Raw genomic sequence first — 115,343 nt, forward strand, 5'->3', positions numbered from 1 at the left:
GTCGGCAGTGGGATACACACCCGGGACGTTGTCGCCGATGCCGCGTTGATGTCGCAGCTAAGGCTTGACCCGACGCGCCAGTTGCTGGGCGCGCAATGCTCGGGCACGCTGATACTCGCCAGGCTGGGCCTGCTGGACGGCGTTCCGGCCTGCACGGACCTGACCACCAGGCCGTGGGTCGAAGAATCCGGCGTAGCTGTGCTCAACCAGCCGTTCGTGGCCAGGCGAAACGTCGCGACCGCAGGCGGGTGCCTGTCGTCGCCGTATCTGGCGGCCTGGTTCATCGCGCGTCTGGAAGGCATCGAGGCTGCGCGCAGCGCGATTCACTATGTCGCCCCGGTGGGGGAGAAGGAGACCTACGTGACGCGCGCGATGGCGAACATTTCGCCATTCCTTTAAGGGAAAACAGCGACGCCCGGTGCGCGTCCTTCAAAGTTGGCGTTTGCACGATTCCGGAATGGTGAGGAATTCCAGGAGATGTCGCCAAAGGTGAGCAAATCCAGGAGGTGTGAGCAGATGCCTTAAGGTGAGCGTTTCCAGGATGGTGAGGATATCCAGGAGATGACACCGCGAATTCACGCGTTAAAGCGGTAGCGCCTGGTATGCTGATCGAGGTCGAGGTCGCAAAAAGGGTAATCACTCACCCTCGACACGCCCAGGCTCATAGAACATCGCAAACAATTCCGACTGCGAGCCAACGCCGAGCTTTGCATAGATGTGCTTCTTATGGGCACGCACGGTCTCGAAGGAAATCGCGAGCTTGTCCGCGATCGCGCGCGACGAAAATCCGCTCAGCGACAGCATCGCCACTTCGTTCTCGCGGTTGGTCAACGCGCCGCGTCGACTTTTCTCCGTCAGCAGGCCGAGTCGTGCAGGCACGTCGAGCTGGATATTCCCTAAAGCCGGCGAGACGTCCTGCGTCGTGCCGAAATCCTCGTATCGCAGACGCTGCTGCATCAGCGCCAGCACCCACGGCGCGAACAGCGACAGCAACACGATTTCGCGCTCCTCGTACCGGCGCTTGTTGCCCAGCGAAAATCCCATCGTGTGATTGCTGTCGATCACAACGTTGAAATGCACTTCATCGCCGATGATGTTCTTCCTGAAGTACCGGTTGTAGTACTCGGTCATCCTGAAGTTATCGGGCGCGACGTCGGCGAGCGTATAGAACCCCGATGCATGCACTTCGAACGCGGCGAGATAGAACGGATCGAGCTGATAAAGCGCCGCGAGATAGTCCTGGAACATCAGATCGATCTTGCCGTCGGGCGCGGCCTGCTCGGCGCACACGAATGGCGGCGCATCACGCGCGAAGCGCAACGCGACCCAGCTGTCGAAGGCGACATGCCGCTCCAGCACGCGCGTAAGACGGGCCCAGAAATGCGGGCTGTCGAGAGCGTCGATGGCTGAACCAATCTCCCGATGAAAGGCGAGATCACGCCATTCGAACTCCATGCCGTCCTCCAGTGGGGTAACTCACGTGGGTAATTTGTGGACAAAAATAATACCCCGATAATGCCCTGGACGAAGCGATGGCCCGACATAGGGCTATTGCAATGCAATTGAAAGGAGACGGTGCAATGCAGGTGGAGCTCGCGCAACTTTCGCTGGTGGACGGCGACATCGACAACAATCTGCGCAAGGTGATCGAGACAATCGGACGCGCTGACGTAGACGGCGGCACACAGCTGGTCGTCTTTCCGGAAGCGACGCTGTCCGGTTTCCCGAACCGGGAAAACGTTGCCGATGTTGCGCAGGCCATCGACGGTCCCGCGCTCGGCACCGTGCGCGACGCAGCGCGTCGCGCACGTGTATCCGTTGCGGTGGGCTTTGCTGAACGCGTCGGCGCGCGGTTTTACAACACGACCGTGCTCATCGATCAACAGGGCGAGATCGCGCTGCGTTATCGTAAGACGCATCTGTGGGCGTCGGACGTCGGCGTGTTCAGCCCTGGCGACCGCTTCGAGACCTGCGTGTGGAACGGCGTGACCGTTGGCCTCCTGATCTGCTACGACATCGAGTTTCCCGAAACCGCGCGGGCCGTCGCCGCGCTCGACGCCGACATGCTCATCGTCACGAACGGCAACATGGACCCGTTCGGCCCGGTCCATCGGCGCGCGATCACTGCCCGCGCGATGGAGAACCAGATGTTCGCGGTGATGGTGAACCGCTGCGGCGACGGCGACGAAAACCTGACGTTTCCCGGCGAATCCGCGCTGGTCGATCCGTTCGGCGACATCGTCGTAGCGGCCGGTGCAGACGAGACGCTACTGAAGGGCCGGATCGACATGACACGGCTCGAAGCAAGTCGCGAGCACTATCGCTATCTGCACGACGCGCGCGTACCGCTGGGTCTCGCAAGCGTCGAGAACACAGACGGCTCCCGCGCGCTTGTCATCGAAGAGCGCCGCCGCCGTATCGACTGAATTCCGCAGTTCTGTTGCACATCCATCGTGCGAGGCTCGCGCTTCGCACGCGTCCGACTACGCCTGTCGAAAGTCCTGGAGATATCATGCAAGAGTCGTCCATAGCATCGCAGCCGCACCTGAAACGAACACTCGGCCTGCCATCGGTCTTGCTGTTCGGTCTCGCCTACATGGCGCCCTTGATTGTGTACGGCACCTACGGCGTGCTCGCCAAGGCCAGCGACGACACCGCCGCACTCGCTTACGTCCTCGCGCTCATCGCAATCGCGTTCACGGCCCTGAGTTACGGCAAGCTCGCGCGCCTGTATCCGGTTGCGGGTTCGGCCTACACGTACACACGCAAGACCTTCAACGCGCACCTTGGTTTCATGATTGGCTGGGCGACGCTACTCGACTATTTCTTCCTGCCGATGGTCATCTGGCTGATCGGCGCGGCGTATCTGAACTCGGCGTTCCCACACGTGCCGACGTGGATCTGGATCGTCGCGTTCATCGTGTCGACCAGCGCGCTGAATATCGTCGGCATTGAACTCGCTGCGCGCTTCAATATCGTGCTGATGGTGGTGCAGCTCGCGATCGTTGCATTGTTCGTCGCGCTCTGCTGGCACTACGCTTCTGCTGCGGCAGGCCCCGGCGGCATCGCGATGGCTGAGCCGTTCTTCAAGCCGCACGTGCCGCTTTCCGCGACGATGGCCGGCGCCGCAATCGCCGCTTATTCGTACCTCGGTTTCGACGCGGTGTCGACGCTCACCGAAGAAACCATCGACCCGAAAAAGAACATGCCGCGCGCCATCCTGTTGATCGCGCTGATCGGCGGCGCCATCTTCGTGCTGGCCGCGTACACGACGCAGCTCGCGCATCCGGGCGTCGAATTCAAGGACGTCGATTCAGCCGCCTTCGAAGTCGCCAAAATGATTGGCGGCGATATCTTCGTGACGGTGTTCCTTGCCGGCCTGATCCTTGCGCAGTTCGCGTCGGGCATCTCGGCACAGGCGAGCGTCGGGCGTTTGCTGTATGCAATGGGTCGCGACGAGATTCTGCCGAAGCGGATCTTCGGGTTCATTCATCCGAAGTTCAAGACGCCGGCGATCAACATCGCGATTGCGGGCATCGTCGGCCTGATCGCGCTGAAGCTCGACGTGGCGACGTCGACGTCCTTCATCAACTTCGGTGCGTTCCTCGCCTTCACGGCGGTCAATCTGTGCGTGGTGCGCCTCTATCTGTCTGGTAATCATGGCGACAGGAAGATGGGCGTGATCGGCGGACTGGTGTTCCCGCTGATCGGCGCGATCGCGGACATCTGGCTGCTCGCCAGCCTTGAAAAGACCGCGCTCGTGCTCGGCGCAATCTGGTTCGCGGCCGGACTGGTCTATCTGTGCTGGATCACGCGTCTGTTCCGTCAGGCGCCGCCGGAAGTCGCGATCTAACAAAGGCCCGGCTCGGCCTGCTGACAGACGCACGGCGTCCCGTTTTCGTCAGACCTTCGGCACCAGTGCGTCGATGAGCGCGGACGCCGTCTGTTTGAGCGCTTTCGTATCGCCGTACACGCGCTCCATGACGGCGATGCCGCGCGTCATCGTGACGACGAGTTTCGCCGCCTGCGCCGCCGGAATCGCGAGTCGCGTTCTCGCTTCGGGCGTGTCGAGTACGCTGAGCAACGCCGCCTCCAGTTCGTCGAGCATGTTCTGGAGCGCCTCGCGCAGACGCGGTGAATCGGGATCGATTTCACTCGCGGTTTTGGTCGACAGACAGCCGCGCGCAGGCGTGCCCTGCATGATCGAGCCGATCGCAAAGGTGAAGAAAGCCGTCAGTGCATCGCGCACGTCTGGCTTTTTCAGTGCCTGGCGCGCGCTGGCGATAAAGCGTTCGGCGTAGCGCTCGAATACCCGCACGAAAATCTCTTCCTTGTCGCCGTACGCGTTGTAGAGCGAGCCGCGCTGCACGCCGGTGGCCTCGGCCAGGTCCAGCATGGACGTCGCGCGGAATCCCTTGCGCCAGAACACTTCCAGCGCCTGCGCAAAGGCACTGTCTTCATCGAATTGTCGAACGCCCGCCATGCTGTGCCCCGGTACTCAATCTGTGATGCCTCTATTTTGACACCGCTGGCAAAAATGCGCAAAAACGTCTGACCGAAAGCCCATCGACATGGGTGAGGGTATTCGGGAGCCGATGGGCCGCCGACCCTTGCCGGGCCGATGTTTCAGGCATGCACCGACGTGATGCATCGGCTGTTCGACCCAGCCGGCCGCCGCTTCGCGAACGTGCGTTCGTTAAGGCCGGTCGCAAAAGATTCACAACAATTAATCCCATTCAGAACACGAGGGCGACTACGATCAATCCATGGCTTCCTGCGCACGAGCGGCGGGAAGCCTTCTCGCGTGGTTCCCTTTTTGTCGTTTCCAGAACTAGCCAGACGCGTGGTGGCGTTGCGCCTGCAACTGCCGTCGCCGCCCATGCCGCCGTCGCTGCCCATGCAGCGCGCATTTCGCGGCAGGTCTGGCCCGCCACCCCCGCATGAGGTGACCGATGAACGTACAGGATTTCCCGTCCCAACATGACGCCCGCGCGCATACCAGCCATTGCCGCCCGCTGCCAGCCGGCGCACGGACGCGCGACCCCTGGTCGCAGACGCTTTCGCTGCTCGGCGCGCTGTCTTCGGCGCCGGTAGATGACGACGCGTCCGACCGCCACACACGTCGGGCAGACGCACGCCACCGCACGCGTGCATCCCGGTGCGACCAGACGGCGTGCCGCGAAACGGTGCCGCCGGTGATTACGGTGCTGGAACGCCTTTCCGCGACTGCGGTCGTGCTGTGCTGGCGCTCCACGACTTGCCACTATGGCGACCAGGTCTGGATTCAGGGCGTCGCGCGCAGTTCCGGCCAGTGCGCGATCAGCGGCATGGCGATACGCCGCGGCGATGCGGTGTATCGTCCTAGAAATCGCGGTCGACGCGTGCCAGTCAACGTCAGCGCGATGATCAGCGCGTCAGCGTTCGCATGAACCGGGCGCCGCTGGCGCCCATCTCCCCACCGGGCAGGACACGACATGAACAAGCTCACCACAGCTTTTGGTGCACCCGTTGTCGACAACAACAACATCCAGACGGCCGGCCCGCGCGGGCCCGCGCTGTTGCAGGACGTGTGGTTCCTTGAAAAGCTCGCGCACTTCGATCGCGAAGTGATTCCCGAGCGCCGCATGCACGCGAAGGGCTCGGGCGCGTTCGGCACCTTCACGGTGACACACGACATCACGAAATACACGCGCGCGAAAATCTTCTCTGACATCGGCAAGACGACGCCGATGTTCGCCCGCTTCTCGACGGTCGCCGGCGAGCGCGGCGCAGCCGACGCCGAGCGCGACATCCGCGGCTTCGCGTTCAAGTTCTATACGGAAGAAGGCAACTGGGACATGGTCGGCAACAACACGCCGGTGTTCTTCATGCGCGATCCGCTGAACTTTCCCGACCTGAACCACGCCGTGAAGCGCGATCCGCGCACCGGCCTGCGCAGCGCGGAAAGCAACTGGGATTTCTGGACACATCTGCCCGAAGCACTGCACCAGGTGACGATCGTGATGAGCGATCGCGGGATACCGAAGTCGTTCCGTTTCATGCATGGGTTCGGCAGCCACACGTTCAGCTTTATCAACGCCTCGAACGAGCGTCACTGGGTCAAGTTCCATTTCCGCACGGAACAGGGCATCCAGAACCTGACCGACGCCGAAGCGGAAGCGCTGGTCGGCAAGGATCGTGAAAGCTCGCATCGTGACCTGTACGAAAGCATCGAGCGTAAAGCGTTTCCGCGCTGGACATTGCTCGTGCAGATCATGCCGGAGAAGGACGCGGCCACGTATCCGATCAACCCGTTCGATCTGACGAAGGTCTGGCCGAAGAAGGACTATCCGCTGATCGAAGTCGGCTATGTGGAACTGAACCGCAACCCGGAGAACCATTTCGCCGATGTCGAACAGTCGGCGTTCAATCCGGCTAACGTCGTGCCGGGCATCAGCTTTTCGCCGGACAAGATGTTGCAGGGCCGTCTGTTCTCGTACGGCGATACGCAGCGCTATCGCCTCGGCGTGAATCACAACCAGATTCCGGTGAATGCGGCGAAGTGTCCCGTGCACAGCTATCACCGCGACGGACCGATGCGCGTCGATGGCAATGCGGGTGGCGCGACGTCGTACAACCCGAACTCGCGCGGCGAATGGATCGAGCAGCCCGACTTCCGCGAGCCGCCACTCACGCTGGAAGGCTCAGCAGATCACTGGAATCATCGCGTCGACGAAGACTATTTCTCACAGCCCGGCGCGCTGTTCCGTCTGATGTCGCCGGCGCAGCAGCAGGCGCTGTTCGACAACACGGCGCGCGCGATTGCAGGCGTGTCGAAGCCGATCCAGGCACTGCATATCGAACACTGCACGAAGGCCGACCCGGCTTACGGCGAAGGCGTCGCGAAGGCGATTCGGGCGGTCGAGGAAATGACAGGGCGGTAATTCGACGAGGAACCCGTTTCCCGCCAGAAATGGACGTCCTGCACAACGGTGAGTGTTTTCGGGAGCCGAATGCGATCGATGCCACATGAGTGGGATCGATCGTATTCGGCTCCATGCTCACTGCGCTACTGGCGCAGCCTCTTTACGCCTTAACAGGCTGACCGATCTCGTGATTCGCGAGCACTTCGAGTGCGCGTACCATCGCCGAGTGATCCCATGCCTTGCCGCCGTGCGCGACGCACGCGTTGAACAGCGCCTGACACGTGGCCGTGTTGGGCAGCGACACGCCGAGCGTCTGCGCGGTAGAAAGCGCGAGGTTCAGATCCTTCTGATGCAGCTCGATGCGAAAGCCTGGATCGAAGCTGCGCTTCGTCATCCGTTCGCCATGCACTTCGAGAATCCGCGACGACGCGAACCCGCCCATCAACGCTTCGCGCACACGCGCCGGATCGACACCCGCCTTCGAAGCTAGCAGCAACGCCTCGCCAACCGCTTCGATCGTTGCTGCAACGATCACCTGGTTGGCCACCTTGCATACCTGTCCCGCGCCGACTTCGCCGATCAGCGTGACGTTCTTGCCCATCATGTCGAAGAGCGGCTTGACGCTGTCGAACGTGGCCTGCTTGCCGCCGACCATGATCGTCAGCGATCCGGCCTTCGCGCCGACTTCGCCGCCTGACACCGGCGCATCGAGATACTCCGCGCCGCTTTCGCGGACGCGCGCGGCGAATTCGCGCGTGGCCATCGGCGAGATCGAACTCATGTCGACGACCGTGTGGCCCGCACGCAGTGCGCCCGCGAGGCCGTTCTCGCCGAACAGCACGCGCTCGACGTCGGGTGTATCCGGCACCATGATGAAGATGACGTCGGCTTTCGCCGCGACGCCGGCGGGGCTGTCGCATGCGACGGCGCCGGCCTGCTTCAGCTCGTCCGGCACGCCGCTGCGCGTGAAGGCCGCGAGCGACACGTTGTTCTTGAGGAGATTCGCGGCCATGGGCTTGCCCATGATGCCGAGTCCGATGAAGCCTGTTGATTGCATGTGATCCTCCGTTCTATGTCTGTGGTTTGGCTTGTCGCCGTATCCGGCTCAGGCGGGTATGAAATGCTTGTGCACGGCTTGCGCTGCATTGCGCAGCAAGCCGAGATCGGCGCACACAGCAACCACCTGGCAACCCATCGCGATATAGCGCTCTGCGTCCGCCTGCACGGGCGCGAGAATGCCGCTCGCCTTGCCGCCTGCACGGGCGCTCGCGAAGATCCGTTCGATGGCCTGCTGCACGTCCGGATGATTCGCGTTGCCGAGATGTCCGTACGCGGCCGCGAGATCCGATGGGCCGACGAACACCGCGTCGACGCCTTCAACAGCGACGATCTCGTCGATTGCCTCGACGGCTGCGCGGCTTTCGATCTGCACGATCACGCAGATGTTCTGGTTCGCAATATCGAAGTAATTGGCGACCGTGCCGTAACGATTCGCGCGATGACCGACCGACACGCCGCGTACGCCGTGCGGCGGATAGCGCGTCGAGGCGACGGCGCGCCCGGCGTCGGCTGCGCTGTCGACGAACGGAATCAGGAAGTTGTAAAAGCCGATGTCGAGCAGACGCTTGATGACGACGTTCTCATTCGCCGGCGGCCGGACAACGGGCGCGCTGCGACTGTCCTTCAGCGCCATCAACTGCGGAATGAGGGTGGTGACGTCGTTCGGCGCGTGTTCGGCGTCGAGCAGGAGCCAGTCGAAGCCGATCACACCGAGCATTTCCGTGACGATCGGGCTCGCCAGCGACGACCAGCAACCGATCATCTTCTCGCGGTTGCGTACGGCCTGACGGAATCCATTGGGCAAGGGCTGATACGGCGAGGATGCAGTCATGGCTTGTCCTTCGGCTGGGTGTTCAGGGTAACGCGCGGGCGATGAACCGGCATATCGCGCAATGCGCTGTGTTATCGGTTGTCGTACATCAAGACACAGGATATGCGCCAACCGACCTGCCTTGGTAGCCGCGTTAACCCGAATTTCGACGTGTAATGTGGCGGGGCGACCGTCAGCGTTAAGTTATACGATGACTGATCATTCGGGATATTCGTATGCACTGAGCACGGGAAGCACCGGCGGGTGTCAGACGCGGCGGGACGGAGATATCCGGGGCCAGAAAGGCCGGGTGACAAAGGTGAGCGCAAGATGGCGCCGCACTCACCTCCCGAAAAAGCTCACCGCAAAGCGGGGCTCACTGACTTTTCACGAAATCTGCGATCTGGCCGTTCAGCAATGCCGGCGCCTGACGATGCGGAGAATGCCCGCAACCGTCGAGCTTCGCGAGCTGCGCATGGGCGACGTGCTGCCCGATCAGGTCGATCTGCGCCATCGTGCCGTACTCGTCGTCATAACCTTGAGCGGCCAGCAGCGGACACGTAATCGAGGGCAGAACGCCGGTGATATCCCAGCGCCGAAAATCCGCGTTGAGCCAGATATCGTTCCAGCCGTAGAACGCGGAGTCGACATCCTCGTGATAACGCGCGAGCTTGCTCTTGAAGTCGGTTGTTTCGTAAGCGACCGTTGCTTCAGCGATTGCATCGACGGACTTCTGTTCGACGATCACATGCGGCGCGACGACAACAGCGCCGCCGAGCGCTTCCGGAAACGCTGCTGCATAGAGCAGCGCGATCGAACCGCCGTCGCTATGACCGACGAGCCACATACGGGCGCGTTCGGCATGGTCGATCTTTAATGCGTCGAGCAGAGCGGGCAACACGTCATGCGCCTGCCGATGCATGAAATCGACGGGCCACTTCACGCTGTGTTCGCGCGGCGTCGAGCGCCCATAGCCCGGACGCGAATAGACGAGACCCCGAAAGCCCAGCGCATCACACAACGACTGCGGCCAGTCTTTCCACATCGCGATCGAACCGAGCCCTTCGTGCAGAAACACGGCAAGCGGCGCGTCGGTGCGCGCCGGGTTCAGCCACTGGTACTCCAGACGCAGCGCGCCGCGCCCGGCAGTGGCAGGCAGCTCCGTGAAAGCGATCGAAGCAGGCGAGTGGATGGTCAGGCGATCCATTGGACAGGTCACAAAAGAGTTGGGCAGCTTTTCATCGCGTATTGTGAGCCCGTCAGGCTCCATGTAAATCAAGGCACGTCACGCAGCTTGAAACGCTGGATCTTGCCTGTCGCCGTCTTTGGCAGATCTTCGACGAACAGGATTTCGCGCGGATATTTGTGGGGCGCGAGCCGTGCCTTGACGAACGCCTTCAGTTCGGCAGCGAACGCATCGGTAGCGGGCGCAGCATGCTTCAGCACGACGAACGCGCGGATCTTCGTCAGCCCGTCGCGCGTCACGCCAACAACGGCCGCTTCGAGCACATCGTCGTGCTGCATGAGCACCATCTCGACCTCGATCGGCGACACGTATTGTCCGCTAACTTTCAGCATGTCGTCGCTGCGGCCCGCATACGTGTAGTTGCCATCCGGCAGTCGACGGTATTTGTCGCCACTTTTCAGCCAGTCGCCACGAAACGTCGCGCGCGACTTCTCGCGATTGCACCAGTACATCAGCGCGGCGCTCGGCCCCTTGATGTAGAGGTCACCGATTTCGCCATCGGGAACCAGATGCCCGCTTTCGTCGCGCAGTTCGATCTCATAGCCCGGCACTGCGGTGCCCGTCGTGCCGTACGCGACATGACCTGCGCGGTTCGACAGGAAGATATGCAGCATCTCGGTCGAACCGATGCCGTCGAGAATCTCGCAGCCGAACCGTTCCGTGAAATGCTCGCCGGTCTCGCGCGGCAACGCTTCGCCCGCGGATGTGCAGACTCGCAGCCGCACGTCCGCGCGCGCCGGCAGATCGGGTGACGACAGCATGCCCGCGTAGAGCGTCGGCACGCCGTAGAAGATCGTCGGCTTGTAGCGCGTGAGTTGTGCGAAGACGGCCTCGGGCGTCGGGCGCGCGGCCATCAGGATCGCGGTCGCGCCAACCGAGAGTGGAAACGTCAGCGCGTTGCCGAGACCGTACGCAAAGAACAGCTTCGCCGCTGAATAAACGACGTCGTCTTCGCGGATGCCGAGCACGCGTTTGCCATAAAGCTCGGCTGTCCAGTACAGGTTCGCGTGCGTGTGGACAGTGCCTTTCGGCTTGCCCGTCGAGCCGGACGAGTACAGCCAGAAGGCGATGTCGTCGGCGTTGCTCGCGTACGGCGCGGCGCGTGGCGTGGCCTCTTCGATCATGCGGCGGAACACGTGTCCTCCAGGCAGATCGTCGTTCTGCGGTTGCGAGACCACGAGCACGCAGCCTTCGTTCGAGGTATCGGCGAGCGCCTCTGCGATCGTCGGCAGCAGTGCGCCTGTCGCGATGACGGCGCGTGCGCGGCTGTGATCGAGCATGTACGTGTAGTCAGCCGGCGTCAGAAGCGTATTGGCGATGACCGGCACGACGCCCGCATACAGGGCGCCGAGAAACGCGACGGGCAGATCGGTCGTGTCGTGCATCACGAGCAGGATGCGTTCTTCGGCGTGAATGCCGAGCTTCGTCAGCGCGCTCGCGAAACGGCGTGCCTGCGTTTCGAGTTCGCCGTAGGTCGTGACGCCGGTGTCGTCGATATACACGGCTTTCGACGCGCGTGCCTCGTTTAGCGCGAAAAGGTGCGTCGCGAAATTGAAGTGGAACGGCGGTGCGTCGACGGCGGGTTGACCGTTTGCAGCGGCCGGCTCAACAAGGGCTTCCATGCGTGTCTCCTGACGTGGGCGACGCCTGTCCGGCTGGGCGGGAGCGGCCGTCATGCGTTCTTTTGCCGGTTACTGGCGGATAGGGTGTTGCGTGTTGTTTCAGCGTTCTGCAGCGGATCCGGCTGCAGCCCGGTTTTAGCCAGGTTCAGTTCAGTCAGGGAAACTGCCGGTCGCCTGCTGAACGGCATCGTTCGTCGCCAACGGCGCCTGGATAGCCGCGCGGCGATGATAGAAATTCAGCGCGCGCACGCCGCCAAGTTCTTCTCCGCCGCCTGCCCGGCCCGGGCCGCCGTGCAACGACATCGGCATGACGTTACCGTGTCCGGTCTGGCTCTGCGCCACCGCCGGCGAAATTGCGTGGACGCGGCCATGCGTATCGGCAAGTTCCAGCGCGATTCGCGCAAGACGCGCTTCATCGTTCGAATACACCGACGCGACGAGCGAACCATGTCCGCGTCTGGCCAGCGCTATCGCGTGCGCTTCTTCGAGCGTCGCGCTGCCCGAAGTTGCAACTTCGTAAGCGCATAGCGTCGCTACTGGACCAAACACTTCGATATCGTGGATGCGCGTGGCCTTGTCCGCATCGTCGACGACCAGCAGGTGCGGCGCGACGCACGCAGCGACAGACGGATCGGCATCGACGAGTTCGACCTTCGAGCCATCGAACGCGACGCGCGCTTCTTCGCGCAACGCCGCGATGCCGGCGCGCACGTTGTCGTACTGCTCGCGGTTGACGAGCGCGCCCATCCGCACTGCTTCGTTGCGCGGATTGCCGACGGTGATCTTTGCGAGCCTGGCGACGAGCGCATCGGTGGCTGCGGCGAGATGCTGCTTCGGCACGAACGCGCGACGGATCGCCGTACATTTCTGGCCGGACTTCACCGTCATTTCGCGTACGACTTCCTTGATGAAGAGATCGAACGCCTCGGTGCCCGGCGCTGCATCGGCGGCGAGGATCGCGCTGTTCAGGCTGTCGGCTTCGACATTCAGGCGCGCGCCATGCTCGATAAACGCCGGATGCGCGCGCAGCTTCGCGGCGGTTTCAGCAGAGCCGGTGAACGAGACGACATCGAACGCGCCGATCTGGTCGAGCAGACCTGCCGAGCTTCCGCAGATCACCGACAGCGCGCCCTCGGGCAGAATGCCCGCCTTCACGACATCCGCAACCATGCGTTGCGTGAGCCACGCAGTAGCCGTCGCGGGCTTGATGATCACCGGCACGCCGGAGAGCAGCGCGGGTGCCGCCTTTTCCCACAATCCCCACGACGGAAAATTGAACGCGTTGATGAAAAGCGCGACGCCGCGCGTCGGCGTCAGCACGTGTTGCGTGGTGAAGGATTTGTCCTTGCTGAGACTCACCGTGGCGCCGTCGCGCAGCGCGTGCACTTCGCCGAGCGTCGCGCCGAGTTTCGCGTAGTACGACAGCGTGAAAATACCGCCGTCAATATCGACCGCCGAATCGTTCTTCGTCGTGCCGGAGTTGGCGAGCGCGATTGCGTAATAGTCGTCGCGATTCGCCTGCAGCACTTTCGCGACTTCCGCGAGCAGGGCGGCGCGCGCCGCGTAGGTCAGGCCGCGCAGCGCGGCGCCGCCTTTTGAGCGGGCGTAACCGAATGCTTCGGACAGGTCGAGACCTTGACTGGAGACGCGCACCAGCGCTTCGCCCGTCACCGGATCCGTGAGCAGTGTGCCTTTGCCGCCGCCGGCAACCCACTTGCCGGCGATAAAGTTTTCTAGCAGTTCGGTCATGAGATGCCCTTCTTGAGACGTCGGTGAACCGGTTCGCAACGTGACCTTCAACTGCCGCGGATAGCGCGGCGTGAATTGATGCGATGCAGCGTTGCGGCGGTCGGGAATACGTAGCGCGGCGAGCGTCAAGCCGCGGCTTCCTGTTTCGTGAACTGGATTGCGCCTTCAGGCAACAGATAGAGAACGAGCGCGCTACCGTTTGCGACTGTCGGCCGGTGAGCGGTGCCGGGCCCGTAGACGCACCAGCCAGCCGGATGACCGTCGAACGTCGCGCCCTCGGTGAGCGGGATGATCAAATCGATTTCACCATTCGGATGCACGTGATGCGGCCCGGCAATGTCAGTCATGCTGACGACGTCGACCGAAAAGCCATGTGTTTCCGGCAGCGCCTTGAAGATGCGTCCGTAGCGGATGCCGCCGGCCTCGCGGTCGCACAGCCAGCCTTCCTTGACGCCGGCGCGGCACGCGGCGGCGAGTTCGGCATATGCCGTGCTGCTGGCGGAGTATTCGGCATTCAGCCAGTCGGCGAGATCCTGATCGAGCGCGCGGGCTTCGATCCGTTCAGTTACGCGGCCAATCAGCGTTCGGAAAGTATCGGGGGACATGCGTGTCTCCACCGCGCGTTGAGCGCGGATCGATGCCGTGGCGCGAGCGAGCCGCAGGTGCCTGGCAGTCTTGAAATGTGCATTAAACTTAGCGTGCGACAAACTGCATGTCAAGCACTATAATTCATCAAAGCCTGCCCAAAGGATGCATCAACATGAAACAAACCGCCGCCGCGCAGCCGGTCGAGCCCGCTGAGCCAGACGCTGCACCCGATGAATCGCGCGAGGTCCGCGATCCCTTTCTGGTCGGAATGGGCGAGCGCGTGCGGGTGCTGCGCGCTCGCCGCGGCCTGACGCGTAAAGCGCTGGCGAAGGAAGCGGACGTGTCCGAGCGCTATCTTGCGAATCTCGAATCGGGTGTGGGTAATGCGTCGGTGCTGTTTCTTCGTCAGCTCACGAAGGCACTAAACTGCACGCTGGCCGAGATTGTCGGCGACGAAACGACCTCGTCGGCCGACTGGCTGCGCATCCGCGAACTGCTCTATGGCCGTGACCACGACACGCTGAAGCGCGCCCGCGTCGCGCTCGAGGAAATGCTTGCGACCGCGCCGCAAGACCCGAACCGCCGCAACCGGATCGCGCTGATCGGCCTGCGCGGCGCCGGCAAATCGACGCTCGGCCGGATGCTCGCCGACGAGCTGAAGATGCCTTTCGTCGAACTGAATCGGGTGATCGAACAACTGGCCGGCTGCCCGCCCGCCGAGATCCACGCGCTATACGGAGCGAGCGCTTACAGGCGCTACGAGCACCGCGCGCTGGAAGCGGTGATTCAGGAGCATCCTCGCGCGGTGATTGCGTCTCCGGGCGGTCTGGTGTCGGAGCCGACCACGTTGAATGCGCTCCTCGCGCACTGTTTCACGGTCTGGCTGCAGGCCACGCCGGAGGAGCACATGCGGCGCGTCATCGCCCAGGGCGACCTGCGGCCGATGTCCGGCAACAAGGAAGCGATGGACGATCTGAAGCGCATTCTGGAAGGCCGTGGCGAGTTCTACGGCCGCGCCGACATGACGTTCGATACCAGCGGCAAGCCGTTGGCCGAGTGCTATCTCTCGCTGCGGGACCGGCTGGCGGCGCGCATCGCTTCCGAATGATGATCCGGGCGGGGAAAAGTGCATGATGAGACATGCCCGGGAAAACCCGCAATAGGCACTAAAGTGCTTTACTCGACATAAAAGATGCATTATCGTACATTAAACCAGCCCGCAATGTACGAAGGAGACATCCATGTCAGTCGCTCGGTCAGTAGAGCAGGGAGCCGCATCAGGCGCCACGCCGGTCAGCCAGACAGCCGGTTCTTCGGGGCCGGCTTCCGCCGCGCTGCCGGTGGGTCCGCGTGTCGATTACCGCACGGAGCCGTCGCGCTATAAGCACTGGTCGCTGACATTCGATGGTCCGGTCGCCACGCTCGGCATCGATATCGCCGAAGACGGCGGCATTCGCGAGGGCTACAAGCTCAAGCTCAATTCGTATGACCTCGGCGTCGATATCGAACTGCACGACGCCATCCAGCGCGTGCGCTTCGAACATCCGGAAGTGCGCACAGTCGTCGTGACGAGCCTGAAGGATCGCGTGTTCTGCTCCGGCGCGAACATCTTCATGCTGGGTTTGTCATCGCATGCCTGGAAGGTCAACTTCTGCAAATTCACCAACGAAACGCGTAACGGTCTCGAAGATACGTCGCGCTATTCCGGCATCAAGTTTCTCGCAGCAGTGAACGGTGCGTGCGCCGGCGGCGGCTACGAAATGGCACTCGCGTGTGATGAGATTTACCTGGTCGACGATCGCTCGTCGTCCGTCGCGTTGCCTGAAGTGCCGCTGCTCGGCGTATTGCCCGGCACCGGTGGTCTCACGCGTGTCACCGACAAGCGCAAGGTCCGCCACGACCGCGCCGATATCTTCTGCACGATCGTCGAAGGCGTACGCGGCGAGCGCGCGAAGCAATGGCGTCTGGTCGATGAAGTGGTCAAGCCGAACGTGTTCAGGCAGACGGTAGAGGCGCGCGCGCTGGAACTGGCTGCGCAAAGCGACCGCCCGGCGGATGCGAAGGGCGTGACGCTGACGCGCGTCGAACGTCTGGATCGCGAAGATGGTCTTGGCTACGCGACCGTCGACGTCACGATCGATCGCGCTAAACGTACGGCGACGTTCACGGCGAAAGCGCCATCCGGCAACCAGCCCGCCGATATCGATGCAATCGTGGCAGCTGGCGCGAACTGGTGGCCGCTGCAGTTCGCACGCGAACTCGACGACGCGATTCTCTCGATGCGCACCAACGAACTCGAAATCGGCACGTGGATCTTCAAGACTGAAGGCGACGCCCGCGCGCTGCTTGCCACCGACGCCACGCTGCTGCAACACAAGGACCACTGGTTTGTCCGCGAAACGATCGGCATGCTGCGCCGCACGCTGGCACGCATCGACGTGTCGTCGCGCTCGCTGTTCGCGTTGATCGAGCCGGGTTCGTGCTTTGCCGGCACGTTCGCCGAACTGGCTTTCGCGACCGATCGCACCTACATGGCCGCGCTCCCGAGCAATGAAGACGAAGAACCGGCGATCACGCTGTCCGACGTCAACTTCGGTCTGTATCCGATGATCACGGGCCAGTCGCGCCTCGGTCGCCGCTTCTATGACGAAACCGAACCGATGCAGGCCGCACGCGAGCAGATCGGCAAGGCGGTGAAGCCGGTCGAAGCCGAGCGCCTCGGCCTCGTGACCGCTTCGCCGGATGACATCGACTGGGCCGACGAAATCCGTATCGCGATCGAAGAACGCGCCGCGATGTCACCCGATGCGCTGACGGGTCTCGAAGCGAATCTGCGCTTCAACGGACCGGAAACGATGAACACGCGCATCTTCGGCCGGCTTTCCGCCTGGCAGAACTGGATTTTCAACCGGCCGAACGCGGTGGGCGAGAAGGGCGCTCTCAAGGTGTACGGCAAGGGCAGCAAGGCGCAATTCGATTTGAACCGCGTTTAAGACGCAATCGAACGAAATCAGTCCCCGCCCAACGATCTCGCGAAGTACGCGCTCAAGCCTTAAGGAAACGAACATGTCCACGATCAACTACAGCGAAAAGATTCCGAACAACGTCAATCTGGCCGACGACCGCACGCTGCAACGCGCGCTCGAACAATGGCAGCCGAACTTCCTGTCATGGTGGGGCGACATGGGTCCGGAAGGCTCGCATGGCTACGACGTCTATCTGCGCACGGCAGTCAGCGTCGATGCAGGCGGCTGGGCGCATTTCGATCACGTGAAGATGCCGGACTATCGCTGGGGCATTTTCCTCACACCCGGCGACGCCGATCGCAAGATCAACTTCGGCGAACACAAGGGCGAAGCCGCATGGCAGGACGTGCCCGGCGAGCATCGCGCGAACCTGCGCCGCATTATCGTGACGCAAGGCGATACGGAACCGGCATCGGTTGAACAGCAGCGTCACCTGGGGTTGACCGCGCCTTCGATGTACGACCTGCGCAACCTGTTCCAGGTGAACGTCGAGGAAGGCCGTCACCTGTGGGCGATGGTCTATCTGCTGCATCGCTACTTCGGCCGCGACGGCCGTGAAGAAGCGGATGCGCTGCTCGATCGCCGTTCCGGTGACGACAACAATCCGCGCATTCTCGGCGCGTTCAACGAACGTACGCCGGACTGGCTGTCGTTCTTCATGTTCACGTACTTCACGGACCGCGACGGCAAATTCCAGCTGTCGGCGCTGGCCGAGTCGGGCTTCGATCCGCTTGCGCGCACGACGAAGTTCATGCTGACCGAAGAAGCGCATCACATGTTCGTCGGCGAATCGGGTGTGTCGCGCGTCATCCAGCGCACCGCGCAGGTGATGAACGAACTCAAGACCGACGACATCAACAAACTCCGCGCGGCCGGCGTGATCGATCTGGAGACGATCCAGCGGTACCTGAACTTCCATTACTCGGTGACGATCGACCTGTTCGGCGCGGATCATTCATCGAATGCCGCGACGTTCTATAGCTCGGGCCTGAAAGGCCGTTATGAAGAAACGAAGCGCGACGACGATCATCAGCTGAACGGCCAGAACTACAAGCTGCTCGATGTACAGGACGGCAAGCTGGTCGAACGCGAAGTCCCGATGCTCAACGCGATGAATGAAGTGCTGCGCGACGATTACATCAAGGATTCGGTGGCGGGCGTTGGGCGCTGGAACAAGGTGCTCGAAAAGGCTGGCATCGATTTCCGCATGACGGTGCCGCATAAGGCGTTCAATCGTCAGATCGGCACGTTCGCCGGCGTGCGCGTCGCACCTGACGGCCGCGTGATCAACGAAAACGAATGGAAGGCGAACGAAGCCACGTGGCTGCCGACGCCGGAAGACCGCGCGTACGTCGCATCGCTGATGGGGCGCGTCGTCGAGCCGGGCAAGTTCGCGAACTGGATTGCACCGCCGGCGATGGGGATCAACCGCCAGCCGGTCGATTTCGATTACGTGCGCTTCAACTGATTTATCCCAGCAATACCAGGTGCCCGGCGGTGTCGCGAACGATAGCGACGAAGCCGGGCGCAGGGGGAGACAAAACATGAACGGCCCAGCTCCGATCGCAGTCCTCAAGCAGCACCTGATCGACCCGGAAATCTGCATTCGCTGCAACACGTGCGAAGAGACCTGTCCTGTCGACGCCATCACACACGACTCGAATAACTACGTCGTGAAAGCCGATGTGTGCAACGGCTGCATGGCATGCGTGCCGCCGTGTCCAACGGGCGCCATCGACAACTGGCGCAACGTCCTGCAGGCCGACGCATACAGCATCGAAGAACAGTTCACGTGGGATGAACTGCCCGCGCAGAACACGACGGCCAGTCCTGTACTCGATGCAGTCGCGCCTCAAGCAGGCCCGGCGGACGATGATGCGGGTGACACGTCCGAAGGAATCGAAGTCGATACGATCCGGGGCTCGACGTTGCCGCCGTGGTCATCGGCCAGGCCCTATGTGAATCTTTATACGCATAAAGCCCCGGTGGCGGCGACGGTGGTCGGCAACTACCGGCTGACGGATGAGTCGACCGAAAGCGATATACATCACATTGTGCTGGATTTCGGAACGATGCCGTTCCCGGTTCTGGAAGGACAATCGATCGGCGTGTTACCGCCGGGTTCGAAGGAGGGCAAGTCGCATCACGCGCGGCAGTATTCGATCGCGAGCCCGCGTGATGGCGAGCGCAAGGGCTACAACAATCTGTCGCTGACGGTGAAGCGCGTCACGCAGGACTATCACGGCAATACCGCCGACGGCGTGTGTTCGAACTATCTGTGCGATCTGAAGAAGGGCGACAAGGTCGATGTGATCGGTCCGTTCGGTAGCACGTTCCTGATGCCGAATCATCCGAACTCGCATTTGCTGATGATCTGCACCGGTACGGGTTCGGCGCCGATGCGCGCGATGACCGAATATCGTCGCCGTCGCAGGCTGAAGGGTGCGACGGGCAAGCTGATGCTGTTCTTCGGCGCGCGTACCAAGGAAGAGTTGCCTTACTTCGGGCCGCTCGTGAATCTGCCGCGCGACTTCATCGATACGACGCTGGCGTTTTCACGCACGCCCGGTCAGTCGAAGCGATATGTGCAGGACGCAATGCGCGAACGCGCCGCGGATGTCGCGCAGATGCTGCGCGACGCCAACACTTACATCTATGTGTGCGGCCTGAAGGGTATGGAAGACGGCGTGTTGCAGGCACTGCGCGATATCGCGGAACAGAACGGGCTTGAGTGGGAACCGTTGTGGCAGAAGCTCAAACGCGAAGGGCGCCTGCACCTCGAAACGTATTGAGATTTGTCAAAAGGTGAGTGTTTGCGGGAGCCGAGGAACGGTGCGCAACGTGGTGACGCGTTGCGCACCGTTTGTTTGGGACACTAACTTTTGCAGACTGTATCGCCTAACTGCTTCACGAGCGCGTCGAACACAATGCGCACGCGTTGGGGTACGGGTCCGCGTTGTGGCCGGTATACCTGGAGCTTCCATGGTTCAGGTTCGAAGCGTCTCAGGATGCGGATCAGCCGTCCGGTCGCGATATGTGACCGAACGAGATACTCGGGACACTGACTGAACCCGAGCCCCGCTTCGGCCGCTTCCATTTCGATGCCTTGATCGTCAGTGATAAAGGCCGGCGCGCGCGGGATCAACTGCTCGTCGCGACTGAAAACCCACGGCCACGGACGACCCGTCTCGCGATCGATCAACACGGTGATGGGCATCGACGAGAGCGTCTTGAGATTTTTGGGCTCACCGACACGCGCCAGCAACTCCGGCGACGCAACCACCCAGATCGGCAGGCCGCCGACGTGTCGTGCGACAAAACGGTTGTCCGCGGTCAAACCGACCCGCACACCGATATCGATCTGTTCATCGACCACTGCCGACGGAATGTCCGACAGTCGCAGATCGATGACGATTTCGGGATGCTGAATCGCGAGGTCGGCGAGCACGGGCATGACGTAGAGGCGTCCGAGCCCGGCTGCGACGGTAATCCGCACCGTTCCTCCACCTTCACCTGACGCCCCTGCGGCTTTTCCGAAGACGCCATCGACGGCGTCGAGCGCGGCCTGCGCCTCAATCGCGAAGCGTTCGCCATACGTCGTGATCTGCACGCGCCGCGTGTTGCGATGGAAGAGCGTTTCGCCGAGCGTTTCTTCGAGTTCGCGCACCGCGCGCGTCACCACCTGCGGCGAAGCGCCGATTCGCACAGCGGCATCGCGGAAGGTAGGCGCAGTCGCCGCCGCAACGAAAACGCGCAACAGGTCCAGTCGATTGAGCATGCAGACCTCTTCTGGTTAATTCCGTTTAACGGAATTGTGAATGCGTGATTATTCCATTTTATTCGACATTGGTTGCTTCCATACTGTGTTCACACCTGGCAAGACGGACATTTCGACGAAGTCGCCGGCGCTATTTTTCGCGGCCACGCGGCCGCTAACAGAACGGAGCACATCATGAATGCATCGAACAGCAACGGCGCGCGTACGCAGCGGCCGCTCGAAGGTAAAGTCGCACTCGTTACGGGTGCAAGCTCGGGAATCGGCCGCGCGTCCGCCATCGAACTTGCGCGGCGCGGCGCGAAGGTGGTGCTGGCGGCGCGCCGCAAAACGGAACTCGACGAACTGGTGAAGGTGCTCGCCGAAGAGGGCGCGGATGCTGCCGCTGTTACCGTCGACGTGACGCGTGAAGCGGACATCAAGAACATGGTGCAGTTCGCCGTCGCGACATATGGCCGACTGGACATCGCTTTCAACAATGCAGGCGTCGAAGGCGTGTTCGCGCCGCTGGTCGAGCAGAACGCCGAGCGCTATGACATGGTGTTCGAGCCGAACGTGCGCGGGGTCTTCAACTCGATGAAGTACGAGGCCGAGGTGATGCTCGCGCAAGGGACAGGCACGATCATCAACAACGCGTCGATGGGCGGCGTAATCGGGTTCGCCAACGCGTCGCTGTATACCGCGACCAAGCATGCGGTGATCGGCATGACGAAGACTGCATCCATCGAGTGGTTCCGCCGCGGCGTGCGCGTGAATGCGCTGAGCCCGGGCTTGATCGAGACGCCGTTCCATCATCGTGGCATCTGGCCTTCGCCTGAAGCGCAGCGGGAGTTTGCCGCTGCTTCTCCAGCGGGGCGCTTTGGCACGGCGGAGGAGATGGCTACGATCGTCGCCTTCCTGGCCTCTGACGATTCGACGTATGTGTCAGGGCATGCGCTGGTTGCGGATGGGGGGTATACGGTCGCGTAGGGATGGGCCACGCGAGATATCCCGCAGGAAGCCGGACACTTTCGCCAGCCCGGCTTCCAGCACTTCGCGGCTGTTCGTATAACCGATGCGCACGTAGCCTTCCATATCCATCGCACTGCCGGGCGTGAACATCACGCCGGTTTTTTCGAGCAGCGCCACGCAGAAGTCGCGGGACGTCATGTCGAGATCGAAGCGTACGAGCGCCGTCGTGCCCGACTTCGGTTTGACGTACGAGAGCAGAGGCTCCTTTGCGATCCACGCATCGAGAATCGCAAGGTTCGTGCGCAGAATATCGTGGCTGCGCTTGATGATCGCGTCGCGGCTTTCAAGGGCAATGGAAGCGAACAGATCGTTCAGCATGCCGACGCTGATCGTGTTGTAGTCGCGGTGAATCTGTACGCGGTGGATCAGTTCTACCGGCGCGACGATCCAGCCCACGCGCAGGCCGGCGAGCGACCACGTCTTCGACATGCTGCCCGTGCCGATGCCTTTTTCGTACAGGTCGGCGATCGAGGCGGTGAAGCCGTCGCCCTCCTGATCCGTGCCGCGATAGACCTCGTCGCACAGCACCCAGGCGCCGCACGACCGCGCGATCTCGACGAAGCGTTCGAGGAGGGCGCGGTCCATCAGCGAACCCGTCGGGTTGTTCGGATTGTTGATCGCGATGACGCGGGTGTTGCTTTTGACGAGACGCTTCAACTCGTCGAGATCCGGCAGGAAACCGTTCTCTTCACGAAGCGGAAGGATGTCGACGTTCGCGCCGTAGCTCGCCGGAATCGAATAATGCTGTTGATACGTCGGCAGCACGGAGATCACGTGATCTCCGGGTTCGACGAGCGTTTCATACACCAGCGCGTTTGCGCTGATCGCGCCGTGCGTGATCAGCACATTCGGTACGTTCTGCTTTTCGTACAGCGACGCAACGTTCGAGCGCAGCCGCTCGGTGCCGTCGATGGCGCCATACGTCAGCTTGAGCGGCAGCATCTCGCCGAGGATGGTGTCCTGCCTGCCGGACATGCGCAGCAGTTCCTCAACCGTCAACGATTCGACGCAGGTTTCCGCGAGATTCAACTCGCAGCGGTTCTCGTAGAGATCCATCCAGCGTTCGACACCGAATTCCCTGATTTTCATGACTTCCGTCCTCGATTGAAGAAGCGCACATACATCATGCCGTGATCAACGGTCGCGGCGGCACGCGACCTCCCGGCATCGGGTATAGACGAAAAGTCTATTGTGGACTTTAAGGAATCATCCGGAGCGCGCGATATCGATCAGCCCGCACAACATCACGCAAGATCGAGCGCGCCGGTCATATCGCCGGGCGGCGCCAGGTTGTTCTGCGCGAACGCGCGGTCACGGGCGACGACGCCATCGAGCGGCACCAGTCCGTGCACGCGCGTAATCAGCCGCAGAATCGAGTTGGTGTCGTAGACGGTGTGATCGACGTAACCCTTTTTCGCAAGCGGCGACACGACGAGCGTCGGAATGCGCGAGCCCGGGCCCCAGCGGTCGCCTTTCGGTGGCGAAACCGGATCCCACCAGCCGCCGTTCTCGTCGTGCGTGACAATCACGACGGTGTTCGCCCACAGCGGGCTGCGCTGCAGATGATCGATGACGTTGGCGATGTGACGGTCGCCCGATTCGACATCCGCGTAACCCGCGTGCATGTTCAGGTTCCCCTGCGGCTTGTAGAACGTGACGGCAGGAAGACGTCCCGCATCGATGTCGGCGATCAGAAGGTTCGTCGACGCGTCGTCGCCCGTGCCCGCGTCGCGCAGATGTTTCCTGCGCGCATCTGTGCCGGGTGCGAAATTGACGAAGTAGTTGAACGGCTGGTGGTGATACTGGAAGTCGGGGACGGCGCCCGTGTCCTGATGATCAAGCGCGTATTGCCACGCGCCGCTGTACCACGCCCAGTCGACGCTCTTATCCGACAGCCGGTCGCCGATCGTCGCGTAGGTCTGCGGCAGCAGCACCTTCGGATTGGACGGGTCCGCGCGATTCGGGTCACCGCCTTCCGCAGGCCGTACGCTGCTCGGCATGTAGGGCGGCGCCATCGTGTTGACGGCGTAGCCGTCCGCGGTGAAGAGACCGTCGTTTTCATACTTCGGCGGCCCGTTGAGCGCCGACGCCGGGGAATCGGCGGCGAGCTTCAGCCGCGTGCCTGTCGGGTCGTCGCCCACGACCACCGACACCAGTTTCTTCGCGGGGCTGTTATGCACATCCGGATAGAAGGGCGCCTGCGCCGAAATCAGGAAGATATGGTTGAGCCACGAGCCGCCAAAAGCCGCCATGAAGAAGTTGTCGCACAGCGTGTATTGCTGCGCGAGGCTCCACAGACGGAGTGAATCAGCCGAGTTTCGATAATGACCCATCACGAGTCCGCCCGAGTCCGCCCACGCGGCGAACTGGTTGTTGCCCCCGGCGCTGATCTGCATCTGGTTCTGATAGAAGCGATGCACGAGGTCGCGCGTGATGACGCCGTTCGGCAGTGGTGTGCCGTGCGCGTCGGCGATCCGGAACGGACCATTGGGCAGGCCAGCGATGTCGCGCTCGGCGATCATGTAGCGCTTGCCGTCCACTTCCTGCGCCTGTGGCACGAGACCGCCCCAGATCTTCGGCAACTGCGGTAACGGCGTCTTGCCGTCGCGGTCGAGTTGTACGTAACGCTCGGCGGGCACTGCGTCGAGCGGATGCTGCACGCCCGGGAAGTTGCCGTACAGATTCGCGAAGCTGCGATTTTCTGCATAGATCACGACGATGTGGCGAACCTGATCGTTCAGCGCGGCGTTGAGCCGGAGGTCGGCCGCGCTGAGCGGTCCGCCGCCGTTCGCCGATGTCTGCGCGGAGGTATGGCAGCCTGTCAGCGCCAGACCGATCCCGACCGCTGCAATGCCGGTCAGGACACGACGGCGGTCGGGATCGTCAGGCTGGTCTGCTGGCTGGGCATTGGCGGGAGGAAGAGTTGGGTCGTCGGGCTGCATCGGCGCGTCTCCTGGCGGGTGGGCGGGTTGACTGCGGCATGATTGGCGGCTGCCCGGCGTCAGACAGAACCGCACGCGGAGCCTGGCGCGTGGAACCTGACGCGCCTCGTGCATCCTGACACTCGTTGCGGCATGTCCGCAACCGTCGATTGCCTGATCGTTGACGAGACCAAAGGGCTGACCGGAAAGCACCGTCGCGAAACCCGTCCATGAAAGGGGGGCGCCCACGCCGACCCAGCCTGAGTCGACCCGGCGATCAATGGTGAGGATTTTCAGGAGTCTCGTAGCGTAATGGCTGATCTGCCCGTCCGGCGAGTTTTCTGCCATGAGCTTGGTGTGATCGCCTGCGATTCCGCAACGCGAAATATCGGGCGTGGGCAGCGATGGGAAAACCCTCTCCGCGCGAATGAATGGTCATGCGGAGAAGCCTTTAAACAAAGGCTCTCCGGGCAGCGTGTCCGACCACGACGTCGCGCGGGTTGAGCCATCGCGGGCCGCGAATATGTCTGCGCATGAGGGCGGGTGGCGAATCCAGAAGGCATCCGCGCCACTCGACGCTACAACCCGCTGCGAGGTGGTCTATCGCGTTGAGGTGAGGTTTTTCGGGAGCACGCAACGGTGCAAGGATGACCTGTTCACGCAGCCCCACATGCCCTCACAGCCCCTTGACGCCACGCTCCGGGCCGCCTCGAATGCAACGGCCAAATCTTTTTGCGCATAAAGGCGTCGCCTCAACCAGCACGCGTCACCGTCGCTCATCGCGAGCGATAGACGGAATAGCGGGCTCACAACGTAAGTGGGCGCTAACCAGGGCGGTTGCGTCAACGGCTCTCATCAAGGCGTGCACGCCACCAGTCCCCGCAATTCATCGATATCGAACGGCTTCGCCAGAATCGGCACACCGAGGTGCCGGGCGCGTTCGAGTTCGTCGGCGTAACCGGTCATCAGCGCGATCCGCTGGTCCGGCCATGTCCGTTTCACCCGCTCCGCGAGATCGATCCCGCTCAGGCGGCCGGGCATCTGGATGTCGGACAGCACGAGATCGAACGTGTCGCCCGCATTGAGCGTATCGAGCGCGGCGTCGGCAGTCGGCTCGTGACGCACCTTGCAGCCGAACACTTCCAGCACGGCGGCAACGCCCGCGGCCACATCGTCGTTGTCTTCGACGAGCAATACCGTGCCCTGCGTTGCGTCCGCACTGGAGGGCGCAGGATGTGTAACGGGCTGAAGCGGAACCTGCTCACCCTGATAGCGCGGCAGATAGAGCCGCACGGTTGTGCCGCGCTCCGGCACGCTGTCGATGCGTGCCGTCCCGCCGGCCTGTTCGCACACGGCCAGCACCTGCGCGAGTCCGAGGCCTGTCCCTGCGCCGCTGAACTTCGTCGTAAACAGCGGTTCGAACGCGCGCTTCAACACGCTCTCCGACATGCCTTCGCCGTCGTCCGTGAGCGATACCAGCACGTATTCGCCATCGGGCAATGGTGTGTCGCTCGCCGTCAGGCGCACGTTCTGGCCGCGAATGGCGAAGCGTCCGCCAAGCGGCATGGCGTCGCGCGCGTTCACGGCAATGTTGATGATCGCAAATTCGAGTTCCGTCGCGTCCGCGAACACCGGCCACAAGTCAGAGACCACCTGCATGCTGACCTGCACCTTGTCGCCGACGGCGGTCTGGATCAGATGCGTCGCGGCTGGCAACCAGCTGGCGAAGTCGATGGCGTCCTGCTTGAGCGGCTGCTTGCGGGCGACGCTCAGGAGTCGCCGCGCCAGCGACTGCGCGCCGACCGTCGCGCGCTCGACCGCCACCACTTCGCGCTCGAGATTGTTGAAGCCTTTGCGACGCGCGAGCCCCATGTTGGTCGAGACGACCATCAGCAGATTGTTGAAGTCGTGCGCGACGTTGGCGACGAGGTTACCGAGTGCGCCCATCCGGCGCATCTGCCGGCTCGACGCTTCCGCGGAAAGACGCATTGCCACTTCGGCCTGCCAGCGCTCCCACGCGATCTGCTCGGCGCGCAGTTGCCGCAGCGAGAACAGCACGAGCACGCATACCGCGAAGCACGGCACGGCGGTGATCGCTGCAATCAGCAGATAGTGATGCCACCACTCGTCGAAGATCGCGTCGGTGGCATAGCCGGTCACGACATAGAGCGGATAGCTGCCGACGCGCCGGAACGACAGCAGACGATCCACGTCATCGACCGTCGACGTCATGCGCAGGCGGCCGAACAGCAGGCCGTCGTGCAGCGCGCGCGTGAACGGCGTATTCGCGGCGGGCATGACGCCCGGCTTGCCTTCCGGATAGCGCAGCAGAATGCCGCCATCACGGCGATAGAGGCCGATGGTCACAGGCGGATTGTCGCTAACGAGTTCGCGGTAGAAATCGGCGAAATACTTTCGTTGCAACGCAATCGATACGACGCCGAGAAACTGGCCGTCATTGATCGCCGTGCGGCCCGTGTTCGTCACGAAAACGTCAGCCTGGCCGATGACCCCGCGCAACGGCAGCGAGAAATAGGGCTCGGGCCGGATCGCGCGCGCGGAGAGAAAGTCTTCGCGATTCGCCACCGACGCTTTCGGCACCGGGTAGTAGCGGCTCGACGCGAGCACATCGCCTGTTTCGCCGAATACGGAGATCGCGGCGATCTGCGGAAAGTCACCGCCGATGGCACTCAGCCGCCGATGTATCAGCGCTTCATGTGCGCGGATTTCGGCGTCGTCGCTGTCGTCGAGCAGATCGATGATGCGCGTCGCCATTTCGTTGTTCAGATCCAGCACCTTCAGCGCGTGTTCCTGTGCAACCCGCACGAGGCGATCAGTCACATCGTTCGCGTCGATCGTGCGGCGCTGATAGTCGTAGTACCCATAGCCGATCAGGCAGACCAGCGGGATCAGCACGGCTGCCGCGAGGACGACCTGGAGGATACGGCGCGTCGCTGCAAAATTGCGCGACGGGAGGGGCAGGTCGAGTGCCGAGGACTCGGTAGGACGCAAGCTCGCTCGCTCCCGTGGTGACGAAAGGGACATCGTACCCGGTACTCGACCGTCAGGAGCGGTTGACACCCGGGAGCGTGCGATCCCCTGACGGCCTGAAGGTGAGAGGGTTCGGGAGCGTTAGCGCAACCGTTTCAAGGCGACAGGTGAGAACATCCGGGACCCGTCGGCCGGTGAGCCGCGCCGGCCGGCGCGGTTCACCCTGGCATCGCGAACAGGGTTATCAGGCGCTCGCAGCGGGATGCGTTTCCTTCTCGCGTTCAGCGAGCCACGCGCGCCATCCGCCGGTGTGCGTGATGTCGATGGCATCGTCGAGACCTTGTGATTCGCAGATGAAACCCGTCTCCCAACTGCCGTCCGCGAGTTCGACCTTGCCGAGTCCGAGCGGTGCGGCAATGCCGGTCAGGAACGAGCCGAGTTCAGCGCTTGACAGGTCCCAGACTTCGACTGCGATCGCGGCGCCTTCCTTGTCGACGCGCACCATGCCCGGCCGTGCGATGCTGCCGCCGGCCAGCGCGTAGAGACGGTAGTGCGGCGCGCTCAGCGTCGCTTCGACGAGGCGCGCACCGCGGCGCTTCAGTTGCCCATTGAGCGGCAGACCATCGAGGTGCGCGCCGCACACCACCACGCGCGTACGGTCATGACGTGCAACACCCACAGGCGCATCGAGGTCGCACGAGACGCCGCCGACGAGCGGCAGTTTGAGCGTGCGTTGCAGGTCGTCGGCGACGCTGAGCAGGTACTGATCGGTGAACGCGCGACCGAACAGCGTGATGCCCCATGGCAGACCGTTCTTCATGAACCCGATGGGCGCGGCAACGGCTGCGTAGTCGAGCAGGTTCATGAAGTTGGTGTAATAGCCCAGCAGCGAATTTGCGCCGATCGGGTCGCGCTCCAGTTCGGCGAGCGTCACCGGGCGCGGGAACGACGGCGTCAGCACGAAGTCGACGGTTGCGAGCACCGCGTCGCAGGTTTTCTTGAGCGCCTGCAGACGGTACTGCGCACGGAATGCATCGACGGCGGTCGCGCCGGGCGCTTTCGCCAGCACGTCGCGAATCACGGGCAGCACGGCGTCGGGTTGCGTTTCCACCAGTTCGCCCGCGACGCTATAGCGCTCCGCGACCCACGGTCCTTCGTACAGCAGCTTCGCGGCCTCGACGAACGGCGCGAAGTCGATCTCGACGGCTTCGCCGCCCATCGCTTCGAGCGTCGAACGCGCGTACGCGAACAGCGCCGGGCTTTCGTCGCAGCCGGCAAATTCGGGATCGCGCGGCACGCCGAAACGGAAGCGCGCGATCCTGCCGAACGCCGCGCCGTCATTCCATTGCGGATTGGCGCGGCTATAGGCGTCGGCGGGGTCTTCCTGCGCGGTTAGCGCGAGCAGCTCGCTGGCTTCGCGCGCGGTCGCGGTGAGGAACGTCACGCAGTCGAGCGTGCGGCACGCGGGCACGACACCTGACGTCGAAAGCAACCCCTTTGTGCCCTTCAGGCCGACGAGGTTGTTCAGCGCGGCGGGCACGCGTCCCGACCCGGCGGTGTCGGTGCCGAGCGCAAAGCTCGCGACGCCGAGCGCCACGGCCAGCGACGATCCCGAACTCGATCCGCCTGACGGATATTCCGGCAACACGCTGTTGCGGCATGTGCCGTAAGGCGAGCGCGTGCCGTTCAGGCCGGTCGCGAACTGGTCGAGATTGGTCTTGCCGAGCGGCACCGCGCCGAGCGCGATCAACTGCTCGACGAGCTTCGCGGAGGCGGCCGGCGTGTACGCAAATGCAGGGCACGCGGCCGTCGTAGGAATGCCGGCGAGATCGATGTTGTCCTTGATCGCGAACGGAATGCCATAGAGCGGCAACGATTCGATGTCGCGTGTTTCGAGCGCGGCGAAGTACGGTTCGAGTTCCGCGTCGCTCAGCAGATGAATGAACAGGTGATAGTCCGCGTTCAATGCGGCGGCGCGCTCGCGCAGCTCGCCGATCAACTGGCGCGGCGTCTTCTGTCCTGCGCGGTACGCCGCGCGCAGCGTCGGCAGACGCATATCGAAGGAAGGCATGCCGGCTCCTGTTTCCGGGTTCGTTTGTGTGCTCATGGTCACGGCTTCAAGGTTCATGCGCGCCCGATCACCACGACGCGCTGGCCTGCACGTACCGGCGAGCCAGGTGCGACGTATACCTCGTCGATGACGCCCGCGCACGGTGCCGTGACCGAGATTTCCATTTTCATCGATTCAATAATCAGCAGCACGTCGCCGGTCGCGACTGTCTGGCCCGGGTTCACGTGCACCTGCCAGAGGTTGCCCGCGATCTCGCTGTCGACGGCGATCTGATGGTCTTCGAGCGGCGTGGTATCCGCGTCGTCGGCGACAGGCGGTTCCAGCGTTTCTTCCGCGCTCCCCGCTTCGTGCCAGCGTTGACGTTCTGCCTGAAACGCCGCCTGCTGACGCGTGCGGAATGCGTCGATCTCGCCCGCTTCGCGATCGAGAAAACCTTGATAGTCCGCGAGCGACAGTTCCGTCTCTTCGATCTTCAGCGGATAACGGCCGAGCGGAAAGTCGGCGCGAATCTGCAGCAGTTCACCGGCAGGGACTTCGTAGAAACGGATCTGGTCGAAGAAGCGCAGCAGATAGGGGCGTCCCGCAAAATCCGCGGTCTTGCGGAAGCGATTCCACATCTGCAGCGTGCGGCCGACGAACTGATAGCCGCCCGGACCTTCCATGCCATACACGCACAGATAGGCGCCGCCGATGCCAACCGAATTTTCCGCCGTCCACGTGCGTGCCGGGTTGTACTTGGTCGTCACGAGCCGGTGGCGCGGATCGAGCGGCGTCGCGACCGGCGCGCCGAGATAGACGTCGCCGAGACCCATCACGAGATAGCTCGCATCGAAGACGATGTTCTTCACGGCATCGATCGAATCGAGATCGTTGATGCGGCGGATGAACTCCAGATTGCTCGGGCACCACGGCGCATCCTTGCGCACGGTCGTCATGTATTTGTCGATCGCGAGCTGGCACGCCGGATCGTCCCACGACAGCGGCAGATGCACGACGCGCGACGGCACGCGCAGATCCTGTTGCAGCAGCACGCGTTGCCATGTGCTTTCGACGGTCGCCAGCAGCTTTGCGAGCGGCAGGCATTCGGGCTGATAGTGAATCTGCAGCGAACGGATGCCGGGTGTCAGGTCGATCACGCCATCGAGGTCGAGCGCTTCGAGCGATTGCATCAGCGCGTGGCCGCGAAAACGCAGCACGAGGTCGAGTTCGGCCGGTCCGATTTCGAGCAGCAGATGCGTGTCGCCTGAAAGACGCGCGACGAGACGTTCGCGTTCAGCGCCGATGTCGAGGACGATCGGCGAATCCAGCGTGGGTGTTTCGTTCGCGTGCGTTACCGTGAGCGGCGTGGCATCGGCATGGGCTTCCAGCGTCGCGGTTTCGTGATTGCGTGCGACTGCGGCGGCGCGTGCCATTGTGATATCGACGGGAACGAAGCGCACCTTGTCGCCGGCTTTGAGCTGACCGATCTGCCAGAGGTCGGCTTCGATGATCGTCACGGGGCACACGAAGCCGCCAAGGCTCGGACCATCGGGCCCAAGAATCACAGGCATATCGCCGGTGAAATCGATCGCGCCCACCGCGTAGGGGTTGTCGTGAATGTTCGACGGATGCAGACCCGCTTCGCCGCCATCCTGACGGGTCCATTCCGGCTTCGGGCCGATCAGGCGCACGCCCGTGCGGCTCGAGTTGAAGTGGATCTCCCATTCGGTCGCGAGGAAGCGCTCGATGTACGGCACGCTGAAGTATTCGGGCGCACCGTGCGGGCCATAGATCACGCGCAGGACGCGCACGTTTTCCAGTTGCGGGGTGAGCGTTGAAGGCAACGTTGCGCCCGCGCTCTGATCTGCAAGCGGCTGTAGATGCAGCACGTCGCCGGCACGCAACGCGCGGCCGCCGTGTCCGCCGAACTGGCCGAGCGTGAATGTGCTGCGGCTGCCGAGATATTGCGCAACATCGAGCCCGCCGCGCACGCACAGATACGCGCGCGCCCCAGCGCCCCGGATCGTGCCGAGCGTGAGCGTTGTTCCTGCCGCGATGAACAGCGTCGTGTTCATCGGCTGCGCGATGTCATCGGTCGTGACAGGTAGCGTCGCGCCTGTGATGGCGATCACCGCATCCGTGTTGAAGCGCAACGTCGGCCCGCTCATCGTGATTTCGAGCGCGGCGGCTTGAGCGTCGTTGCCCAGCAGACGATTGCCGAGACGCAACGCGCGGTCGTCCATCGGACCCGACGGCGGAATACCGACCGCCCAATAGCCGAGACGCCCTGGGTAATCCTGCACGGTCGTCTGTGTGCCGCCGCTCAGCACCTCGAACGTAGCGGCGTGATAGCGCAGGCCTTCCAGGCAACGCGTCCACGGTTCGCCGCTGGCGAATGGCGTGTCATCGAGAATCTGGCGCAGATAGTCGCGATTCGTTTCGACGCCGTAAAGCCGCGTTGCACGCAAAGCTTCACCCAGCGCGTGACGTGCTTCATCGCGCGTTGGCGACCAGGCGATCAGCTTCGCGAGCATCGGATCGAAATACGGCGGCACCTCGCAACCGGCTTCGATCCACGTATCGATACGCAAAGCACGACCATCGGCCTCGGGAAATGCGACGTCGGTCAGCAGACCCGGACTCGGCTTGAAATCGCGGCCCGGATCTTCGGCGTAAAGACGCGCCTGGATCGCATGACCCGACGGCCGCAGATCGCGCGCGAGCATGTCGAGCGGCGCGAGCGTGCCGGCGGCCAGTTCGATCATCCAGCGGACGAGATCGACGCCCCAGACCTGTTCCGTCACGCCGTGTTCAACCTGAAGGCGCGTATTCACTTCAAGGAAATAGAAACGCTGCGCGAGGCTGTCGTACACAAACTCGACCGTGCCTGCCGAGCGATAGCTGACGGCCCGCGCGAGCTTGATCGCCGCGTCGCACAGTTCGTCGGCCATGCCTTCGGGCAGATTCGGTGCGGGCGTTTCTTCGAGCACTTTCTGATTGCGTCGCTGCACAGAGCAGTCGCGCACGCCGAGCGCAATCGCGTGACCTTTGCCGTCGCCGAAAACCTGCACTTCGAGGTGACGCGCGCGCTCGATGTACTTTTCGAGGAACACGCCCGCGTCGCTGAAATTGTTCTGGCCGAGTCGCTTCACGACTTCGAACTGCGATGTCAGTTCGTCCGCCGAGCGGCACACGCGCATGCCGATGCCGCCGCCGCCCGCCGTGCTTTTCAGCATCACCGGGTAGCCGATGCGTTCCGCCGCGCTTAATGCCGCTGCGATATCGTCGAGGAGGCCGGTGCCTTCGAGCATCGGCACGCCCTGTTTGCCGGCGATTGCGCGGGCCGTGTGCTTCAGGCCAAAAGCGCGCAACTGGTCAGGCGTCGGTCCGATGAACGCGATCCCGACCGCTTCGCACGCCTCCGCAAACGCCGCGTTTTCCGACAGAAAGCCGTAGCCCGGATGAATCGCCTGAACACCTTCGGCGCGCGCGATACCGAGGATCTTGCCGACGTTGAGATACGTTGCGCCGGCCGCGCCTTCGCCGAGGCCGTGCGCAACGGTGGCTTCGATGACGTGACGGCTCGCGCGATCGGCTTCGCTATAGACGGCGACGCCCGCCACTTCGAGTTCGCGCAGTGTGCGCAGAATGCGGCAGGCGATGGCGCCGCGATTGGCGATGAGAACTTTCTCGAACATGAGAGGACGTGTCAGACATGGGCGGGTCGTCCCGCCACGTGGGCATGCATGCCGTGGTCGTCCACGGCATGTCAGCGGTGCTGCGTTTAGCGCTTCGGCGAAGCGCGCTGCATCGGGAAAAGACGTTCCGCGCGCGCCTTCAGCATCGCGTAAAGCCAGTCACGCAAGGTCTTCAGTTCCATATCAGCAGCTCTGCGGGCGTCGGGTTGTACGCGTTACACGGGTTGTTCAGCTGCGGGCAGTTCGAGATCAGCACGATCACGTCCATCTCCGCGCGCATCTCCACGTACTTGCCCGGTGCGGAAATGCCGTCTTCGAACGTGAGGCCGCCGCTTGCGGTGACCGGCACGTTCATGAAGAAGTTGACGTTCGCGCTGATGTCGGTCTTCGACAGACGGCCGTCGTGTGCGCATGCGCGCAGGTAGTTATCGCGGCAGCTGTGCATGTAGCGCTTTTCGAGCGCATAGCGGACGGTGTTGCTTTCCTGCGCGCAGGCGCCGCCGAGCGTGTCGTGACGGCCGCAGGTATCCGCCACGATTGTCAGCATCGGATTGCCGAGGTTCGAATACAGCACGGTGCCGGTCGTCAGATACAGGCTCTGCTGGCGACGCAGCGTGCGTTGCGCGTCGTAGCGTTCGCGCGGATCAGCGAGACTGTAGAACAGCGTATCGACAGCCTGATTGCCTTCGAGGTCGTGGATGCGCAGGGTCTGGCCGGCTTTGACTTCCTTGAGCCACGGTTCGCCGGCGGCGAGCGTTTCGCGGTAGACCGCTTCAGCGGGATTCTTTGTGCTTTCGGTGAGCGGTGTCGTCATCTGGCGTGCTCCGGTCAGAGGAAGAAGCGTTCGGTATTGATGAAGCCGCGGCCGTTTTCGTCGCACGATGTGCGGCAGATTTCTGCGACCTGCGGGTCGGCTGCGCTGAGCGCCAGCTTGACCGGCTTCGGCGCGTATTCCGGATTCGGATCGAGCGGATGCTGGATCGCCGTCAGCACGACCAGCGTGTTCATCGGCGCGTACAGCTCGACGTAGTCGCCCGCTTTCGAATTGCCGGGAACGAAGCTCATTGCGCCTCTATCGGTGACGTCGACGCGGCTAAAGAGATTCAACGTCATCAGCAGATCGGAGAGGCCTAAACCCCATTTGCCGAGTTCGACCAGCAGGTTGTCGGTGCCATTGCGGAAGAACGCGTTGCGCAGTTCCTGATAGCGCCCTGTGCCGTATTTCTCGTGCACTTCTTCGGCATTCGAGATGCCTGCGAGCGTGTCATGCCAGCCGCACGTATCCGCGACGATCGCTGCAAGCACGCGGCCCATGTCGGAGTACAGGCAGTGACCTTTGGTGAGCTTTGCGGTGTGCTGGCACTTGAGTGTGTCGGGCAGGTTCAGGCGTTCGCTCTTCTCAGCAGCGTTGACCATCATCACGCTGAGATTGGCGCCGCCGCGCAGATCGGTGATACGCAGCAGCTGCCCACGTCTGACGATCAGCGACGTGTGGCCGCCGCCGGGCATGTTTTCTTCGAGTAGCAGATCCATGTTGAGTGTTCCTTATGCCGCGAGCACATCGACGCGCGATGCGCCTTCGACGACGGCCTTCGCCAGATGAAGCGCCGACGCCGAATCGCGGTTGTGTTCAAGCGGAATGTTGTAGGTGATACGCGCGCCGTACGCGCCGGGCGCCTGCGGATCGACGCGCACCTTGTCGAACACCAGCACGCGACTGCCGAGCGCGAAGCCTTCCTTCAGGTCGTGCGTCACCATGAAAATCGTCAGGCCAGTTTCGCGCCAGAGCTTCAGCAGCAGATCCTGCATGTCCTTGCGAATGCCCGGATCGAGTGCGCCGAACGGCTCGTCGAGCAGCAGCACGCGCGGCTTCATCACCAGCGCCTGTGCAATCGCGAGACGTTGCTGCATGCCGCCGGACAGTTGATGCGGATACTTGTCGAGCGCGGCGCCAAGGCCGACGCGTTCGAGCATCGAAACGGCTTCGTCCTGCGCCGCGCGGCGGCGCGCACCGAACAGACGCCCGGTGAACTTCGCATGCGGCAGCTCAAGGCCGAGCAGCACGTTGCGCATCACGCTGAGGTGATCGAACACCGAATAGCGCTGGAACACGACGCCGCGATGCGCATCCGGTTCACCAGGCAGCGGCTCGCCATCGAGCAGGATCTCGCCGCGTGTCACGCGTTCCTGTCCAAGCAGCAGACGCAGAAACGTCGATTTGCCACATCCCGATGCACCGACCATCGAGCAGAATTCGCCCTGTTCGATCTTCAGGTTCAGACGCTCCAGCACGACCTGGTCGCCGTATTCTTTCCAGACGTTGCGGACTTCGATCATCGCGAACCTCCGCCGTACCACGGGAATGCCGCCTTCGTCAGACGACGCAGCGCTTCATCCATCAGCCACGCGAGCAGCGTGATCCACATGACATAAGGCAGGATCACGTCCATGGCCAGATAGCGGCGCACGAGGAAGATGCGATAGCCGAGGCCATCGGTCGAAGCGATCGCTTCCGCCGCGATGAGGAAGAGCCAGGCTGAGCACAATGAAAGCCTCAACGCGACCAGCAGACGCGGTAGCAACTGCGGCACGATCACGCGCAACATCAGCGTCCAGCTCGTGGCGCCGAGTGTTTGTGCCTTCACCCATAGCTCGTTCGGGATTTCGCGGGCGCGCTGTTGAAGATCGCGGATCATCATCGGCGTGATGCCGATCACGATCAGCACGACCTTCGACAGTTCATCCAGCCCAAACACGATGAAGAGAATCGGTAGCACCGCGAGTGGCGGAATCATCGATATCACCGTGATGAACGGCGACAGCGTGGCCGTGACGAGCGGAATGCTGCCCGTCAGGATGCCCGCCACCAGCGCGATCACAGCGCTCACAAAGAGGCCGATGCCGAGGCGTCGCAGGCTGGAGGCCGTATCGGCCCACAGCAGATGTTCGCCCGTGCGTTTGTCCTCGGTGAAGGCTAACTGTTTGACGGCGTCGGTCATCTGCGTGGCGCTCGGCAGCAGCTTGTCTTCAGGATTCGCCGCAAGCCGCAGCGACGAACCCGTGAAGTACACCGCGACCAGCACGATGAACGGCATGAGCAGCAGCATGAGCGCGCCGCTTCGGCTCGGGTGTCGGTTGATGAGTCGCATGGTGCGCCGTCTTTTCAGGTGGATCGTGGAGATCGTGGGTTTAGAGCTTGCCGTCCGCGGCCATGCGGACGTAGGTCGGATCGAAGCGCAGCTTCACGTTGCTCTTGCTGCCGACGATCACACCTTTATCGAACGCCATGCCGACGGCATCCGGGTTCGGTGCGCCCTGACCGAGCAGACCGTGATCGAACGAGAACTTCGCGACGCGTGTCATCGTTTGCGGCAAGGTCGGGCTGGTTGCGAAAGCGAGCGCGTCCTTCGGCGTGTAGAAGAGCGCGGTCGTAGCCAGCTGGCCCTTGAAGCCGGCGAGGTCGGTGCCCGAAGCCTTCGCCATCGATGTCAATGCGGCCGTGCTGTTCGCGTTGTTCGCCTTCATCAGCGCGAGCATTTCGAACCATGCGCCGGTGAGTGCCTTGCCGAGTGCCGGGTTATCCGCGAGCGTCTTTGTGTTGACCACCATCATGTCCATGATCTCGCCCGGAATCTTCGTGGAATCGAAGACTTCACTGACGTTCGGCTGCGCCTTCAGGTCGGCCAGCATCGGATTCCACGTGACGGCCTGCTTGACGGTCGGCGTCGCAAAGGCAGCGGAGATGTCGGCGTCCGACGTGTTGACGGTCTTGACGTCGCGTTCGCTCATGCCGGCGGATTCAAGCGCGCGGGCGAGCAGGTAATGCGACACGGAGAGTTCGACCAGGTTGATCGACTGACCCTTCAGGTCGGTGATCTTCTTGCCCTTGCCCTTGATGAGCACGCCGTCGTTGCCGTTGGAATAGTCGCTGACGATGAGCGCGGTCGAATCGACGCCGCCTGTAGCGGGAATCGTCAGCGCGTCCATATTGGTCATCGCGCAGCCGTCGAACTTGCCGGCGGTGTACTGATTGATCGATTCGACGTAATCGTTGAGCTGGACGACATCGACGTTGATGCCGTATTTCTTCGCCCACTTCGATACGATGCCCTGGGTTTTGGCTTCGCCCCACGGCATCCAGCCCGCGTAGATGGTCCAGCAGACCTTGAAGTCGGTTTTCCCGGCGGCGAATGCGGGGGTGGAGGCGAGAATGGAGAGAGCGGTGACAGCAGAGGCGAAAAGGCGGAGCTTGCGCATGGGGTTGACCTCGCAGGACGGTTTATCGACGGCAGGAGCGGCGCGACTCATCGCGTTCTCTCCCGGGCTTTTATCCCGCCGTGTAACCTCGCCTGAGGTCGACAACTCTCGGACCAGCGTCTGCGTGCAGTTAAGCGATGCAGACCGGAACCCTAGTCGTCCATTGCAAATTGTGACTACGTGCTAAACCGGATAGTGCGCCGGCTCCCGTGCATCGTACTAAGCGATAAGCGTGCCATGCCGGCGAGCCTTACGCCGTCGTGGATTGCGGTTGAGGTATGCACGAAGATGAAGCCTCAGCAGCATCGGCTCGCGCCGCAATGCACGATTTGTGTGCATACACAACGATCAACATGTCTTTACGGAGGTTGCAGCGATGGCACTCAATCGATTCAACGCGTACCCGTTTGCGCTGGCGCTCGCGATCTGCGTCGCGATACCCGCGCACGCACAGACGCAGACGCCGCCCGCAAATATCGCCAGCCTCTCGCAGGCGGAACAGAACCGGCAGGTTGTGCTCGCGTTCCATGAGCAGTTCTTCAATCAGCACGACCTGAGCGCCGCAGACCGCTTCGTCGCTGAAAACTATGTGCAGCACAATCCGACCGTACCGGACGGTCGTAAGGCGCTTGTCGAAGTGTTCACGAAGGTGTTCGAGCGAAACCCGCAGGCGCGTTCTGATGTCGTCCGCTCCGCTGTGGATGGCGACCTCGTCTACGTGCATTTGCATTCCACGCTGAATCCGTCTGATCGCGGTCGTGCGATCGTGAACATCTATCGCGTGACCAACGGAAAAATCACGGAGCATTGGGATGTGATTCAACCCATCCCGGAGCAGTCGGCGAATTCGAACACGATGTTTTGAACGACGACCAGAACGGAGCGTGCAGGGGCGCGCCGCATTTGCTGCGTACCGAATCGATGAACCTGGTCGATGCTCAACGCATCAAGCAGGTACCTGTCCCCCACATTTCACCTTTTTTCGGCGAATTGACCGACGAGTTCCCATGTGAAGATCAGGACGGCCGGTTTGAGCGCCACGCACTTTCGCGCGGCGTACGGCCACTCGACAGGCTGACGACATCGATCGATCAGCCGCGCTTGACCACTCGCAAGGAACTTCGTCGTGAAAGTCTCTACTTTTCTCGCGACGTCGATGCTTGTCTGGCAGGGTTGTCTGCCAGCCGTATCGCACGCGCAATCCCAACTCAACGCCACCACGTCCTGGATCGGCAACAGCTTCGGCTTTGGCGACGGTAAATGGATGCAGCAGGACATCGAGGCGATCAGCGTCGCGCCCAATGGCACCGTGTACACCAACGCACCGTGGGACGAAAGCGGCAGCGAAATCGGCGCGTACCGTGCGGGCGACAAGATCGCTGTTGGCGGAAACACGCACGGCTGGGGCAACGCGGGCGGCGACGCGATCGCGACCAATCACACGTACCTGTACGCGGCCATGTCGATAGCCAACGGGAACAACGGGCTCGTCGGAGCGGACTTCCCGCCACGAGACCAGACGTGGTTCGGCATCACGCGACGCCTGCTTGCGAACATCGCAGTCGGCGCGCCGTTCGCGGGCGGCATCGGCAACAGCGCGAACGCGACGAAGAACAGCTTCATGCTGCTCCGCGCGGCCGCCGCTGGCGCCGATGCAGGCATTCGCGGCATGGCTGCAACCGATACCGAACTGTATGTGGCCGATACATACGGCAACCAGATCGTCGTGTTCGATGCACAGACGATGCAGCGATTGCGCTCGTGGAGCGTGCCGACGCCTGGCCGCATCGCGATCGATACCGATTCGACGGTGTGGGTGATCCAGGGTTACCTGTCGTCGAGCGGTGCTTCTGTTGCGCATTATTCGGCGAATGGCGCGGCGCTATCAGGCACGCTTCTATTGCCCGCATCGACATTGCCGACCGCCATCACGATCTCGCCATCGGGCCAGATTCTTGTCGCCGATAACGGGCCTTCTCAACAGATCCTTGCCTTCAACAAGATCGCCAACGGACAGACGCAGCAGGCCGCATCGATCGGCACGCGCTCGGGCATTTTCCACGCGACAAAGGGTGCTGCAGGCGACATGCGTTTTAACGGCATCACCGGCATTGGATACGACAGTTCAGGCAATCTCTACGTCGCGCAAAACAACTTCGGCCCGCGTCCGTTCGGCTCGGGTTATACCGGCGACGGCGCGGTGCTCGAAAGTTACCGGGTTGGCACGCGTTCGGTGAACTGGCGGTTGTATGGTTTGCTGTTCGTCGATGGCGGCGCCTTCGATCCGGCATCGCCCGATCAGGTCTACAGCGGCTCGAAACATTTCGCGCTCGACTACAGCCGCGGCCCGGGACAGGAATGGTCGTACAAGGCGTTCACGATGAGCCGCTTCGACTATCCCGACGACCCCGCGCTGCATCTTCCGCGCAACGTGCGCGGCGAGCCGATGCTGCGGCGGATCAACGGCAATCTGTATCTGTTCACGCTCGATATGGGCGCGCACTACCTGAACGTCTATCGTTTCGATCCGGCGAAGCAGGGCGAGATCGCGATACCTGCCGGGCTGTTCGCGCAGAATCCGGTGCCGGGTACATGGCCCGCCGGCCAGCCGACCTACGGCGAATGGATGTGGCGCGACACGAACGGCAACGGTCGCGTGGATGCGAGCGAAATCACCGGCAATCCATCGACGGGCAGCACGGTCGGCAACGGCTTCTACTGGGTCGATACGCCGGGCAATGTCTGGCAGGCGACGCCCGGCAGCGGCATCCGCGAAATGCCGTTGCAGGGCTTCGATGCGGTCGGCAATCCGGTTTATACGTATGCGTCGTCGAAGATGTTTCCGATGCCGCAGCCGTTCAACCGCATCGCGCGCATCGTCTATATCGCAGAGACGGACACGATGTACATTTCCGGCTTCACGGCCGCGACGCCGTGGGACAGCACGCACTGGAAAGAAGCCGGCCCGGTGCTCGCGCGCTATGACAACTGGAGTTCCGGCACGCCCTCGATGCAGTACACGATCGCGTTGCCCTGGAGCACGCAAACCTCGCCGCAGGTTACGCCGGTGGGCGTCGCGGTGGCGGGCAACTATGTGTTCGTCACCGAACTCTATACGCCGAAGATCGATGTGTACGACGCGCGCACCGGCCAGGCGGTCGGCTACCTGTCGCCGGGCGCGAGCGTGGGCAGCACGTCGGGCTGGGTCGATGTGTATCTCGGCGTGAGCGCCGTGCAGCGCGCGAACGGGGAATACGTCGTGCTCGTCGAAGATGACGCGCGCGCGAAAATCCTGATGTATCGCTGGGCGCCCTGATGCTCAGGTCGCGCCGAATGGACGACCGCGCACGATCGGTATATAACAGCATGAAAGATCTATCACGGGTCCTTCAACAGGGAGCGATGACCATCATGACGCGTGAAGTACCGGACAAGCAGGAAACAGACGAGCGGCCTGACCTGGAGCATCTCGACGCAGCGGTCAGCCACGTCGATCATCTGGTGTCGACCGGCGGTATCGCGGTGGGTGCCGCAAAGGGCATTCTGTACAGCCTGATCGAAACGCTCGGCGCCTTTGTCGGTGACCCGGATCTGCCCGAGCATGCGCGCTCGGGCTACGAAGGGCTGCTCGAAACCGCGCGCGAACTGCGCGCAAAGCTCGAACGCTAGCCGCGTGCGACGTGTGCCGGTCGATCGGACCGGCGCCGCTCGTGTGTGTTCGCGTGCGTTCGTGTGCTTTCGTGTGTGCTGGCGGCCGGCGCGATGCCGGCCGTTCTGTCTTCTGGCGACGGCGTTGAATGGTTCTGGTCGCGCGACAGACAATCTATGTTAAAAAGTCGCACCGCATCCGTCTGACTTCGCTCCCCATGTTTTCTGTTTCCGAAGCCGTACTTCTCGCACTCGGTATCGCCGTCGTGCTCATTACGCCAGGTCCGACGAATACGTTGCTCGCCGCAGCCGGTTTGCGACAGGGCGTCCGTCGTTCCGTGCCGTTGATCGGCGCGGAACTCGCCGGCTACATCGTGTCGATTTCGGTGTGGGGGCACTTTCTCGCGCAGGCTTCGCACGCGTGGCCGTGGCTGCCTTCGGTGTTGCGCGTCGCGAGCGGACTCTACATCGCCTGGCTCGCAGTCAACATGTGGAAGGCGGCGGTTGCGCTGCCCACTTCGACGCAGGCTGCCACCGGTCCGCACACGCTGTTTGTCGCGACGCTGCTCAATCCCAAGGGGTTGTTGTTTGCGGGCACGATCTTTCCGGCCGTCGCGTTCACTAACGGCGAGGCGTATCTGCTGACGATGGCGGTCTTCGTCTGCCTGCTCGTGCCGGCCGCGTTCGCGTGGATCTCGTTCGGCGCGGCGCTTGGCAACGGCAAACTCGCGTGGATCAATCCGTCGAAAGTGCAGCGCGGCGCGTCGATTGTGCTCGGCGTGTTTTCGCTGTCGCTGGCGTGGGCGGCGTTTCACTGAGTGCGCGTTTCTTCGCTTCGTCCCTGAACGCGGCGAGCACTTCCTTGGGCCCCGACGTGATCCGTAATTCAGGCGTGCCGTGCCAGTCGGCGCAACGCTGCAACGCGCGACGCAGATCGTCCGTCAGCCGGCCACTCAACCGCACGCCGGGTTCGAGATGAAACGATTTCAGCTCGAACACACCCTCCGCGCGATGCGCCTTTGCATCCACACGACCCACGAGCTTTCCGCGGCTTAGCAAGGGCAGCACGAAGTACCCGTATTTGCGTTTTGCAGCGGGCGTGTAGCACTCGATCGCGTAGTCGAAATCGAACAGCGCAGCCGCGCGTTTGCGATCCCACACGACCGGATCGAAGGGCGAGAGCACGGTGGTCACCGTCGAAGCGAGCTTGCCGGTCATGGCATCGTCAATCATCGGCGCGAATTCACGATGCACGAACGTGTCCTGCTTCCAGCCGTCGACCTGCACGCGTACCAGTTCGCCTTCGTCGGCGAGCGCGTTGAGTGCATCGACATAAGGGCGACGTGGCAGCCGGTAATAATCCGCGACCCAGTCCGCCCGCGCGATGCCGAGCGCGCGGCAGCTACGCAACAGCAACTCACGCGCGACAGCCTCGACCGGTTGCAGATCGCGTGCGTCGTCCCAGCCGGGTAGCACGCGCTCGGCCAGATCGTAGATGCGATGGAAATTGTGTCGCGCGGACACCATCAACTGGCCGGTCGCGAACAGCACTTCGAGATGGCGCTTCTCGGGTTTCCAGTCCCACCAGCCATTACCTTTGCCGCCTTCGCGCGCAAAATCGGCCGCGCGCACGGCGCCGTTTTGCCGGATGTGCTCGAGGAGACTGTCGATATCGGCGCGATATTTGCCGTGCCAGTCGGCGGCGTATTTCCAGCCCATGCCGACCGGGTCCAGCATGCGATGCCGCAGCAGACCGTAGTCTTCGATCGGCACGAAACACGCCTCGTGCGACCAGTATTCGAACAGCTTGCCTTCGGCGAGATGCGCGTCGAGCCAGGCCGGCTCGTACGCGCCGATCCGGCTGAACAGCACGAGGTACGGGCTGCGCGCGACGACATGAATCGTGTCGATCTGCAGTTGCCCCATCTGGCGGATGGCGGTCAGCACGTCCGCCTTCGCCGCCTTGCGGCGCGGCGGAGCGAGCAGACCTTGTGCGGCCAGATGAAGCGTGCGGGCAGCGGAAAGCGGGACGGTCTTCAAAGAGGGCGCGTCCGCTCGGTCAGGCGCCAAGCGCGATGGCTTCGCCCGCCCGTTCCGCCAGTAGCTGGTGAATCTGCGCCACCACCGCCGCGCCTTCGCCGACGGCGGCCGCAACGCGCTTCGTCGACCCGGCACGAGCGTCGCCGATGGCGTAGACGCCTTCGACCGTCGTCGCCAGATCGCAGCCCGAGCCTGCGCCCACGCCGGTCAGCACGAAGCCCTTCGCGTCGAGCTGGACGCCGCAGGTGCGCAGCCAGTCAGTGTTCGGGTCGGCGCCGGTGAAGAGGAATAGATGGCGCGTGTCGAAGTGATCGGTGCCGTCCGGAAGCGGCGATTTCAGCACGACCGAAGCGAGCCCGCTGTCGTCGGCTTCGAGCCGGCCGATTTCAGCGCGCGGATGCACGGTCACGTTCGGCAACGACTGGATGCGGTCGATCAGGTAACGCGACATCGTCGATTCGAAGCCGCTCTTGCGGATCAGCACGTGCACGTGTTTCGCGTGCGACGCCAGATAGACGATCCCCTGGCCAGCCGAATTGCCACCGCCGACCAGCACGATTTCCTCGTGCTTGCACAGCTTCGCCTCGACGGGTGACGCCCAGTAATACGCGCCGCGCCCTTCAAAGCGCTCCAGCCCTTCAAGCGCCGGACGGCGGTATACCGCGCCCGTCGCGATCACGACCGTGCGCGACAGCAGGCTGCCGCCGCACACCAGATCCAGCCGGTGCGGTTGCTCGTCGCAATGGAGCGTGCGGACCTTCACGGGAATCGCGACGTGCGCACCGAACTTCTGCGCCTGCACGAACGCGCGGCCCGCCAGCGCCTGGCCGGAAATACCGGTCGGGAAGCCAAGGTAGTTTTCGATGCGCGAACTGGCGCCAGCCTGGCCGCCGGGCGCACGGCTGTCGAGCACGATCACCGAGAGGCCTTCAGACGCCGCATACACGGCCGTCGCGAGCCCGGCCGGACCCGCGCCGACAACCGCGACGTCGTAGACATGCGACGCGTCGAGATCGGGCAACATCCCGAGGCAGGTTGCCAGTTCAGGGTCGCTCGGATGATGCAGCACCGTGCCGTCTGGACAGATCACGAGCGGCAGGTCTTCGGGCCGCGCGGCGAACTGTTCGATGAGACGCAACGCGTCTTCGTCGCGTTCGTCGATCACCGAATGCGGATGACCATTGCGCGAAAGGAAGCCTTCCAGTGAGACGAGGCGGGGATCATTGCGCTTTCCGATCAAAACTGGACCGCCGGCGCCGTTTTCGATCAGCGCCACACGGCGCAGGATCAGCGCGCGCATGATCCGCTCGCCCAGTTCCGCTTCAGCGACGATCAGCGCGCGCAGGCGATCTGGCGGAATCAGGAGCACTTCGACTGGTCGGGTGGTCAGCCCGTCGACCAGCGCCGGCTTTCCGGACAGCTGGCCGACTTCGGCCATAAACTGGCCGCGACCATGGTCGGCGATCACATGTTCGCGCCCGAGGGCGTCGCGCCGGGTTATCCGGACGCCTCCGCACAGGATGACGAACATGCCGGGGCCCTTCTGGCCGGTGAGGAACAGATATTCCCCGGCTCCCCGGCGGGTCACCTCGCCGAACTTGCGCAGGCGATCGATCTCTTCGTTCGTGAGCTCCGGAAACATCTGGTGACGCCGCGTGCTCAGATTCGAGAACGGTGCGTCGGCTACGATTGCTTGTCCTTCACTTTCCTGAGTCGCTGCCATCAAACGGCTCCTTCCTCTTTCTGTGTGACAGGGGGCTGACGTCGGCGTGCCGCATGGGTTGCCGCAGCCGGGGCGCCCGCGTCGGGAACGCCTCGCGGCCGCGCTCCATGGGCCGCGCGCTATGCAGCTTTCGGGGCGATGTCACCATCAACGTGACGGGCGGGTTCGCCGGGCAGCGGTTCCAGCTCGCGGCCGGCGTCGCGCCATGCGTCAAGGCCGCCGCGCAGCGGCACGACATCGGAGAAGCCGGCCTCGGTCATCTGCTTCGCCATCCACGCTGCCGAAATTTCGTTCGGGCACGAGCAATAGATCACGACCTTCTGATCGTGCGGATATTTCGCGATGATCTCTTCGAGCTGACGCTCGTCCGCATACTGCGAGCCGGGAATCACGAACGGATCGAGCTTGCGCTTTTCATGCGAGCGGATATCGAAAAGCACGGGCGTCTGATTCGCGGTGATCAGCTCGTCGAGTTCCTCGATTTCCATACGCGCGGTCGCCAGCTTCTTGATCAGCTGACGGCGGCGGATCCAGCGATACGTCCCGTACGCCAGCAACAGCGCGACCACGACGACCGCGGTCATGTGCCCGAGCCGGCTCGCGCCCGCAAACAACATGTCGATCTGCTGCGCGAACAGCACGCCGATAATCAGCCCAACGCCGGACCACAGCGCCGCGCCGATGCTGTCGTAGCTCAGGAACGTGCGGTACCGGACGCCCATCGCGCCGGCCATCGGCACGGAGACGATCGACAGGCCCGGCACGAACTTCGCCACCGCCAGCACGCGCACGCCCCAGCGGCCGAAAAAGCGCTCGGTCTTCTTCACGCACGTATCGCGCGACAGCGACAGCTTGCAGAGCGTCTTCAGCGTGTTGCCGCCGTAGATGCGGCCCGCCAGAAACCACGCGCTATCGCCGATCAGCGTCGCGAAAATCGACAGCACCAGCACCGGCAGCAGTTGCCCGCCAATGGATCCCGGATGCAGCGCAGCCATTGCCCCAAACAGGACGAGAGACGGCATCGCGGGCAGGGGCAGCCCGAACGAGGCGGCGAGCACGTTGGCAAACACCAGCAACGGCCCGTACTGTTCGACGAGGTCATGTAGCATCGGCTTACATCCGCGGCCTTATGGCCAGAAATGAAGGTGACTCAAAGATTATGGACGCATTTTCGAGACGTGCAAGCGTACCGAAAAGTGACTTGAAAACAAACGAAAATCAGCTGCGAACCGGCCTGGAACGCGCCGGTGAAACGCAGCGGGCCGGCCGCTTCGCGCAACCGGCCCGCTGGAAGCGGTCGTGACGTCAGTCGGCGCTACTGGCCGCGTCACGGGCAGATGGGGACGAAGCGCCGTTTGGCAAGGTCAGGCGGCACCTTCCGGCATGGCGGCCACAATTCGCGCGGCGATTTCGCGAAGCTTTTCGGTATCGGCAAGCACCGCGCCGTGCGGTTTCAGCGTTTCGCCTTCGCGTCGCGGAATCACATGGAAATGCACGTGCGGAACGGTCTGGCCGGCCGCGAGGCCATTGAACTGGGCGATCAGCACACCGGGCGGGTGGAGCGCCGCCCTGACGGCCGTCGCGACCCGGCGCGTCGTCCGCATGCAGGCTGCCGCGCTCTCTTCCGACAGGTCGAAGATCTCAACCGCTAGCTCCTTCGACAGGATCAGAACGTGGCCGTCGGCCTGCGGCATGATATCCATGATCGCGACCGTCAATTCGTCTTCATACACGCGGATGTCCGGCAGTTCGCCGCGCAGTATCCGGGCGAACGCATTCTGCGGATCGTATTCCATTGTCTACCTTCGTGGGTCGGCCGCCGCCGGTGCTGGCTGGCTATGGCCGGACGGCTGGCCTGCTGGGAGCGCGCGCCGGGCGGTTGCTGACGTACGACGCCTGCTGCCGCCCGCGGTGAAACCCGTCGCGCCTGACAGTGAATGGTCGTGCGGGTTGTGCGCCTGGCGGCTAACGGTTGTGCTGTTCGCCCGGCAGTTCGGCGCCGTGGGCGCGAATTGCTGCGATCAGTTCCGCAGGGGTGATTTCGTAACGCACTTCGCGGTGGATTCCCGGCTTGCGTTCATCGACTTCGATCAGAAGAATGCCTTTGCCGTCTTCAGTCGATTCGAGGCGCAGCGAGCGAAGTTCGCGCGCCGTTGCGTCGTCGTATTCGGTGAGCAGGGTCATTGCCCCGGAAGAGCCGGTGGTGCGCATCGACATTGTCCTCGTTCCGTTGTTGAGCGATTCATTGTACGGGCTGGCTGCGACTTCGTCTGTCGCGCGGCCATCACGCGCGGGCATCCGATGCCGTGCGTGTGGCCGCCCGGAGGACCGCATGCAGCCTGCCGCAGCGGATCAAGGGCAGTTTAACGCGAGTGTCCATCACGCTGGCGGGCTTTTTGCATGCCCAGCCACGGTGCATGCGGTTCTTCACGGTTTTATCGCCGTGTCATCGCGGTGTCGTCAGGCTGTGTCAGCGCGCGTCGTACGGCGCGTCGCGGGCGCGGGAAGGCGCGTCGAAGCGCAGGAAAAACTCGTCGAGCTGCGGCGGCGCGACGGTCGTGCCTGACAGCATCGCGTGAACCTGACCGCGATGATGGATCTGATGCACGAAGAGATGCGGCAGCACGGCGCCGACTGTTTCATGCGTGATGCCGACACCGGGCCCGCGGTCGATGTGGACTTCGCGCTGGAGGGCCGCGTCGCTATCGAGTGCATCGCAAAAGGCGATCAGACGGTGGTCGCTTTCCTGTTGCGCGGGCCACAGGTCGGCGGCGCGCGGGTAAGGCACCTCTTCGTCGAAGATCGTCAGGCCTGCGCCGCCGTCGACGAGCGCGTCGATGTAATAGCGGTCCACCAGCAGGATGTGATTCAGCGTGAGCTGCAGTGACGGGAAAAAGCTCACACGGGTCGCAGCGAACGCATCGTCGGATAGCGCGAGACACGCGCGATATAAACGCGCGTTCGACCACGCGTTGTTGCGCGCCATATCGGCACAATGCAGGGCGAGCGGGGAGGTGGCTGGACTCACATTGGTCTCCGGTTGGTCAATGGCAGTCACATTGCACGGGCGATTCGTTGAAAGCGTAGCACCAGATCTTCGTTAGCCTCACAGGCGGAAACGCGGTGCGGCACCAGACGATGCGCTACAGTGAGAGCGATCGACGGCGGTGTTTGACTGAAGGTGGAAGCGCTGCCAGAACCCACGAGCGCCACATGAAACAGTGCACACTGATTGCGAGCCCGTTCGGCGACATCCTGTTGCGCGCGGAAGACGACGCCCTGACCGGTCTCTTCTTCGTCGGCCAGAAGTATTTTCCCGACGAGCGCATCGACGATCGAGGTGGCGAAACATTGCCCGTGCTGCGTCAGACGCAGGAGGAGCTCGCCGAATACTTCGCGGGCGAACGCAAGGTGTTCACGATCAACGTGCAACCGTCGGGCACGACGTTCCAGCTTCGCGTCTGGCGCGAACTCGTGAAGATTCCCTATGGGCAGATCGAGAGCTACGGCGGCCTTGCCGACCGGCTCGGGCTCGAGGGCAACAGCGCCCGCGCGGTCGGCGCTGCGAACGGGCGCAACCCGGTGTCGATCATCGTACCGTGCCATCGCGTGCTGTCGGGCGCGGGCGACCTGACCGGATACGCAGGCGGACTCGAACGCAAGCAGGGACTGCTCGCGCTTGAGCGGCCGGCGATCACTTCAGCCCGGCAGATGAATCTGTTCGGCGCCTGAGCGTCGGTTCCGCAAACAGGCGGCCAAAAAAATAGCCCGTCCATACCTGGGCGGGCCGCTAAAACGCCGTTGTTACCTGGATCAGCCAGCCCGCACTATTGGGCGCTGACGGGTCCATCCTGAGCCGTTCTCCACCCGCTGTCGAGATGGTAGTAACGCCGATCTATCAGATCAATTCCGCTTCCATGTCCGGCTCGATCTCGCGCGCGTGACCCGCGAACGGTCGCGCTGAACAATGCCCCCTGACACCTGTATCGACGATGCGCACGACGGGTCAGTTCGCCGCGGCGTTCAATCGGGAACGGTCGTCAGGCAGTCGGATGACCTTCAAATAAGGCATGAGTCCGCCACTTCCCTTTGCGAAATATCTGAAATTCGAATCCCTGATTTAAGGGAAATACGATACCGCTTACCAAAAACGCCATTGAGAATGCACGACGCATAGTGTGGCGGGCAATCTTTATCCATGTAGTCCGGCGACCGGATCGGCGTCAGACGCCGCCAGGCTTGATAGCGGAGGGACGTTTTTGCTAGCTCGACGTTTTACCAATCAACACAATGGATTATCTCCATTGCATCTTTATACGCACCGCTCCTCGGCCGTGTGTTTCCGGAAAACCCAATATTCCTTGAGCGGCAGCCGAGAGGTTTTCGCCAATTCCACATTTGTGAATCAGACATTTCCTAAGGTTGGCAAAAAGGCTAAACTGCCTCCGAAAGCAGCCTGCACATTCCCCTCCGGCGTCCTAAGGAACAACGGCATGTCAGTGAAGCCCATACGTGTCGCGCTTGCCGACGATCATCCGTTGATTGTCGTTGCCCTGAGGGATTGCTTGCGACGGGCACCGGGTTTCGAGGTGGTGTGCGAATGCACGAACGGCAGCCAGCTCGTGCAGGCGCTGGCGCAGAACCCAGCGGATGTCGCCGTCACCGACTTCAGCATGGGGCACGGCGACGCGTCGCTCGACGGCTTCAACCTGCTCAAGCGTCTGACGCGCCTTTATCCCGACACGCGAATCGTCGTGGTCAGCGCGCAGACCAATCCAGGCGTTGTCCTGCGCGCGATGAAGCTCGGCGCGCGCGCCTTCGTCAGCAAGGAAGACCAGCTCGACGAAACCGTCCGCGCGTGCATCCACGTGACCGTCAGCGATGGCCACTTCTACTCGCCTTCGATCCGCGCGCTGCTCGATTCCGCTTCCGCCAACGCCGCTCCCGCAACCGAACTGACGCAGCGCGAACTCGAAGTGGTACGTCTGTACGCGCAGGGATCGCTGCTCTCGGAAATCGCGACCAAGCTCGGGCGTTCGGTCAGCACCGTATCGAGCCAGAAGACCATGGCGATGCAGAAGCTCGGCCTGCAGACCAACACTGATCTCATCCGCTATGCCTATGAGAACGGCCTGATCTGACGACGACGTCATGCAGAAAATTCTCGACCTCACGCAGGACTCACTCGCCGAGTCGTTCGCGGCGCTTGCCCGAAGCGCGCGACGGCAACGCTACCTTTACTTTGCAACGATTGTCACGCTGGTGGTGATCGTCTTCGTATCGGGCTTGCTGATGGCGGTACTGGCCGCTGCGCGGCATCTCGACTACCGGCGTGGACAGGTCGTGCAATACGCGACCGATGTGTCCGCGCTCGTTGATCGCGAGGCCTCGTTCCTGCGTCGCACTGAGCTCACTGTCCGCTACTTCGGCACGATCGACACGCCCCGTCCTTTGCCACCCGGCGTGGCCGACCAGTTGCGGCAGACGGGCACCGTGAGCGGTTTCGTCAAATTGCCCGATGCGCGCTTCGACGTACTGGTGCCGGAAAGCACACGCGCCGCGTGGGGGTGATGCACTCGACGAACATCTCGCGCGCCTTTATGAAACAGCTGACTCGACGCTGGCGACGCAGCGCGCGTTCGATCTCACGCATCGTGCGTATCTGTTCGGCCTGGCTGACCGCTATGACGTCATTCTTCCTGCCATCGATTCAGCACCGTCGGGCGAGCCGCGTGCGCCCGATGCCAGCGCGTTGACGCAATTGCGCGACATGCTGACGCGCGAACTCCAGTCGCGTACGGGAAAGAGCGTACCGGCGCGAGGCGGGCGGGTGTGGATTGGACCGTACCTCGATCCAGTGCAGCACATCACGGTGATGACAGCGGTGACGGCCGCCTACGAGGACGACAGAGCGATCGTGCTCATTGCCGCAAGCGTTCCCGTCGATATGTTTCTCACAGGCCTCGTCCGTCCAGGCGACCCGGGCACGCTGCTATTGATGACCGACAAAGGGCGCCTCGTGGCATCGTCACCGCCCGCTGCAACGGATCGCTCTCGCCGGTTGCAGGCAATGGCCAACGGCGTGTCACCTGGCCATTTCGTCTACTCGCGCGAAGGCGTGCTGCTTGTCGAGCCGACGCAACCGGGGTTCGGCTCGCTGATCTATTTTTTGTCGTATGCGGGCTTGCTGGGCGCGCTCAGCGTGCAGCTGACGGTAATCGCGGGGCTCGCGTTGCTGCTCGTCGCCGGCGTTCTGCTGACGGCGCGCTTCTGGGGGATGCGCCTGTTGCGCCAGTCTCACGCCGAAACGGCTCGTGCGCTGGAAAGCGAAACGATCAACCATATTCTCGTCAGCGCGACGCCCGTCGGACTGTGTATCGTCCGTCAACGCGACTACTCGCTGCTGACATCGAATCAGCTGGCAGCGGCGCTTCTGCACCTCGGAAGCGAGATGACGCTGCCGTCTCATATCGTCACCGCGTTTCGCGAGCAGGGCGGTCATGCGTTGTCGGCTTCGTCGTTCGCGAAGATCGCGGGCTTTATCGTGCCGGCGAAGCCGCTCGACGACGGCGGCGCGCATCCTCAATTCCTGCAGATTACCTACGCGCCTGCGCGTTACGACGACGAGGACGTGCTGTTTTGCGCGGTCCTCGACGTGACTGCACAGCAGACGCTCGAGCAGCAGCTTCGTGAGGCGCAACAGGCCTCCGAAGCGATGATGCGCGCGCGCTCGAACTTCTTCGCGTCGATGAGTCATGAAATCCGCACGCCGCTCAATGCGCTGCTCGGCAATCTCGAACTGCTGTCGCGTAGCCCGGGACTGGAGCCGCATGAGCAGCGGCTTCGTGCGGTAGGCATGGCGGCGGACGGCCTGCGCCGCATCGTGAACGACATCCTCGATTTCTCGAAGATCGATGCTGGCGAGATGAAGCTCGTCACGGAGACGTTCCGTCCCATCGACGACATGGAGAGTCTCGCGATGTCGTATTCGCCGATGGCGCAGGACCGGCCGATCCGCTTTTACACCCATCTTTCGGTGACGCTCGATGAGGTGTTGCGGGGTGACCGCGCGTGAATCGACCAAAAATTTCCTGCAAATTTCATTCAAAGTCGGCGCAAAAAATTCGCTGGAAGTCAGTATTGGCGCGAGACGAAAAGAAACTTGATTCGCAATGCAATGTGTCGAAACTTTGCCGTAAATTCAATTTCCTGAGGTCGTCGGTTTAACAAATAATCACCGCAATTATTCTACTGTGCGCCAGCATTTAGCAGGCTTTCGCCATCAAGCACAAGCGGAAGTGTATTTTTTATTCTCATGTGATAGCATCTTACTTGAGGTCTATTGACTTCTGCTTGCCGCCGGGACCCACCCGGCAAGCGGGTTGGCTGCTCGCTGAAGTAGAAGGTGCGAAGTACTATTGTTGTAACCCGTCTCAGCCGCTATCCAATTCCCCCTGACCTCATCGGACCGTCCGTCCGAGCACACTCATTTCCTTTGACTTGTGGATATCGCCGCAGCTTTGCTGCATTCGCGGTATTGGGGATTCAATGCAACAGCAAAACTTCAAGAACTTTCCGCCCTCGGTAGAGGATGTCCATCTTCGGTCTTTAATCGAGGATGTACCGCTTCCGGGGGGCAGCTCGGGATTTGCGCTGACGGGCGAAGATGACCAGCAAGGCACGTTCGCAGACACCGCAACCTTCGTCGAAAACGGTTATATCTTCAAGCGCGCGACATATCGGGCGGAGGTCGGACCATTCGCAGGCAACGCGTTCGTCGAAGCATTACCGCCGTTGATTGATAGCGAGGCCACCTGGAAAGTGCTTCGTCACTTGCCCGAACGGCGCACCAACGAATTTTTCGCATCGCAGCTTCATCACCGCATCGAGGCTCTTCACGATATCGAGGATATCTTTGTCCCGACTGACACGCACGCAGACGAGTTGTCGTCGGTGATGACGTTGGTTCGGCGAGGATACAAATATCGAAACCCGACCGCGCCCGAAGTGATGGCGCATATTTATAGAATCGCACAGTGCACCGACCACGAATGGAGAACCGGCGCGGCGACGAGGCTGCTTCAGGCTCGCAGTCCCTCAGGAGGCGCTGCTATGGGTCGGATGCTTTTCGGCCCCACTGGCGCGGGAAAAACGACGCTAGTAAACCGGATTACACGCTACATCGGAACAATACCGATTGTGCATACCCACATCGGTGGACGCAAACTGAAGGTCGTGCAACTGCCGGTCATCTCCGTGCAATGCGAACAGGCGTCCGACCTCAAGGCAATGGTCCGAAAAGTACTGGAGAATTTCGACGCCGTACTCGGAACCGACTATGCCCGGCTGACACGCAGCACTCAAACCCCTCTTTGGGCGCATTTGTCTCAACTGTATCGCGCAGCTACGTCAAACTATCTCGGGCTGCTAATCGTCGATGACCTGCAACGCCTAAAAGCACTTGACGAGAGGACGGAGGCGACACTCCAGGCGTTTTCTACATTCATGCAGGCTACGGGAATCCCGATTCTTAGCGTTGCCACAAATGGGGTCGAACCGCTACTCACTTCGCATTTGCAAGAGGGGCGCAAGTTGGCGGCGCGTGGACATCGCGAGTTGTCATTGCTTCCATTAGGCGCCGAATTTTATAAGCTTTGTTTAATGATGTGGGAATACCGAGTCAGCCACTCGGAACTCCAGATGCCCGTGTTCTTCCCCCAAGCGATTCATCACCACACGCAAGGCTTTCTGCATGCAGTTTCACTGCTCATCAGCCAGGTTTTTGAGGCGATGGCGAAGTCAGGCGACAAAGCCGAGCTGTCTGTGGCAATGATTGATAGCTGCGCAGCCACTCTCCTCGAATACGGTCCTTCAATCAGCATTTTGCGCGAGGTCGCGGCCGGGAAAAGCCCAAGTCGGGAACAGTACAAACGATTCGAACACCTGTTGCCGTATCCGCGCGAGAAAATTCAAACGCTCCACGAAGCGCAGGAACTGCAGAGCCTTGAGGAGCGAAGGAAGGTCGAAGCTGCTAAGCGACAAGCAAAGGCTGAGGCCGCCATCACGAAGGAAAAAGCAGCCGCAGAAGCAAAGGCCAAAGACGGTTCTGCGACTGCGAGCAACTCCAAACAGAGCAACGCAAAGAAAAACAATACATCGAGTCCGAGGTCGGGAAGAAAAGATGCCGCGCCCAAACAATCGCGGAAAAAACAAGTAACGGCGACGGCCTCGTATTCTTATGAGGCCGCAGTCGAGCAAGGACTCGTGCGAGAGACGCTTGACGACTAGTTTGGGCGGGTCCTTCTCCCGGCTCACGATTGCGGAAGTTGGTGACGCAAGCACTGGCTGCATTCTTTGACGGTTATTCCGAGCTACCTTTAACGCTAGATTTTTCTTACTATAAAAATGGCCAGACAACCACGTAAAGTAACCATTCTAAACCTTCCTCCATTTCTGCCCGGTGAAACGATTGTCGGGCACTTCATTCGTATTTGCATCGAGAATTGTGTGCTGCCGCTTGATACGGGTCGATACATTTTTGGGCGAAGCATCATCACATATCCTTGGACTCTATCCAGAGGACTGGAGCATTTCATTGAAAAGACGGGGAAAGTGCTAGGTGATTCGGAATCGATGATTGCAAATCAAACAATCTTCCCCGCAATCGCGCCGTTCCTGTCGGAACGCCACAGACAGCAGTGCGTCGAGGATATGCTCACGGCGCCCGGCGGCAAGGCCTCAAACAACGTTTGGCGCGGAAGGACGCGTGAGGAAATGAAGTGGTGCTTCCAGTGCATTGCGGAAGATACGAAAAAATTCGGTCACTCATACTGGCACCGGGAGCACCAGTTTGCTCTAGTCACGAGGTGTCTGAAGCACAAGATGCCGCTGCACACCGATTGCGGAGAATGTGCTGGTCATCGGCACAAAAATGTCAAGACTAGGCTGCCAGTTATGGAGTGCATCTGCGGAAAACCAGCAAGGCTTTATCGAATCCCGGGAGCAGAGGACCTTAATGGTATCTTGGAAGAGCGAATTCATGGAATTTTCGACAATCTTCTCGCTGACCCAATACCTGAAGAGGAATTTCCTTTCATCGCCGCCGCCATGCAGACACGGGCGACTGAGCTGGGACTGATGAACGACAGAGGGATTCAGATGGCAGAAATGAAGCGGCACATTGACACCTTCAACGCTCCTAATTTCTTCCACACATACGCTTGGCGGCGGGAGCGTCGCTTCACGTCTATTCGCCGCCACCTCTACCACGGAACTGTCTCCCCTGAGCTAGAATTCAACGTGATTCTCGTAGCTGTACTGTTCGAATCGCCTCAGCAATTTCGAGAAACGATAAGAAGGAAATTCAAAAGGTCGGAACTCCCTATCAACATTTGGGAGGAGGTTGATGGCTGGGGCCGAGAAACGATTGACCTTGATGACCGCCCTAACTTCCATAGCGGTGCAAGAAAAGTTAGAAGCATCCAAGCGGAGGAGCGTGATGAGCGTGCCAGCAAAATCATCCAAAGGAATTACGAAAGGGAAATAGTTTCTCTGGAAAAACCGAAACGCATGACCAAAAGCGAGCTTCTGCGGAGTGCGAGCCCTGTGATTCTTTACCAGACCGAAAAGTATCCGCGCTCCGCTGCTTTGCTGGCTGAGTACACGGAAAGCGATAGAGCTTGGTCCCTTCGACGGGCCGAATGGTTACTGACTAACCCTGGTCAATACGACATGGCTCAGATTCGGCGTGCAACGAAGCTCAAGGCCGCAGAATTGGAGTCGCTGCTGACTGAGATAAGAAATAGAAAGGAAGGTTGACGGACAGAATTCGGGCGGACCCATGTTATGAGGCGGTCCGCCCTTTCGAGAAAGACATCGTTATAGAGTGACTGCAGTTCGTCACGTCCTCAATTCATCGGTGACGTGTCGAGCATCTAACCGTAGCACCCGACATTGCCCCGACCTACGTACGTTGCTAGTCGTGAATCGATTCTAAAATTCGACTGGCAACTCTCGACGGCATCCCTTGTTCCTAGTTTTCCATCATTCTCCGCATGAAGTCTTCAGCTTCTTCATCGGACAAATTCGGCAGTGCCCGCACAGCCGGGCTTGGCATCAAAGAAGCTTTTCCAACCACTTTCTCGATTGTGGGCGTGACCTTGTCGAGCAAATCCTGCTGCTGCAAATGATATTCGATGTCTCTGGCGACTGCCGTTGACTTCTTGTTGATTCTAGTCTTCTTTATTGGGGCTGCTAGCGCAAGCGTTGGTTCGATATTTTTCTCCTGCTTCCGGGTGATGACTGCTTTGCTACGGGCGACCTGGAATTCCTGCTTGCGCGCGTCAACTTCTTCGAGGGTGACAAGCATACGCATCCGGTCCACCGCGATGTCTGCCCACGTCTTTTGACGGAGCAGGTCCGCCGAATAATTGTCAGGCAGCAGTATTTCGAGCCTACCTTCCGGGTTTCGCCAATAAAGTCTGGACGGCGTGAGCGGGTCCCAATAGACGTTCGTCCAGCAGTTGCGTTTGTTTCCGAGTGCCGAGATTTTGCTCAACCTGTACGCCATAAGACCTGGCGATGAAAACGCGTGTTTCTTGAATCGAACTCCACTTGGATAGATTGCCACATGCACGCGCCGCAGCAGTCCGAAATACAGCTCTTCGTCGCTCAGCCTCTTCGCTCGGCCGCCCCGCAACTGTTGCTGATTCCAAAAGTAAATCCCCTCCGGCGTCGGCGCTGGTGGACGCTCAGAATCCATCATTTCGCGAGTCAGAAGATGAGATACGTCCGTGAATTTATTGTGCAGAATAATCTCGTCAACGAGTTCCTTTCGAAATCTCCACGGCGTCCATTCAGCGAGGTCGATAGCTTTCTTCACCCGCTGGACGTCTTTAATTCTACCGGAGCCTTTGGTTGACCCCGGTCCGTACATCATCCTGTTTTGTATTTTTCCGAGCATGCCCTCTGCAGTCGGCTTGCCCTCGGGGTGGCCCGGCGGCGCCCAGATAATTTCCATCTTGAGCTCATCACACAAGGCGGCCTTCGCAGTCGCTGTCTTGGATACTCCACGGTCGAAAAAAATGCCGGCCGGATGGGCCCCTGTTCTCCAGTGGTGTGGCTCCAGCCCATATTCGGCCAACAGTTCATCTTTGGAAGTAAGGGTGCTGAACAGACACATCCGAACGCCGTCCCAATTCTCGGGGACCATACTGTCATAGAACCCCGTGATGTAATACGAGTATCTGTCAATGGCGACAATGAGGGTTGGCTTGCGGATTGCGCGTGCCGGCGCCCATGAAGCAATAAGCTCCTGAGGAAAGGGTGTGCCGTCTACATCCGTTATATCTCCCGCACCTGATGCAATATCTCGAGCATGCCCGCGCGCGTTCGCGTGGCGCTCCCGCATCTCTTTCGCACCGGCCTTTGCCTCGAGCCATTCTGGGGTAGATGTTACTTTCTTAGCGTAGGAATAAAAGGTCGTGTACTTCGGGCCATTGCCATTCGGGTAACTCTCGATGAGCATTTCTTCGCGGGTGGCGGAGTAGTTTTTGTCGGCGTCAATGAAGTGCGTCATCAACGCCTGGCGAATGGTTTCTTTATCGAATTCGCTCAAGTTACGGTTTGGCGCTCCCTTTTCCTCCCCGTGTAAAACTATTGATGCGTTTGGTCGGCCGCGAGGCGCGTGTCCCGCTTCCCTCGATTTTCCGGCTCCGCCAAATCGGGCACGAAGCTCCAGCATCGCGTTTGAGTTACACCCGAAGTTCCAGTACGCAACCAACAGCCTACGAATCGTAGACTCAGGCTTCCCGACTTTCTCACTGTGCTGTCGGAGGAGATGCCCACGCGTGGACTTCGAATATAGCTCTGGCGCAGACTCGGTGACCAAACTTGCGATAAGTGCGTATCTATCGTCTCTGACCTTCTTAATGTTCTCGGGTATTTCGGCCTCCGGGAGAATCATGTCTGGCAAGACGATATGGTCTTCGACCTGTTCGAATCGGTCCGCGAGTTGCGCCTGCACGATGTTGTATGGCCTTCGCTTCGGCAACTTTGTGCCCGTGGGTGTTACCTCCGACACGGGAAACAGATATATCTCGTTATCGTGCTCGTTAATCCACACTACGCGCCAGAAGGCTTGCTTCTTCTTGGGAAGCAACTCGCGTAAAAGTTGACCCTCTTCCAGATTTTCCTTCATAGCAACACCAGCGGAGAGTGAATATTGCGAAATTTCGAAAGGTCAAGGAACAGCAACTTCGAAATGCACGCCACCGCAAAGAACGTATACGCGTCGTTGAGCGTGCAGCCGAGCTGTAGCGCTGAATCACTCAAAACGTCCTCGAAGCTGTCATGCCCGTTCGCTGACTTGCGAACAAGAGCCGCCAACAATCGCGCGCTATCCGCATCCGCAGCAATCTCGGAATATTGTGCCCACAGCACGACCTCGCGACATGCCCGCCCCTTAGAGGTTGGCATTTGCTCCTCCGTAATCATTCGCCAAGACCACCCGTGCTGAGCACAAAAGGCTTGCTCTCGCTCCATCCGCCGCCAGGTTGCTGCGAGCTTGAGTTCTTCCTTTGATTTAACGGAGATTGCACCGCTGCGATATGGCTGGTTGTCATTGGCCGCGAGCGTGTAGACGAAATCGAGCGTTGGAACCTTGTTCCTCGGGACTCTCTTTCCCGTCCGCATATAGCGCGCAACCTCGTTCGGGTCGAAAAACGGATATTGTTCGCGCCAGTCGACGACGTCCGGCTGCAGATGCAACCAGTAATGCACGCTTCGTTCGAGGAATGAAAGCAGTTCGTAGCCTCGACTCGAGATATATCCCCATGTCACGTTTGCTAAGCTGGTCGTGGCCGTCGTTGCATCGAGGAACGACCTGTATTTCATTCCGTTCGGTACGCCCCGCCCGTCGACCGCTGGTAGGTCAGGGCAAACGAGTAATTGATACGGAGACAGATGGTCAGCAGCTTTCAGGAGCATTTGATATTTACAGTTGTTTTATATAGGCTAGGGCGTTCAGGCGCGCGTCGAGAAGCATCGAAGTAGGTGCTCCGACCGGAAGTGCGCGGGAGCCGAGGCCAATACACCGAGCGAGCGGACGGGAAATGGCACCGTCGTTTATGCGGACGGTTAGTCTGCGGTTATCTAAAACTCGCTGGCTGCCGGGGTTCTCGCTGCGCGCGAAAGAGCGCGCTAATCAGCAGGCGGCCGACGGCTGAGCTCTTTCATTTCACCGATTGAAATGCCGATGAGAGCTGTTTCAAAGTTAGCGGCCACTGCTTTCAAGACGGACTCTGGCGTTGTCGCGATTGCGGAGCCTCTCGGCATCCCCGTGCGTTGGTACGCTTCGCGTCGACGACGCGGAGAAGTTGAGACTTCGAAGCTCTGGTGGTTCGAAGGTCCAGCAGGTTTCAGGCTTGCATGTTTCATGAAATCCCCAATGCCGCGCTCGCGCAGAAGGCGAGTACCGACATCCACAAGTCAAATTGGAATGAGAGTGGCCGGGCGATTAGCCCGATTGAGGTCAGGGGAATTGAATGTGGCTGGGGACGGGGTGCTGCAATCGTGTACTACGCGCCTTCCGGTTCAGTGAGCAGCCGACTCACTTGCCGGGTGGGTCCCGGCGGCAACCAGGAAGTCAATTGACCTCTCTTGTACGTTATCACAGCACGACATCGTTTAACAAGTTAAACGAAAAACAACCCTCAGATGGCTGAAAAGAACTGATTCTTTATAGACCTTCACCACGACAATTCTCGTGTAACCGACGGCGGTTACCAGGTCGCGATTTGCGTCGGGCCATTCCAGAAGAAGCAACGGGCTCCCTCTGGACAGTCGGGCCGCAGTCGATTAACTGCGGCGGTACAATGCATCGACTAACAAGACATAAACATCATGGGCCTGCTTTCCAATCGCCGTCTTGCCGCTATGACGCACCAACTTGCCGCTTCTATGGGGCAAACGTGGTTCTCCGATACTTGCGGACGGCTCGTTCTGAAAAATTCGTCAGCAGTCGCGGCGCAATGGGAAGTTCTGATATTGCACGCGTTGAGTCAGGCCGGCACAGTCCAGTCCGCACCTGAAGTAAAGGGGCGAACGAGGCCCGATGCCATCTTCACTCCTAATGGCGAGACACAAGGTGTCTTGGTCGAAATCACCGCCCTTTCGGATGAAGACCAACATGGCGTGGCTGCAGTCGAAGCATTCTGGTCTGAATTGCGCCGCGTGACGGCGAAGCGCGGACTTCTTCAACTCGGCGCTTTTTCTGTCAACATCGCGAGACGAGAAGGAAGCATGGAACTGGCGCTGCCGGTTGCGCACAAAATAGCTGAGTTGTTCAAGTCCCCTCTGTTTACGACTTTCTTCTCTGAAATTCGCAATCAGCCGCTGCATGCTCATGAACTGACCTTCGAAATCGACGGAGGCAGGTCTAGCGTGGGTTTTCGGCCCGGCGCACAATTCTCTGGTGGCACAGGACCGATGGCCGCTGAAATTGAGTCGGTCGGAGACAACATCATTGTTAAAAGACTCCTTTCAAAGGCGAGCCAGGTTAAGAAATCGGGTCTCGAGATGCCTGCGATAGTGTTCCTGGCTGACAACGGATGCCGCGCGCTTAGTCGTCATGGAGTGTCGCCATGGAATCCAGTAACGTATCCGAACATCATCGACCAATTCCTGAACGGCCCCGGCTCCCGTCATCATTTCCTGACACCGCCGACACAGCGTTCCTCGAAACGCACAACCAGTCTCAACGCTGTCTACGTGATTCGTGTCGCCAACAACGGCGGCCTCGAGTGCGAAGTGACCGCCAATACGACCAAATGCAAGCACCCGCTCCCGGACGCGCTAGCCGGCGCAGTCGAACGCGGGTTGCGGACGATACCCATGCCGATGACAACACCGGCAAACGCATGCAGCGAGCTTAAATATCCGGCCAAATTCGGAGGATGCCAAATGTCCGGCAACAGAGTAAAAATGTCCCTTCTCACCCTTCAGGGTCTGCTCACAGGCCGCATAAGTCAGGCAGACTTTGCAGAAGGCCATCCTGAGTTGGTCAGCAAACTGTGCCGCGACGAAGCAATGGGATTGGCGTTCTCGTCTGTCAACATTGAGTTTGACGAGAGTCAAGATGACGACTGGGTGATTTTTGAATCGGAACGCCCCTCGCCCGCAGGGCTTGCCGAGCTGCTTTCCGTTAAGCGGTAGGCCGATTGACCCCATCTCGTATTTGGCCTCAGCGCTGGGCAACGCGACAGATTACCGGTAAAGCACTGATGCCAGTCTTGGTCAGCGAAGTCAGGTTATCCGCTCCGGGCTCATGACAAGGTTAATGCGCCTCGCGAGCGTGGCGCCATGCTTGCGAAGCTACTGCTTGTCGGGGTGATACTGACCTCTCCGCCGCAACGTCTACCGTGCCTAACCACGATTAACGCGAGGCCAGAAATCCGATGGACCGTTGACTTCATCATTCCTTGGCTTGACTCAGCACTTCAGAGCCTTGAACTCTTATATTTGCAATCACCTGAGATAGCAGGCTTCGCATAACCTCCGGTTGCGGTCCAGAGAGCAATTTTGGCCCCGACGAACCCGTCTCGCCACTTAATTCCGCACGGGCAATCTCAAGAAAATCCGCGTCGGCACACAAACCCGACAGCACCTTGGTTAGGACACTGTAGTTGTGCGCGGAAATGTCGGCAATAGTCGATAACACGTCAAATATATGCGCCTTCAGAATCAGCTGGTTACACGCGTCTATAAGCGGCTCACCAGACGGCGTGTTGCCCTCGAAGAAGTTCGCAATTAGCCTTCCAACCGACATGGCCATGGTATTGGGATGCATAGGTGGCAGCTCGCGCATTGCCCAGAGGTAAAGAACGGCGAACCGAACGAAATCTTCGTTAAGCGTGAGCGAATTAGGTGGCTGACCCAGTGCCGCCCATAAAGAAAACATGCCGGCCTCTGCAAGTCGTTTCACGAATGCCCTTGCACCTTCGCCGGATACTGCAATGAGACAGGTTAAGCAATCAAGGACCATAGCGGCGGGCAAGTCGGAGCGCGCCTGGAATACCGCAGCAACCTTCTCGGCCACGAGGTTGAAAAAAGCATCTCCACGAGAGCAAAATGTCTGCCGAAGAACAATTTCTCCACGTCCGTTCGCGTTCATCGGTATCAACTCGGTGATAGTCCAATCTGCCAGCTCGTCGTCAGACATAGAGATGTCTGTAATATCCAAGACGAAGCGGTTGCTCGGCTCTGCCGCCACTTTTAAGCAGAATGTCGCCCACCGCTCAGCTGAAACCCGAAGAGGGATGCGTTGTGCGTCCAGGTCCGTGGCTGCTGCCCGAACTTGCGGAATAGACAGAACCTCAATCAACGACGTCGACCAAACTTGCCACGCTCCAACGTTAGCGGCATTCTCGACCTCCTTATAGGGCTCGAGCGTTGCCAGCAGGTACACAACCTTAGCAACCGCCGACTCTTGCGCCGTGGCCAAATCGATGTACGCCGCGACGCCTTCTGCCACGTTTGGATTGGCCAGGTTGAGAGCCGTTGTCATTTGCATGACGCTGTCGATTCGCGGGCGAATATGACTCAGGAAGCCCGAGGAGCTTTGACCACTGAGTTCCGCATCCGTGAACAGCCTCAATGCGCGCAAATACGCGAAGAAGCGGTCTTGCTCCGGAGCTTGGGTTCCAGGCATTTGAGAAAGCCTCGAAAAAAACTGTATCAGCAGTTGCTCAAGGACGTCCAGCGAGGCGGGACTGCTATCCAGCACGTCATGAAGTTCGCGAGGACTCCCTTTTTCGAGAGCCCGTTCCAGATTTGGCGTGACGAGCAAGTACAGTGATTCTTTCGACTTCTCTGCATGTAGATACAGCGTTGCGAAGTCTTGCTCAAGGGTTGGCGTGAAGTACACCTGCGCTATATCGTGTGGAACTTGCCACGCCCTCATCTTTGTCTGTTTTCTGGCAAGAATATAGGCCGCCAAAGTTGCTAAAGACATGTCCCCATGGCGCTCAATATAAAGAGCAACAAGTTCGTTCACGAAAACAACTATCTCTCTCGGGGTCGGTGCTGAATTTGATGCGAAAGCGTGCAGCAGACGTGCAATGACCTCATGGCTACGCTCTTCGTCCGGGCCAAAACAATGACTCAACTTCTCTGCGAGAAACTGCTTCCACGGCCTAAGCATAGGAAGAGGCAAAGACATCCGTACCTGGAACACTTTTTCGAGGATGTTGCCCTGCGGGGCCTGTATCTCATAGTCGCCAGTCTGTGACAGGCCCAGCAGACGCCCCTCATCAGCGACAGGTACGAGCAACCATAGCCGTTCAAACCATTGCTTTTTTCGAAACGTAGGGTTGTCGAGAAAGGAGCGCAGCAAGGTCCAGACCTGTTTCGCTTCGTCGGAATCAATGCGGTCGAGGTTATCGATTACAACGACGAGCTTTCGACCAGTCGTCAAAAAATCGGACATCAATTCGTCAAATGCTTGCTGGAACTCTATTGAAGTAGGTTCTGAGTCGCTCAAGGTTTCCGTCATTTCCTCAAGCGTGGACCTCGTGAGCAGGACGCGGAGGTCCGCTGCGCTAATCGCATAAGTCAGAGCGAATAGACCGACAGCAGCGCATGCCGTCAGCCACGATAGCTCGGGCGTCGTCCAGTCTCCGAATATAAGAGACAGTAATTTGTAGACCGCAGGTGCCATTAAAGCACTCGTCACGCTGAAAGCGATTGCCACTCGCGCGCGCCACGTTAACTGCGGATTGGTGATTTTGGTAACTTGCTTTCGCTTGCCGGCGATGGTCGACAGCTTTTGCTGCCAGCGCTTCCCAAGAGGGGACTGCGCTGCAATCCACCCTTGTTCAAGGAGGTTCCGTGCTAACTCTTCAAGGAACGCCCGTCGTAACCCGTCGCCCGAATGGACCCAAGCGTCGTACAGAAAAACGAGTGGAGCAGAATTTCCCCCTTTCACTGAGGCGTGCTTCTCAGCCAGAAGCTTCCGGAGAATTTGAACGACGGTCGATTTTCCGGCTCCCCAAGCACCGTCGAGACGGATACTCTTTCCTCCCTCAGACGTTTCGATTAACGTCGCCAAAGTGCCTGCGATTCTTTCGTGTGCACCGAAAGAATCGACTACTGCAGGCTCATCAGGAAGTAGCTTTGGAATTCGGAATTGCATAGTCTAGTCTATTTTTTGTGTCTTTTTTTGGGCACTCACTTGCGGCCGTTTTGCCTTCCCATGCAAGGGCTGCCTGACTTCACGAGTCAATTGAGGTCGCCGGTGGTCTTCGACGACGTTGAAAGCGGCAATCTGCATCGGCACACAGGCCTGTCTGCGCTTGCGCACCGTCAGCCATGCTTGCCATATTAGCCTGCTCTGGGGGCTCTCGTGGGATAAGCATCTTGATACGGCGCGCGTTCTAACCAATCAACCATACATTTATTACGGGCAGGCTCGAAGTCAGTCGTCAACGGAGGCTACGTGCCGCAGTTCGAGATTACCCGCAAAATCATTAAAAATTCAAATGGTGGACGACGGATAGACGATACCTTCCCCTCGCCCGGCGTCCGTTCGTGAGCATCATCAACCAAGAACCTACCGATAAACCATACTCAACTTTTCAGCGGGATACGCCGCGACGGGAAAATCGGCTTAATATTCTCGTCTGTCGATGTCCGTCCGACCAGTTTCGCATTTAACAAGGGCCATTGGATTAGCCGCTCGCCTTCCGCAAGCGCTGCCGGGCAGACCTGCTCCAAAACTGCGAGGCGCACCGCCATAGCTGAACACTCTAATTTCTGGCGCTATATGACAAAGAATACGACCGCCGAGCCGGGGAAGAAAGAATCTGCCGCCGCTGTAATCGAGAGAATTCCGAACGGAATTCACTTGCATAGAATTCGGGAAGCCCTAGATAAGGGGCATGCAGCGGTGATGGTCGGCTCGGGTTTCAGCCTGAACGCGCAGGGCGGCAACAGGCTAACGGTCTGGGACGGGCTCATTGATAAGCTGCTCGCTGACATTTACATAACTGCTGATGCGCGGAAAGACGCAAAAAGCCGCCTCGGCGGAATAAGCGGCATGCTTCGCCTCGCCGAGGAATATGCGGCAGTTCGGGGCCGCGCGCAACTGGACACCCGGCTACATGAATTGCTTCCAGACGCCGGCGTAGTCATGCCTGGCGACCTGCACATAAAATTGCTGTCGCTCCCCTGGTCAGACGTCTACACCACAAACTACGACACACTGCTCGAACGTGCCCTGGACACAGACCGCAGGGAACTCAATCCACAAATAAAGCGTCGCTATCAGGTTGTGGTGGCGGCTAACGATGTACCCTTCTCCAAGAGCAATGGTCGGCCACGCGTGGTCAAGCTACACGGGAGCCTGCGCACCGGTTCGCGGCTTATTGTTACGGAAGAGGACTACCGGTCATATCCCAAAGACTTCGCGCCATTCGTCAATACGGTCCAGCAATCAATGTTGGAGAACGTGTTCTGCCTCATTGGCTTCTCGGGCGATGACCCGAATTTCTTGCTCTGGACGGGTTGGGTTCGCGACAGACTCGGCGAGAAAACACCGCCGATTTACCTCATCACTTTGAAAAAGGTATCGGAAGGTCAGCGTCTCATTCTGGAGCGTCGCAATGTCTTCCCGATTTACATTGCGGAACTCGGCGTATCTGACGGACAGACTGACTATGCCGCTTCGTTAAATGCCCTCCTCGATTTCTGGATTGACCAACCGCCGCCGCGAAGAGCTGATTGGCCATTTCATAAACCAACGAATGACCTCAAATCCGCTCAACCCGGCGTCGCAGAACTCGTCGTCTGGACCATCACGGCGAGGAAAAACCGAAGCGAGTATCCTGGATGGCTCATTGCTCCGGCAGACAATCGCACGCGACTAGAGCAGTGTTCCGGCGTTTGGCGAGTAGTATTTGCTTATCGGAAGCATCAGCAAGACCTCCCCACCTGGTTCCGGATTGTGCTTCTCGAAGAACTGGTGTGGATTCTTGAAACGATGCTGGCGTTTCCTGCATTATCCGTCGTTGACGACATCGCCAAGCTGCTTCTGCCGGAGCCAGAAGAAAGCAAGCCTTCTCCAATGCAAGCGTTGCCGGACGAAGCTTCTAGTCTTAGACCCGAAGCGAAACAGCTAAGTGTTCTGAAGTCGCGTCTCCAGCTGGCGATGCTTCACGCCGCGCGCGAAAGCGGGGATTCCGACGGATTCAATATTTGGAAATCGCTGCTCGATAAGACGCCGGAATCTGACCTGTCACCTGACGGCCGATGCTGGTTTCTTCATGAACAGGTACTTTTCAATCTGGAGCGACGCCGACGCGACAATGCACTTACCTTGCTGAATCATCTACAGCAGGCCAGCGGAGCGAAGGCGGACCCGTACTGGCTTGCGCGCGTCGGCGCGCTGTTTGGTGAACTGGGACTGACAGAGCGCGGTCAGGGCCTAGTGCGAGCGGCCCTCCAAGGAATACGAGAATCGATTCAGGCCGAAGGCGAAACGTCGTTCTTGCTTTCTCGCGAGCAATGGGCTGAACGTTTGCTAGGAGCGTTGAACTTTGCCGTAGAGGAAGAAAAGAACTGGAAGCTTAGGGACCTACTCGCTTCAACCCGGGTAGAACACGAGGCCAAGTCTCCAGAAGTTGGATTGCGAGAAACGATTGTTCGCGAACAGCACCGCTCGAAGCCCACGGAACAAAAGGAGCAAAGGATTCATCGCGACGAAAGCGCGCGCGACAACGTGGAGCATCCAAACTTTCAGACTGAACTTGTATTGCGTGAAATAGAAATTGCAGACGAGGTGTTGCGAGGCACAAGCATTGACATCGACTCAGAATCACCAAATCTAGATAAAACCGACTCGACCATCCGGCAGGAAGCGACCGGGGCGGCGATAACCTACATTCGCCTCGCGGAGCGCGCGGGACTAGTTCCGTCGGTGGGAATCGTAGGTTTCGCAGCAAAAGACTTGGCTTCCTGCTATCGCATTCTTTCGCTGACGAAAGACGCCAACGCGAATCTGCGTGTCCTATATCGTGCGAACAGCGGTGCGACACTTGCCTCGGCCGAATCGCTCGGTCTCCCCGCCGTCGCGCGGCTTACGCATGAAGGAGCGAAAGACATCTTCGAACGCTTTCTTGACGAAATTGAAGACCATATTGCTGATACCAATCTGCCGTGGAACAGGGCAACCGTTGCGCCCCTGAAGTTTGCACTCGACTTCGCCTCGCGCGTGGCATTCCGTCTCGACGAAAGGCAAGCCATCGCGATGACAGAGCTTGCCATTCGTCTCTACACGCTTTCGGCTATGCAGGAGGAGCCGTCACTCCAACGGCCGTATGGGAAGTTTCTCAAGCGTGCACTTCGCTTGCTATCAGAAGCGACGCTAGCTGCTTTCGCCAAACGCCTTATTGCTCTACCGCCCCAGAAGGTTACGTTCGGTTGGCGAGACTATTGGCCAGACGTTGTTGAGATACTAACCGACCTCAATTTGTCGGTCGGTGCGAATGGCGAGTGGCAAAGTTCCGTCAATGACGTGCTTGAGCAAGCTGAACGCGCTCTGCCCTCAGAGACTCCCCGCGAAGCAACTTTTTACTTCACGCGTTTGGATTGGTTCTATCGACACGGATTGATGTCTCGCAGGCAGAAGGAACGGTTCGCGGACCTTTTATGGGAAGGTGTCGAACCAGGCGAACTGCCTGTCATCGAGCGATTCTATCGCGGCGCAATTCTGTCATGGCCAAATTCACCGCATAGACCATCTCCCATGGATTCTTTTCGGGATTGGTTAAAAATCGAGAAAATGGAGTGCATCGAACGGCCCGTCGAAATCGATGGCAAGACAGTCATGGGGTTTAGTGGGGTAAACGAAGCGTTCCTCGTAAACGTTCTCCTGACGGTCAGTAATAACTTACAGTTCGAATGGTCAGAGCCCGAACTGCTAGATGTCATCAACAGGATAGAACAGTGGTGGAGGGAGGAGGGTCTTCGTCTTGCGGAGCGAGCAATTGCGAAGCCCACTGGCGACGCGGTGTGGGAATACCTTCCGGCGCGCCTAAGACTAATTGCGCACGTCATCCACCGGGTACTCGCTCCACGTCTACGACGCTCGACGGCAGAGCAATATGGTATAGCGAAGTGGTTGGAAGAACTTTGGAATAGCGGGCGGGTCCTTAACACTCCACTCGTTCCTCTTCTTTTTGCCGGCCTTGAATGGTGGCCAGAGAAATCTGATGCCGTAGTCGACATCACGATTTCGGTCCTAAGTTCGAACACCGACCGCAACGTCGTTAGCGCCGCACTGAACGCGGCTGGCGTTTGGCTACTGAATGAAAACACGCACACGGACGTGTCGCGTCGCTACGTTAACTATCTTGTCGAAAGTGTGCGTAGTCGAACCGGTTCGTGCTTGAACCTCAAGCTCGACAGCATCACAGAACTATTGCGGGTGGATTGTGCAAAGCACTTTGAGTCATTCGGAACTACGCTCTGCGTCGCTCTGAACTCACTGTTACTTCAGCTTCAGGACGACCAGCAAACAGAGGGCGTCCTGGAAATGGCGGCTCGGCCGCTCCTCCGCGTAGCAGTTGTCTCACTGCTGGTCGCGATTCGCGATAATCTGGAAGGTTCGTCAGAAGAGTCAGCCTTAGCTAGCGCCTTGGGCGTAGCGCAGTCTGATAGCCTCCTGATTGTCAGAAAGTTACTGGCCTGAGAGGCAGACCACAGGACACGGACACGCACTAGGCTATCCCGCTCCCGGTCGATTTCCAATCATGGTGCGTGCTTTGGCTGGGTTGGCTTAGAGCGAAGAATGACGGGTAGTCCGGATTATTCAAGAAATTCGGGGGATGGATGGACGTAACTCTATATCTGAAGTCAATAACGGCTGAGTGCGAAGCGCTCCAGGACCGCGTCCGTTACTTCATTGACGATGGCCATTGGCCGACAGATGGTGCTTGGAAGGAGTCAATTTTGAGGGCGCTGATATCTCGGACGATTCCTTCGACTTTCTCAGTCGCATCGGGTTTTGTACTAACGGAAAGTGGACCGTCCAAGCAGATAGACGTGCTGGTGTACGACAATACAATTCCCGTTTTGTATCGTGGCGGTGACCTTGTCTTTGTCACGCCGAGCGCGTGCGCTGCCATCATTGAAGTCAAATCGTCCCTGAGAGCAAATTCGTTCCTAGCAGCAATTCAAAAGGTCGCAGACGATAGCGAATTGATACTTCGCTATCCTCGGACGCGGCGACTCTTTACCGGCGTCTTCTCCTACGACTTTCACGGAGGTGACCCCGTACGACTTCTGGAACATCTTGATAATGCTGCGCAAAGAAGTCGAAATCGGTTGATTAATCACGTGTCGCTGGGCAAATCTCGCTTTATTAAGTTCTGGAGGCAGGACCCCTCTAACTCACGAGATAGGGAATATGAGAGTTGGCATCACTATCAACTCAACGCGATGGCGCCGGGCTATTTTCTTCACAATTTGATGTCGCATCTCGCAAACGACAATTTGATACGCGGTAACGATGTCTGGTTCCCACCTGAAGGGAAGGAAATTTACTTGACCGACAGCCTTAGGTTGACTGCGCCCGCACCAGCCGCCGTACCCTTCAGACGCTTGAGGACGCATCGAGAATAGTGAACCGCTGAAAGCGGCGTTCCGCAGAAGTCTCGGACGCAACGTCGCAAAATGCTACCGACTGTGGTGCAGCACAGGTAGGGCCCATGGAGCGATGAAACCGGGAACATGCGACATTTGACCGCTTCGGAAGCTTGAAGAACGCGGAGGAGCCTTAAGTTGACTAGGGAGTGAGACTGTCGGTGTTCTGGCTTTCTACTTCGTCGGAATCGATGGCTGCGTTTGCTGATGCGGCAAAGCGAGCGACGATGCTCGACAATTGCGACCTGAGGCGTTGATAAAGCGTGTCTGACGCGCTGTTCCTCAGCGAATTGTCGAAGTACCCGGCGAACTCGATAAACTGAACGAGGTCTGCACACGGCCAAAAGAAATTATCGACATCGTCACCATCTCCTGCTCCTGCAACGACGACCTTTAGCGGATGACGCGCAGAGCCTCCCTTATGTGCCGTCGCAAGTGCATCTAGATAGGCGGCCATCTCATGAACCTGCAGCCCCAGTTCCTGCCTGTTCCATAACAGGTTCGACGCAGTAATTGATTCGGATACGCTCACATCCTGGATAACCGCGTCATAGTATCGACGAGTAGTCAGCGTGACCTGATGCACGGGTAGAAATCCAGCCGGAACGGAATCGCCGGAGGGATTAACAACAGGGTAGAGGACATGATGCCCACGCCTCGACAGTTCAAGGAACACTTTGTCGTCAGGATTTTCCAACGCCAGCGATGCAAGGCAGTTGAATACGAACTTGCCGTTCTCCGACGACAGTGCGGCCTCGGAGGCCTTGAATTCGAGCAAAAAGAATCTTTTCTCCGACGAAGTGAGAACGTCACCGCTTGCACTCTCCGCATTGCCGTCGAACTTGGCCAAGAGTGGCGGTGCCTTCGATACATCGCTCACCCTCTGCCTCACCACCTCGCTACCAAGGGACGCCCGGCGCTCCGCGTCAAAGATTTCCTTGAGCGCCCGATTCTTCTTTAACCACTGCAGGTCGCGTAGCGCGATTATCAGTGAGTCCTCCCATGGCGGAGATGATGGGACGGTTTGCGAGGTGGGTCCAGTGGTCATCTATGAGTCATCAAGACTACTTGAGATTGGCTATCGAGGGGCCGTGATGGAGTTAGCGACTCTCCCTTTCGTATAACGGCATATTCGTACAGAATCTTTAAGTTCCGAGTAAATGTACACGCCCCTCATCCAGGTTGTGCGCTCAAGAATGTTAGTGAGGGGAGGTTTTCATGATTCTGCGCGAATATGCTGGCCGACTGTGGGCTACGTATGTCGCACTTCGGATTCCAAGCGGAAACGGTAGGGTTACGGCATACGGGCTAACGCTTAGGGAAAAAGCTTGTAAGGCGAATCTTTATACCGCTGTGCCGCCACCAACCCTTCCGTGACCAAGCCATACGTCCTTAGGAGCCAGCGGGACTGCCCCCCGGGCTCGCCAGCAACAAGCGTCCGGCCGTGCAGCCCCAAGCGATTATTTACGAGGAGAATGTCGCCCGACGCGACAATGACCTCTTTGGCGCTTTCTTTGCATGCGTTCTCGAAAGCGGCGACGGCTTTGGCCGCAGGACCATCTTCGTCGTCGACGCCGGCACTGCTGTGGCTATAACGCACCCAAGTTTGGCCGTCAATATCGAAGAGAAATCCTCCTCCATCAACAACATGCTCTTCTCCGAGGATGCTTTTCATCCCTTCACGGAATGTTCCTTGAGAACGAATGATGAACTGGGGTTTCTTCAGTTCGGCAATTTGCGTAGATTCGAGCTTGGCGAGTACATCCCCAAGGGGCATGACGGTCGTACGCACCGCGTCCGGGTTGCGGACACCCGAAAGACAAACGAAGTCTGGAGACGGGGCGAGCGCTTGCCGCGCCTCATCGACCCTGCCGCGCACAGGGAAACTCACAGCGTCGGTGTGACCCTTCATGCCTTTGCGAGACTTGTCTGCATATAGACCCTCGCCGGGCATAAGGACTAGATTCACGAACAGTTCGCCGTTGTTTTCAGAACCGTAAGAGACCGGGTCAAGGCCTAGCGTCGCGAGCGACGCAATCGAAGTTGCTTGCGCAAGCAACGTACCCTCGGCTTCCGGAACCGGACAAAAGCCGGTGGGCGTCTCTGGAAGGCCCAGTGGCACGAAGGCGCCGGGCAGGTGAATATACGCACTGCTCCACGCGAGCGACCGAACGGTTGACAGGTCTTGACCCAACCGCTCCAGTTCAGCCCCAACGCCCCCCACAAGCTCACCCCCTAGCTTCACGGGGTCGCTGAGCCATTGGCAAGCATCATCGAAAGATTTTTTGTCCCGCCAGCCACTCACGGCGCTCCGGACAGCCATAGCAAAGTCAGTAAAAATCAGCACAGCCCCCGGCAATTGATATATTGTTGATACACGCCTATACTAGACTCACTTATTTAGACCGTCCAGCATGCAATCCGATATTCTGACCCAAAGTGATGTCCAACGCGCAGCTTGCATTCTCGGCGAATGGGCGCGGCTCGTGTGGGCAATGTCGACCACGGCGAAATTCAGTCATGACGAGCAGGCTTCGTTGGTAAAGTGTGTCGTCGCGCTGCCGAATGCTGCAAAGCTAAGCGTCAGCGCCGAGACTGCTCAAATCGCCGCTATTCAAATGATGACAGCGTTGAGTGACAACGTGCGTGAGGCGTGGGTCGGCGAGCGCTGGGTCCCGGAATATCAAGAATTACTCAATCGGGTCCGACTACCAATGCAAGCAGCGGAGGCAATGATGCAAGGTGAGACACAGCAGTTCGCAGACGCGTCTATCCGGACAAAAGAACGGCAAGACACTATTGGCGTAAGCAGCAAAAAGGCGCTTCAAACGTCCGTGAACGCTCTTGCTGACCTGCGCGGAGATTCGCTTGCAGCCATTGCACGAGAGTTGGTGTCTGAAGGATTTGAGGAATTCGAAAAGCGAAGTCTTTGCGAAAGTCCGCGAAAATTGCTGGACAGCTATGAGTCGAAGTTAAGCGCACTCGAAGGCGACGAAACTACGCAATGGATGGTTCGACTAAACCGGCATCTGGCTATTCGAATGAAGCTCACCGCCAAGGAGTATGGTAAGTCTGCTTCTCAATTAGTCGCTATGTGCATGACGGAGGCACTGTCAAAGCATGAAGTAGCGGCAGCGCAAGCTGCAACTGCGGCGGAGTTGGCGCTAGCGCGCGCGGCAGTCGTCAAGGTGAAAGGCCCAGCCGTGCGCAAACTTGCCCAAGACGTCGGCATCGGCAAACAAGGGGGGCTTATGAGCGGAATGCTTGCAGGAAAAATCCAGACCCCGAGGGCGCTGCTGAAGTCTTTGTCGATAAAATTAGAAGTGTCAGCTGCAGCGCTATCGCAAGTTTTCGCGGACTCATTTCAGTCGGCGACCGTTCCCGCATACAAAGCGGAAGAAGGCAAGCCTTACGTGCAACTCGTTCCACAAACGTGGGAAGATGCTGTCAAATCACTTGGCTTGCCGGACGATGAGACCACCAAACTGTTGCAGTTCAAAGATTAAATGTCTCAATGAACCCATTTGAGCGCGCTCGAACCGAGGCGCACGCGCTTCGGCAACGCCTTGTGCAGCATTGCGCAACACATATTCCGACTAGTCTGGAGCTGCTTTCATTTGTCGAAAGCGAACTGAATCTAGCTATTGAGAAGGTTCCAGCCGGCTTTGCGGCGCTCGGCGGTGGAGGGGCGGTACTTGAGCGTGGCGAATGTTTTATCTATGTTCGTGACGATGTCAAAGACCCTGAGTACGCTTATCTCGTCGCGCATGAACTGGGCCACTGGGCTCTAGATGCGGATAAGCCGCAACTCACAATCGCGCATCTCAAATCGTTGGTTGCAACCGAGGGCACTCCCGCTGCAGTCAAGGTAGAGGCGTATGGCGCGAGAGAAAGACAGGAACTGCAGGCCAATGTTTTCGCCCGTGAATTGCTCTTGCCAAGGCAAGCCGCGAGCGAGCTTTGGCGAGCAGGAACAGGAACCTACCAGATTGCGAAGGAGTTTGTTCTCCCTCTCGAACTTGTCCGGCTTCAACTGCTGGATGCCCTGCTGCTTCCCATATCCGTACCGGGCGTACCGAAGACATTGCCCGCACCGAGCAGTGACCAGAAGGCCGCTGCCGAAGCCCGCGAAAGGTTCGTGAACGTCGTCGCGGGTCCTGGAACAGGCAAAACAACGACCCTCGTCCACCGCGTCAAATACCTCATCGAGCAGCAAGGCGTCGACCCGAGTCGAATCCTCGTTCTAACTTTCACGAACAAGGCTGCCTTGGAGTTGGTCGAGCGGCTCCGCAACGCAGGGATACAGCGCGCATCAGATATCTGGGCGGGCACATTCCACGCCTTCGGACTTGAGTTCCTGCGCAAATACCATCAGCACTTCGGCCTTGACGCCGATGTTCTTGTTGCTGACAAGTTGCACCAGATGTCGTTACTCATTCGAAGCCTGCCGCAGGTCGACTTAAGGTACTACCTGCGAGTGGAGGACCCGTATGACTGGTTGCAGACTGTTATCAAATGCATACAACGACTGAAAGAGGAACTCGTTAATCCCGAGGAATATCGGTCACGCCTCGCTGCTCTCGAACCGGTATCTGAGGAATTGCAGCATCAGCGAGAAGACATCGCGTCACTATACGAAGCCCACGAAGGAGCGTTGCGAGACGCGAAGATGGTGGACTTTGTGGACCTTGTTGCGAAATCTGCATTGAGAATACGCGATGACAGAAACAGTGTCGCCGAATTGGCCAATCACTTCGAGCATGTGCTCGTAGATGAGTATCAGGACGTTACCGAGGCGATGGTGATGTTGGTGCGACAACTAGCCGTCAACGCTAAATCCCTCTGGGTTGTCGGAGATGTCCGGCAGGCGATTCATCATTGGCGAGGCGCTTCAGTAAAAAGTCTCATGAAGTTCGAGCACGCTTTTCGGACCGCAGGTGATGCATCGACGGTTCGAAAATACTCGCTCGATTCGAACCGGCGCAGCTCGACCGAGATTCTTGACCTTTTCAGTGTTGCGGGGCGGGTTCATGTGCTGGAAGCACAGTTACCGCTCGACACAATGCATGCGGTCAATGGAAAGAGCTCTATCCTTCCTGAGCTGATTTCCTGTGATTCTCGTGCAGACATTCATGCTGCAATCGCGCAGAAGATTATCCAGCATGAGAGCGATGGCATTGAATTTAGGCATCAGGCGGTACTTTGCAGAAAAGGCGCCGACGTGGAGTTCCTGGCCGAGCGGCTGCGCGATGCTGGCGTTCGTACCTTATATATCGGCGAACTTGCGCAGCGCTCTGAGATAAAGCGGTTGCTCTGCCTCATGCAACTGTTGTGCGAACGCGAACCTAGGGCATTGGTTGGATTGGCGGACCAACCTGGCTTGGGTATGCCCATGCGCGACATTGCCGCTCTGCTGGACTGTTCGCACGGTGATATCAAATGGCAACGTGGTCGCTGGCTCGGAAGTGCTCCCTCAAGTTTATCAGCGCAAGGGATTGTCGCTAGCGTTCGACTCCAATCGCTCCTTGCCGGCTTCACCCGCCACTCGAATCCGTGGCACTTCGTGTGCGATGTTCTCCTTGAACGCCGGTTTGGACTACCCAACCCCGATGACGACTCGCTTGAAGCGCAAACAATCCGCATAGCGCTGTGGCAGTTCGCGTATTCAGTACGCAATGGAGACGGGGATGTCAGACAAGCCCGACTGTCCAGATACCTTCTGCGGCAACAACTGAGGCAACGCATCGGCGAAACACATTCCGATAGGGAGCTACCGCCCGAAGCATCAGAAATGGACGCCGTACGTCTCCTGACAGTCCATGGAAGCAAAGGGCTCGAATTTGAAGCCGTGCATATTGGATATGTCGACGCTGATGCATACGGGCCTGAAGAGCCGAAATGGGGCGCTCCCGAATCGATTATCGACCTAGTACCTCCGAGCGTTCTTGGAAGCAGCGAAGAGGAATACAAATTCGAGACCGCAGTTGAGCGCAACAACCTGTTCTATGTGGCGTTGTCTAGAGCAAAGTTACATCTTCGGCTCTACGAGAACGTGGAGTTTGGAACAAAGGGAAGACCTGTCCAACTCAAATCCGAAGCGGCTACATACAAAAAACGGTCCTTCAACGCCAGCGAGGAGAGCGAGGCATATGTTCCGAGCGTCAGTCCGCAAGCGTCCGAAGTACAACGAGTTCAATTTGACGAATTCGAAGCGTATTCGAGATGTCCCCTGCAACATCACTATCGGTACCGCCTCCAACTCTCGCGGGAGCAGGAAACCGACATCGCCGTAAGGGCACGCTGGGCAGTGATGGATACCCTGAAGGCTGTAGTGAAAGATGGTGTTTTGCCTAAGGACGCATTTGCGGCAGCGTGGGCAAGCTATCACCTTCCCAGCAAAGTCGAGGACCCTGGACTCATTCGCGATGCAATCAACGTTTGCAAACGAGGGCTGGCGGTCGTTCGAGGGAACAGCGGCACCTTCGGTGAAATGCTCGTGGCAAAGATTGGTGGAGTCGAAGTGGAACTGCCATGGCTCATAGAGACCGGCAGCGGGTCATCCTCGAAGCTGCATTTGATTCGCTTTTCGGCCAAAGGCTCCTCGACGACAGCATCACTACTCAGACCAATGCTGCTTGAAATCGAAGGAAAGAAACCTCGTCCAATGATGCTGCATACGCTACTCGTTGAAAAACACATTGATGTACCACTTAGCCAAGCACCCACGAAAACTGCAGCGTTCAAAGCCGCGATTCGGATGCAGGCAGGGGACAGGGGACCGTCGACAGGCAGGCATTGCGGCCGATGCGCCTATCTAAGTATGTGCCCAGTCGTGCCAACGTAGTCTTTGATTTCGCATGACTAACGGTTTGACGAGCCCTACCGTCAAGCAATGCGAACAAGTGGTAGCCGTTTATGCGCCGACCAGTCCGCCTCATCGTTTTGAGAGACCTGGCCGTGAAGCATCACTTGTCAAAATACCGTTGATGATATGACACGACATAAGTACTAGTATGTGCACCGCAGGTGCTACAACGAGCTGCCGGAGTTAGCCCCTCAACGTAGATTGACCTGAGTTTTTACAACAAATCAGACCAGTCATCGTCTACGTCCAAAGTCTCCTCGTTTGCGTCCTCACCGTCATCGGCGTCAACGTCGCTCCGAGTTCTCCGGCCTAGATAGTCCTCGTCGGACTCGTTGAAAGTGAAATAGTCGTACACGTCCCCGTCGCTATCAAAGACCGATGCCGGGGTGGAGAAGGGAGTCGCGTCGACACCTTTGAACGAGAATACTGGCTCTGGCTCACGAGACAGGTCCAAAAAAGTAATCCCCTGTTCCATAAGTTTGCCAAAGTACCTATCGGTCTTGACCAGGTTCACCGCCGACTTCAACCACCCCTGCGCCGCACCTTCATATGCCAGCAACCAGTTCTCTCCGTACAGGTCCTCTGTCATCGTGTGTCGGGGCATTCGATTGCGCGCCAGCTTACTCTGCAATAGGCCTTTCGCCTCGAGAGCCAACGCGAGCAGCAAGCAGACCGAACTCTGCATTTGCTCCAGCATCCTGACCGCTACCGTTCTCAATTTTAGGTTTAAGCGGAGTGAGAGCCAAAGCAACCAAGCGACCTCGCTGTGACGTTCGATGGGCGCGTGTAACGCTACCTGGTTAGACACAAAGGCATGCCAAGCTTCCGGGTCAAATGAAGTTGCTGGCCAGTACCTATTGTAGGTGTCAATAATCATCACGCACGTCGGAATGGTGTTTGGATACGCATCCATGCAGCGCATGAGGTACGCTGCAAACACGTCCCAGTTCTTGCTCTTCACAATCTCGGTCTCTACGCGCCGCAAAGCGTACTGCATCACATTCTCGTCATCGAATCGCTGAGCAAGTGCGAAAGCCACGTCGAAAAACCGATGGAGGTCACGTCGTTGTGCAACCTTGCCGGTCGAAAAAGCAAAAGAGTCAAACTCATGAACCCACGAATCATATTGGAACTCACTGACTCGAACGATTTTTGTCTTTTGTATATTAACTTTCAATTCGAAGGTGGCAAGAGACTCCGATAGTTTTGAGTATGCCTGAGCGGCGTCATTTTCCGTGTCAAAGCAAAGACAGAAATCGTCCACGTGGCGATATCCCTTTGGCCAGAATCCTAGACGCTTGCGCAACTCTAGGTCTACCGCCACCCCGACTAGTTCCGCGATTATGTGTGAAGTGTCAGGTCCAATTGGTATGCCTACCGTTTGGTTAGACTGAGTAAATCGCACGAGTTCATCAAGTCGATTTCCCAGCAAAGTTTTATCACGCCGCGCCGCCTTGCTCTTCGCTTTCTGCTTACCCTCTACGGCCCACGCTATAGCATGCGTATAGATACTGGGGAAGAACTGCGATATGTCACTGACTAAAAGATACCTCGCTCCGGCTGACCGTAGAAGTCTTTTTTCGTTCAGTTGCTTCACTGGAGTAATGCTGATAGCACGGCTTCCTGGTTCTCCGATTTCCGGAAAACTCAAACTGAGCTTGCTTCTTCGCATCAGCCGTGCAAGTTTCTGCCACTCCAGCGCAATACAGCGAGCAAGGAAGAAATACGAGACCGGATTGGTAATCGCTATTGGTCGCCGGCTGTGACCAACACGAGCGACGGAGTATCGCTCGAACGATGTCTCTTCCGCGCATCGCCCCTCTTTTATCCTATCCCAGATTTGCGCAAGATGCCGGTGCCTAGCTGCCAGGCGGTTCGATGTGAAACATGGTGGAATCTGCGCGGCAAAGAACCCATCGGAAAGAAGAAGCTTAAAGCGTCGCTCAAAAGTCCTTGAAGACGTACTCGCCATTTCGCCTCACATGTTCATTAGCGCTAGCCACCCAACCCTTGGGCGTGGTTCAATCTACTACAACGCTTTTGGCAATGCGCGTGAGATTGACGCGATTAGGCTCTCGATGCGGTCTTCACCCATACCTGGCTACGCAGGAAGTCTGGAAGCTGACGGCAGCCCTGGTGGCAATGTTCGAGCAGTTCCCGGAAGTCTATCGGATTGGTTTGAAATGTGGACCTGACCGTGTTCGATTAGTTTTCCGTTGTTATCCAGCATGTGTGGTAGACGGAGTATGCATATGCGTGCAAGAATTTGCTGGGAGCGAGCCTATCCTCCAATAGTGGGCGTCGCATAAGCGATTATATCTTCGGGGCGCGAAGTGGATGAAATAACAAGAAAATGGTTTGACTTCGACAATGTTAGCGTCAAATTTGACGGCGCTGCGAGTTCCATTGAGGAGTGGATATCAGGTCGCGAGATTGCAAAGCTCACTGGAGCTCCCAAAGGGAGCGAGATTACAGTTTCCACGGATGAACAGGCTATTAGATTTCAAGTGGAAAATGAAATTTTCCAAGGAGCGATGTGGCGATACCTGATTCAGAATGCCGATGACACGTACAGCTTCCACATCCAGAATCGGGTACTTGACCTGAAAGAGGAATTTTCAAACCAGGGTATTGGGCCACGGTGTGTGATTCACGAAATCTTCGGGGCGTCGGATTTGGCGAAAGCAGGCACGGTTCAGATAACGCGTATTGAAGCATGGGCAGTGGGCAACATTCGGAGCTTCTATGACTCAAAATATCCCATGCGGGGATACTACGTCTGGCCGAGTATGGGTTTCGATGCAGCCATCCCTGCGACGGTCGCCCCGAAGCTTGAGCAGAAATTCAAAAAATGCAATAGAATCATAGAATTAGTGGATACTGAGGAGGGTCTCAACCAATGGTTGGAGCATGGCGACGAGGTAATGGTATCTTTTGACCTTGGCCTCGACTCACCCAGCTGGAAGCGCCTCGGTGTCTATATGCAAGAAAGGGGGATTGAACTATGAGCGCCAGCTTACGAGATGTGCTGCTGAAATTGACGAAACCGATGTCGCCTGAAGCTGCACGGGCGTACGTGACAGAGCGGCATGACCGTCAGACACGCGATGGCGTAGGCTCCGATAGAACGGCTTTGGATGCGGTCGCGCAGAAGCGCCTCGATACGGGGCCTGAAGTGAGAGGCAAACCGGGGGCCAGTAGCGGCGTCCCAAACGTCGCTAGCGCTTCATTGTCCGAAGTTCGCAATAAAATCAAGGCCATACGTAGCCAACTAGGTCGGCATGGCGGCAGACGCGTTGCACAAAAGGTCAAACTGCGCGGCAAGTACCGGACAAAAGTTTGATGTGGCGGTTGATTACAGAACCCAGTCTTGAACGACTGGGTTTTTCATTTTGGGGCTTGCGAGTCCGATAGGCGCCTCCTAGCCCGAGCGCCAGAGAGATGGCCGCCCTGGCGTCCGTCCCCGGGGTCAGGTGGTTGGACATGAGGTTGTGACTCACGGCATTTAACTCTGCTCAATTTAAATGGGTGACAAACGAGAGCGCAGCCAGGTAGCTACTGATACTCCGAATGACGCCGAGCAGTTGGGCAGCCGTACGCGGCTGTTTGCCGTGGCAGCTGAGCGGACCGCACGGGAGAGCATCCGGTCCTCGTACGATAGTAAGTCGCCCAAATATCAATCTTGGCGGCGCAACACCGGCCTACCTGTAAGGCACTGGGAAACTCGCGTCCTCGGAGTTTGCGGGAGCAACACTGAAGCTGCACAAAGCGCGACCGGCCGTAGCTCTCGGCCTTGTCGCTGCCTCGGAGCATCATACTGTTTCGCAGAATCAATTCAGGAGATTGATAAATGGGGACCAAACAACGGTCATTCGACGAAGGAGACCGGGTCGAACATCGACTATTTGGGTTTGGTACTCTGAAGGGAGAGCCGGTCGCAGTTGTCCCTGGCGGCCCTTGAACGGTGACTCCAGCGGCACGCTCAAGGCGCTGGACGATGGTGACCTGCTCCTGGTTGTAGGGCAACGGGAAATAGAGTTCCTGCGGCGCGCTTCCACCGCTCGGGCCAGAACTGGTTCCGCGACCAGACAGCCCCCGGAAGTTTACGGCTTCGTAGGAAATTGGGACGTTTGACGGCGGGGACACCAAGGCCAGCGGCCCAGCAGGGATATCGCACCCCTCCTCGAGCTTATGGCGAATGTTTTTCAGGTCCTCGACCAGAAAATTGTTCGACTTTGGCCGTGCAAACAACACCCAGGAGTCACTGACGACGAGATGTTCGCCAGCGGCGGGGGCATCTTTGCCGGCGCTCAGAACTTCGACGTACGTGCCCCGGCTGTCCAGATTTCGAGCCGCGAGCTTGAGGACATCAGCGTAACTCGAGGGACTGAATGGCGAGACAGGCGTTTCGCGGTGCCGCGCGATATGCTCGCGCATCGCCTTTTCGCAGTCGGCCGCACCCAGTACGCCTACGCCGACAAAGGCGTCCATCTCGCAACGCGGGTCGGTCGCGCGCGGGCGAACCTCCAGCGCCATCGAGTTGTCGTCGAGGGCGATTTCCAGGGGCTGGGTGAGCAGCGGATATTGGAAATCAAATGGTTTATCCTCGAAGGACAGTGTCCAAGACGCGATTCCCAAGCCCCAGACGAACTCGATTGGATTGGCGGTCTGCTCAGCCTGCAGTTGGTGCTTGAGCGCAAACAGGTCGCCGTAGAGTGAAATCGACCGACGCCGGGGCCTCTCGATGGCCGCCCACTCCTGCCAGTGGCTTGTGTAACCGACGAGTGCCGCGTCCACTCGCGTGCGGAGCTCGTTTTCAATGTCCTCGTGCAGTGCCTCATCCTTTTCGGCTTTTGCCTCGTGCAGGACGCGAGCAAACTCCAGCTCGTCCAGGTGCGGTACCGCCCCGGCCGGGTCATCGGTGAAGCGAATAAGGTGGGCGTATTCCGACGCGACCGCTGGCGGATGGTTCGCTTCCAAACGGTCGACCTTAAGCCAGATGTGGTCACCGGGCTCGGTGACGTCAAACGCCACTCCTGGTAGAGCCGCTAAATCTTTCTGAAAGAATCGTGGCGTTAGGGATTTGCCAATCACAAAGCCCCGTGGGTCGGCCTGCTTCAGTTGCTCCTCGATGTATTCGAACAGTCGGTGCAGAAGCTCTCGCGGCTTGGTCGACATGCCATCCCCCGTTCTGTCGATGGTCGTTACGACCGAGAGCTTGAGTTTACATGTGTTTTGACGACCGTCCGACAAAAGGAGGCCGCTGGATGCGGCAGCCGTGCTACGCGAGTCGTGTCGCATGCCAACGACATAACCTATCCATACTTTAGAGTGTGCCTTTTCGACGTTGGCCACTTCGGGAACCGCAGAATTCATGCGACAGGCATACTCAGCACAGCTCTCAGCGTACGCAAACGTCTCCGCTCTGGATAAACCCGTCGTCGCAGAACCAGCCATGACCGGAAATATCGAGGTGCGCATGGACTGGAACGTGCAGCGCGACACATGCGTCACCATTCTGTACATATCCAATATTGCACTCCCACCCAAATCCAGTTGCTTCATAGTGGGCGTGGGGCGGCACGATAAGACCTGTCGACGATGGCGGACTCATTGCCGCGCCGGAACATCCGAGTCTGTCGACACTGGGTGGGCAACTTTCAGGATGCGAAGTGGGCTGCGGCGAAAGCAACGGGGAAGCAGCGTTGGTCATCGGAATATCGCCACCGACAGAAGGCGATGAAGGTCGTTTGCGCATACCTTCCTGATGCTTCATGTCAGTTCTCGCAGGGGCCGTACTGCTGTTAGCGCCAGAAGTGTGAGAGTGTGCCTTCAGATGGGGCGCTGCAGTCGCCTTCGTGCGGGGCCGACGCTGCGACGAAAGCCACCACAGGCCTGAAGACGGCAAATGACGCGTACAACACGGCCTACACGGGCGCGAAGGATGCCACCGACAAGTATCAGGCTGCCGTGAAGTCTGGGGACTCCACGGCAACGACCCTGGCGTTGAACAATGCTCGCGTTGCTGCCCTCGTGTTGCAACACGCGACGGGTGCAGCGCAAGACGCAGCGGCTGCAGCAGGTTCGCACTTCGACCCGGCCCCTGACCCGACCACAAGCTTGCCGAAAGTTTGACCGCACGCGGTGGCAAACAAAAAAGGGCAGCCGAGGCTGCCCTATTCTTTTTCAACGACTGCGGATACGCGCGGCGGAAAATATTGAACGCACGGCGCAGGCCCTCAAACAGGCTCTGCGCTGCGGTGTGCCTTCATTCATCAAGGTAAGGTAGGGAGCGGCGAAGCTCCATTCCTCATCCGATACATCCGTCGGGTAGGGTTTGCGTTCTTTCATCCCGCCAGGTTACCAAGTCTGACCGAAAGTGCCTAACGCGCTCTACACGCGCAATGCGTGGTCGTCCGCGCTGCAATCCGATTTCAAGTCGGCTTTGCCAAAGACGCTGAATCACGATGGCTGTCGCTGGGTTTGATTTCCGAGATACGCTTCTGCAAACGGAGATATGGGACATCATTTGGGTCCAGGTATTCTTCGGCGTCTACCGGCACGCCGCCGAAATCGACGAACCGTGTCGGTTTCGCCGCAGGGTCAATCGGCAAATAGTATCGGGACGCAACCTTCAAGTCGCTGAGCAGGCAGAGTAGACACTTGCCGGCGGCGTCGAAAGGCAATGCCGTGTTTTCCGGCCACTCGCGGCTGCCGAATCGTGCCGACAAGAGACCGAGTCCATCAGGCGAGCGCAGATATTCGCCCGTATATGCGCGAGCGGTCCACATGACCCGCTCCTCGGCGGTCGACGACTTCACGCTGTACGCGAACGTCGCGTGCCAGGAACGAGTTCTTCAGTGACATCAGTCCATGCCTGACCGCCGCCTATCGAACGCCATACTTTGTTCCAGACATACTCGGCGTCGCGGTCGCCGCCCGCCGGTCCAACTAAAATATATGCCCGACCGCTCTCGGTGCGACCCGTGCGGTTCGCTGCGTCCAGCTCGAGAATTTTGGTGCTCACGCGTCCATCGTAACTGTCGAGGGAAAAGCCCACAAAGTGCAGCGCGCCCTCCTGGAAACGGCGTATTGACCATCGCTCTAACTGGACAGTCATTGGCCCCTCGCCACGTCGATGCAGATATAGCGACATTTGTTCTCCCTTTGTGCGTTTCGGAATTTTCAGCTGCGTTTGCTAGCTTCACGGTGTCGCTCATAGAGCGCGTCGCGTAAACCTCGTTTGAATATTCGCCCGATTTCGAATGACGAACGCGTCATCAAGTCCACGAACTGTCGTGGACTTAGTTCCTTTACCGCGTCAGTAGCTCCACGCTCGAGAGCATCGGTCAGCTCAATCTGAAGTGAATGCACGCTTTCGTCGCTGCTACGTTTGGTATTGCTCCGGCGTTGTCGCATGAGCCTCATCCAATGGTGGAGGACTTCTGTCGAACAGAAATTCGTACAAACTAGCCCAGCGCTGTTCAAGCGCCAGCGCCTCAACGATTGCGACGATTGCCAACAACTCGTCACGACTGCACGACTCCAATACCGCAAGGGGACCTGGTGGCGGGGAATGCACAGAGCCGTTCGCTTCAGACATCGATAACCTTCTCCGGGTCGAATCGGGCGTTTTCGTACGGCAGCTCCGGGCGTTGACGGTTGCGACCTGGGTAGCCGCGCGGGTTACAAATGACTCTACAATTCCCGAGCTGGTAGTCGCTGGACGTGTGAATGTGTCCGTGAATCCAGACATCCGCCTCCGAAACAAGAAACTCCAAATTGCTCGCAAACGCCGGAACAAGCGGATTTCTCTGCTCCGTCGGGTGTACGGAACGTGCGCTAGGAGCGTGGTGCGTAACGACAACCGTCTTCCCCGCGAACGGCTTTCGGATTTTTCTCACGAGAAAGCTGAGCGCCTCGCGCTGCTCGGCGACAGCGTCTTCGGGTTCAAACCGACCGTGATTGGGTTTTCGGATTCTGCGATGGTCCAATAGATGCGTCCCCGCAAACTCCATAGACTCGTTCAACGCCAACGGGAATGCGCAATAGTCCGTCCATAGGCAGGTCCCGAGGAATCGAACGTCCTGCAGAACGAATTCGTCTTTCTCAAACAATTGGACGGAGGTCCCCATCGCCCTTCGCCTCATATCCGATAGCAGCGTGGCCATCTCACTGTCATAAAATTCGTGATTGCCGCACACGTAGACGACCGGTACTGGATAGTCGAAGTACAAATCTATCGCGCGTAGCTGGTTATGGATGTCTCCTGCAAGCACCAGCACATCGACGTTACCGTCCGCGAGTGGAACCGGTCGCGACATCGGACAACCTGAGATGGCGAGTTCGTGATGCAAATCTGACGCAATCTGAAGCTTCACCTCATTGCCTCCTCGCTCATGAGAGAGCGGAGCTTGTGCTGGAACGCCACATCCTCCCTTGCACGAATGGGTGATATGTATTTCTGCGCGCGTCGCACGTCTCGCGAAACAACAGTGGCCCGCAGCATGTCATCTTCCGATAGCGGATTCGATGCATACACTCCGAGCGTATCCAGATGTTCGAGAAGACCAGCACGTGCTTCGTCATCGAACCCGTGTTCGAGGTCGACATCGATGCGTCTAGAAGCCGTCAGTTCCGTAAACTCAAAATCCGGTGAAGCGATAACAATGAACGGCTCGGCGCGACCGGACATGAAGTCGAGCACCGCCTGCTCCTTCGAGCCTCCCAGTGTTTTGACGACATTGACGACGCGTCGCCCGAACTCACGGCATTCTCGCCGCAAAAGCCCGATGTCGTAATAGAACGGCCAGTCATTTCCGACCACAACCACCACGCCGGGAAATGCATCGAGCGTCCTCCCGAGCAACGACACATCCGCCTCGAGCGAGCGAGTAGCCTCGGGTGCGTTTTCGCGCGTCGTCAAGGACGCATGCTGGTGCATGGGTCCTAGAACGCCACCAATGCAGAAGAAAACGAAAACCATGCTTGTCTTGTTCCGGTCTCGCGGTTACACACGCCCCGAAAATTGCCGAATGCGTGGCCCCGAGGCTTTTCAATTAAACGCCGAGCAGCGCGGGGATGTTTTCAGACATCGCGAGCGCGTCACTAATGTGGCTCCAATTGTAGATGTTTAAACAGTATATGTAAACACAGTAGATGTTTGAGAGGTAGACGTACGCGCCGTGTTGCGACACTCTGCGGCGCATGGACGAAATTGATAAGAAGGCCGTAGACCCGTGGCTTCGCCGCCGACTGGCGGAACACGTGCGGCAGTTGAGATTAGAAAGAAAGGTGTCGCAGGAACGGCTCAGCGAGGCTTGTGGATTTCATCGCACTTACATAAGCCAAGTCGAGCGTGCAGTGACAAATATCACTCTCGACAATCTCCAGAAAATTGCGGAAGCGCTTGAGGTGGACCCCTCGAAGCTATTGGCAGCTTAAGCACGCAACACAGAACAAGATTGGGCGCTCATCCCTTCAAGCAAGGCGCGGCGATGCTCAACAGTTTGGGCACACCAGCTTCCAGCCCATCAAGGGCTACTCCGTCAGTGTGGCTCTGTGGTCGCTTATGAAACTTAAGCAAGCCCGGTGCGGCTCGCATGTGAAGGACACGAGACACGCAGCCACGTCGAAAAGTTTCAAGCGGTACAAAAGGCAGGATTACGGGTGTCGCGCGCAAAAGAAAAGCCGCCCAGAGGGCGGCTTTGGAGAAACTTGTCGGAACGGCGCCCGCAGTATCCCTTAGAGGACAAGCCCCAGGACCCCCGCGCTTGGCGAAACCAAGCACCCCGTTCAGGTAGGTAATAAAACAGCGTGGCCCTACCCCTGCTGCATCGTGCCTCGCCTTACTTGCCACTACGGCGGGCCAATCGTCGATTTCAGCGACGTTTGAAGTGTAGCACCGCGCTTTTAAATGCGCAATTGGCAAGTTGATTCGCTCGTTTCGCGGCCGACTTCTTCTTTGTTCGGCATTTTGACCCGTAATCACGGATAATCCCAAAGCGATGCGAGGCCAAGATGACCAATAAAAAACCAGAGTTCGAATTTTGGACCGTCAACGGTTCAACCGATTTTGCATTTATGCCCCCGGGCCTTGTATCTATGGCTCCGAGCACAAGCGTCCCTATCCGCCTCCAGCATGGCACGGGCGAGTGGGGCGAAGTACACATCAACAGGAACCACGGGTCTTGGTTGATGCAGCAAGGAACTACGGCTGCCGAAATGGTGCACAAAAAGCTTTCACAGCCGGGAAACATCTATACGACCGAAGAGGAGTCAAAGCTCAAAGTCAATATCACGCTCTCGCCCACAGCTCTATTGGTCTTGCGCTTCATTCCGTGGCAACAGCCTTTCTTCACTGTGGTCACCGTGTACTTCAAAGGTACCGGGCGGCTCGACGGCCAGTACCTGGGAACGTATCCCGGAACTGGCGGTCCTCAAACACCCGGTCAACCTGTCGTATTCACGCCTCCCGCGACGCCGTCTTATCCGCAGGTGACGTACCGGAAGCGGCGCATTCTCGATAAAGCCGCTTAAGTGTCCCATAACGTACGCGAGGTTCCTACGGCCAACGGCATGCTGTACGTTCTACATCTAAAAAGCGCGAAAGCCACCCGGCTCGACGAGGACAGCAGTACTGGTTAAACCGGTGAGGCCTGTAGATGGAGCAAAGAACCAACATGGCTCGAACGATTCAAACCAAATGTCGAAATCCTGGCCTACGGACACTGGAAACAGGCAAAAAATCAAAGACCCGTTCGCGCACCATCGTCACCTGCCAGCTTTCGCGGATACATCAATCGAGAGCTCTCGATGTGGTTGCTGTTCCTTGCGCAGATTGCAAAGCTAAGCGAAGTCGACTAGTGCCGCGTATTGTCGCGCCACGCGAATGCGTGACGCGACAAACAGGACATTAGCCTCCCGAAGCACGGCACAGGAAAAGCCGGCCTAACATGGAACGCCGCGCCCCGAGGCCAAAAGCTTGCAGTCGCACCGTCGAAGAAAGTCAACTGAAACCTTTATTGCGACACTGAAGACTTTTTTGTACCACCACAGAACACTGCCTGCAGGGACACCGCCAAAAGCTGCAACAACCCGCCCTCGCCGCAAATGTGTGAATAGGGTTGCGGGAAACCCTCACAGAAAGCCTTGCAAACCGCCTGTATCTTCCCCACCCTTCATCTGGCACAAATGCGGCGCTTACGAAAATCAATCGCATGCCACGCGACCGTGGTTCACTGACGACCGAGCGCTGTCAGCGTGGCAGCGTTCGACCGCCGGACGCAAAAACCTTCGAGATAGCAAAAATGGCATCCGTCATGCGCCTCATATTCCGACAACGGGCCGACCGGGGGACGACGTGCCCGGCACTCATGCCTCGTAAAGCAATCTGGACACGTGGGCCTCCCCGGTAGCCGGCAGAGACCTGCTCCGCGCGGGCGTACTGCAGACCACCGACCGGCACGACTCAAACGAGACGAATCATTGCTGCCGATTGTTCGAAAGCAGGCGGTCGAATTCCTCACGTGCATCGCGCAGTTCCTGCATGGCGGCGGCAAACCGCGCGAGTTCAAGCGTGGACGGTTGCGCGCCCGCATTGCCATCGAAATGCTTTTCCAGCGCAGTTGACGCTGCCTGCACTTCCCGTGCGGCTCCAGCGATGCGTTCAAGTGCGACGGCCTCTGGCGAGGCCTTGATTTCTGCCATCACGCTTTGGTTGCCCGCGCGGCTAATACCGCAAATTCATCGTTGATTGGACATCACCGTTGCCCGACTTCTTCAAGCTCGGGCACGAGCCCGCTGCCGGGACGCGCTATTTCCTCGGGTCGAAGTCATCCACGGTCAGCACGATACGCTCGCCTGGTCGTGCGCGGGCCTTTCGTTCCGCCAAAGCCACGATGCGCCGGCGGCCTTCGGAGAATGCCTTGAGAACGCGCGCATCAGTTGCGCCAGGTTGCACCCAGAAATGCTGCTCGAGTGTCTCGCGCGTGATGACACACGCGACGTCGCGACCACAGAGTGATAGCGCAAATACGACGCCGTCTGTTGAAACACTGGGTTCAAGGTCAAGGGCTTCCACGATAGGTGCTCGAAAGATTGTTTCCACGTGTCGCCATATAGTACGGGCGAGACAGCAGAAATTTCAACAAGACCTGAACGGCGCCCGTCGCGGTTACCCAATATCAGATGAGATGCAGACAACGCCCTGCCGGAAAACATAAACCGGCAAGTCGAGAACGAAGGAATCGCGCCGGGTGTTTGACGGATGACGTCGAACACCCGGCAGTACCAAGGCGAGCCGCTAGTGTTGCGTGCTGTCTCGCGAGGATTGAAATAAAGCGGTGATACACATCTCTTCGTCCAGTTCCGGCCAGTACAACTGCTGGCGGTCCAAAGAGATTGCAAAATGCCCGCGCTCCGCTGTTGTAGCTGCCCGCAGGACAGGGAACCGGTCCAGTGGAAACTGGACAGCCCGACCGTCAGCCAGGTCGACAAACAAGTGCCTGCTGTCGAAATGCACACTTACCACCCCGCAATCCATGGTCGTCTCCTGGCTGGAAGGAGCTTAAAAGATAGGTCGCCGCAGGGTGCCATACAAGTAAGATTGCTGGAAAGCAGGACTGGGGCAGGGTCGGGACTGAAGTGTTTGAAATCGTTCTCACATCCCGGCGACCGGAAAGGCGGGCGGGCTGTAACTTATATTCACTATCTTCAGCCTAAACATACTGAAGCAGGCGCCGTATACACCTATACGGAATCTGGAACAACGGCACGCCATCTGTGCGGAAAATCAAACCTCTACGCCACCTCAGGAGAATTGTGGAACCGTCGAGCGATTCCCCGAGCGGGCAACAGCCCGCGAGCTTCACCGACTCACCCGACGCGACCCGCACGTCAATCCCCCGTCAGGATGGGCCACTGTCCTCGATGGTTCTCGCGGCCAGTCTGGCATGTCTCCTTTGCCTTGGAAGCGCGACCCTGAAGGCGATGTCGGGTGAAATCGTACCGATATGGATGGCCAATGGCGCACTCCTCGCGCAGACTCTGGCGGCAAAGCGCCCACGTCGATACTTCGTTTTGCTGGGCGGTACGTTGGGATTTCTCGGCGCGAATCTGTGGCAAGGCGAAAGCCTGTATGTCACGTGCTCGTTTACAGGCGTAGACATGCTGGAAATCGGCGTCGCACTGCTATTCGCCCCGCGAGTCAGCACGGCTTCTGAGCTGATTCAACCGGGACCGTGCGTAAGGTTCGTCGCCGCTGCCGTACTGCTTGCGCCAACTCTGTCCGGAGTTGTTGCCATGTGCCTGCTGGAAGGGTGGTTCAGCACGCATTCCTTCTCCTCGCTCAGAGATTGGGCCATTTCCGACGGTCTGGGCATGGCAATATTCACTCCCGCCGCACTGGTCTTCTTCTCGGGTGAGCTTCGTCAGCTATGGCAGTCCAACCGGCGTAACAGGACATTTGCGCTGCTTGCGCTCGTGGGTCTGGTCACCGCGCTCGTCTTCAGTCAGGTGCTCTACCGCTCGATGTACTGGATTCTTCCGCCCATCGCTTTGCTTGCACTAGAGGCCGACCTCGCGGGTGTGTTCATCGGGGTTCTGCTGTGTATCGCCATCGCATTGGCGCTGACGATGCACGGAACCGGCCCACTGTGGATGCCTCCGTACAGGACCAGCCACGAGCGGATACTTTCCCTGCAACTATTTGTGCTCGCCGCACTTGGCATCGCATTTCCCATCCATGCGTTGCAGGCGCAACGCCAGCGGCTGCTCGATTTGCTGCGCGATAGCGAGCGACGCTATCGAACGTTGGCAGAGAACTCCGACGACGTCGTGATGCAGCTCTCACTAAACGGGACCATAAAGTACGTCTCACCGCGCGCAAAGCTGAAACTTGGTTACATGCCTCATGAGCTGATTGGGACTGGCGTTGTTGACCTCGTCCATCCGGGGGACCGCAGCGCGGTCGAAAGAGCCATCGACACGGTGCAGCAGGAAAAAAGCGAGGCCGCGATACGCTATCGCACCCGTCGAAGCGATGGAACGTATATCTGGGTTCAAAGCTTCCTGTCCGCCGTCCTCGAAATCCCCGAACATGCATTTGACGCCCTCGCATTTACGATACGCGACATCAACGCGAAAATGCTCGAGGACCAGCGACGAGATGCGATGCACCTCGAACTGGAACGCCTTGCCTATGTGGACGGACTCTCCGGGCTATACAACCGTCGGCATTTTGATATCGAACTTGAACGCTGCCTATCGTCACACAGTCCGTCTTCACAGTCGGCAACAGTCGTCCTTCTGCTGGTGGATATCGACAACTTCAAGACCTACAACGACTGCCACGGTCACCAGGCCGGTGATGACTGTCTGCGAAGGGTAGCGAGCGCCATCGCGTTGTCCGTGCCGAGCACCGGAGTGACAGCACGATACGGTGGAGAGGAGTTTGGCATCATCCTCGCCGCCAGCGGCCAATCCGAAGCTCAGGTCATCGCCGAGCGCGTTCGCACTTCAGTCGAAGCATTGGCCATTCCGCATGCCACGAGCAGCGGCGGAATAGTGACCGTTAGCGTGGGGCTGGCCGCTGCGGCGAGCGGCACGGGCGTGAGCGTCCGAAAACTGGTGGCCGAGGCGGACTCCGCGCTGTATCAGGCAAAGCGGCTCGGACGAAATCAGACTGCAAGCCATGGACAGACTGCCCATTGACGTCCTGCGCACCATGTGCGCATGGTCGGCAATTTCCACGTGGGTAGCTTCCGCTTCAAGCGGGTCTGCGGGCAATGCAGCAGATGCGCGCCCCGCGAAACACTCGACAAACGCCTCGTTTTCCAGCGCGGGCGAAATCTTGACCGTTCCGTTCCCAACGGCCGATACTGGATTGTCGTCCCACAGGCGCCGAAAAAAGGACTTGTCGCTCAGCTTTGAACTTTCTGCTTCCTGCACCTCAGACAAAAAAGCTTCTAGGTCGGCATACCAGTTTGTCGCGGACTTGGCAGGACAAGCATGTACTGCTTCTAGGCTGGCACGCAGTGCGCCAGCATCCTTGAGTTGATTCGACATGTAGTCCCCGTATTCGTGTTATCGAGCATACTGGGACGTCATTACAGGACGTCCACATTTGCCAGAATGTAGCATCGCGCCTGATACCACCAAGCTATAGCGTTGACCAGCTCTCGGGTCAAGGCGCAACCGGCGGCGCCCCGTCGTGACGCGCTCGCAACGCTTCATACAACTGCGCTGGTCCCAGCAAAATGTCCTTAAGCCCTTCGCGCACTCGCTCAGAGCCAAGGGCTTGAGTGCTCATCGCACTGTGCGCTTCGAACGCATCCATGATGGCGTGAAGCAGCGCATTTTTCAGGTCTGGCGAGCTGGCGAACTGCTCCTTGCTGTTGCTCATCGCCTGTTGCACCAAGGTAGCGTTCTCGAGCAGCTTGCCCTTGATGACACCGTTGACGTACACGAGCTGGTCATCGTCCGTGAGCTCGCCTTCGAACAGTCCATTGACCTTCTCGATGATTTCATCGAGAAACGCCTGCTGTTTATCCTGAACGGAGCCGCTTCCGACTGCATCCATCGGCGGGAGCTTTGGTGATTCACCGTGCCCGAGATTCAACGGCTGTCTCCCGGTGTTTCGCAAGTTATGGTGAGTCAGCACCACTTTGGAGAGGTCGACCGCATCGCGTTCACGACCAAACTCCAGCAGCGGTATCAGTCGCTTAAAGAACAAGAAGCGTTTTTCAATGTCGGTATTGCCGTAATCGAAAATCTGCGACAGGAACGCGTACAGGCGGATGAATGCGCCCATGTCATTTTTGAAGAGCACAAGCGCATCGAGCGCATCTTTCGCGGCCTGAACGACCTTGTCGTCGTGCTGCTCCTCGGCATGGGTTCGCTCCTGCACCAAGGACTTGTAGCGTTTTAGCAAACGGTCCGCGACGGGAGCGACTGCCGCGTCCAATTGCGCCTGAGTTCCTTTCGGGTCAAGGTCAACCTTTGCTACCCGCTCGACCTCGAAGTCATCATAGTTGCCGCTCGCATCAAGCTTGGCACGCAGGTCGTAGACCTTGTGGGGGTCCGTCGTCGCTTCAAGTTCTGCGGTCTCATAGTAGGTTTTGAACGCCTTCAGAATTTCACCGGCGTCATTGACGAAGTCGAGAATGTAGGTGGTGTCCTTCCCCGGATGCGCGCGGTTCAGGCGCGAGAGCGTTTGTACCGCCTGGATACCGCCCAGCATCTTGTCGACGTACATGCCGCACAGCAGCGGCTGGTCGAAGCCGGTCTGGAACTTGTTGGCCACGAGCAGCAGGTGGTAGTTGGGTTCGCCAAACGCGTCCCGGATGTCGCGCCCCTTGAGCCCGGGATTTAGTTCCTTGCTGGTCTCGGACACGGGCATTGGAAAGGTCTCGGGGTCGTCGATTTCGCCGGAGAATGCAACGAGCACGCCAAGCGGATAATTTTGTTTTTCGATATAGGCGCGAATCGCCTTCTGCCAGCGCACCGCTTCCTTGCGGCTGGCCACAACTACCATCGCCTTCGCGCGGCCGTCGAGCAGTGGCTGCACATTCTCGCGGTAGTGCTCGACAACGACCTGAACCTTCTGCGATATGTTGTATGGGTGCAGCCGGACCCACTGCATGATGCCTTTCATCGCCATGCTACGCTCGACCTGTTTCTCGTCGAGCTCGTGACCGTCGTGGGCGAGTTTGAAAGCGAGCTTATAGCTGGTGTAGTTCTTAAGCACATCGAGGATGAAGCCTTCCTCAATTGCCTGGCGCATCGAATACACGTGGAAGGGCTGCGGCAGGCCGTCCGGGCCGGGACGACCGAAGAGTTCGAGGGTCTTTTGTTTCGGCGTCGCAGTGAACGCTACGTACGTCAAGCCCTTTGCGCCGGTGCGCGCTTCCATCTGCGCAGCGAGCAGCGCTTCAGTATCGATTTCACCTCCGTCCTGCAGTGCAGTCCACTCCTCGGCAGATAGCAGTTGCTTGAGCTTGGACGCCGCTTCGCCCGTCTGGGAGCTGTGCGCCTCGTCGGCGATGACGGCAAAGCGTTTGCCTTCGGTGGCAGCCAGTTCCTGCACTGCCTGAAGCGCGAACGGGAAGGTCTGAATGGTGCAGACAATGATTTTCTTACCGTCCTTCAGCGCCTGGCTGAGCTGGGCGCTCTTGCTGCCGTGCTCGTTCGTGATGGTAGCGACCACGCCGGTGGTACGCTCAAAGTCGAAGATGGCTTCTTGCAGTTGCGCATCGAGCACCGTACGGTCCGACACGACCAGCACACTGTCGAACAACTTGTTGTTCTCAGCATCATGCAGGTCAGCAAGGAAGTGCGCCGTCCACGCAATCGAGTTGGTCTTGCCAGACCCGGCGGAATGCTGAATGAGGTAGCGCTCGCCCGCGCCGTTGGTGAGCACATCGGCAACAAGTTTGCGGGTCGCATCCAGCTGGTGATATCTGGGGAAGATGATGCTCTTAAGCTGCTTTTTGTCGTCCCGCTTGCCTATCAGGTAGCGTCCGAGAATTTCCAGCCAGCTCTCGCGAGCCCAGACGTCTTCCCAAAGGTAGGCCGTGGCAAAGCCGTTCGAGTTCGGGGCGTTGCCGGCCGCACCGTCGTTACCCCGGTTGAAGGGCAGAAAGACCGATGACGGGCCCGATAGTCGCGTGCACATCATGACTTCGCTCTGGCTCACGGCAAAATGCACCAGCGCCCCGCCGGGGAAACTAAGCAGTGGCTCGGCCACGCCGCCCTTCGGTTGCGGATGCCGGTCGAAGCGGTACTGGTCCACTGCATCCTGCACGCTTTGGGTAAAGTTCGACTTCAGTTCGACCGTGGCAACGGGAATGCCGTTGACGAACAGCACGACGTCCAGTTCTTCGAGCGGATTATTCGGCGAATGCCGCACCTGCCGCACCACGCGCAGGCGGTTTCCGGCATAACGCTGCAGAATGGCCGGGTTGATGGCGAGCGCCGGTTTGAACTGCACCAGTGACAGTGGCTCCTTCAGACCCAGCATCTCCACGCCGCGCCGCAGGACGTCGAGAGTGCCGCGCTCATTCAGGCTCTTGCGCACGCGTTCTGCCAGTCGCTCGGTCATCGCTGGACCATGGGTCTTGGTCAGGCGTTGCCAGGTATCGGGCTGGCTCTCCTCAATCCAGGCCAGCAAGTCCGGAAGAAAGAGAGCGTTCGCGCGGTCATAGCGGGCCGCGTCGCCCTCGGCATACAGCCATCCGTTGGCGCCCAGGTGCTGGCAAATTTCCGCTTCGAAGTGGTGTTCTTGGTGCAGATTGCTCATGCGTTCCCCGGGACGGTCTATTGTTCTTTCGGTGCGAGTTGGCCCGGCTCGCGAGTCAGCGGCGCGTCGGTCGCCGGCACGCGAAACGAGCTGTCGCGGTTCATGCTGCCGCTTCCAGAGCAGACTGCTGCTCGCGCACGTCGATTTTGCCAGTGACGGCAGCAGATATCAGCGCGCTGCGACGTTCTTTTAACAATTCCATAGCGTGCTCAGCCCCCGCTTTAAGCCTGTCTAGTTTTGATGTCTCGGCGTCGAGGAATGCGACGATGTCGAATTGCTCCTCGAGGGGAGGCAAACAAATCGTAAGCGGGTGGATATCGTTCCTGTCGACGCCCGGAACGGCTGATTTCATCGAGTTGAGAACGAATATTTCCTTTAGCGATTGGAGCATATACCAAAGGTATTCGGGAGAATTATTGAACATCTGGACAGCGTAGAGAGCCGTATTAAGTGGCCAACAATTAGCCTTTACTAAAGTGAACTCCCCGATTGTTCCATATCGACCAGTAACTATGGTCGGTCCTGTCGTGATTGCAACATTGTGACGCCCAGAGACGCCACCCGATGAGACGACAGGAATGTCTCCCTCAATTCTCTCCTCAGCTGGTAGGTCGTGCCCACGTTGAAGCACCACTGCCCGCTTGAGAGCCTTTAGCTCCCAATGTGCCGGTACCTCGCCGAGCCACGCCACACCCGAACCCTTCATCGGCACGTCAGGATTGAGGCCACGGGTCACCGCGTGCGAGATGGTTGCCTGGCGCTTTTTTGCCAGCAGGGCAAGGAGCTTTTCTTGCTCTGCAATCAGAGTATCAATCTTGCTGGTTTCGCGGTCGAGGAAGGCGGCGATGGCCAATTGCTCTTTTAAAGGTGGCAGAGGTACGGGTAGCTCGAGAATTACGGATTGTCCGATATTGAGCATCGAGCTGCTTGCCCCAGTAGCCGCCAATTCAATTTGACCTCTGACTTCCTCGATGCTGAGATAGCAGGACAAGAAATGCGGCGTGCATTGCTCGCTTTGCAAACGAAGTCGATACAGCTTGTCACATAGCAAAAGATTTCTGTAGTCCTTCGTGGCCACGGCCGCGCTACCAACCAGCTCCCGCGTGTTAGCGCGAGAAATTAGCAAATCCCCTTGCGCAATACCGAGTTCGGGGATTGCCCTTAGCTCGGAAGGTAGTTTCTTGTTCTCAAGTGGGTTGAACACTCCACCGTTCACGCAGCCGACTTTAAGAACGCCCCACTCATCTTCGCCATCAACCGCGAAATTCTCACACTGTGGACTCCAGCCCTGTTCGATTGAGCTGACTAGCCTCTTAACACGCTTCACGTTCCAATGCTGCGGTACCTCTGCGAGCCACTCCTGGCCGCTGTCCTTGTATTCCCGATAGCGTGACAAGCTCATTCCGCCAGTTCCTCAAGCATCTTCATGATATTGGCCGACACCGTCTTCAGTTCTTCATCAATCGTGTGCAGGTCGCGCGGTGGCTCGAACACATAGAAATGCCGGTTGAAAGGAATCTCGTAGCCTATCTTGCTCTTTTCGTCATCAATCCACGCGTCGAGCGCATGAGGCAGGACTTCCCGTTTGAAGTAGGCGGCAATGTCTTCGGAAAGCGGTACATTCTCGGCGTCGCGCAACGCACTATCCGGTTGTGGCTGGCCTTTCTGTTTTCCCTTCAGGCCGAGCACGACCTTACCATTCCCGTCGCGTATCGGGCGCTCAACAGTAATCGTGGTGAAGCCAAAGTCTTCGTTCCTGAATACTCGCGAAATTGGTATCGACTTCAACTTGCCGCCAGCAGGCACTCCCGGCGCACGCCCGCCAGCAGGTACGACCCAGCGGGAAAGCTCTTTGCCTTCGGCATCCAGTACCGTTGCGAGTTCAGCTTCGACGAAATCCCCAAAAAGCCGGGTGACAGTCTCGATTTGCTCGTCCGACATTTCTCTACGCTTGCTGCCCAAGCTCTTGCGCATCTTCTGCCAAAAACTAGACGCGTCGATAAGCTGCACGTAGCCCTTGCGGTGATGCGGCTTTTTGTTTGACAGAATCCACACGTATGTCGAGATGCCGGTGTTGTAAAACATGTCGGTCGGCAGGCCGATGATGGCCTCCACCAGGTCGTTCTCCAAAACGTACCGGCGGACTTCGGATTCGCCCGAACCAGCACCGCCAGTAAAGAGCGGCGAACCGTTAAGCACAATGCCAAAGCGGCTGCCACCTTCGTTCGCCGAACGCATCTTTGAAAGCAGATGCATAAGGAACAACATCGAGCCGTCAGACACACGCGGCAGGCCCGGGCCGAAGCGGCCATCAAAGCCCTTCTCTTCATGCTCCTTGCGCACCGCCTTTTCGACCTTTTTCCACTCCACACCGAACGGCGGATTGGAGAGCATGTAGTCGAACTTGCGTCCGCTGTGACCGTCGTCCGACAGGGTGTTGCCGACAATGATGTTGGCGACGTCCTGTCCCTTAATGAGCATATCGGCCTTGCAGATGGCATACGACTCGTCGTTAAGCTCCTGCCCGAACATGGTCAACCGTGCCTCAGGGTTGTGTTCGAGCAGATATTCACCCGCAATCGAGAGCATGCCGCCTGTCCCTGCGGTCGGGTCGTAAATCGTGCGTACCACCGCGTTGCCGGGCGTGAGCACGTCGTCGTCCTCAATGAACAGCAGGTTCACCATGAGCCTGATGACCTCGCGAGGCGTGAAGTGCTCCCCAGCAGTTTCATTCGAGATTTCCGCGAACTTGCGGATGAGCTCTTCGAACACGAGGCCCATCTGGTTGTTGTCGACCTTCTCGGGATGCAGGTCGATATTCGCGAACTTCTCGGTGACCAGGTACAGCAGGTTTGCTTTTGCAAGCCTCTCCACCTGGGTATAGAAGTCAAAGCGTTCGAAAATGTCGCGTGCAGCGGGCGAGAACGCCTGAACGTAGGTGTACAGGTTCTGCCGGATGTTGTCCTGGTCGCCCAGCAGTTTGACGAGGTCGAGCGGTGAGGTGTTGTAGAACGACTGTCCCGCCTTGCGGGTGACGAACGGGTCCGGATTCAGCCCCGCCTTGGTCTTGGCTTCAAATTCAGCAAGCACGGCCGCCTTGGTCGGCTCTAGTACGCAATCGAGACGTCGCAGTACGGTGAACGGCAGGATGACGCGTCCGTACTCCGACTGCTTGTAATCGCCGCGCAGAAGGTCGGCTACGGACCAGATGAAAGAAGACAAGGCCTGATGGTTCATTTTTTCGATACCTATCCCGCTACTGCTTGTTGGCTTGTCGACCGCCCGAGTCGGACGGTGATTTGGCGTTGCCGTAATTAACGGCAGGAAATGCCAGAGATTTTACATCCCGACCTGGAAATTGAAGCTGGATATCGCTTTGGCCGTTGCGAGGGCGGTCTATTCGGTCGCCGCGATTCCGGAGCGCGGCGCACTCGATGGCGCAAACAGCCAGTCTACGGGGGCTCTGGCAGCTGCCAGGAGAATGGGCAACCCGTGGGAGCCGCAAATGCCGCAGAAGTTACGCGTTCTCGTACGGCGAGATTCACGGGGACCCGATACGCTGCAGGGCGTTCACCCGCGTAGAATGCGGAAAACGCCGAGTCGGGGAGTAAGCTTGGACGCCAATGTGGTTGCGAACGCTGCGCACGCAGTGTCGGCAGTTGCCGGGAGCGCGATGCATGGCGCATCTTTCGGTATTGCTAGCGCGGTTCACGCCGCATCAGCCGTAGCCGCTTCTGCGACAGTAGCAACGGATGAAACGTTTTCTTGTTTGGGGATTAAGGCTCTCGGGCGGTGCCAGTACAACCCTCTGAAGCCCAACAACGCATACTTGACCCTCGGCGACGCACTCGCGGCGCTCGGCCTCGTAATCGCTTTCCTCCAGCTCGGAACCCCTACAGTTCGACTGCGCAACCGAATCCGTGCGCAGATGATAAAGCTAGCCTTTGCGTTGTTCCTCCTCGTTTTCGCGTTCACAGGCTACGCGGCTCTAATCCCGTCGCTCTATTCACTACCGCCATCTTCCCCGTTGGGCTACCCGGTTGTCTGGGAGCTAGCGGGAGCGTTGAGCGGATTAATTGCATTCGTCATAGTGGCCTACAGCTATTTCTGGCCGACAAAGTTCAGTCGCCGAAACGCCCAAGGATTTGCTCAAGCTGGCATGTACACGCTCGCAGCTGGTGACACCGACGCTTTGCGCGCCCTCTCCGTGGAAATTGCGAGCAATGCCGGCCGTCTCGTGCAGGCCGCTTCGGTGGGGCTTATGAAGCTTCACCAGAAAAAACCCCTTCTCGAGCACGAGAAGGTCGCGTATCAGCTGCTGCAGATGCTGTCTGACCGGCGGTTTTGTAGGGTGGTCGTAGAGTCATCGCCCGGTACCCTGGTTGCGATAGTCGAAGAACTCAAAGGGCGCCACGCGGACCGGGACGTGGCCAAGTCGTTACTGCGTGAGCTGTCTGCCAGCGCGGTGCTGAGCGACAATTCCTTCCTGGAAAAGGAAGAGAAGTACGCGGGACTAGGGCACTACGGCATGTACACGCGTGCCATATACGGCGACTATCACTTCTCTGGTAACCGCTTTGAATTGTTCGACGGGTGGAAAAGCTATCGAACAGAGGACGTGACAGGCGGCTCAACGGAGCGCTATTGCAGGGCCTTCAAGTCGATGCTTGAGGGCTACTTCGAGTACAAAGATTTCTACAACTATCCGAGCGCGCTAGTACATGCGTTCAAAAATCTAGTGGAAGTGTTTCGGACGCAAATGTGGGAACTCCAAGGCGTGCCGGACGATAGCGCGTATCGAACGCAAGCGTACAAAATCGCATCGGTAATAGCAGACACCTACGGTGAGGCGCACGACCTGATAGTAAAGAATCAGGCCGCACTTCCCACCGACTACGGTGACGAGGACAAGAAGCATCCAACTCTCGGGGACATCTCCATATATGCGGTGTACGCGAAGGCATTCTTCGAACTAGTCGAAGGCGCCGCAGTTGACCGAGGACACGACGAAGCCTTACGTCTGATGCTCCTCGACATATTCGAACGAGTCGCAGGTACATTAGGCAATGGTGGGCCTGCTGCTGGCGAGATTAATCGGCGAGTCAAGGCACTGTTGGTAGAAAAGCTGAAACGGAATATGGTTGATGGCTACTATCCGTTCGTTTCGCGGCCGCTCTGTTATCTCGTTGGCGTTTGGGATGCCAGTGAGGTGCCAGACGACGACACGCGCATAAATTTCATGACTCGGGCATTCCACGGGGCGTTGCGTGAGTATTTCTGGAGCGCATATCTCGTCGACTCCGAGAAAGCGCAGGAACTAGTGGCGGACTACGTTGCGTTCGATAGCGATACAGGTGAGCTCGTACAGACAAACCGCTACGGCCACGCCAGCAAGCTTAAGCTCGAGCGCCCCGCACATCCCTTGGAAGACACAGCAGCTCGGTTTGCACGCGTCAAACGTGTCCGATAGTACTCGTCGAACCGACTGCGTATCCTTACCGCTGCGACCTGGTGAATTCATGGCAAAAAGCAAGCATCGTCAAAAGAAGCGGCGCCCATCGAATAGGCCGACGCCAGACGACGGCTCGTCCTTCATCTCCGTCTCAAGTCTTTTTCACGGTATCGCGCGCGACGACTTAGTGGCCGCTCTCCAGATTCGAGGGAAAGCATCCCTCGACGACTTCCCCAAACTCCTTATCGAAGTTCGGGAGGCGTTGGACGTCGGTGACCGCCTCTGCATCCTGGCGACACTCGCGTTCTACGGAACTTTCGGTTCTGCAAAGAAGGGCCGTGCATGGCAGGCTGAAAGGGGGGGCAGCCAATCTCACGTTGAATTGGCACAAGCGTTCTTGCTTCAACGCCGTCGGGAAGAAGCTGGAGAACAGAGCCCATCTCCACAGTCAATTCAACGGCTATTCGAACTTCTGACCGAGCTAACGAAATCCTTCAATTCCATGGGTTTCGCTCAGAGTACAGATGGACTATCGGACGAGGCTCGCGCTGTACTCATGTTGCAGCAGCATTTGCGAGTCCACACGCAAGCCGTACGCAATTGGACCTATTTTCAGCAAGCCATCGACCTCTGCACAAGGATTCTTGCCAAGTTAGAGCCCGAGTTTGCTTCGCAAATAGGCATTCCGGCGAGTCAACTGGTCGCTCTATTTGACTTGTTTCGCAGTAGGACCGAGGCACGTGCCCGAGAACACCTTCGCAGGTTGTCAGCTATGCGGAAGCGGAAGACGCTCGAAGCATTGGTCGAGGCGTACCCTCACGAATTCCCGGAGCTGCTGGATGACCCGCGCCAAGTCGCTGCCGAATTAAAGCGACTTGGCTACAACAGGGAGCAGGCAGCACTGATGATGCTTGCCTATGCAGATGGTCTCCTGCCACGAATCTTCGAATTTTCCTGTAGCGAAGTTAGCGACGAACTGGGTCTCGAAATTGGTCCAATACAAACAGTTCTCGGTAACCTCGGGCATCGGTTTGGCGATTTGGCCAGCGCAAATTCTGGACATCTCCTTCTGGACAATCCCATATGGTGCAAGCCTTTGGTCCAGGTCGATGACGACCGCTTCTATTGCTTCATGCCTCCACTGTTTACTGGCTATTTCTTTGCAACAGTTCGACACCTGCTTGGTGGGCGCGAGATGCTTCTGAGGAAATTCGAACGCGAAAAAGCTGGCTTCCTCGAAGAGGAGATTGAACGTCTGTTTCGGTCAGCCTTCAGTGACACAGAGGTTGCTCGTAGTTATAAATGGCCCGAAGGTGAGCACATCTATGAAAACGACCTTATAGTTCGCGTCGACTCCCACCTCTTCTTAATTGAGGCGAAATCTGGCAGTGTGACTCCGCAAGCATTGCGCGGAGCGCCAGATAGGGCCCGCCGACACGTTCGAGACTTGCTGTTGGCTCCGTCCGAGCAGTCGCTTCGATTGCAAAGACGCCTTCAGGCTGCGCTTGACGACGTATCGAAACGCGACGCGCTAGTGCCAGAATTCCCCGTCTCGCTCGATGGTGTGAGAACCGTGTTGCGCCTTTCAGTTACGCTGGAGGACTTCGCCGTACTACAGTCAAACCTTTCGCTTGCGAAGCGCGCCGGGTGGATACCAGAAGACCATCCTATTGCTCCTTGCATGCTGGTCTCCGACTTGGCAACCGTATTCGACATTCTCGATACGCAAGCGCAAAAGATTCACTACTTGAAACGTCGGCTCGAGCTTCACCAAACTCTTCTTCACTTTGGGGACGAACTTGACCTTCTCGGCTTTTACCTGGCAACCGGATTCAACATCGGGGACGCTGAGATAAATGGCACCGCCCTTTCCATTTCAGGCTTGTCGCGCAAGATTGACTTGTACTACACCCAATTGGAAGCGGGGTTGGCACCGCGTAAACCGAAAGCCAAGGTGACGCGGTTATGGTTCGATATTATCGCTACCTTTGAACGGCGCCGGTTCCCCGGTTGGTCAGAGGCAGCATGCATTGTCCTTAATTTCGGGCACGAAGAACAGGAGCAGATGGAACGAATGTTCACACGTGTCTATAAGAACGTCAAGAAGCGAGGTTTTAAGGAAAACAAAACGTCAAGTGTCGTTGCTGTGCCTCAAGTCTTCCGGAACACCGCCTTGGCAATGTATGCGTACAAAGAGACTGCTGCAGCGAACCGGGAAGAAGCCATGGAGGACCTCGCGCTGAGCACGTTCGACGAATCGCACGTCGACTTGTGCCTCATCTTTGGCGTGAACGTTGAAAAAGGCCACTATCCGTACTCGACGGTCAGGCTATTCACGCGGCCGACCAACATAGAACCAGGTCTTGCTGAAGCAAATTGAAAGACGTCGAGGTTCCGAAGAGGCGCATTTTCGATTGCACGAGGAAGATAGGAGCGTCACGAGATGTGCAGACCAACGTAGTTATAAGCCTCACCCGTGAAGCGCACGGCACACAACCTTTACATATGCGACGCAGGACGCCAAATGCAACTGAAGACCGTGGTATTTGAACTGACGGACGTGGAAAGGGGAGCGCCTCGAGCCATATCTCAAAAGCAAATACGGTGGCCTACTGATACCGGCAGATTTTGACCCTACGAGAACTACGAATGGAACGCGTGTTCAGGGTGAAAAATCAACCTATCGGTCCACACTACCTGAGCACTTCCCAATGGGTGCGCCGGATTGGGTGGTAGCCCACACAAAGGGCGGCCGGACTTCGCAGTAACCTGTACCTGAGTCACTCAAAGGCGAACGCTGCCGATATTACTCGGCCGTTCGAATGAACACGACATCTGCGTTGGTGTGCGGACGATGAAGGCGATGGTACGCGTATATTTCGAGTTCCAGTTCATTGAAATAGGACATCACATCGTCGCTTGCCTCGACGCCCGATTCAACGCCAATAAAATCTATGTCCCCCGGTAAGCCCGCGCTGGTGTTACGTTGGACGTAGACACTCACTGCTGCCGAACGATTGACAGCAGCGAGTACTTGCTGCATGCACACTCCAGATAGCAACACGACCCGTGAACGCGTAAGCGCACCATCAATGTCCTTAACAAGTTCTGCGAGGCGAATGGCATTGACAAATTCGCCGGTGTCTCGCACAAGATGCTTGTCCAGGTCAACCACATCGTGACCTAAGGCATCTGAGATTTTTTGTGCAAGCGTAGTCTTCCCGGCTCCATCGCAGCCATCGAACGATACAATCCCGCTCGGCAGCGGCCTTAACACCTCAACAAGCGCCGTGACGTATTGCAATTCGATTCGCCGCTTGGTCAATCGATGCCTCCCATTGTCCTGAACCGTGATGTCTCACTCGACGCGAAAGAACCCCGGCATGGGCGCTCGAACAAAATTTCGCTGAAATGCAAGACAGCACTTCAATGCACAGCTAGCCGAACATGGTCGACTGTGCTCTTCAGGAACGCGCTACGTACTCGTCGGAGTCCAGTCGACGATGGGCACTCGTTCAATTTACTTTTTTCTGCGCTCCGACTGGAATTGGTACGTTTATCCGCCCCCAGTCGCAAGTCGAAAAGCGTCTCGTAGCGAAATTCTGCCCCCTCCTTCTGAGGACGGAAAGGCTGCCCTGCATCGATGTCTACCGGCTGAATAGTCCTCGTCAGGGCTCACGCACGGCTCTATGGGCGATTCGGCATCTCGGGCTGAGCGCAAGCCATCTTCAGCCCTCCAGTGAAAACGGTGAGCCGCCAGTGTTTTCCTCGAACCATTGAAACGCGTCCTCAACGCTGATAAAGCTGACGCGCTCGCGCATGGCCTTGAGCGTTTTGACTTGCTCCTTGATGTCGGGAGGTGGGCTGCCATACGCATTGAGTACTGCTTTTCCCGCAAGTACCCGTTCCAGTCTTACGTTCTCCAGCTCGAGCGTGACCTTGAAAAAGCCGCGCGAGATAGCGTTGTTTGTAAGGCTGTCGTCCGCGACGATGACCTGGACCGAGGTATCCGAGTCGGCAGCATCACCCCACAGGGTCGCGGTATCGGTCAAATCCGTGCCGATAAGTTCACCAGCACGCGCATAGCCGTCATGCACGCTGGTGACGGTTTTGTGAATTGGGTCGATGAGGAACGATACATCCACAGGCGTCTCTCCATCAGGTCAGGGGCGATGCGAACCATAATACACGCCGATGCCACGTGCGAAAGTGCGCCGACGGGGCGGGCATCGCTCTGGTAGGCTAGCTTTACGGGGTCGAAAACGGCTTCCGCGATACCTATGCTGATTGAGTCTCACAAATGGAGCCAACATGCAGGTAAGCACCGAAAATCTCGTAGACATGCTGCAGGAAATCGAGACTGCAGACCCTATCGACTACGCCGACCTGCCGTTTGACGAGAAGGAACTGCGTCGGCTTGTTGTCGGCTCACTCGTCGACCGCCACCAGCTCGTCCAGAAGGACCTGAACGTCGATGACGTACACGGCATGTATCTGCTAAGCACGGCCAAACTCCTGCTTGAAAACACCGTCCTGCGTGCCCGCCTTTTGCTTCTGCAAGGCCAGTCGGTCGACGTCCAGGCGCTGCTTGCGCCATTCAGGCTGAAAACCAGACCTAGTTGCAAGTGATGCCTTACAGGCCACTCCTCGAAGCCATGAAATGAAAACGCCCGCCTGAAATACAGTAGCCAAACACCCGCGTAAGGCGTTTCCGGAAGCTCCGGCCTATTCACGTTATACGTTATTTTGCTGCATCAGGCCGTGCGCGCGCATGTACAAAGCACTTTGAACCGTTCGGAACTACGCTGTGCGTAGCTCTAAACTCATTGCTACGTCAACTTCAGGGCGACCAGCCAACGGAGGGAATTTTGGAGATGTCGGCGAGGCCGGTGCTCCGCACAGCGGTGGTCTCACTGCTTGTCGCGATACGCGACAACCTCATAAATGCGTCAAAGGAGCTGACCTCCGCGAGTGCGATGAGCATCGCGCAATCCGATAGCCTCCTGATTGTTCAGGAAGCTACTCGCGTGAGCAACGAATTACTCGACACGAGATGCGGTGTGTTCGCCTATCCGTAAGGTCCAACCCTGTGCATTTGAACGGTGCCGTGTGCCTATCGCCCCGAATCAGCACTCCGTCCACAAAATTTCGAGGTTTCTCCGGGACCGCGACGGGCGAAGCGGCATCGGACTGCATCATACTGGCGCTGCCACGAAACCGGCAGCATGCTGACAGGCCGCCGGGTCCGGGGAGTCCGCTCGCGTCGCGCTCGCCTCAAGGAGGCATATGAAAGAGGAGGCCGTGGGAGATACTGGAAGTGCGGTCGTGGTTGTCATTCGTGACGCCATTGCTATCGCATTCTGCGTACAACCCGTACGTTGGCGACAAGCCCGAAAGGTGCTGGGAGGATGACGGGGAACATCCGCACTGCTGCTTGGCGGGCTGCTTCATCCCCAGCTGATATCCTCCCCAGGCGATGAGAAGTCCGCCGACTACGGCGTACACTCCCTTGAGCGATTCCGCCGGAAGAGCGGCACGAATGCTCTCCCAGACCGTGCTATTCAGGCTCTTGTTGATAAACAGGTTGTGGCCCAGCTTCGCCGAAATCGCGGCGGGCGAGTGAGGGTCATCAAAAGCGCCGAGCCACGCTTTTGAGAGTGCCTTGCGTAGGTCGTCGCCAAGGTGAGGATAGGCGCTGCTTGAGATAGCCTCATTGCAGAAGTCGCAAATGAAGCCGCCGAGGGCTTTGTTGCGCACATCCCTGAGTTCTTGGTTATAGTCGAAAAGACATCCCTTGCTGCCAAAATGCATCGTATGGTCCAGGTCCGGGACTGCAAGCGCCGATGCCTGTCGTAGCAGCAACGCCAGAAAAAGCTCAACCTCGGTGGGAGGCGCCATTGTGCGTTCCCATTGCCCGAGCGCGATTAACGCTACTAGCGGAGCGCCGTCCGGTTTGCGGATTGAATGACGGTTATCTGTGAGAGACGCAGTTGATAGCACTACAAACTTGCTGACCGGTGGCTCTTTGCATTCACTCGTCAATTTCTCGAGATGTTTCTGCATACGTCCGCCGAAAAGCTCGAGAGCCCGTTCATTCTTGATTTCTTCTCGAGACCATCTTTTTTTCAGAGGCCACGGGAGGGATGCCTCTTTCAAACGGCTTATCAAGGCATCGTTTTCTGGTGCGGGCACAAGTTCAAATTGCAAGCTGCCCTGAACGCAATTCAGCTGCAGGATGAGGAATCGCAGCGCCGCCGAACCGCCTTTGCCAAGCGCATCGGTGACGACCCCGATACGCACGGCGCGAGGGGTAGGTCGCTCGTTCGACTCCATGGCCGCAGCGGCTGCTGTCAGTGCTGCTCCAAGACGTGCGAGAATCTTCATGCTGACCACTCCGCTCAATGCTCGCCCGGCGCAGTGTCACACCGCACAGGTCGCCGGCAGTTTCGCTTTTCGAAAAGACTCGAACGGCTGAACAAGTCCGCAGTGTATCTCCCTGGGGCAGCGCGGCCACTTTTGACTGAGGTGGCTTGGCAACGAGCGCCAGCCCGCGCTGCCCCAGGCGGTCGATTTCTGCGGTACTAAAATAGCCGCTGTCGCCAACCACCAGCCCCTTGATATCGGCAAGAAATTCCTGCTGTCTCAGCGCATGTACGTCGTCGGTGTTGGCGGGTGGATGCTTAATGGCGAGCGAGTCTACCAGGCGTTCGCCACGACATACCCGCTTCTGACATCTAGAGATTATTCGGGCGGACGCGTGAGTCTCGAAACGTTCCCTCATGCCATAACATGCGCCGTTCGTGGGAAAGAATTCACCTCCGCAAGACAGAACGCTCTCAGCGTAGACAACTTCTTGCCAACGTAGGAATCGACGCGACAGCGTTGAGGTCCATAGACGCCGTAGATGCCGCCCTGTGCGCACTGACGGCAGGATTCTTGCTGACAGGGCGAACCTATTCATATGGCGATGCTGCCGGAGGATACATTCGGGTGCCTGCACTTACCGAACAAGGTCAAACGAACATGGCTTTGAGCCGGCGATAGAGCCTTGCATACAGGCTCGACAACCGCAGCCGTGACTGTCATTCAGTTCGTCAGCCGGCGGTAAGCACTCAGATGGCGCACCAGGCCTTGCTTGTCGCCACGCGTCTCAAAAAGTATCGCTAGGTTGTGATGTGCGTCAGCGTAGGCGGGATTGAGTTCGAGACACCGTTCGTAGCTACGCTCAGCTTCGTCGAATCGACCCAACCCCTCAAGCGCGACTGCTCGGTTAAAGTGCAGCACCGCGTCCCCTGGAAAATGGGATAGCGCGTCGTCAAACACACGCAGCGCGTCCTCGCAACGCTTCTCGTCTTCACACAGTAAAGCGCCCAAGTCAACGTAGGCGGCGTAGAACGGCTCGGGCGAGAACTCTATTGCTTGTCTGTATGCCCGCTCCGCGCCTTTCACGTCGGACTTCCTCAATTGCTCTCCAAGGTCGTACCATTCCTCGGCTTGGAGAGCGGCATCCTTCCGCCATGGTGATGTGTCGAGGACAGCGACATATCCCTTGATTTCCGCAACCTCAAAATCCAGCAGGAGCTGCCCCGTGGCGGCGTCCCACTGCGACGGGCCGGTCTTCACGACGACGTCGTTCCCGACAGCTGTGACGCGAATACCTGAGAGTGGCAATTCGTCCGGCAGCTCATCCCGCAGTCGCGAGAGGGCTTGGACAATCTTGCGCGGAGGTATTTTTGCGGAACGTAACTGCAATGCGGTGCGCAGCAGAACGACATCCTGGAAGGTGAATCGAAGTTCGTTGCGCGGCCCGCGCAACGGCGTCACGAACCCGGCAGCAACCAGGCCGGAAACTACACGCCGGGACACGCCCAGCATCTCCTGCAGCTTGGTTAGCGTAATTTCGTGCGCGGTGCTTTGTGGCGTCACTTGCGAGCTCGGACCTTCGCTGTGGTCTCGGTGGACGCTTTGGGAGCACGAGCCGCAGGCTTCCGAACTTTCGGCGCTGCAGAAATTTCAGCGACCGGCTCCGCGCTCGCACGCTTGGGCGCTGCCGTGGCCTTAGCCTTCGCGCCTCCCTTAAGACTGGCGCGTAATGCTTCCATGAGGTCGATAACGTCGCCGCCAGATGCCGCCTCTTCCGACTCGGCCGAGATGACTTCCTTGCCTTCAATCTTTCTGTCGATGGCCGCAAGGATGCGCTTTTTCTCTTCGTCCTCGTAGGCCGACGGGTCGTAGCTATCCTCAGCACCCTGCTCGATGATTTGCAACGCCAGCTTTAGCTCAGCAGCCGACACTTGAACGTGTTCGATGTTCAAGTCCTTCAGCGACCGCACCTCGTCCGCAAAGAGCAACTGCTGAAAAACCAGCCCGTCTTCGTCCGGCCGCACCTGAACGATTCGAGTCTTGCCCTTGAAGGCCCACTTGGCCAATGCGCATCGACCGCTCTCGGCCAGCGCCTGCTGGAGCAAGCCGTATGGCTTTCCGCCTCGTTTGTCGGGTGCGATGTAATACGCCTTGTCGTAGTAGACCGGGTCAATCGCTTTCTCCGGTATGAATGCCAGTATCTCGACGACGTGACTGGCGGCTTCCTCCAGCGCCTTAAGTTCGTCACCGGTGAATACGACGTATTTGTCCTTCTCAAACTCGTAGCCCTTCTTCATCGAAGAGCGCTCGACAACCGCGCCTGTCGACTCCGAGACGTACTGCTGTTTCACGCGGGAGCCGTCGGGAGCAAGCAGGTTGAATTTGACGTCGGAGGCACTTTCCGTCGCGGGATAGAGCTTGACAGGGATGGAAACGAGCCCAAAGGACAGGGATAACGAGGCGATGGAACGAGCGGGCATGGACTTCTCCTCGCGGATGACCGGGTTTCAGCCAGCCGGCCAAGCAATGCATGTGCCCCCTTCGGGGCTCCGGGTCTCCAGCTGGCATTCGGAACGTCCCACATTCCTGCGCTGGCCACCAGTCGAATCATTGTAGACGCTTCATTGCTGATGCCAACGACTGCCTCGTTGACCAGTAATCGGCCCACGGGTCTTGGGTCTGGAAGCTCAGGTACTCGCGCGCCGTCAGCACGGTCCACTGCGCGCCACTCTTCAGGGCGGAAAGCTGCTCCCACGACACCGGCATCGAGACCCCCATGCCCGGCCGAGCCCGGGCGGAAAAGGCCGCGACAGTCGTCTGGCCCATTCCGTTGCGCAGGTAGTCGACAAATACCTTGCCGACGCGATGGGAAGGCCCGGGTGTTGCCGAAAATCGCTCGGGAATGGTCTTGGCGAGATGTCGGACAAATGCGCGCGAGAACCCCTTCACGGCATCGTAGTCTTGCTTGGGCATCAGGGGCACAGCGATGTGTAACCCTTTGCCGCCGCTCGTCTTGAGCCACGCCTTGAGCCCCAATTCGGTCAAGAGGGCGTGGACAAGCAGCGCGGCTTCCTGCATCTGCCCCCACTTCTGCCCTTCGCCAGGGTCAAGGTCGAAGATGACCCGGTCGGGCCTATCGAGCCTTTGCACCGTCGAGTTCCACGTGTGAAACTCGACAACATTCATCTGTGACGCCGACATGAGCGCGTCAAGCGTGTCGACTGTCAGCAAGGGCCGGTGCCCAGGCCACAGATTCGGGTCGTGTTCCTTCAGACCTGGCATCCTCGTCGTCTCCGCATGCTTCTGGAAGAACATTTCCTCGTTGATGCCGGCGGGCGCGCGCAGCATCGCCAGCGGACGGTCCTTCAGGTGGGGCAACAGCCACTGCGCGACACTCTCGTAATAGCGGACCAGGTCAAGCTTGGTGATGCCGGTCGTTGGGTCAATCACTCTGTTCGGGTGGGTAACCTTGACGTCTGGCGCAGGTTTCGACGCTAATGTCTTGGCGGCTTCGCGAGTGATGTCGCTTGCCGACTTGTCGAAGCGCAACCCTTTGAAGGAGGCCTGCCGCACGAGACCGTCGGGGGTCCACTCGGCGAACTCAACCTCCGCGACCAATACCGGCTGGACCCAGCGCTCGCTGCCGGCGGTGCGCCTGGACCACCGCCGTGGTTTGGCGGTGGCGACGTCAAATCGCACGGAATCCGCTTCAAGCGGGGTAAGGCGGGTCCACAGGTCTCGCGCAGTACGGGCATCCCAACCGGTTCCAACGCTGCCGGCATCGCGGAGCTTGCCATCATCGTAGTAACCGAGTAGCAGGCTGCCAACCTCACCGGGCGCAGTGCTTCGATTGGTAAAGCCGCAGATGACGAACTCCTGGCGAAGCCTGCATTTTGCCTTGAACCACGTCTGCGACCTCCCCGATACGTAAGGCGCATTGCGACGCTTGAACATTAGGCCTTCCAGACCCAATTCCGAGGCGGCTTGGTATACTTGTGCCGGTGGCGCCTGAAAGTCCTGACTGAAGCGAATCCGCTCGCCCGCATCTTCCAAAAGCTGCGCGAGGAGCGCGCGCCTTGCACTCAGTGGCACCTTCCGCAGGTCCTGTCCATCCAAATACATCAGGTCAAACGCAAAGTAGACGATGTTCTTGTTGGAAGCGCCGTCTATCGCATTCTGCAGAGCGGCGAAATCAGGGATGCCATCCTTGAGCACGACAATTTCGCCATCGAGCCATGCACTCGAGACGGGGAGTTTTTTAACCTCTGCCGCGAGACTCATCAGCTTTTTCGTCCAGTCATGGCCGCCGCTGGTGGAGAATCGCACACGGCCCTTGTCTATCCGCGCGAGCATTCGGTAGCCGTCAAATTTGGTCTCTGCTATCCAGTCGCCTCCGGTCGGCAGGGAGCTCGCCAAGGTCGCGAGTTGCGGCTCGATTTTTGCGGGAAGCGGAGCCGGTACGGCTGCAGAGAGGTCGATTGCCGAATCAGCGCCGTGCGTGGGCCGAGCAGACTTGGGTTCGCGCTCTTCCGCAAGTCCGAGGGGTTTCCCGACGACGCTGTCAGGTAACGCTTTAACGACATCGTATTGCGTGAGCGGTTGCGCCCACTCGTCATTTTTCTTAAACAGCAGCCACAGGTCCTGCGGGTCGTCCGGCTTTGCTATTCGCACCAGCTCCCACATGCCGGCGAGCTTTTCGCCGTGGAGTTGGAACACGAGCTTTCCGACTTTCATCCCCTCGTGCGGGTCGCCGACCGGCTCCCACGTTCCACGGTCCCACACGAGCACGGTGCCGGCGCCGTACTGCTTGGGCGGAATCGTGCCTTCGAAGCTCGCATAATCAAGCGGGTGGTCCTCGACATGAATCGCAATCCTTTTTTCCTTCGGGTCGTAGCTGGGCCCTTTCGGCACGGCCCAGGACATCAACACGCCGTCGAGTTCAAGTCGAAAGTCGTAGTGCAGTCGGCCAGACCAATGCTTTTGCACAACAAAGGCCAGGCGCTCGCTCTCAGCTGATGCGGTTTCAGCCGATGCCGCCGGCTCAGGCGTGACATCGAAGTCCCGCTTTTTTCGGTAGCGGGACAGCGGCAAACGTGTCGGGTCGGAAATGGCGGGCATGGCTTAAGTGTAGGACCTCACGTGCTGCGCGGTCCCCGACATACTCCCGGACGACGCCTTTCGTCAACCTGCACAAATTGCAGTCGTCCACCGTCGCGCTATCCTATGAACAGGACCCGCTGAAGAATACGAGGAGGCGCCAAATGGCAACGTATCACGAACTCAAGGCAGAATTGGCCGACCTTGCCCGTCAAACGGAGGAAGCAAAGGCGCTCGAAATTCAAGCTGTCGTTGACGACATTCGCGCGAAAGTCGCCGAATACGGACTCACCGAAAAGGACATTTTCGGGCGCAGGAGCCGTGCTCAGGCAAAGAGAGTCTTCATCAGCATACCAAAGTATCGCGACCCGAAGACCGGCGCCGAATGGACCGGCCATGGCCGGGCGCCCGCATGGATTAAGGCAGTGAAGGACCGCACCGCGTTCTTGATAGCAGGTCCAGCCGGCGCAGCGCCGGTCAAGCACACGAGCAGGAAGGCTGCCGGCAAGGGCGCCGCTTCAGAGAAAACTACGGGCAGCAAGGTTGCGGAGACGAAATCGGTGCGTCGCGTCAAACGCGGGTCAGCCGGGAAAGAGACGGCGCAGGCGACGGAATAGCCTGAGGGCGGAGGTAACTTAACCGCCGTGCGTGCCTGTGCGCCGCACGCGCAGTTGTGCCGTGTCAGCCAGGGGCGGAAACACGTTCCAGTAACCGTCGTCGTGTTGGAAGAAGAACAGCGCGTGCGAACCCGTCGGTAGCCAAGTCTCCACGCACACGTAGCGGGCTCTGCCTGAGCGGGTACGACCGAAGGCGGTTACATGCACTGGCGTGGTAGGGGTGAGCCATTTTTCCACTTGGTATCGCAGTGACTGCGCCTTTACGTCTTTCATCTGCTGCTCCCGTACACCGGTACTTTCGCAACCCATTCGCCAGATACAGCGAAAATGCTAACCAAGAACCGGGTGCCTCGATGTTCGACGCCATTTTCCCGCGCCGCATCGAGAGCTTCAACAACCACTTTAACCATAGCGCCAAAAGCAAGCAACGGCGTATGCTTCAGCAAGATAGCAACAAAAAGAAGAGTAGCCCAAAAGCGCATGTTCGGCGGCTCTGGACGATGATTGTTGGTGCGCTGCACCACACAGTTGTTTGGCCTTAGTTGGCCAGCCTGGATTGTTCCTCGACAGACGGACATACGCCTCTCACGGAGAACACGAAGGCCTGCGCTCCAACACGTAAAGGCATCAAACGAGTGGGAGGCAAGCATGGGACAAGTCGACTTCGGCACATTCGAGCACCAAGGCTGGGAGAGGGTCGCTCAGCCCTATCACACGTATTTCGGTGATTTGACCACCCAGTCGAACCCCGCGATGCTCGAGGCGCTTGGCATTGGTCGTGGCACGCGTTTTCTCGACGTCGCATCCGGGCCTGGCTACCTCGCTGCTGCAGCCGCGCGCCGTGGTGCGGACGTCGCTGGCGTGGATTTCTCGGTCGCGATGGTGGAAAAGGCACGACGCGTCTTTCCGGGACTCGAGTTCCGCGTAGGCGACGCGGAGGATTTGCCCTTTCCCGACGAAGGCTTCGGCGCAGTGGGTATCAGTTTCGGGATGTCGCATTTTCAGCACCCTGAGCGTGCGCTCGCGGAGGCGTTTCGCGTGCTTCAACCTGGCGGCAGAATTGCCTTTACGGTCTGCGCGACGCCGGACAAGGCAGTTGGCTTCGCGATGGTGTTAAGGGCAATCGAGGAGCACGGGACGACCGATGTGCCAGTGCCGCCGGGACCACCCTTCTTTCGCTTCAGCGACTGGCAGGAGTCGAGGCGCGCGTTGCTGGACGCCGGGTTCGTCCAACCGGACGTACGCGAAGTGGACCAGACCCTGGTGCTTCGTGCGCCGGATACACCGTTTCACGCGCTCATGCGCGGTGGCGTCCGAGTTGCCGCGACGCTAAACGCCCAGACGCCGGCCGCGCTGGCGTTGATTGAACGGGCCGTCGCACACGACGCCGAGGCGTATCGGAACCGTGTCGGGGAACTACGGGTTCCCATGCCCTGCGTCTTGGCTTCCGCACTCAAGGCCTAGTAGGGCTAGCTGGCTTATGCGAGCGGGTCAACACGTCCGCGTGGGACCTCGCACGGTGGCATACGGCGAGCGCGCCAGCCTCTTCAGCAGAAATCTCTGCTTGCGGATTGCAACCCACCCAGTAGATGAGACATATCGACGAGTCTCTGGGCTACGAGATGACGGACCTCCCCTTGGCATTGCCAGACTCCGTACACCGCTAGTAAGGAGGCGCCCAGTGCCTCTTTGCGCTGCTTTTCGAGCAGGCTCGGCCAAATAATCACATTTACGTTGCCGGTCTCGTCTTCTAGCGTGACAAACATCACGCCTCTAGCTGTGCCTGGCCGCTGGCGCACAGTAACAATGCCGCAGCCACGAGCGAGTCGCCCGTCGCGGTACGTGCGCAGCGTAGAGGCGGGCATCAGCTTGTTTGCCATCAATTGCGGACGCAGCAATTCGACGGGGTGCCGACCGAGCGTGAGACCAACCGACCTGTAGTCCGCGACAACGTCTTGAGCTTCCGACGGAGCACCGAGTTCAGGTGTTTCGTCCGATACAGCCGCCTGAGCGAGCATATCTCTGTCAGGGACGGCGGCGACGGACTGCCAGAGGGCCTCGCGGCGATTCCCGGCGAGCGAAGCTAGGGCATTGGCATCGGCGAGGACATGTAGGTCGTGCCTGTCCAGTTGCGCTCGACGCGCCATGTCATTGACGCTTTCGAAAGGTCTTACGGCACGTGAGTTCTCGATTCGCTCGGCAGCGCCGTCTTTCATCCCTCTAAGCAGAGAAAGTCCCAACCGAACGGAAGGACGCTGCGTCCCTTCATGCCGTTCAAGCACCGAATCCCATCCGCTGATAGTCACGTCCACTGGCAACACTGTTACTCCGTGGCGTTGTGCATCTTGGACCAACTGAGAGGGCGAGTAGAACCCTAGCGGCTGCGAGTTAAGCATCGCTGCGAGGAATGCCTCCGGCTCATGGCACTTCAGCCAGCTGCTTGCATAGACGAGTAAGGCGAAACTCGCTGCATGACTCTCGGGAAAGCCATATTCGCCGAAGCCCTTAATCTGCTCGAAAATGCCTTCGGCGAAACTCTGTTCGTAGCCGCGCTCAAGCATCCCGTTGACGATACGGTCGTAGTATTTCTCGAGGCCGCCCTTGCGTTTCCACGCAGCCATGGCGCGCCTGAGTGCATCTGCTTCGCCGGCAGTGAAGCCGGCCGCCAGAATGGCTACTTGCATGACCTGTTCTTGAAAAATCGGCACGCCCAACGTCCGGCCGAGGGCCGTCTTTAGCGCATCGCTTGGGTACGTCACAGGCTCGAAGCCTTGGCGGCGTTGCAGATACGGATGAACGGCGCCGCCCTGGATGGGACCTGGCCGAACAATAGCG

General features: G+C 59.0%; 82 protein-coding genes, 5 pseudogenes and 1 riboswitch (1 of these 88 running past the window's edge). Of the genes and pseudogenes, 36 read left to right on the plus strand and 51 right to left on the minus strand.

Annotation, left to right across the window (positions count from 1 at the left end):
- Window positions 1-399 (plus strand): annotated as a pseudogene (locus tag P3T21_RS00005) (AraC family transcriptional regulator); the annotation flags it as partial.
- Window positions 400-636: 237 nt separating this feature from the next.
- Here P3T21_RS00005 and P3T21_RS00010 read toward each other — a convergent pair.
- Window positions 637-1,455 (minus strand): response regulator transcription factor, encoded by an 819-nt coding sequence (locus P3T21_RS00010; RefSeq protein WP_429253886.1) that lies wholly within the window; start codon window positions 1,453-1,455, stop codon window positions 637-639.
- Window positions 1,456-1,580: 125 nt separating this feature from the next.
- Between P3T21_RS00010 and P3T21_RS00015 the strand changes: the two genes are divergently transcribed.
- Together P3T21_RS00015 and P3T21_RS00020 are read left to right on the plus strand one after the other, a co-directional pair.
- Entirely contained in the window at window positions 1,581-2,426 is an 846-nt protein-coding gene (locus P3T21_RS00015; protein WP_429253887.1) for a carbon-nitrogen hydrolase family protein, read from the plus strand.
- Between the two features lie 86 nt (window positions 2,427-2,512).
- A complete protein-coding gene (locus tag P3T21_RS00020; RefSeq protein WP_429253888.1) occupies window positions 2,513-3,853 on the plus strand; it encodes an APC family permease in 1,341 nt (446 codons plus the stop codon).
- A gap of 48 nt (window positions 3,854-3,901) precedes the next feature.
- Here P3T21_RS00020 and P3T21_RS00025 read toward each other — a convergent pair whose 3' ends face one another.
- Window positions 3,902-4,483: a TetR/AcrR family transcriptional regulator gene (locus tag P3T21_RS00025; protein ID WP_429253889.1), complete on the minus strand. Its 582-nt coding sequence runs from the start codon at window positions 4,481-4,483 to the stop codon at window positions 3,902-3,904.
- A gap of 469 nt (window positions 4,484-4,952) precedes the next feature.
- Between P3T21_RS00025 and P3T21_RS00030 the strand changes: the two genes are divergently transcribed.
- Window positions 4,953-5,429, plus strand: a complete 477-nt coding sequence (locus tag P3T21_RS00030; protein WP_429253890.1) for a DUF3331 domain-containing protein — start codon at window positions 4,953-4,955, stop codon at window positions 5,427-5,429.
- Window positions 5,430-5,474: 45 nt separating this feature from the next.
- Window positions 5,475-6,923: a catalase gene (locus P3T21_RS00035; protein ID WP_429253891.1), complete on the plus strand. Its 1,449-nt coding sequence runs from the start codon at window positions 5,475-5,477 to the stop codon at window positions 6,921-6,923.
- A 142-nt stretch (window positions 6,924-7,065) separates the two neighbouring features.
- On the opposite strand, the pseudogene P3T21_RS00040 reads toward P3T21_RS00035, so the two are convergent.
- The 6 genes and pseudogenes from P3T21_RS00040 to P3T21_RS00065 form a co-directional block, all read right to left on the minus strand.
- Window positions 7,066-7,980: pseudogene (locus P3T21_RS00040) on the minus strand (2-hydroxy-3-oxopropionate reductase); the annotation flags it as partial.
- A gap of 30 nt (window positions 7,981-8,010) precedes the next feature.
- Window positions 8,011-8,796, minus strand: a complete 786-nt coding sequence (gene garL / locus P3T21_RS00045) for a 2-dehydro-3-deoxyglucarate aldolase (protein WP_429253892.1) — start codon at window positions 8,794-8,796, stop codon at window positions 8,011-8,013.
- Window positions 8,797-9,151: 355 nt separating this feature from the next.
- Window positions 9,152-9,982 (minus strand): alpha/beta fold hydrolase, encoded by an 831-nt coding sequence (locus P3T21_RS00050; protein WP_429253893.1) that lies wholly within the window; start codon window positions 9,980-9,982, stop codon window positions 9,152-9,154.
- A 68-nt stretch (window positions 9,983-10,050) separates the two neighbouring features.
- Entirely contained in the window at window positions 10,051-11,643 is a 1,593-nt protein-coding gene (locus tag P3T21_RS00055; protein WP_429253894.1) for a benzoate-CoA ligase family protein, read from the minus strand.
- A gap of 150 nt (window positions 11,644-11,793) precedes the next feature.
- A complete protein-coding gene (locus P3T21_RS00060) occupies window positions 11,794-13,392 on the minus strand; it encodes a 3,4-dehydroadipyl-CoA semialdehyde dehydrogenase (protein WP_429253895.1) in 1,599 nt (532 codons plus the stop codon).
- Window positions 13,393-13,517: 125 nt separating this feature from the next.
- Window positions 13,518-13,997, minus strand: coding sequence for a DUF4863 family protein (locus P3T21_RS00065; RefSeq protein ID WP_429253896.1), 480 nt, complete (start codon window positions 13,995-13,997; stop codon window positions 13,518-13,520).
- Window positions 13,998-14,152: 155 nt separating this feature from the next.
- Between P3T21_RS00065 and P3T21_RS00070 the strand changes: the two genes are divergently transcribed.
- The 4 genes from P3T21_RS00070 (at window position 14,153) to boxA (ending at window position 19,798) form a co-directional block, all read left to right on the plus strand.
- Window positions 14,153-15,088 carry a helix-turn-helix transcriptional regulator gene (locus P3T21_RS00070; RefSeq protein ID WP_429253897.1) on the plus strand — a complete coding sequence of 312 codons (936 nt, stop codon included), beginning with the start codon at window positions 14,153-14,155 and terminating at the stop codon, window positions 15,086-15,088.
- Between the two features lie 133 nt (window positions 15,089-15,221).
- On the plus strand, window positions 15,222-16,973 hold the full coding sequence (gene boxC, locus P3T21_RS00075; protein ID WP_429253898.1) for a 2,3-epoxybenzoyl-CoA dihydrolase: 1,752 nt from the start codon (window positions 15,222-15,224) through the stop codon (window positions 16,971-16,973).
- A 73-nt stretch (window positions 16,974-17,046) separates the two neighbouring features.
- Window positions 17,047-18,474, plus strand: coding sequence for a benzoyl-CoA 2,3-epoxidase subunit BoxB (gene boxB / locus P3T21_RS00080; protein WP_429253899.1), 1,428 nt, complete (start codon window positions 17,047-17,049; stop codon window positions 18,472-18,474).
- A gap of 76 nt (window positions 18,475-18,550) precedes the next feature.
- Window positions 18,551-19,798 (plus strand): benzoyl-CoA 2,3-epoxidase subunit BoxA, encoded by a 1,248-nt coding sequence (gene boxA / locus P3T21_RS00085; protein ID WP_429253900.1) that lies wholly within the window; start codon window positions 18,551-18,553, stop codon window positions 19,796-19,798.
- 83 nt (window positions 19,799-19,881) lie between these two features.
- Here boxA and P3T21_RS00090 read toward each other — a convergent pair whose 3' ends face one another.
- Window positions 19,882-20,784, minus strand: coding sequence for a LysR family transcriptional regulator (locus tag P3T21_RS00090; RefSeq protein ID WP_429253901.1), 903 nt, complete (start codon window positions 20,782-20,784; stop codon window positions 19,882-19,884).
- Between the two features lie 174 nt (window positions 20,785-20,958).
- Here P3T21_RS00090 and P3T21_RS00095 point away from each other — a divergent pair, with 174 nt between their 5' ends.
- Window positions 20,959-21,750, plus strand: coding sequence for an SDR family NAD(P)-dependent oxidoreductase (locus P3T21_RS00095; protein ID WP_429253902.1), 792 nt, complete (start codon window positions 20,959-20,961; stop codon window positions 21,748-21,750).
- Here P3T21_RS00095 and P3T21_RS00100 read toward each other — a convergent pair.
- From P3T21_RS00100 to P3T21_RS00145, 10 genes are all read right to left on the minus strand, one after another.
- Window positions 21,706-22,881: an aminotransferase gene (locus P3T21_RS00100; RefSeq protein ID WP_429253903.1), complete on the minus strand. Its 1,176-nt coding sequence runs from the start codon at window positions 22,879-22,881 to the stop codon at window positions 21,706-21,708. The two genes, P3T21_RS00095 and P3T21_RS00100, sit on opposite strands and share 45 nt — an antisense overlap.
- A 155-nt stretch (window positions 22,882-23,036) precedes the next feature.
- Window positions 23,037-24,734, minus strand: a complete 1,698-nt coding sequence (locus tag P3T21_RS00105) for an acid phosphatase (RefSeq protein ID WP_429253904.1) — start codon at window positions 24,732-24,734, stop codon at window positions 23,037-23,039.
- An 834-nt stretch (window positions 24,735-25,568) separates the two neighbouring features.
- The gene (locus P3T21_RS00110; protein ID WP_429253905.1) at window positions 25,569-27,725 is read right to left on the minus strand and encodes an ATP-binding protein; all 2,157 of its coding nucleotides are present in this window, start codon (window positions 27,723-27,725) and stop codon (window positions 25,569-25,571) included.
- Window positions 27,726-27,948: 223 nt separating this feature from the next.
- Entirely contained in the window at window positions 27,949-29,775 is a 1,827-nt protein-coding gene (gene atzF, locus P3T21_RS00115) for an allophanate hydrolase (protein ID WP_429253906.1), read from the minus strand.
- A gap of 53 nt (window positions 29,776-29,828) precedes the next feature.
- On the minus strand, window positions 29,829-33,452 hold the full coding sequence (gene uca, locus P3T21_RS00120; RefSeq protein ID WP_429253907.1) for an urea carboxylase: 3,624 nt from the start codon (window positions 33,450-33,452) through the stop codon (window positions 29,829-29,831).
- 172 nt (window positions 33,453-33,624) lie between these two features.
- Window positions 33,625-34,266 (minus strand): urea amidolyase associated protein UAAP2, encoded by a 642-nt coding sequence (locus P3T21_RS00125; RefSeq protein WP_429253908.1) that lies wholly within the window; start codon window positions 34,264-34,266, stop codon window positions 33,625-33,627.
- A 14-nt stretch (window positions 34,267-34,280) separates the two neighbouring features.
- Window positions 34,281-34,985 (minus strand): urea amidolyase associated protein UAAP1, encoded by a 705-nt coding sequence (locus P3T21_RS00130; RefSeq protein WP_429253909.1) that lies wholly within the window; start codon window positions 34,983-34,985, stop codon window positions 34,281-34,283.
- Between the two features lie 12 nt (window positions 34,986-34,997).
- The gene (locus tag P3T21_RS00135) at window positions 34,998-35,789 is read right to left on the minus strand and encodes an ABC transporter ATP-binding protein (protein WP_429253910.1); all 792 of its coding nucleotides are present in this window, start codon (window positions 35,787-35,789) and stop codon (window positions 34,998-35,000) included.
- Entirely contained in the window at window positions 35,786-36,601 is an 816-nt protein-coding gene (locus P3T21_RS00140; protein WP_429253911.1) for an ABC transporter permease, read from the minus strand. The genes P3T21_RS00135 and P3T21_RS00140 overlap by 4 nt, the downstream gene beginning before the upstream one ends.
- A gap of 40 nt (window positions 36,602-36,641) precedes the next feature.
- Window positions 36,642-37,709, minus strand: a complete 1,068-nt coding sequence (locus P3T21_RS00145) for a putative urea ABC transporter substrate-binding protein (RefSeq protein ID WP_429253912.1) — start codon at window positions 37,707-37,709, stop codon at window positions 36,642-36,644.
- Between the two features lie 57 nt (window positions 37,710-37,766).
- Window positions 37,767-37,876: riboswitch (guanidine-I (ykkC/yxkD leader) on the minus strand.
- Between the two features lie 209 nt (window positions 37,877-38,085).
- On the opposite strand from P3T21_RS00145, the gene P3T21_RS00150 reads away from it, so the two are divergent.
- From P3T21_RS00150 to P3T21_RS00165, 4 genes are all read left to right on the plus strand, one after another.
- Window positions 38,086-38,574 (plus strand): nuclear transport factor 2 family protein, encoded by a 489-nt coding sequence (locus P3T21_RS00150; RefSeq protein ID WP_429253913.1) that lies wholly within the window; start codon window positions 38,086-38,088, stop codon window positions 38,572-38,574.
- A gap of 291 nt (window positions 38,575-38,865) precedes the next feature.
- Window positions 38,866-41,025 carry a hypothetical protein gene (locus tag P3T21_RS00155; protein ID WP_429254494.1) on the plus strand — a complete coding sequence of 720 codons (2,160 nt, stop codon included), beginning with the start codon at window positions 38,866-38,868 and terminating at the stop codon, window positions 41,023-41,025.
- A 95-nt stretch (window positions 41,026-41,120) separates the two neighbouring features.
- Window positions 41,121-41,378, plus strand: a complete 258-nt coding sequence (locus tag P3T21_RS00160) for a hypothetical protein (RefSeq protein ID WP_429254495.1) — start codon at window positions 41,121-41,123, stop codon at window positions 41,376-41,378.
- A gap of 197 nt (window positions 41,379-41,575) precedes the next feature.
- Window positions 41,576-42,175 carry a LysE family translocator gene (locus P3T21_RS00165; RefSeq protein WP_429253914.1) on the plus strand — a complete coding sequence of 200 codons (600 nt, stop codon included), beginning with the start codon at window positions 41,576-41,578 and terminating at the stop codon, window positions 42,173-42,175.
- On the opposite strand, the gene P3T21_RS00170 is transcribed toward P3T21_RS00165, so the two are convergent.
- From P3T21_RS00170 to P3T21_RS00195, 6 genes are all read right to left on the minus strand, one after another.
- Window positions 42,093-43,397 carry a winged helix-turn-helix domain-containing protein gene (locus tag P3T21_RS00170; protein WP_429253915.1) on the minus strand — a complete coding sequence of 435 codons (1,305 nt, stop codon included), beginning with the start codon at window positions 43,395-43,397 and terminating at the stop codon, window positions 42,093-42,095. The two genes, P3T21_RS00165 and P3T21_RS00170, sit on opposite strands and share 83 nt — an antisense overlap.
- Window positions 43,398-43,416: 19 nt before the next feature.
- On the minus strand, window positions 43,417-45,120 hold the full coding sequence (locus P3T21_RS00175; protein ID WP_429253916.1) for an FAD-dependent oxidoreductase: 1,704 nt from the start codon (window positions 45,118-45,120) through the stop codon (window positions 43,417-43,419).
- Window positions 45,121-45,239: 119 nt separating this feature from the next.
- The gene (locus P3T21_RS00180; protein WP_429253917.1) at window positions 45,240-46,229 is read right to left on the minus strand and encodes a DedA family protein/thiosulfate sulfurtransferase GlpE; all 990 of its coding nucleotides are present in this window, start codon (window positions 46,227-46,229) and stop codon (window positions 45,240-45,242) included.
- A 255-nt stretch (window positions 46,230-46,484) separates the two neighbouring features.
- Complete coding sequence (locus tag P3T21_RS00185) at window positions 46,485-46,916, minus strand: HIT family protein (RefSeq protein WP_429253918.1); 432 nt, start codon at window positions 46,914-46,916, stop codon at window positions 46,485-46,487.
- A 169-nt stretch (window positions 46,917-47,085) separates the two neighbouring features.
- Window positions 47,086-47,331 carry a hypothetical protein gene (locus P3T21_RS00190; protein ID WP_228983880.1) on the minus strand — a complete coding sequence of 82 codons (246 nt, stop codon included), beginning with the start codon at window positions 47,329-47,331 and terminating at the stop codon, window positions 47,086-47,088.
- A gap of 259 nt (window positions 47,332-47,590) precedes the next feature.
- A complete protein-coding gene (locus P3T21_RS00195; protein ID WP_429253919.1) occupies window positions 47,591-48,148 on the minus strand; it encodes a DinB family protein in 558 nt (185 codons plus the stop codon).
- 185 nt (window positions 48,149-48,333) lie between these two features.
- Here P3T21_RS00195 and P3T21_RS00200 point away from each other — a divergent pair, with 185 nt between their 5' ends.
- The 6 genes from P3T21_RS00200 (at window position 48,334) to P3T21_RS00225 (ending at window position 55,938) form a co-directional block, all read left to right on the plus strand.
- Window positions 48,334-48,852, plus strand: a complete 519-nt coding sequence (locus tag P3T21_RS00200; protein WP_429253920.1) for a methylated-DNA--[protein]-cysteine S-methyltransferase — start codon at window positions 48,334-48,336, stop codon at window positions 48,850-48,852.
- 761 nt (window positions 48,853-49,613) lie between these two features.
- Complete coding sequence (locus tag P3T21_RS00205; RefSeq protein ID WP_429253921.1) at window positions 49,614-50,261, plus strand: response regulator; 648 nt, start codon at window positions 49,614-49,616, stop codon at window positions 50,259-50,261.
- A gap of 10 nt (window positions 50,262-50,271) precedes the next feature.
- Window positions 50,272-50,691, plus strand: coding sequence for a hypothetical protein (locus tag P3T21_RS00210; protein WP_429253922.1), 420 nt, complete (start codon window positions 50,272-50,274; stop codon window positions 50,689-50,691).
- Window positions 50,639-52,195 carry a histidine kinase dimerization/phospho-acceptor domain-containing protein gene (locus tag P3T21_RS00215; protein WP_429253923.1) on the plus strand — a complete coding sequence of 519 codons (1,557 nt, stop codon included), beginning with the start codon at window positions 50,639-50,641 and terminating at the stop codon, window positions 52,193-52,195. The genes P3T21_RS00210 and P3T21_RS00215 overlap by 53 nt, the downstream gene beginning before the upstream one ends.
- A 473-nt stretch (window positions 52,196-52,668) precedes the next feature.
- A complete protein-coding gene (locus tag P3T21_RS00220; protein ID WP_429253924.1) occupies window positions 52,669-54,408 on the plus strand; it encodes an ATP-binding protein in 1,740 nt (579 codons plus the stop codon).
- A gap of 117 nt (window positions 54,409-54,525) precedes the next feature.
- Window positions 54,526-55,938: a TniQ family protein gene (locus P3T21_RS00225; RefSeq protein ID WP_429253925.1), complete on the plus strand. Its 1,413-nt coding sequence runs from the start codon at window positions 54,526-54,528 to the stop codon at window positions 55,936-55,938.
- 214 nt (window positions 55,939-56,152) lie between these two features.
- On the opposite strand, the gene P3T21_RS00230 is transcribed toward P3T21_RS00225, so the two are convergent.
- Window positions 56,153-58,318, minus strand: a complete 2,166-nt coding sequence (locus tag P3T21_RS00230) for a hypothetical protein (RefSeq protein ID WP_429253926.1) — start codon at window positions 58,316-58,318, stop codon at window positions 56,153-56,155.
- Window positions 58,315-59,106, minus strand: a complete 792-nt coding sequence (locus P3T21_RS00235; protein WP_429253927.1) for a TnsA endonuclease N-terminal domain-containing protein — start codon at window positions 59,104-59,106, stop codon at window positions 58,315-58,317. Before P3T21_RS00235 ends, P3T21_RS00230 begins: the two co-directional genes overlap by 4 nt.
- A gap of 915 nt (window positions 59,107-60,021) precedes the next feature.
- Between P3T21_RS00235 and P3T21_RS00240 the strand changes: the two genes are divergently transcribed.
- Window positions 60,022-61,332: a hypothetical protein gene (locus P3T21_RS00240; RefSeq protein WP_429253928.1), complete on the plus strand. Its 1,311-nt coding sequence runs from the start codon at window positions 60,022-60,024 to the stop codon at window positions 61,330-61,332.
- A gap of 259 nt (window positions 61,333-61,591) precedes the next feature.
- Here P3T21_RS00240 and P3T21_RS00245 read toward each other — a convergent pair whose 3' ends face one another.
- Window positions 61,592-64,309, minus strand: a complete 2,718-nt coding sequence (locus P3T21_RS00245) for a P-loop NTPase fold protein (RefSeq protein WP_429253929.1) — start codon at window positions 64,307-64,309, stop codon at window positions 61,592-61,594.
- A 630-nt stretch (window positions 64,310-64,939) separates the two neighbouring features.
- Between P3T21_RS00245 and P3T21_RS00250 the strand changes: the two genes are divergently transcribed.
- Complete coding sequence (locus P3T21_RS00250) at window positions 64,940-68,863, plus strand: SIR2 family NAD-dependent protein deacylase (RefSeq protein WP_429253930.1); 3,924 nt, start codon at window positions 64,940-64,942, stop codon at window positions 68,861-68,863.
- A gap of 140 nt (window positions 68,864-69,003) precedes the next feature.
- Complete coding sequence (locus tag P3T21_RS00255) at window positions 69,004-69,795, plus strand: DUF6602 domain-containing protein (protein ID WP_429253931.1); 792 nt, start codon at window positions 69,004-69,006, stop codon at window positions 69,793-69,795.
- Between the two features lie 163 nt (window positions 69,796-69,958).
- Here the strand turns inward: P3T21_RS00255 and P3T21_RS00260 are convergent, their stop codons facing one another.
- Window positions 69,959-70,864, minus strand: coding sequence for a hypothetical protein (locus P3T21_RS00260; protein WP_429253932.1), 906 nt, complete (start codon window positions 70,862-70,864; stop codon window positions 69,959-69,961).
- A gap of 267 nt (window positions 70,865-71,131) precedes the next feature.
- Complete coding sequence (locus tag P3T21_RS00265; RefSeq protein ID WP_429253933.1) at window positions 71,132-72,163, minus strand: hypothetical protein; 1,032 nt, start codon at window positions 72,161-72,163, stop codon at window positions 71,132-71,134.
- 67 nt (window positions 72,164-72,230) lie between these two features.
- On the opposite strand from P3T21_RS00265, the gene P3T21_RS00270 reads away from it, so the two are divergent.
- A complete protein-coding gene (locus P3T21_RS00270) occupies window positions 72,231-73,322 on the plus strand; it encodes a hypothetical protein (RefSeq protein ID WP_429253934.1) in 1,092 nt (363 codons plus the stop codon).
- Between the two features lie 8 nt (window positions 73,323-73,330).
- Window positions 73,331-76,660 (plus strand): UvrD-helicase domain-containing protein, encoded by a 3,330-nt coding sequence (locus P3T21_RS00275; protein WP_429253935.1) that lies wholly within the window; start codon window positions 73,331-73,333, stop codon window positions 76,658-76,660.
- Window positions 76,661-76,895: 235 nt separating this feature from the next.
- Here P3T21_RS00275 and P3T21_RS00280 read toward each other — a convergent pair whose 3' ends face one another.
- Window positions 76,896-78,653: an RNA-directed DNA polymerase gene (locus P3T21_RS00280; RefSeq protein ID WP_429253936.1), complete on the minus strand. Its 1,758-nt coding sequence runs from the start codon at window positions 78,651-78,653 to the stop codon at window positions 76,896-76,898.
- A gap of 361 nt (window positions 78,654-79,014) precedes the next feature.
- Between P3T21_RS00280 and P3T21_RS00285 the strand changes: the two genes are divergently transcribed.
- Complete coding sequence (locus tag P3T21_RS00285; RefSeq protein ID WP_429253937.1) at window positions 79,015-79,689, plus strand: hypothetical protein; 675 nt, start codon at window positions 79,015-79,017, stop codon at window positions 79,687-79,689.
- Between the two features lie 547 nt (window positions 79,690-80,236).
- Here the strand turns inward: P3T21_RS00285 and P3T21_RS00290 are convergent.
- Complete coding sequence (locus P3T21_RS00290) at window positions 80,237-81,859, minus strand: hypothetical protein (protein ID WP_429253938.1); 1,623 nt, start codon at window positions 81,857-81,859, stop codon at window positions 80,237-80,239.
- A 648-nt stretch (window positions 81,860-82,507) separates the two neighbouring features.
- Between P3T21_RS00290 and P3T21_RS00295 the strand changes: the two genes are divergently transcribed.
- Window positions 82,508-82,816, plus strand: a complete 309-nt coding sequence (locus P3T21_RS00295; protein ID WP_429253939.1) for a hypothetical protein — start codon at window positions 82,508-82,510, stop codon at window positions 82,814-82,816.
- A gap of 54 nt (window positions 82,817-82,870) precedes the next feature.
- Here the strand turns inward: P3T21_RS00295 and P3T21_RS00300 are convergent.
- From P3T21_RS00300 to P3T21_RS00320, 5 genes and pseudogenes are all read right to left on the minus strand, one after another.
- Window positions 82,871-83,032: pseudogene (locus tag P3T21_RS00300) on the minus strand (transposase); the annotation flags it as partial.
- A gap of 83 nt (window positions 83,033-83,115) precedes the next feature.
- Window positions 83,116-83,472 (minus strand): hypothetical protein, encoded by a 357-nt coding sequence (locus P3T21_RS00305; RefSeq protein ID WP_429253940.1) that lies wholly within the window; start codon window positions 83,470-83,472, stop codon window positions 83,116-83,118.
- A gap of 26 nt (window positions 83,473-83,498) precedes the next feature.
- Entirely contained in the window at window positions 83,499-83,837 is a 339-nt protein-coding gene (locus tag P3T21_RS00310; RefSeq protein ID WP_429253941.1) for a hypothetical protein, read from the minus strand.
- Between the two features lie 439 nt (window positions 83,838-84,276).
- A complete protein-coding gene (locus P3T21_RS00315; RefSeq protein WP_429253942.1) occupies window positions 84,277-85,062 on the minus strand; it encodes a metallophosphoesterase in 786 nt (261 codons plus the stop codon).
- Window positions 85,059-85,667, minus strand: coding sequence for a hypothetical protein (locus P3T21_RS00320; protein WP_429253943.1), 609 nt, complete (start codon window positions 85,665-85,667; stop codon window positions 85,059-85,061). The genes P3T21_RS00315 and P3T21_RS00320 overlap by 4 nt, the downstream gene beginning before the upstream one ends.
- Window positions 85,668-85,888: 221 nt before the next feature.
- Here P3T21_RS00320 and P3T21_RS00325 point away from each other — a divergent pair, with 221 nt between their 5' ends.
- Both P3T21_RS00325 and P3T21_RS00330 read left to right on the plus strand, forming a co-directional pair.
- Window positions 85,889-86,125: a helix-turn-helix domain-containing protein gene (locus tag P3T21_RS00325; RefSeq protein WP_408409072.1), complete on the plus strand. Its 237-nt coding sequence runs from the start codon at window positions 85,889-85,891 to the stop codon at window positions 86,123-86,125.
- 576 nt (window positions 86,126-86,701) lie between these two features.
- Window positions 86,702-87,220 (plus strand): hypothetical protein, encoded by a 519-nt coding sequence (locus P3T21_RS00330; RefSeq protein ID WP_429253944.1) that lies wholly within the window; start codon window positions 86,702-86,704, stop codon window positions 87,218-87,220.
- A gap of 945 nt (window positions 87,221-88,165) precedes the next feature.
- Here P3T21_RS00330 and P3T21_RS00335 read toward each other — a convergent pair.
- The 3 genes from P3T21_RS00335 to P3T21_RS00345 all read right to left on the minus strand — a co-directional run bounded on the left by P3T21_RS00335 (window position 88,166) and on the right by P3T21_RS00345 (window position 89,225).
- Window positions 88,166-88,390: a hypothetical protein gene (locus tag P3T21_RS00335; RefSeq protein ID WP_429253945.1), complete on the minus strand. Its 225-nt coding sequence runs from the start codon at window positions 88,388-88,390 to the stop codon at window positions 88,166-88,168.
- Between the two features lie 106 nt (window positions 88,391-88,496).
- Window positions 88,497-88,763: a DUF1488 family protein gene (locus P3T21_RS00340; RefSeq protein WP_429254496.1), complete on the minus strand. Its 267-nt coding sequence runs from the start codon at window positions 88,761-88,763 to the stop codon at window positions 88,497-88,499.
- 222 nt (window positions 88,764-88,985) lie between these two features.
- Window positions 88,986-89,225, minus strand: coding sequence for a DUF2442 domain-containing protein (locus P3T21_RS00345; protein WP_429253946.1), 240 nt, complete (start codon window positions 89,223-89,225; stop codon window positions 88,986-88,988).
- Between the two features lie 386 nt (window positions 89,226-89,611).
- On the opposite strand from P3T21_RS00345, the gene P3T21_RS00350 reads away from it, so the two are divergent.
- Complete coding sequence (locus tag P3T21_RS00350; protein ID WP_429253947.1) at window positions 89,612-91,393, plus strand: diguanylate cyclase domain-containing protein; 1,782 nt, start codon at window positions 89,612-89,614, stop codon at window positions 91,391-91,393.
- 472 nt (window positions 91,394-91,865) lie between these two features.
- Here P3T21_RS00350 and P3T21_RS00355 read toward each other — a convergent pair whose 3' ends face one another.
- From P3T21_RS00355 to P3T21_RS00365, 3 genes are all read right to left on the minus strand, one after another.
- Window positions 91,866-94,979, minus strand: coding sequence for a type I restriction endonuclease subunit R (locus P3T21_RS00355; protein ID WP_429253948.1), 3,114 nt, complete (start codon window positions 94,977-94,979; stop codon window positions 91,866-91,868).
- Window positions 94,980-95,079: 100 nt separating this feature from the next.
- Entirely contained in the window at window positions 95,080-96,381 is a 1,302-nt protein-coding gene (locus P3T21_RS00360) for a restriction endonuclease subunit S (RefSeq protein ID WP_429253949.1), read from the minus strand.
- A complete protein-coding gene (locus P3T21_RS00365; RefSeq protein WP_429253950.1) occupies window positions 96,378-98,216 on the minus strand; it encodes a type I restriction-modification system subunit M in 1,839 nt (612 codons plus the stop codon). Before P3T21_RS00365 ends, P3T21_RS00360 begins: the two co-directional genes overlap by 4 nt.
- A gap of 376 nt (window positions 98,217-98,592) precedes the next feature.
- Here P3T21_RS00365 and P3T21_RS00370 point away from each other — a divergent pair, with 376 nt between their 5' ends.
- Window positions 98,593-100,449 carry a hypothetical protein gene (locus P3T21_RS00370; protein WP_429253951.1) on the plus strand — a complete coding sequence of 619 codons (1,857 nt, stop codon included), beginning with the start codon at window positions 98,593-98,595 and terminating at the stop codon, window positions 100,447-100,449.
- 49 nt (window positions 100,450-100,498) lie between these two features.
- Window positions 100,499-102,811, plus strand: coding sequence for a hypothetical protein (locus P3T21_RS00375; protein ID WP_429253952.1), 2,313 nt, complete (start codon window positions 100,499-100,501; stop codon window positions 102,809-102,811).
- A gap of 426 nt (window positions 102,812-103,237) precedes the next feature.
- Here P3T21_RS00375 and P3T21_RS00380 read toward each other — a convergent pair whose 3' ends face one another.
- Both P3T21_RS00380 and P3T21_RS00385 read right to left on the minus strand, forming a co-directional pair.
- Window positions 103,238-103,756 carry a shikimate kinase gene (locus tag P3T21_RS00380; protein WP_429253953.1) on the minus strand — a complete coding sequence of 173 codons (519 nt, stop codon included), beginning with the start codon at window positions 103,754-103,756 and terminating at the stop codon, window positions 103,238-103,240.
- A gap of 403 nt (window positions 103,757-104,159) precedes the next feature.
- Window positions 104,160-104,576: a hypothetical protein gene (locus tag P3T21_RS00385; protein WP_429253954.1), complete on the minus strand. Its 417-nt coding sequence runs from the start codon at window positions 104,574-104,576 to the stop codon at window positions 104,160-104,162.
- 166 nt (window positions 104,577-104,742) lie between these two features.
- Here P3T21_RS00385 and P3T21_RS00390 point away from each other — a divergent pair, with 166 nt between their 5' ends.
- Complete coding sequence (locus P3T21_RS00390; protein WP_429253955.1) at window positions 104,743-105,060, plus strand: hypothetical protein; 318 nt, start codon at window positions 104,743-104,745, stop codon at window positions 105,058-105,060.
- Between the two features lie 645 nt (window positions 105,061-105,705).
- Here P3T21_RS00390 and P3T21_RS00395 read toward each other — a convergent pair.
- Window positions 105,706-106,815: a hypothetical protein gene (locus P3T21_RS00395; protein ID WP_429253956.1), complete on the minus strand. Its 1,110-nt coding sequence runs from the start codon at window positions 106,813-106,815 to the stop codon at window positions 105,706-105,708.
- Between the two features lie 277 nt (window positions 106,816-107,092).
- On the opposite strand from P3T21_RS00395, the pseudogene P3T21_RS00400 reads away from it, so the two are divergent.
- Window positions 107,093-107,475 (plus strand): annotated as a pseudogene (locus P3T21_RS00400) (DUF429 domain-containing protein); the annotation flags it as partial.
- A gap of 42 nt (window positions 107,476-107,517) precedes the next feature.
- Here the strand turns inward: P3T21_RS00400 and P3T21_RS00405 are convergent.
- From P3T21_RS00405 to ligD, 3 genes are all read right to left on the minus strand, one after another.
- The gene (locus P3T21_RS00405; protein ID WP_429253957.1) at window positions 107,518-108,357 is read right to left on the minus strand and encodes a tetratricopeptide repeat protein; all 840 of its coding nucleotides are present in this window, start codon (window positions 108,355-108,357) and stop codon (window positions 107,518-107,520) included.
- On the minus strand, window positions 108,354-109,274 hold the full coding sequence (locus P3T21_RS00410) for a Ku protein (protein ID WP_429253958.1): 921 nt from the start codon (window positions 109,272-109,274) through the stop codon (window positions 108,354-108,356). Before P3T21_RS00410 ends, P3T21_RS00405 begins: the two co-directional genes overlap by 4 nt.
- 127 nt (window positions 109,275-109,401) lie before the next feature.
- A complete protein-coding gene (ligD, locus tag P3T21_RS00415) occupies window positions 109,402-111,912 on the minus strand; it encodes a DNA ligase D (RefSeq protein ID WP_429253959.1) in 2,511 nt (836 codons plus the stop codon).
- A 143-nt stretch (window positions 111,913-112,055) separates the two neighbouring features.
- Here ligD and P3T21_RS00420 point away from each other — a divergent pair.
- Window positions 112,056-112,343, plus strand: a pseudogene (locus tag P3T21_RS00420) (H-NS histone family protein); the annotation flags it as partial.
- A gap of 434 nt (window positions 112,344-112,777) precedes the next feature.
- Here P3T21_RS00420 and P3T21_RS00425 read toward each other — a convergent pair.
- Window positions 112,778-113,032 (minus strand): hypothetical protein, encoded by a 255-nt coding sequence (locus tag P3T21_RS00425; protein ID WP_429253960.1) that lies wholly within the window; start codon window positions 113,030-113,032, stop codon window positions 112,778-112,780.
- 124 nt (window positions 113,033-113,156) lie between these two features.
- Between P3T21_RS00425 and P3T21_RS00430 the strand changes: the two genes are divergently transcribed.
- The gene (locus P3T21_RS00430; RefSeq protein WP_429253961.1) at window positions 113,157-113,972 is read left to right on the plus strand and encodes a class I SAM-dependent methyltransferase; all 816 of its coding nucleotides are present in this window, start codon (window positions 113,157-113,159) and stop codon (window positions 113,970-113,972) included.
- An 83-nt stretch (window positions 113,973-114,055) separates the two neighbouring features.
- Here P3T21_RS00430 and P3T21_RS00435 read toward each other — a convergent pair whose 3' ends face one another.
- Window positions 114,056-115,343: the final stretch of an error-prone DNA polymerase gene (locus P3T21_RS00435; protein ID WP_429253962.1), read on the minus strand. 1,862 nt of this gene lie beyond the right edge of the window; only the last 1,288 of its 3,150 coding nucleotides appear in the window; its start codon lies off the right edge, out of view; the stop codon is at window positions 114,056-114,058.

Source organism: Paraburkholderia sp. GAS334, assembly GCF_050436625.1.
In the GTDB taxonomy this organism is placed as follows: domain Bacteria; phylum Pseudomonadota; class Gammaproteobacteria; order Burkholderiales; family Burkholderiaceae; genus Paraburkholderia.

Excerpts from the sequence above, each read along its gene's own strand:
- P3T21_RS00280 (WP_429253936.1), bottom strand. The coding sequence starts at position 78,653 with ATGGCGAGTACGTCTTCAAGGACTTTTGAGCGACGCTTTAAGCTTCTT.
- P3T21_RS00360 (WP_429253949.1), bottom strand. The coding sequence starts at position 96,381 with ATGAGCTTGTCACGCTATCGGGAATACAAGGACAGCGGCCAGGAGTGG.
- P3T21_RS00200 (WP_429253920.1), top strand. The coding sequence starts at position 48,334 with ATGAAACAGTGCACACTGATTGCGAGCCCGTTCGGCGACATCCTGTTG.
- P3T21_RS00025 (WP_429253889.1), bottom strand. The coding sequence starts at position 4,483 with ATGGCGGGCGTTCGACAATTCGATGAAGACAGTGCCTTTGCGCAGGCG.
- P3T21_RS00390 (WP_429253955.1), top strand. The coding sequence starts at position 104,743 with ATGCAGGTAAGCACCGAAAATCTCGTAGACATGCTGCAGGAAATCGAG.
- P3T21_RS00060 (WP_429253895.1), bottom strand. The coding sequence starts at position 13,392 with ATGACCGAACTGCTAGAAAACTTTATCGCCGGCAAGTGGGTTGCCGGC.
- P3T21_RS00055 (WP_429253894.1), bottom strand. The coding sequence starts at position 11,643 with ATGGAAGCCCTTGTTGAGCCGGCCGCTGCAAACGGTCAACCCGCCGTC.
- P3T21_RS00395 (WP_429253956.1), bottom strand. The coding sequence starts at position 106,815 with ATGAAGATTCTCGCACGTCTTGGAGCAGCACTGACAGCAGCCGCTGCG.
- P3T21_RS00090 (WP_429253901.1), bottom strand. The coding sequence starts at position 20,784 with ATGCTCAATCGACTGGACCTGTTGCGCGTTTTCGTTGCGGCGGCGACT.
- P3T21_RS00185 (WP_429253918.1), bottom strand. The coding sequence starts at position 46,916 with ATGGAATACGATCCGCAGAATGCGTTCGCCCGGATACTGCGCGGCGAA.
- P3T21_RS00215 (WP_429253923.1), top strand. The coding sequence starts at position 50,639 with ATGCGCGCTTCGACGTACTGGTGCCGGAAAGCACACGCGCCGCGTGGG.
- P3T21_RS00100 (WP_429253903.1), bottom strand. The coding sequence starts at position 22,881 with ATGAAAATCAGGGAATTCGGTGTCGAACGCTGGATGGATCTCTACGAG.
- P3T21_RS00020 (WP_429253888.1), top strand. The coding sequence starts at position 2,513 with ATGCAAGAGTCGTCCATAGCATCGCAGCCGCACCTGAAACGAACACTC.
- P3T21_RS00125 (WP_429253908.1), bottom strand. The coding sequence starts at position 34,266 with ATGACGACACCGCTCACCGAAAGCACAAAGAATCCCGCTGAAGCGGTC.
- P3T21_RS00430 (WP_429253961.1), top strand. The coding sequence starts at position 113,157 with ATGGGACAAGTCGACTTCGGCACATTCGAGCACCAAGGCTGGGAGAGG.
- P3T21_RS00135 (WP_429253910.1), bottom strand. The coding sequence starts at position 35,789 with ATGATCGAAGTCCGCAACGTCTGGAAAGAATACGGCGACCAGGTCGTG.
- P3T21_RS00210 (WP_429253922.1), top strand. The coding sequence starts at position 50,272 with ATGCAGAAAATTCTCGACCTCACGCAGGACTCACTCGCCGAGTCGTTC.
- P3T21_RS00155 (WP_429254494.1), top strand. The coding sequence starts at position 38,866 with ATGCTTGTCTGGCAGGGTTGTCTGCCAGCCGTATCGCACGCGCAATCC.
- P3T21_RS00065 (WP_429253896.1), bottom strand. The coding sequence starts at position 13,997 with ATGTCCCCCGATACTTTCCGAACGCTGATTGGCCGCGTAACTGAACGG.
- P3T21_RS00310 (WP_429253941.1), bottom strand. The coding sequence starts at position 83,837 with ATGTCGCTATATCTGCATCGACGTGGCGAGGGGCCAATGACTGTCCAG.
- P3T21_RS00375 (WP_429253952.1), top strand. The coding sequence starts at position 100,499 with ATGGCAAAAAGCAAGCATCGTCAAAAGAAGCGGCGCCCATCGAATAGG.
- ligD (WP_429253959.1), bottom strand. The coding sequence starts at position 111,912 with ATGCCCGCCATTTCCGACCCGACACGTTTGCCGCTGTCCCGCTACCGA.
- P3T21_RS00365 (WP_429253950.1), bottom strand. The coding sequence starts at position 98,216 with ATGAACCATCAGGCCTTGTCTTCTTTCATCTGGTCCGTAGCCGACCTT.
- P3T21_RS00015 (WP_429253887.1), top strand. The coding sequence starts at position 1,581 with ATGCAGGTGGAGCTCGCGCAACTTTCGCTGGTGGACGGCGACATCGAC.
- uca (WP_429253907.1), bottom strand. The coding sequence starts at position 33,452 with ATGTTCGAGAAAGTTCTCATCGCCAATCGCGGCGCCATCGCCTGCCGC.
- boxB (WP_429253899.1), top strand. The coding sequence starts at position 17,047 with ATGTCCACGATCAACTACAGCGAAAAGATTCCGAACAACGTCAATCTG.
- P3T21_RS00070 (WP_429253897.1), top strand. The coding sequence starts at position 14,153 with ATGAAACAAACCGCCGCCGCGCAGCCGGTCGAGCCCGCTGAGCCAGAC.
- P3T21_RS00250 (WP_429253930.1), top strand. The coding sequence starts at position 64,940 with ATGACAAAGAATACGACCGCCGAGCCGGGGAAGAAAGAATCTGCCGCC.
- P3T21_RS00410 (WP_429253958.1), bottom strand. The coding sequence starts at position 109,274 with ATGCCCGCTCGTTCCATCGCCTCGTTATCCCTGTCCTTTGGGCTCGTT.
- P3T21_RS00010 (WP_429253886.1), bottom strand. The coding sequence starts at position 1,455 with ATGGAGTTCGAATGGCGTGATCTCGCCTTTCATCGGGAGATTGGTTCA.
- P3T21_RS00235 (WP_429253927.1), bottom strand. The coding sequence starts at position 59,106 with ATGCTCCTGAAAGCTGCTGACCATCTGTCTCCGTATCAATTACTCGTT.
- P3T21_RS00290 (WP_429253938.1), bottom strand. The coding sequence starts at position 81,859 with ATGTCGACCAAGCCGCGAGAGCTTCTGCACCGACTGTTCGAATACATC.
- P3T21_RS00140 (WP_429253911.1), bottom strand. The coding sequence starts at position 36,601 with ATGCGACTCATCAACCGACACCCGAGCCGAAGCGGCGCGCTCATGCTG.
- P3T21_RS00230 (WP_429253926.1), bottom strand. The coding sequence starts at position 58,318 with ATGAAGGAAAATCTGGAAGAGGGTCAACTTTTACGCGAGTTGCTTCCC.
- P3T21_RS00260 (WP_429253932.1), bottom strand. The coding sequence starts at position 70,864 with ATGACCACTGGACCCACCTCGCAAACCGTCCCATCATCTCCGCCATGG.
- P3T21_RS00320 (WP_429253943.1), bottom strand. The coding sequence starts at position 85,667 with ATGGTTTTCGTTTTCTTCTGCATTGGTGGCGTTCTAGGACCCATGCAC.
- P3T21_RS00355 (WP_429253948.1), bottom strand. The coding sequence starts at position 94,979 with ATGAGCAATCTGCACCAAGAACACCACTTCGAAGCGGAAATTTGCCAG.
- P3T21_RS00305 (WP_429253940.1), bottom strand. The coding sequence starts at position 83,472 with ATGTGGACCGCTCGCGCATATACGGGCGAATATCTGCGCTCGCCTGAT.
- P3T21_RS00335 (WP_429253945.1), bottom strand. The coding sequence starts at position 88,390 with ATGGCAGAAATCAAGGCCTCGCCAGAGGCCGTCGCACTTGAACGCATC.
- P3T21_RS00275 (WP_429253935.1), top strand. The coding sequence starts at position 73,331 with ATGAACCCATTTGAGCGCGCTCGAACCGAGGCGCACGCGCTTCGGCAA.
- P3T21_RS00270 (WP_429253934.1), top strand. The coding sequence starts at position 72,231 with ATGCAATCCGATATTCTGACCCAAAGTGATGTCCAACGCGCAGCTTGC.
- P3T21_RS00160 (WP_429254495.1), top strand. The coding sequence starts at position 41,121 with ATGACGCGTGAAGTACCGGACAAGCAGGAAACAGACGAGCGGCCTGAC.
- P3T21_RS00220 (WP_429253924.1), top strand. The coding sequence starts at position 52,669 with ATGCAACAGCAAAACTTCAAGAACTTTCCGCCCTCGGTAGAGGATGTC.
- P3T21_RS00330 (WP_429253944.1), top strand. The coding sequence starts at position 86,702 with ATGACCAATAAAAAACCAGAGTTCGAATTTTGGACCGTCAACGGTTCA.
- P3T21_RS00180 (WP_429253917.1), bottom strand. The coding sequence starts at position 46,229 with ATGCTACATGACCTCGTCGAACAGTACGGGCCGTTGCTGGTGTTTGCC.
- P3T21_RS00150 (WP_429253913.1), top strand. The coding sequence starts at position 38,086 with ATGGCACTCAATCGATTCAACGCGTACCCGTTTGCGCTGGCGCTCGCG.
- P3T21_RS00050 (WP_429253893.1), bottom strand. The coding sequence starts at position 9,982 with ATGGATCGCCTGACCATCCACTCGCCTGCTTCGATCGCTTTCACGGAG.
- boxC (WP_429253898.1), top strand. The coding sequence starts at position 15,222 with ATGTCAGTCGCTCGGTCAGTAGAGCAGGGAGCCGCATCAGGCGCCACG.
- P3T21_RS00145 (WP_429253912.1), bottom strand. The coding sequence starts at position 37,709 with ATGCGCAAGCTCCGCCTTTTCGCCTCTGCTGTCACCGCTCTCTCCATT.
- P3T21_RS00130 (WP_429253909.1), bottom strand. The coding sequence starts at position 34,985 with ATGGATCTGCTACTCGAAGAAAACATGCCCGGCGGCGGCCACACGTCG.
- P3T21_RS00225 (WP_429253925.1), top strand. The coding sequence starts at position 54,526 with ATGGCCAGACAACCACGTAAAGTAACCATTCTAAACCTTCCTCCATTT.
- P3T21_RS00165 (WP_429253914.1), top strand. The coding sequence starts at position 41,576 with ATGTTTTCTGTTTCCGAAGCCGTACTTCTCGCACTCGGTATCGCCGTC.
- P3T21_RS00190 (WP_228983880.1), bottom strand. The coding sequence starts at position 47,331 with ATGCGCACCACCGGCTCTTCCGGGGCAATGACCCTGCTCACCGAATAC.
- P3T21_RS00240 (WP_429253928.1), top strand. The coding sequence starts at position 60,022 with ATGGGCCTGCTTTCCAATCGCCGTCTTGCCGCTATGACGCACCAACTT.
- boxA (WP_429253900.1), top strand. The coding sequence starts at position 18,551 with ATGAACGGCCCAGCTCCGATCGCAGTCCTCAAGCAGCACCTGATCGAC.
- P3T21_RS00345 (WP_429253946.1), bottom strand. The coding sequence starts at position 89,225 with ATGGATTGCGGGGTGGTAAGTGTGCATTTCGACAGCAGGCACTTGTTT.
- P3T21_RS00095 (WP_429253902.1), top strand. The coding sequence starts at position 20,959 with ATGAATGCATCGAACAGCAACGGCGCGCGTACGCAGCGGCCGCTCGAA.
- P3T21_RS00175 (WP_429253916.1), bottom strand. The coding sequence starts at position 45,120 with ATGGCAGCGACTCAGGAAAGTGAAGGACAAGCAATCGTAGCCGACGCA.
- garL (WP_429253892.1), bottom strand. The coding sequence starts at position 8,796 with ATGACTGCATCCTCGCCGTATCAGCCCTTGCCCAATGGATTCCGTCAG.
- P3T21_RS00245 (WP_429253929.1), bottom strand. The coding sequence starts at position 64,309 with ATGCAATTCCGAATTCCAAAGCTACTTCCTGATGAGCCTGCAGTAGTC.
- P3T21_RS00030 (WP_429253890.1), top strand. The coding sequence starts at position 4,953 with ATGAACGTACAGGATTTCCCGTCCCAACATGACGCCCGCGCGCATACC.
- P3T21_RS00255 (WP_429253931.1), top strand. The coding sequence starts at position 69,004 with ATGGACGTAACTCTATATCTGAAGTCAATAACGGCTGAGTGCGAAGCG.
- P3T21_RS00325 (WP_408409072.1), top strand. The coding sequence starts at position 85,889 with ATGGACGAAATTGATAAGAAGGCCGTAGACCCGTGGCTTCGCCGCCGA.
- P3T21_RS00350 (WP_429253947.1), top strand. The coding sequence starts at position 89,612 with ATGGTTCTCGCGGCCAGTCTGGCATGTCTCCTTTGCCTTGGAAGCGCG.
- P3T21_RS00035 (WP_429253891.1), top strand. The coding sequence starts at position 5,475 with ATGAACAAGCTCACCACAGCTTTTGGTGCACCCGTTGTCGACAACAAC.
- atzF (WP_429253906.1), bottom strand. The coding sequence starts at position 29,775 with ATGCCTTCCTTCGATATGCGTCTGCCGACGCTGCGCGCGGCGTACCGC.
- P3T21_RS00205 (WP_429253921.1), top strand. The coding sequence starts at position 49,614 with ATGTCAGTGAAGCCCATACGTGTCGCGCTTGCCGACGATCATCCGTTG.
- P3T21_RS00105 (WP_429253904.1), bottom strand. The coding sequence starts at position 24,734 with ATGCAGCCCGACGACCCAACTCTTCCTCCCGCCAATGCCCAGCCAGCA.